Annotated in this window: 107 protein-coding genes, 3 tRNA genes and 4 pseudogenes (2 of these 114 cut by a window edge); 41 read left to right on the top strand and 73 right to left on the bottom strand. The window is 71.3% G+C overall.

The genetic code is table 11. From position 1 onward, the window contains the following. On the top strand, positions 1–960 hold the end of the coding sequence (locus ACQEVZ_RS27490; RefSeq protein WP_433371520.1) for a carbohydrate-binding protein. It extends 1,920 nt beyond the left edge of the window; the window shows 960 of its 2,880 coding nt (coding positions 1,921–2,880); the start codon falls outside the window, past its left edge; its stop codon occupies positions 958–960. A 61-nt stretch (positions 961–1,021) separates the two neighbouring features. Here the strand turns inward: ACQEVZ_RS27490 and ACQEVZ_RS27485 are convergent, their stop codons facing one another. From ACQEVZ_RS27485 to ACQEVZ_RS27475, 3 genes are read right to left on the bottom strand one after another with little or no spacing between them, the layout of a single operon-like run. Further along, positions 1,022–2,479 carry a sensor histidine kinase gene (locus ACQEVZ_RS27485; protein WP_433371517.1) on the bottom strand — a complete coding sequence of 486 codons (1,458 nt, stop codon included), beginning with the start codon at positions 2,477–2,479 and terminating at the stop codon, positions 1,022–1,024. Further along, positions 2,476–3,171 carry a response regulator transcription factor gene (locus ACQEVZ_RS27480; RefSeq protein ID WP_344501042.1) on the bottom strand — a complete coding sequence of 232 codons (696 nt, stop codon included), beginning with the start codon at positions 3,169–3,171 and terminating at the stop codon, positions 2,476–2,478. Before ACQEVZ_RS27480 ends, ACQEVZ_RS27485 begins: the two co-directional genes overlap by 4 nt. Positions 3,172–3,189: 18 nt before the next feature. Next, complete coding sequence (locus ACQEVZ_RS27475; protein WP_433371513.1) at positions 3,190–4,215, bottom strand: hypothetical protein; 1,026 nt, start codon at positions 4,213–4,215, stop codon at positions 3,190–3,192. Positions 4,216–4,218: 3 nt separating this feature from the next. Here ACQEVZ_RS27475 and ACQEVZ_RS27470 point away from each other — a divergent pair, with 3 nt between their 5' ends. Further along, complete coding sequence (locus tag ACQEVZ_RS27470) at positions 4,219–4,530, top strand: hypothetical protein (protein ID WP_344501038.1); 312 nt, start codon at positions 4,219–4,221, stop codon at positions 4,528–4,530. Positions 4,531–4,547: 17 nt separating this feature from the next. Here the strand turns inward: ACQEVZ_RS27470 and ACQEVZ_RS27465 are convergent, their stop codons facing one another. The 5 genes from ACQEVZ_RS27465 to ACQEVZ_RS27445 form a co-directional block, all read right to left on the bottom strand. Then, a complete protein-coding gene (locus ACQEVZ_RS27465) occupies positions 4,548–4,691 on the bottom strand; it encodes a hypothetical protein (protein ID WP_344501036.1) in 144 nt (47 codons plus the stop codon). Between the two features lie 43 nt (positions 4,692–4,734). Beyond that, on the bottom strand, positions 4,735–5,019 hold the full coding sequence (locus ACQEVZ_RS27460) for a hypothetical protein (protein ID WP_433371509.1): 285 nt from the start codon (positions 5,017–5,019) through the stop codon (positions 4,735–4,737). A 12-nt stretch (positions 5,020–5,031) separates the two neighbouring features. Beyond that, complete coding sequence (locus ACQEVZ_RS27455; protein ID WP_433377012.1) at positions 5,032–6,666, bottom strand: sodium:solute symporter family protein; 1,635 nt, start codon at positions 6,664–6,666, stop codon at positions 5,032–5,034. A 106-nt stretch (positions 6,667–6,772) separates the two neighbouring features. Beyond that, positions 6,773–7,147, bottom strand: a complete 375-nt coding sequence (locus ACQEVZ_RS27450; protein ID WP_360559251.1) for a response regulator — start codon at positions 7,145–7,147, stop codon at positions 6,773–6,775. Between the two features lies 1 nt (position 7,148). After that, positions 7,149–9,794 carry an ATP-binding response regulator gene (locus tag ACQEVZ_RS27445; protein WP_433371506.1) on the bottom strand — a complete coding sequence of 882 codons (2,646 nt, stop codon included), beginning with the start codon at positions 9,792–9,794 and terminating at the stop codon, positions 7,149–7,151. A 94-nt stretch (positions 9,795–9,888) separates the two neighbouring features. On the opposite strand from ACQEVZ_RS27445, the gene ACQEVZ_RS27440 reads away from it, so the two are divergent. Beyond that, entirely contained in the window at positions 9,889–10,119 is a 231-nt protein-coding gene (locus tag ACQEVZ_RS27440; RefSeq protein ID WP_344501026.1) for a hypothetical protein, read from the top strand. 116 nt (positions 10,120–10,235) lie between these two features. Here the strand turns inward: ACQEVZ_RS27440 and ACQEVZ_RS27435 are convergent, their stop codons facing one another. Next, entirely contained in the window at positions 10,236–10,658 is a 423-nt protein-coding gene (locus ACQEVZ_RS27435) for a TraR/DksA family transcriptional regulator (RefSeq protein WP_425552145.1), read from the bottom strand. Between the two features lie 78 nt (positions 10,659–10,736). Between ACQEVZ_RS27435 and ACQEVZ_RS27430 the strand changes: the two genes are divergently transcribed. Further along, positions 10,737–11,147 (top strand): ATP-binding protein, encoded by a 411-nt coding sequence (locus ACQEVZ_RS27430; RefSeq protein ID WP_433371501.1) that lies wholly within the window; start codon positions 10,737–10,739, stop codon positions 11,145–11,147. A gap of 100 nt (positions 11,148–11,247) precedes the next feature. On the opposite strand, the gene ACQEVZ_RS27425 is transcribed toward ACQEVZ_RS27430, so the two are convergent. Next, positions 11,248–11,589: an STAS domain-containing protein gene (locus ACQEVZ_RS27425; RefSeq protein ID WP_344501020.1), complete on the bottom strand. Its 342-nt coding sequence runs from the start codon at positions 11,587–11,589 to the stop codon at positions 11,248–11,250. A 137-nt stretch (positions 11,590–11,726) separates the two neighbouring features. Here ACQEVZ_RS27425 and ACQEVZ_RS27420 point away from each other — a divergent pair, with 137 nt between their 5' ends. Together ACQEVZ_RS27420 and ACQEVZ_RS27415 are read left to right on the top strand one after the other, a co-directional pair. Continuing rightward, positions 11,727–13,052 carry a PP2C family protein-serine/threonine phosphatase gene (locus ACQEVZ_RS27420; RefSeq protein ID WP_433371497.1) on the top strand — a complete coding sequence of 442 codons (1,326 nt, stop codon included), beginning with the start codon at positions 11,727–11,729 and terminating at the stop codon, positions 13,050–13,052. Then, positions 13,049–14,071, top strand: coding sequence for a cobalamin B12-binding domain-containing protein (locus tag ACQEVZ_RS27415; RefSeq protein WP_433371494.1), 1,023 nt, complete (start codon positions 13,049–13,051; stop codon positions 14,069–14,071). Before ACQEVZ_RS27420 ends, ACQEVZ_RS27415 begins: the two co-directional genes overlap by 4 nt. Positions 14,072–14,500: 429 nt before the next feature. Here ACQEVZ_RS27415 and ACQEVZ_RS27410 read toward each other — a convergent pair whose 3' ends face one another. Continuing rightward, positions 14,501–15,307, bottom strand: a complete 807-nt coding sequence (locus tag ACQEVZ_RS27410; protein ID WP_354890039.1) for a TrmH family RNA methyltransferase — start codon at positions 15,305–15,307, stop codon at positions 14,501–14,503. Further along, positions 15,307–17,862, bottom strand: coding sequence for a valine--tRNA ligase (gene valS, locus ACQEVZ_RS27405; RefSeq protein ID WP_433371490.1), 2,556 nt, complete (start codon positions 17,860–17,862; stop codon positions 15,307–15,309). Before valS ends, ACQEVZ_RS27410 begins: the two co-directional genes overlap by 1 nt. A gap of 18 nt (positions 17,863–17,880) precedes the next feature. Here valS and ACQEVZ_RS27400 point away from each other — a divergent pair, with 18 nt between their 5' ends. Then, positions 17,881–19,314 (top strand): fused MFS/spermidine synthase, encoded by a 1,434-nt coding sequence (locus tag ACQEVZ_RS27400; RefSeq protein ID WP_425552144.1) that lies wholly within the window; start codon positions 17,881–17,883, stop codon positions 19,312–19,314. Here the strand turns inward: ACQEVZ_RS27400 and ACQEVZ_RS27395 are convergent. From ACQEVZ_RS27395 to ACQEVZ_RS27375, 5 genes are all read right to left on the bottom strand, one after another. Then, on the bottom strand, positions 19,301–20,047 hold the full coding sequence (locus ACQEVZ_RS27395; RefSeq protein WP_433371485.1) for an NmrA family NAD(P)-binding protein: 747 nt from the start codon (positions 20,045–20,047) through the stop codon (positions 19,301–19,303). The two genes, ACQEVZ_RS27400 and ACQEVZ_RS27395, sit on opposite strands and share 14 nt — an antisense overlap. An 83-nt stretch (positions 20,048–20,130) precedes the next feature. Then, positions 20,131–21,822, bottom strand: coding sequence for a VWA domain-containing protein (locus tag ACQEVZ_RS27390; protein ID WP_344501008.1), 1,692 nt, complete (start codon positions 21,820–21,822; stop codon positions 20,131–20,133). A 239-nt stretch (positions 21,823–22,061) separates the two neighbouring features. Further along, the gene (locus ACQEVZ_RS27385; RefSeq protein ID WP_433371482.1) at positions 22,062–22,859 is read right to left on the bottom strand and encodes an endonuclease/exonuclease/phosphatase family protein; all 798 of its coding nucleotides are present in this window, start codon (positions 22,857–22,859) and stop codon (positions 22,062–22,064) included. Positions 22,860–22,862: 3 nt separating this feature from the next. Next, complete coding sequence (locus tag ACQEVZ_RS27380; protein ID WP_433371479.1) at positions 22,863–23,483, bottom strand: hypothetical protein; 621 nt, start codon at positions 23,481–23,483, stop codon at positions 22,863–22,865. Then, positions 23,483–24,478 (bottom strand): hypothetical protein, encoded by a 996-nt coding sequence (locus ACQEVZ_RS27375; protein ID WP_433371476.1) that lies wholly within the window; start codon positions 24,476–24,478, stop codon positions 23,483–23,485. The genes ACQEVZ_RS27380 and ACQEVZ_RS27375 overlap by 1 nt, the downstream gene beginning before the upstream one ends. A gap of 191 nt (positions 24,479–24,669) precedes the next feature. On the opposite strand from ACQEVZ_RS27375, the gene fabG reads away from it, so the two are divergent. Genes fabG through ACQEVZ_RS27360 form a run of 3 tightly spaced genes read left to right on the top strand, consistent with a single transcriptional unit; the run spans position 24,670 to position 27,715 of the window. Beyond that, positions 24,670–25,431, top strand: coding sequence for a 3-oxoacyl-ACP reductase FabG (fabG, locus tag ACQEVZ_RS27370; protein WP_344501000.1), 762 nt, complete (start codon positions 24,670–24,672; stop codon positions 25,429–25,431). After that, entirely contained in the window at positions 25,428–26,651 is a 1,224-nt protein-coding gene (locus ACQEVZ_RS27365; protein ID WP_433371473.1) for an acyl-CoA dehydrogenase family protein, read from the top strand. The genes fabG and ACQEVZ_RS27365 overlap by 4 nt, the downstream gene beginning before the upstream one ends. After that, positions 26,648–27,715, top strand: coding sequence for an acyl-CoA dehydrogenase family protein (locus ACQEVZ_RS27360; RefSeq protein WP_433371470.1), 1,068 nt, complete (start codon positions 26,648–26,650; stop codon positions 27,713–27,715). Before ACQEVZ_RS27365 ends, ACQEVZ_RS27360 begins: the two co-directional genes overlap by 4 nt. A 35-nt stretch (positions 27,716–27,750) precedes the next feature. Here ACQEVZ_RS27360 and ACQEVZ_RS27355 read toward each other — a convergent pair whose 3' ends face one another. The 4 genes from ACQEVZ_RS27355 to ACQEVZ_RS27340 all read right to left on the bottom strand — a co-directional run bounded on the left by ACQEVZ_RS27355 (position 27,751) and on the right by ACQEVZ_RS27340 (position 33,193). Continuing rightward, a complete protein-coding gene (locus tag ACQEVZ_RS27355; protein ID WP_344500994.1) occupies positions 27,751–28,206 on the bottom strand; it encodes a MaoC family dehydratase in 456 nt (151 codons plus the stop codon). 108 nt (positions 28,207–28,314) lie between these two features. Continuing rightward, the gene (locus ACQEVZ_RS27350) at positions 28,315–31,488 is read right to left on the bottom strand and encodes a S8 family serine peptidase (RefSeq protein WP_433371467.1); all 3,174 of its coding nucleotides are present in this window, start codon (positions 31,486–31,488) and stop codon (positions 28,315–28,317) included. A gap of 517 nt (positions 31,489–32,005) precedes the next feature. After that, the gene (locus ACQEVZ_RS27345) at positions 32,006–32,989 is read right to left on the bottom strand and encodes a mechanosensitive ion channel family protein (RefSeq protein ID WP_433371464.1); all 984 of its coding nucleotides are present in this window, start codon (positions 32,987–32,989) and stop codon (positions 32,006–32,008) included. A 30-nt stretch (positions 32,990–33,019) separates the two neighbouring features. Continuing rightward, entirely contained in the window at positions 33,020–33,193 is a 174-nt protein-coding gene (locus ACQEVZ_RS27340; protein ID WP_344500988.1) for a hypothetical protein, read from the bottom strand. A 40-nt stretch (positions 33,194–33,233) separates the two neighbouring features. On the opposite strand from ACQEVZ_RS27340, the gene ACQEVZ_RS27335 reads away from it, so the two are divergent. Beyond that, complete coding sequence (locus ACQEVZ_RS27335) at positions 33,234–33,923, top strand: HAD family hydrolase (protein ID WP_433371461.1); 690 nt, start codon at positions 33,234–33,236, stop codon at positions 33,921–33,923. 7 nt (positions 33,924–33,930) lie between these two features. Here ACQEVZ_RS27335 and ACQEVZ_RS27330 read toward each other — a convergent pair whose 3' ends face one another. Together ACQEVZ_RS27330 and ACQEVZ_RS27325 are read right to left on the bottom strand one after the other, a co-directional pair. Continuing rightward, the gene (locus tag ACQEVZ_RS27330) at positions 33,931–35,202 is read right to left on the bottom strand and encodes a cryptochrome/photolyase family protein (protein WP_433371458.1); all 1,272 of its coding nucleotides are present in this window, start codon (positions 35,200–35,202) and stop codon (positions 33,931–33,933) included. Between the two features lie 151 nt (positions 35,203–35,353). Continuing rightward, a pseudogene (locus tag ACQEVZ_RS27325) lies at positions 35,354–36,253 on the bottom strand (phytoene/squalene synthase family protein); the annotation flags it as partial. A gap of 90 nt (positions 36,254–36,343) precedes the next feature. Between ACQEVZ_RS27325 and crtI the strand changes: the two are divergent. The 12 genes and pseudogenes from crtI (at position 36,344) to ACQEVZ_RS27265 (ending at position 43,477) form a co-directional block, all read left to right on the top strand. Next, positions 36,344–37,840, top strand: a complete 1,497-nt coding sequence (crtI, locus tag ACQEVZ_RS27320; RefSeq protein ID WP_433371455.1) for a phytoene desaturase family protein — start codon at positions 36,344–36,346, stop codon at positions 37,838–37,840. Further along, entirely contained in the window at positions 37,837–38,400 is a 564-nt protein-coding gene (gene idi, locus ACQEVZ_RS27315) for an isopentenyl-diphosphate Delta-isomerase (RefSeq protein ID WP_344500980.1), read from the top strand. The genes crtI and idi overlap by 4 nt, the downstream gene beginning before the upstream one ends. Beyond that, positions 38,397–39,272, top strand: coding sequence for a MerR family transcriptional regulator (locus ACQEVZ_RS27310; protein WP_433371452.1), 876 nt, complete (start codon positions 38,397–38,399; stop codon positions 39,270–39,272). The genes idi and ACQEVZ_RS27310 overlap by 4 nt, the downstream gene beginning before the upstream one ends. Positions 39,273–39,419: 147 nt before the next feature. Continuing rightward, positions 39,420–40,301 carry a polysaccharide deacetylase family protein gene (locus ACQEVZ_RS27305; protein ID WP_433371449.1) on the top strand — a complete coding sequence of 294 codons (882 nt, stop codon included), beginning with the start codon at positions 39,420–39,422 and terminating at the stop codon, positions 40,299–40,301. Between the two features lie 133 nt (positions 40,302–40,434). Continuing rightward, a tRNA-Glu gene (locus ACQEVZ_RS27300) sits at positions 40,435–40,507 on the top strand. 35 nt (positions 40,508–40,542) lie between these two features. Then, positions 40,543–40,616 (top strand) — tRNA-Asp (locus tag ACQEVZ_RS27295). A gap of 13 nt (positions 40,617–40,629) precedes the next feature. After that, positions 40,630–40,703 (top strand) — tRNA-Phe (locus tag ACQEVZ_RS27290). A 58-nt stretch (positions 40,704–40,761) separates the two neighbouring features. Next, complete coding sequence (locus ACQEVZ_RS27285) at positions 40,762–41,211, top strand: DUF6193 family natural product biosynthesis protein (RefSeq protein WP_433371446.1); 450 nt, start codon at positions 40,762–40,764, stop codon at positions 41,209–41,211. Between the two features lie 110 nt (positions 41,212–41,321). Beyond that, positions 41,322–41,557 (top strand): annotated as a pseudogene (locus ACQEVZ_RS27280) (type II toxin-antitoxin system RelE/ParE family toxin); the annotation flags it as partial. Between the two features lie 10 nt (positions 41,558–41,567). Beyond that, positions 41,568–41,885: a helix-turn-helix domain-containing protein gene (locus tag ACQEVZ_RS27275; RefSeq protein ID WP_344500972.1), complete on the top strand. Its 318-nt coding sequence runs from the start codon at positions 41,568–41,570 to the stop codon at positions 41,883–41,885. A 369-nt stretch (positions 41,886–42,254) separates the two neighbouring features. Then, positions 42,255–42,809, top strand: a complete 555-nt coding sequence (locus tag ACQEVZ_RS27270) for a Uma2 family endonuclease (protein ID WP_433371442.1) — start codon at positions 42,255–42,257, stop codon at positions 42,807–42,809. Positions 42,810–42,892: 83 nt separating this feature from the next. Next, on the top strand, positions 42,893–43,477 hold the full coding sequence (locus ACQEVZ_RS27265) for a hypothetical protein (RefSeq protein WP_354890066.1): 585 nt from the start codon (positions 42,893–42,895) through the stop codon (positions 43,475–43,477). Positions 43,478–45,075: 1,598 nt separating this feature from the next. Here ACQEVZ_RS27265 and ACQEVZ_RS27260 read toward each other — a convergent pair. After that, complete coding sequence (locus ACQEVZ_RS27260; protein WP_344500964.1) at positions 45,076–45,468, bottom strand: hypothetical protein; 393 nt, start codon at positions 45,466–45,468, stop codon at positions 45,076–45,078. A gap of 48 nt (positions 45,469–45,516) precedes the next feature. Continuing rightward, entirely contained in the window at positions 45,517–45,942 is a 426-nt protein-coding gene (locus tag ACQEVZ_RS27255; RefSeq protein ID WP_344500962.1) for a hotdog fold thioesterase, read from the bottom strand. Between the two features lie 109 nt (positions 45,943–46,051). Here ACQEVZ_RS27255 and ACQEVZ_RS27250 point away from each other — a divergent pair, with 109 nt between their 5' ends. Both ACQEVZ_RS27250 and ACQEVZ_RS27245 read left to right on the top strand, forming a co-directional pair. After that, a complete protein-coding gene (locus ACQEVZ_RS27250) occupies positions 46,052–47,416 on the top strand; it encodes an ABC transporter substrate-binding protein (RefSeq protein ID WP_433371437.1) in 1,365 nt (454 codons plus the stop codon). Between the two features lie 54 nt (positions 47,417–47,470). Then, positions 47,471–47,719 (top strand): hypothetical protein, encoded by a 249-nt coding sequence (locus ACQEVZ_RS27245; RefSeq protein WP_344500958.1) that lies wholly within the window; start codon positions 47,471–47,473, stop codon positions 47,717–47,719. A gap of 51 nt (positions 47,720–47,770) precedes the next feature. On the opposite strand, the gene ACQEVZ_RS27240 is transcribed toward ACQEVZ_RS27245, so the two are convergent. The 3 genes from ACQEVZ_RS27240 to ACQEVZ_RS27230 form a co-directional block, all read right to left on the bottom strand. After that, complete coding sequence (locus tag ACQEVZ_RS27240; protein WP_433371434.1) at positions 47,771–49,573, bottom strand: peptidase MA family metallohydrolase; 1,803 nt, start codon at positions 49,571–49,573, stop codon at positions 47,771–47,773. Between the two features lie 206 nt (positions 49,574–49,779). Beyond that, a complete protein-coding gene (locus ACQEVZ_RS27235) occupies positions 49,780–51,054 on the bottom strand; it encodes an ABC transporter substrate-binding protein (RefSeq protein WP_433371431.1) in 1,275 nt (424 codons plus the stop codon). Between the two features lie 12 nt (positions 51,055–51,066). Beyond that, positions 51,067–51,885, bottom strand: a complete 819-nt coding sequence (locus tag ACQEVZ_RS27230) for an alpha/beta hydrolase family protein (protein WP_433371428.1) — start codon at positions 51,883–51,885, stop codon at positions 51,067–51,069. Positions 51,886–51,968: 83 nt separating this feature from the next. Between ACQEVZ_RS27230 and ACQEVZ_RS27225 the strand changes: the two genes are divergently transcribed. After that, the gene (locus ACQEVZ_RS27225) at positions 51,969–52,505 is read left to right on the top strand and encodes a bacterial proteasome activator family protein (RefSeq protein WP_344500950.1); all 537 of its coding nucleotides are present in this window, start codon (positions 51,969–51,971) and stop codon (positions 52,503–52,505) included. Positions 52,506–52,580: 75 nt separating this feature from the next. Here ACQEVZ_RS27225 and ACQEVZ_RS27220 read toward each other — a convergent pair whose 3' ends face one another. From ACQEVZ_RS27220 to ACQEVZ_RS27200, 5 genes are all read right to left on the bottom strand, one after another. Beyond that, positions 52,581–53,393 (bottom strand): HAD family hydrolase, encoded by an 813-nt coding sequence (locus ACQEVZ_RS27220; protein WP_433371424.1) that lies wholly within the window; start codon positions 53,391–53,393, stop codon positions 52,581–52,583. Further along, the gene (locus tag ACQEVZ_RS27215; protein ID WP_433371421.1) at positions 53,390–54,205 is read right to left on the bottom strand and encodes an HAD family hydrolase; all 816 of its coding nucleotides are present in this window, start codon (positions 54,203–54,205) and stop codon (positions 53,390–53,392) included. The genes ACQEVZ_RS27220 and ACQEVZ_RS27215 overlap by 4 nt, the downstream gene beginning before the upstream one ends. A gap of 108 nt (positions 54,206–54,313) precedes the next feature. Further along, positions 54,314–54,922 (bottom strand): hypothetical protein, encoded by a 609-nt coding sequence (locus ACQEVZ_RS27210; RefSeq protein ID WP_433371418.1) that lies wholly within the window; start codon positions 54,920–54,922, stop codon positions 54,314–54,316. Positions 54,923–54,937: 15 nt separating this feature from the next. Then, the gene (locus ACQEVZ_RS27205; protein ID WP_433377009.1) at positions 54,938–55,555 is read right to left on the bottom strand and encodes an NADPH-dependent F420 reductase; all 618 of its coding nucleotides are present in this window, start codon (positions 55,553–55,555) and stop codon (positions 54,938–54,940) included. Beyond that, positions 55,548–56,036 (bottom strand): hypothetical protein, encoded by a 489-nt coding sequence (locus ACQEVZ_RS27200; RefSeq protein WP_344500942.1) that lies wholly within the window; start codon positions 56,034–56,036, stop codon positions 55,548–55,550. Before ACQEVZ_RS27200 ends, ACQEVZ_RS27205 begins: the two co-directional genes overlap by 8 nt. A gap of 69 nt (positions 56,037–56,105) precedes the next feature. Here ACQEVZ_RS27200 and ACQEVZ_RS27195 point away from each other — a divergent pair, with 69 nt between their 5' ends. The 4 genes from ACQEVZ_RS27195 to ACQEVZ_RS27180 all read left to right on the top strand — a co-directional run bounded on the left by ACQEVZ_RS27195 (position 56,106) and on the right by ACQEVZ_RS27180 (position 58,467). Next, the gene (locus ACQEVZ_RS27195; RefSeq protein ID WP_344500940.1) at positions 56,106–56,531 is read left to right on the top strand and encodes an OsmC family protein; all 426 of its coding nucleotides are present in this window, start codon (positions 56,106–56,108) and stop codon (positions 56,529–56,531) included. A gap of 68 nt (positions 56,532–56,599) precedes the next feature. Beyond that, positions 56,600–56,947: a metallopeptidase family protein gene (locus tag ACQEVZ_RS27190; RefSeq protein WP_344501451.1), complete on the top strand. Its 348-nt coding sequence runs from the start codon at positions 56,600–56,602 to the stop codon at positions 56,945–56,947. A gap of 11 nt (positions 56,948–56,958) precedes the next feature. Beyond that, complete coding sequence (locus ACQEVZ_RS27185; RefSeq protein ID WP_433371413.1) at positions 56,959–57,690, top strand: AIM24 family protein; 732 nt, start codon at positions 56,959–56,961, stop codon at positions 57,688–57,690. A 69-nt stretch (positions 57,691–57,759) separates the two neighbouring features. Next, positions 57,760–58,467, top strand: coding sequence for an AIM24 family protein (locus ACQEVZ_RS27180; protein WP_344500936.1), 708 nt, complete (start codon positions 57,760–57,762; stop codon positions 58,465–58,467). 157 nt (positions 58,468–58,624) lie between these two features. On the opposite strand, the gene pheA is transcribed toward ACQEVZ_RS27180, so the two are convergent. The 5 genes from pheA to ACQEVZ_RS27155 form a co-directional block, all read right to left on the bottom strand. Further along, a complete protein-coding gene (pheA, locus tag ACQEVZ_RS27175) occupies positions 58,625–59,563 on the bottom strand; it encodes a prephenate dehydratase (protein ID WP_344500934.1) in 939 nt (312 codons plus the stop codon). A gap of 17 nt (positions 59,564–59,580) precedes the next feature. Continuing rightward, positions 59,581–60,099, bottom strand: a complete 519-nt coding sequence (locus tag ACQEVZ_RS27170) for a hypothetical protein (RefSeq protein ID WP_344500932.1) — start codon at positions 60,097–60,099, stop codon at positions 59,581–59,583. Positions 60,100–60,192: 93 nt separating this feature from the next. Then, on the bottom strand, positions 60,193–60,597 hold the full coding sequence (locus ACQEVZ_RS27165) for an ACT domain-containing protein (protein WP_344500930.1): 405 nt from the start codon (positions 60,595–60,597) through the stop codon (positions 60,193–60,195). Positions 60,598–60,718: 121 nt separating this feature from the next. Further along, positions 60,719–61,213 carry a hypothetical protein gene (locus ACQEVZ_RS27160; RefSeq protein ID WP_433371408.1) on the bottom strand — a complete coding sequence of 165 codons (495 nt, stop codon included), beginning with the start codon at positions 61,211–61,213 and terminating at the stop codon, positions 60,719–60,721. 133 nt (positions 61,214–61,346) lie between these two features. Continuing rightward, positions 61,347–61,952, bottom strand: coding sequence for a hypothetical protein (locus ACQEVZ_RS27155; protein WP_344500926.1), 606 nt, complete (start codon positions 61,950–61,952; stop codon positions 61,347–61,349). Positions 61,953–62,242: 290 nt separating this feature from the next. Between ACQEVZ_RS27155 and ACQEVZ_RS27150 the strand changes: the two genes are divergently transcribed. After that, a complete protein-coding gene (locus ACQEVZ_RS27150; protein ID WP_433371405.1) occupies positions 62,243–63,445 on the top strand; it encodes an arginine deiminase in 1,203 nt (400 codons plus the stop codon). 87 nt (positions 63,446–63,532) lie between these two features. Here the strand turns inward: ACQEVZ_RS27150 and ACQEVZ_RS27145 are convergent, their stop codons facing one another. The 24 genes and pseudogenes from ACQEVZ_RS27145 to ACQEVZ_RS27030 form a co-directional block, all read right to left on the bottom strand. Next, complete coding sequence (locus ACQEVZ_RS27145) at positions 63,533–64,420, bottom strand: DUF5926 family protein (RefSeq protein ID WP_363393138.1); 888 nt, start codon at positions 64,418–64,420, stop codon at positions 63,533–63,535. A gap of 855 nt (positions 64,421–65,275) precedes the next feature. After that, on the bottom strand, positions 65,276–65,674 hold the full coding sequence (locus ACQEVZ_RS27140; protein WP_344500920.1) for an ATP-binding protein: 399 nt from the start codon (positions 65,672–65,674) through the stop codon (positions 65,276–65,278). Positions 65,675–65,678: 4 nt separating this feature from the next. After that, positions 65,679–67,190: a sensor histidine kinase gene (locus ACQEVZ_RS27135; RefSeq protein ID WP_433371400.1), complete on the bottom strand. Its 1,512-nt coding sequence runs from the start codon at positions 67,188–67,190 to the stop codon at positions 65,679–65,681. Between the two features lie 106 nt (positions 67,191–67,296). Next, a complete protein-coding gene (locus ACQEVZ_RS27130; protein ID WP_433371397.1) occupies positions 67,297–68,106 on the bottom strand; it encodes a glycerophosphodiester phosphodiesterase in 810 nt (269 codons plus the stop codon). 10 nt (positions 68,107–68,116) lie between these two features. Then, positions 68,117–68,455 carry a rhodanese-like domain-containing protein gene (locus tag ACQEVZ_RS27125; protein WP_425552141.1) on the bottom strand — a complete coding sequence of 113 codons (339 nt, stop codon included), beginning with the start codon at positions 68,453–68,455 and terminating at the stop codon, positions 68,117–68,119. A 20-nt stretch (positions 68,456–68,475) separates the two neighbouring features. Beyond that, positions 68,476–69,900, bottom strand: a complete 1,425-nt coding sequence (locus tag ACQEVZ_RS27120) for an LCP family protein (RefSeq protein WP_433371394.1) — start codon at positions 69,898–69,900, stop codon at positions 68,476–68,478. A 381-nt stretch (positions 69,901–70,281) separates the two neighbouring features. Next, on the bottom strand, positions 70,282–71,562 hold the full coding sequence (locus ACQEVZ_RS27115; RefSeq protein ID WP_433371391.1) for an LCP family protein: 1,281 nt from the start codon (positions 71,560–71,562) through the stop codon (positions 70,282–70,284). Positions 71,563–71,633: 71 nt separating this feature from the next. Continuing rightward, positions 71,634–72,605, bottom strand: a complete 972-nt coding sequence (locus tag ACQEVZ_RS27110) for a UDP-glucuronic acid decarboxylase family protein (RefSeq protein ID WP_360559200.1) — start codon at positions 72,603–72,605, stop codon at positions 71,634–71,636. Between the two features lie 111 nt (positions 72,606–72,716). Next, complete coding sequence (locus ACQEVZ_RS27105) at positions 72,717–74,480, bottom strand: solute symporter family protein (protein ID WP_433371387.1); 1,764 nt, start codon at positions 74,478–74,480, stop codon at positions 72,717–72,719. Continuing rightward, the gene (locus tag ACQEVZ_RS27100; protein WP_344500904.1) at positions 74,477–74,821 is read right to left on the bottom strand and encodes a DUF485 domain-containing protein; all 345 of its coding nucleotides are present in this window, start codon (positions 74,819–74,821) and stop codon (positions 74,477–74,479) included. Before ACQEVZ_RS27100 ends, ACQEVZ_RS27105 begins: the two co-directional genes overlap by 4 nt. Positions 74,822–75,053: 232 nt before the next feature. After that, positions 75,054–75,635, bottom strand: coding sequence for a flavin reductase family protein (locus tag ACQEVZ_RS27095; protein WP_354890097.1), 582 nt, complete (start codon positions 75,633–75,635; stop codon positions 75,054–75,056). A 75-nt stretch (positions 75,636–75,710) separates the two neighbouring features. Continuing rightward, entirely contained in the window at positions 75,711–77,453 is a 1,743-nt protein-coding gene (locus ACQEVZ_RS27090) for an ABC transporter permease (protein ID WP_433371383.1), read from the bottom strand. Next, the gene (locus ACQEVZ_RS27085; RefSeq protein WP_360559196.1) at positions 77,444–78,208 is read right to left on the bottom strand and encodes an ABC transporter ATP-binding protein; all 765 of its coding nucleotides are present in this window, start codon (positions 78,206–78,208) and stop codon (positions 77,444–77,446) included. Before ACQEVZ_RS27085 ends, ACQEVZ_RS27090 begins: the two co-directional genes overlap by 10 nt. A 41-nt stretch (positions 78,209–78,249) precedes the next feature. Then, positions 78,250–79,134, bottom strand: a pseudogene (locus ACQEVZ_RS27080) (sodium:solute symporter family transporter); the annotation flags it as partial. A gap of 122 nt (positions 79,135–79,256) precedes the next feature. Further along, positions 79,257–79,956 (bottom strand): annotated as a pseudogene (locus ACQEVZ_RS27075) (sodium:solute symporter family transporter); the annotation flags it as partial. 169 nt (positions 79,957–80,125) lie between these two features. Continuing rightward, a complete protein-coding gene (locus ACQEVZ_RS27070; RefSeq protein WP_344500894.1) occupies positions 80,126–80,512 on the bottom strand; it encodes a hypothetical protein in 387 nt (128 codons plus the stop codon). An 81-nt stretch (positions 80,513–80,593) separates the two neighbouring features. Then, complete coding sequence (locus tag ACQEVZ_RS27065) at positions 80,594–82,516, bottom strand: DUF4153 domain-containing protein (protein WP_433371379.1); 1,923 nt, start codon at positions 82,514–82,516, stop codon at positions 80,594–80,596. Positions 82,517–82,585: 69 nt separating this feature from the next. Then, positions 82,586–83,605 carry an ATP-binding protein gene (locus tag ACQEVZ_RS27060; protein WP_433371376.1) on the bottom strand — a complete coding sequence of 340 codons (1,020 nt, stop codon included), beginning with the start codon at positions 83,603–83,605 and terminating at the stop codon, positions 82,586–82,588. Beyond that, positions 83,602–84,306, bottom strand: coding sequence for a response regulator transcription factor (locus tag ACQEVZ_RS27055; RefSeq protein WP_344500888.1), 705 nt, complete (start codon positions 84,304–84,306; stop codon positions 83,602–83,604). Before ACQEVZ_RS27055 ends, ACQEVZ_RS27060 begins: the two co-directional genes overlap by 4 nt. Before the next feature lie 74 nt (positions 84,307–84,380). Beyond that, positions 84,381–85,193: a LytR/AlgR family response regulator transcription factor gene (locus ACQEVZ_RS27050; protein WP_344500886.1), complete on the bottom strand. Its 813-nt coding sequence runs from the start codon at positions 85,191–85,193 to the stop codon at positions 84,381–84,383. 20 nt (positions 85,194–85,213) lie between these two features. Then, positions 85,214–86,401, bottom strand: a complete 1,188-nt coding sequence (locus ACQEVZ_RS27045) for a sensor histidine kinase (RefSeq protein ID WP_344500884.1) — start codon at positions 86,399–86,401, stop codon at positions 85,214–85,216. Positions 86,402–86,602: 201 nt separating this feature from the next. Then, on the bottom strand, positions 86,603–88,114 hold the full coding sequence (locus tag ACQEVZ_RS27040; protein WP_344500882.1) for a sugar transferase: 1,512 nt from the start codon (positions 88,112–88,114) through the stop codon (positions 86,603–86,605). Positions 88,115–88,312: 198 nt separating this feature from the next. Continuing rightward, entirely contained in the window at positions 88,313–89,731 is a 1,419-nt protein-coding gene (locus tag ACQEVZ_RS27035; RefSeq protein ID WP_433371370.1) for a DUF2142 domain-containing protein, read from the bottom strand. Between the two features lie 4 nt (positions 89,732–89,735). Further along, on the bottom strand, positions 89,736–90,596 hold the full coding sequence (locus ACQEVZ_RS27030; protein WP_354890108.1) for an Fpg/Nei family DNA glycosylase: 861 nt from the start codon (positions 90,594–90,596) through the stop codon (positions 89,736–89,738). A 34-nt stretch (positions 90,597–90,630) separates the two neighbouring features. On the opposite strand from ACQEVZ_RS27030, the gene ACQEVZ_RS27025 reads away from it, so the two are divergent. Both ACQEVZ_RS27025 and ACQEVZ_RS27020 read left to right on the top strand, forming a co-directional pair. Beyond that, entirely contained in the window at positions 90,631–91,782 is a 1,152-nt protein-coding gene (locus ACQEVZ_RS27025) for a glycosyltransferase family 4 protein (RefSeq protein ID WP_344500876.1), read from the top strand. Beyond that, positions 91,779–93,131 (top strand): hypothetical protein, encoded by a 1,353-nt coding sequence (locus tag ACQEVZ_RS27020; protein WP_433371366.1) that lies wholly within the window; start codon positions 91,779–91,781, stop codon positions 93,129–93,131. The genes ACQEVZ_RS27025 and ACQEVZ_RS27020 overlap by 4 nt, the downstream gene beginning before the upstream one ends. Here the strand turns inward: ACQEVZ_RS27020 and ACQEVZ_RS27015 are convergent. The 4 genes from ACQEVZ_RS27015 to ACQEVZ_RS27000 form a co-directional block, all read right to left on the bottom strand. Then, a complete protein-coding gene (locus ACQEVZ_RS27015; protein WP_433371363.1) occupies positions 93,097–93,906 on the bottom strand; it encodes a hypothetical protein in 810 nt (269 codons plus the stop codon). The two genes, ACQEVZ_RS27020 and ACQEVZ_RS27015, sit on opposite strands and share 35 nt — an antisense overlap. Before the next feature lie 5 nt (positions 93,907–93,911). Then, positions 93,912–94,409 carry a SigE family RNA polymerase sigma factor gene (locus ACQEVZ_RS27010; protein WP_344500870.1) on the bottom strand — a complete coding sequence of 166 codons (498 nt, stop codon included), beginning with the start codon at positions 94,407–94,409 and terminating at the stop codon, positions 93,912–93,914. A gap of 64 nt (positions 94,410–94,473) precedes the next feature. After that, positions 94,474–95,784: a hypothetical protein gene (locus ACQEVZ_RS27005; RefSeq protein ID WP_433371359.1), complete on the bottom strand. Its 1,311-nt coding sequence runs from the start codon at positions 95,782–95,784 to the stop codon at positions 94,474–94,476. Positions 95,785–95,924: 140 nt separating this feature from the next. Continuing rightward, the gene (locus ACQEVZ_RS27000; RefSeq protein ID WP_433371356.1) at positions 95,925–97,361 is read right to left on the bottom strand and encodes a GuaB1 family IMP dehydrogenase-related protein; all 1,437 of its coding nucleotides are present in this window, start codon (positions 97,359–97,361) and stop codon (positions 95,925–95,927) included. 166 nt (positions 97,362–97,527) lie between these two features. Between ACQEVZ_RS27000 and ACQEVZ_RS26995 the strand changes: the two genes are divergently transcribed. Beyond that, positions 97,528–97,920 carry a CBS domain-containing protein gene (locus ACQEVZ_RS26995; RefSeq protein WP_344500864.1) on the top strand — a complete coding sequence of 131 codons (393 nt, stop codon included), beginning with the start codon at positions 97,528–97,530 and terminating at the stop codon, positions 97,918–97,920. A gap of 963 nt (positions 97,921–98,883) precedes the next feature. Here the strand turns inward: ACQEVZ_RS26995 and ACQEVZ_RS26990 are convergent. Next, entirely contained in the window at positions 98,884–99,387 is a 504-nt protein-coding gene (locus ACQEVZ_RS26990; protein WP_433371352.1) for a Uma2 family endonuclease, read from the bottom strand. A gap of 99 nt (positions 99,388–99,486) precedes the next feature. Between ACQEVZ_RS26990 and ACQEVZ_RS26985 the strand changes: the two genes are divergently transcribed. Beyond that, a complete protein-coding gene (locus tag ACQEVZ_RS26985; protein WP_433371349.1) occupies positions 99,487–100,578 on the top strand; it encodes a PLP-dependent aminotransferase family protein in 1,092 nt (363 codons plus the stop codon). 226 nt (positions 100,579–100,804) lie between these two features. Then, positions 100,805–101,944 (top strand): magnesium and cobalt transport protein CorA, encoded by a 1,140-nt coding sequence (locus ACQEVZ_RS26980; protein WP_433371346.1) that lies wholly within the window; start codon positions 100,805–100,807, stop codon positions 101,942–101,944. Positions 101,945–102,016: 72 nt separating this feature from the next. On the opposite strand, the gene ACQEVZ_RS26975 is transcribed toward ACQEVZ_RS26980, so the two are convergent. Next, a complete protein-coding gene (locus tag ACQEVZ_RS26975) occupies positions 102,017–102,601 on the bottom strand; it encodes a hypothetical protein (protein WP_433371343.1) in 585 nt (194 codons plus the stop codon). A 215-nt stretch (positions 102,602–102,816) separates the two neighbouring features. Between ACQEVZ_RS26975 and ACQEVZ_RS26970 the strand changes: the two genes are divergently transcribed. Both ACQEVZ_RS26970 and ACQEVZ_RS26965 read left to right on the top strand, forming a co-directional pair. Continuing rightward, positions 102,817–103,356 carry a peptidylprolyl isomerase gene (locus ACQEVZ_RS26970; protein ID WP_344500856.1) on the top strand — a complete coding sequence of 180 codons (540 nt, stop codon included), beginning with the start codon at positions 102,817–102,819 and terminating at the stop codon, positions 103,354–103,356. Positions 103,357–103,379: 23 nt separating this feature from the next. Next, complete coding sequence (locus tag ACQEVZ_RS26965) at positions 103,380–104,345, top strand: rhomboid family intramembrane serine protease (protein WP_344500854.1); 966 nt, start codon at positions 103,380–103,382, stop codon at positions 104,343–104,345. Here ACQEVZ_RS26965 and ACQEVZ_RS26960 read toward each other — a convergent pair. Next, positions 104,342–104,956, bottom strand: a complete 615-nt coding sequence (locus ACQEVZ_RS26960; RefSeq protein ID WP_344500852.1) for a TetR/AcrR family transcriptional regulator — start codon at positions 104,954–104,956, stop codon at positions 104,342–104,344. The two genes, ACQEVZ_RS26965 and ACQEVZ_RS26960, sit on opposite strands and share 4 nt — an antisense overlap. A 73-nt stretch (positions 104,957–105,029) precedes the next feature. Between ACQEVZ_RS26960 and ACQEVZ_RS26955 the strand changes: the two genes are divergently transcribed. From ACQEVZ_RS26955 to ACQEVZ_RS26945, 3 genes are read left to right on the top strand one after another with little or no spacing between them, the layout of a single operon-like run. Then, positions 105,030–105,485 carry an SCP2 sterol-binding domain-containing protein gene (locus ACQEVZ_RS26955; protein WP_433371338.1) on the top strand — a complete coding sequence of 152 codons (456 nt, stop codon included), beginning with the start codon at positions 105,030–105,032 and terminating at the stop codon, positions 105,483–105,485. A gap of 11 nt (positions 105,486–105,496) precedes the next feature. Further along, the gene (locus ACQEVZ_RS26950; RefSeq protein WP_344500848.1) at positions 105,497–106,711 is read left to right on the top strand and encodes an acyl-CoA dehydrogenase family protein; all 1,215 of its coding nucleotides are present in this window, start codon (positions 105,497–105,499) and stop codon (positions 106,709–106,711) included. Between the two features lie 28 nt (positions 106,712–106,739). Continuing rightward, positions 106,740–108,287: an AMP-binding protein gene (locus ACQEVZ_RS26945; RefSeq protein ID WP_433371334.1), complete on the top strand. Its 1,548-nt coding sequence runs from the start codon at positions 106,740–106,742 to the stop codon at positions 108,285–108,287. A gap of 50 nt (positions 108,288–108,337) precedes the next feature. Here ACQEVZ_RS26945 and ACQEVZ_RS26940 read toward each other — a convergent pair whose 3' ends face one another. The 4 genes from ACQEVZ_RS26940 to purD form a co-directional block, all read right to left on the bottom strand. Further along, on the bottom strand, positions 108,338–109,447 hold the full coding sequence (locus tag ACQEVZ_RS26940; protein ID WP_433371331.1) for a hypothetical protein: 1,110 nt from the start codon (positions 109,445–109,447) through the stop codon (positions 108,338–108,340). Positions 109,448–109,718: 271 nt separating this feature from the next. Further along, positions 109,719–110,522, bottom strand: a complete 804-nt coding sequence (locus ACQEVZ_RS26935; protein WP_433371328.1) for a hypothetical protein — start codon at positions 110,520–110,522, stop codon at positions 109,719–109,721. Beyond that, positions 110,513–111,004, bottom strand: a complete 492-nt coding sequence (locus tag ACQEVZ_RS26930) for a SigE family RNA polymerase sigma factor (RefSeq protein ID WP_433371325.1) — start codon at positions 111,002–111,004, stop codon at positions 110,513–110,515. Before ACQEVZ_RS26930 ends, ACQEVZ_RS26935 begins: the two co-directional genes overlap by 10 nt. A 60-nt stretch (positions 111,005–111,064) precedes the next feature. Continuing rightward, positions 111,065–111,888 carry the 3' portion of a phosphoribosylamine--glycine ligase gene (purD, locus tag ACQEVZ_RS26925; RefSeq protein ID WP_433371322.1) on the bottom strand. Its footprint extends 424 nt past the window's final position, so 824 of the gene's 1,248 nt are visible here — the last part of the coding sequence; the start codon falls outside the window, past its right edge — the gene reads right to left on this strand; its stop codon occupies positions 111,065–111,067.

Below are 111,888 nucleotides of genomic sequence, written 5' to 3'. Positions count from 1 at the left end.
GAGCACGCCCACGACGAGGGCTCCGGCACCGGCTGCTCCGCCACCTTCAACACCGGGCCGGTGCACGCCGGGCCCGACTCGGTGCTGTTCTTCGTCGTCCGCGCCACCTACACCGACAACGGCGCGGCCGGCTCGGTGCCGCTGACCGGCTCCTCGGAGTTCACGCTCTGGCCCAAGTACTGGCAGGCCGAGCACTACGTGTCGCTGTCCGGCCCGCAGGTCATCACGGCGGCCGCGGCCGACGGCGGCAAGCGGCTCGGCGACATCCAGTCCGGGGAGAGCGTCCGGCACCACGCGGTGTCGCTGAAGAACATCACGGGCGTCAAGGCGCGCGTCTCCTCCGGCGGTGGCGGCGGCACGGTCTCCTTCCGCTACGACTCCCCCACCGGCACCGAGGTCGCCCGCCTCACCGTGCCCAACACCGGCGGCTGGGAGACCTACGCCGAGGTCAGCGGGCCGGTGACGAAGCCGGACGACGGGACGCACGACCTGTACATCGTGTTCACCGGCGGTTCGGGGGCGATCCTCGACCTGGACAGCTACACCTTCACCGGCCCGGGCATCGGCACCCCGGGCGCGCGGACCGGCACGCTGACGGCGCTGGGCAAGTGCGCCGACATCAACGCGAGCCAGACCGCCGACGGCACCAAGGTCCAGATCTACGACTGCAACGGCACCGGCGCGCAGCAGTGGACCGTCAACGCCAACGGCACCATCACCGGCCTGGCCGGCAAGTGCCTCGACGTGAAGGCCAGCGGCACCACGAACGGCACGCTGGTGCAGCTCTACACGTGCAACGGCACCGCGGCCCAGCAGTGGGTGATCGGCGCGAACAACTCGATCCGCAACCCCCAGGCGAACAAGTGCCTGGACATCCCCGGCTCGACCACCACCAACGGCACCCAGCTGCAGATCTACGACTGCAACGGCACGGGCGCCCAGACCTGGACCCACCCGTAACGTCCCGCTCTCAATGATCCGGAAGACCTTGTGCACCCCTGGGTACACAAGGTCTTCCGGATCACGGCTTTCCGGGGGTGTGCCGGGGGAGGGTGACGCGGAAGGCGGCGCCCTCGCCAGGGGCGGTGCGGAGGGTGACCTTGCCGCCGTGTGCGGTCACCAGGGCGCTGACGATCGACAGGCCCAGGCCGGAGCCGCCGAGCGCGCGGGTGCGGCTCGGGTCGGTGCGGTAGAAGCGTTCGAAGACGCGGTCGGCGTCCTCCTGCGTCATGCCGGGACCGTTGTCGGCTACTTCGAGGACCGCGTCGCGGCCTTCCGTCCCGACGAACACGGTCACCTCGGTGCCGGCGGGGGTGTGCGTCAACGCGTTGGTGATGAGGTTCTGGAGCACCTGGCGCAGCCTGGTCTCGTCGCCGAGGACGACCGGCTCCTCCAGGTCCACGTCGTCGTCGCCACCGCCGAGGGTGCGCAGGCGCAGCTTGTGGTGGTGGGCGGTGACCCGGGCGTCGATCATCGCGTCGGTGGCCAGGGCCAGCAGGTCGACCGGTTTCTTCTCCAGCGGGCGCTGCTGGTCCATCCGGGCGAGCAGCAGCAGGTCGTCGACGAGCAGGCCCATGCGGGTGGCGTGGTGCTCGATCCGGCCGACGGTCTCGTCGGCTCCGCCCGACTGGCGGTGCAGCTCGGCGAAGCCGCGGATCGACGTCAGCGGGGTGCGCAGCTCGTGGCTGGCGTCGGCGACGAAGCGGCGCATGCGCTCCTCCGACGCGAGGGCCGCCTCCTCGCTGGCCCGCCGCTCCTCGAACGCGGTCTCGATCTGCCCGAGCATCGTGTTCAACGCCGTCGACAGGCCGCCGACCTCGGTTCTCGGATGCGCCTCTGGTACGCGTCGCGTCAGGTCACCCGCCGCGATCGCCTCCGCGGTCTGCTCGACCTCGACGAGAGGCCGCAGGCTGGACCGCACCAGCAGATACGCGACCACGGCGAGTGCCACGAGAACCCCCGCACCGACGCCGATCGTGACCCACAGCTGCCGGTTGACCGTCTCGTCGACCTCGTCCAGGCTCAGGCCGATCACCACCGGGCCACGGATCGGGTCGCGTGTGACCAGAATTCGCCAGTCGTGACCCACGCCGCCCTTGGGGGGGATGGTGAGCAGGTAGTCGCCCTGTGGGGTCGGGTCGGTATCCGCGAGGAGCGCAACGATGCTGGTGGGCAGGTCTGGCGCGCCCTGCGCGTCGTTGCTCGCGCTCTTGATGAAGTACACCTGCGTGATCGCACCGGCGCTGTTCAGGCAGCCGACCCAGTAGGCGCTGCGTTGCGCCGGACCGTCGAACAGATCCTGCCGGACCCTGCAGGGATCGCCCGGCTTGTTGGCGCTGCCGCGGAGCTGGTCCTCGACCCGCTGGTAGGCGAACGAGCGGGTGCTGTAGAGGCTGACGCCACCGGTGACGGCGAGGGCCACGGTGAGGAGCAGGAGCATCAGGGCGACGAGCTTGACCCGGAGCGGCCAGGCGTTCATGTCCGGGGCAGCCGGAGGGAGTAGCCGACGCCGCGCAGGGTCTGGAGCAGGCGGGGCTCCGAGGTGTCGATCTTCTTGCGCAGGTACGACACGTAGGACTCGACGACGCCGGCGTCGCCGCCGAAGTCGTACTGCCAGACGTGGTCGAGGATCTGGGCCTTGGACAGGACGCGGCCGGGGTTGGTCATGAAGTAGCGCAGCAGCTTGAACTCGGTCGGCGACAGCTGGACCTCCTGGCCCGCCTTGAACACCTCGTGGGTGTCCTCGTCGAGCTCGATGTCGGCGAAGGTCAGCCGGGACGACGCGGCCGCGGCGCCGCCGGCCGGGTCGGCGACGCGCCGCAGGACGGCCTGGATGCGGGCGAGGATCTCCGACAGGCTGAAGGGCTTGGTGACGTAGTCGTCGCCGCCCAGGGTCAGGCCTTTGATCTTGTCCTCGGTGGCGTCGCGGGCGGTGAGGAAGAGGACCGGCACGCGGGTGCCCTCGCCGCGCAGCTTGCGCAGCACCTCGAAGCCGTCGAGCTCGGGCATCATGACGTCGAGCAGGATCATGTCGGGGCGGAAGCGGCGGGCCTCCTCCATCGCCTGCCGGCCGCTGGTGGCGCTGGCCACATCGTAGCCGTGATACTTCAGGCTCGCGGACAGCAGCTCGACGATGTCCGGCTCGTCGTCGACCACAAGCAGCCGCGTCATGATTCGCTCCCAGGTGCGTCAGTGTTCCCTTGTCACCGTCGACATTGCCGCCGCTTCCTGGCTGCCGGGTCCGGTTTCCCTGAAAACCAGCTGTGAACGCGCTGCATCGGCACCGAGGAGCAACGCGAGCAACACCGGGAACTCCAGGTACGCGTGGTACGAGGCGAATGCCGCGTACATCGCCCGGCCGGAGGCGTAGTCGACGGCGAAGAGCATGGCGAGGACGCCGCCGAGGCCCGCGCCGAGGGCCCAGGCGCGCGGGCCGCGCAGCCACGGCACCCGCCGCTCGAAGGCCCTGGCCGCGTCCGGCGCGTGCCGTGGCAGGAACCAGACCCAGACGAAGTAGTGCATGGTCTGCAGGAACGCGAACACGACGAGGAACCGCGCGCCGATGACCGTGTCGGCGCCGGGTGGGGCGCTGAGCGCGACGATCTTCGCGGGGTCGCCGGCGAACGAGGCCACCGCCGAGGCGGAGACGTCCCGCAGTGCGGCGTCGGCGACGCCGTACAGCAGCAGCGACGGCAGCACGAGCACCCAGCCCACCTGGATGCCCCGGAACCAGCGGCGGGTCGCGGGTGGCAGGGTCGCGGCCCACTCCCACAGGAAGAACAGCGGCACGACGTTGTGCAGGTGTGCGAGGACCACGAAGTGGTAGGCCGGCCAGGTCAGCGACACCGCGCCGGCGACCGCGAGGACCGCGCCGGACAGGCCGAGCAGCCAGCCGCGCAGCGCGTGCGCGCACCCGGCGGCGAGGACGGCGTAGCCGATGAGGATCTCCGCGGTGCGGGCCGGCTGGCCGACGACGATCGCGGCGAGCCGGCAGAGCACGATCGCGGTGATCAGCCCGAGCAGCACGGCCAGGAACCGGCCGTTGAGCACCGGCGCGAACCGCCCGGTGACGTAGCGCAGCTCCAGGACGTTGTGCAGCACGCCGAACGCGATGAGGCCGAGCACGGTCGTGGCGAGCGGCGCGCCGAGGGCGACGGTGAGGGCGGCACCGGCGGCGACCAGGAACTGCAGCGTTACCTTCAGCGTTACCTTCAAGGGGTGATCCCGGCGCTGCTGCTGACCCTCGCCGTGGAGGTTCCGCTGTACGTGCTGGCGCTGACGGCGCTCCGCCTGGTGGCCTGGCGGAAGGCGGCGCTGCTCGGGGTCGCCGTGAACCTGCTGACGCACCCGGTGCTGTGGTGGTCGCTGGCGCCGCGCCCGTCCGCGGGTGCGCTGTGGGGCGCGGAGGCGGCGGTCGTGGTGGTCGAGGCGGCGGCGCTGTGGCTGGCGTGCCGCCGCGACCCGGCGCTGCTGCTGGTGACGAGTCTCGGGGCGAACGCCGCGTCGGTGCTCATCGGGCTGGTGTCCTAGGGCTGTTCTGGGCTGCTCTAGGACCGGGACCGGCGTAGGAGCCACACGACGAGCACGATGACGGCGGTCACCACCACGATCCCGCCGATCACGACCACGACCGCCACTCCGGTCGCGGACGGCTCCGGGTCCGGCGCGATGTCAGCGAGCACGATTTCCATGCCGCGCAGTGTCCCCCGTCGCGCCGGAGCCCGGAACTGGCTGTTACTCCCGAACCTGGTCCGCCGGTGGGATGTCGCTCGCCGGCGGCGGCTCGGCGGGCCGCCACCACTGCCACAGCAGGAACAGCAGGCCGAGCGCGAGCATGCCGAGCCCGATCCACAGGTTGATCCGCACGCCGGCGGCCTTGTCGATCTCGGCCTGCGAGTCGAACAGGCCGACGATGGTGACGATCACGCCGTACACGGTGAACAGGCCGCCGATGACGCGGCGGACGTCGAACAACCGGGCCGCCCTGGCGGTCTCCGCTTTCGTCGGCTGGTCGGACATGTGCAGCACCCCCTACAGGAACGGCAGGTAGAACGCGAAGGCCAGGATCAGCGCGCCGGCGCCGAGCAGGACCGGGGAGCGGTACCAGGCCCGGTCACCGGCGAGCTCGCCGGCGCTCAGGTCGTGGCTTCCGATGCCGTACACGAGGCCGCTGAGCTCCTCGTCGGTCTTCCGGGTGGTGAAGAGGGTGACGACGACGGAGACGATCGCGACGGTCACGAACGCGATGCCGGCGCCCCAGAACGACTCGTCGAGGTCGGAGCCGAACGTGAACCAGCCCCACCACTTGTAGCCGGCGTAGACGATGAACGCCGCGACCGTGCCGGTGAGCAGCCCCCAGAAGCCCGCCCACGCGGTCATCCGCTTCCAGAACATGCCGATGATGAACGCACCGAACAGCGGGGCGTTGAACAGCGAGAACAGGGCCTGGATGTAGTCCATGATGTTGCTGTAGCCGGAGGCGATGAACGCGGTGCCGATGCCGATGATGACGCCGACGACCGTGATCCAGCGGCCGATGCGCAGGTAGTAGCCGTCGGGCTTGTCCCGCTTCACGTACTCCTGCCAGATGTCGTACGTGAAGACGGTGTTGAACCCGGAGACGTTGGCCGCCATGCCCGCCATGAACGACGCGAGCAGGCCGGTGACCGCGATGCCGAGCACACCGTTCGGGAGGAACTCGCGCATCAGCAGGGGGATGGCGTTGTTGTACTGCAGGTCGCCCTGGTCGGCGCCGAGCCCTTTGACCGTGACGAGCGCGACCAGGCCCGGGATGACGGTGACGAACGGGATGAGGACCTTCGGGTAGGCCGCGATGATCGGCGTCCGGCGGGCGGCGCTCATGTTCCGCGCCGACAGGCCACGCTGGACCTCGGCGAAGTTCGTCGTCCAGTAGCCGAACGACAGCACGAACCCGAGCCCGAAGACGATGCCCCACCAGGGCGCGCCGAGCGGGTTGTCGCTGCTGCCGGTGCCGGCCCAGGTGTGCAGGCCGGCCTCGCCGAGCTTCGTGTCGCGGACCGCGTCGAACAGCCCGTTGATCCCGCCGACCTTCACCAGGCCGATGATCGCGATCGGCAGCAGCCCGGCGATGATCACGAAGAACTGCAGGACCTCGTTGTAGATCGCGCTGGAGAGACCGCCGAGGGTGATGTACGCCAGGACGATCGCGGCCCCGACCACGATCGCGGTCCATAGCGGCCAGCCGAGCAGCGCCTGCATGATCAGCGCGAGCGCGTACAGGTTGACGCCGGCGATGAGGACCTGGGCGAGCGCGAACGACAGCGCGTTGAGCAGGTGGGCGGGGCGGTTGAAGCGGCGCCGCATGTACTCGGGGACGCTGCGCACCTTGGAGCCGTAGTAGAAGGGCATCATGACGATGCCGAGGAACACCATCGCCGGAACGGCGCCGACCCAGTAGTAGTGGACGGTCATCATCCCGTACTTGGCGCCGTTGGCGGCCATGCCCAGGATCTCCAGGGCACCCAGGTTGGCGGAGACGAACGCGAGACCGGTCACCCAGGCGGGCAGCGAACGCCCGGACAGGAAGAAGTCGGCGCTGTTCTTGATGGAGCGGCGGGCGGCGAGGCCCACGCCCAGGACGGTGATGAAGTAGAGCGACAGCAGGACGTAGTCCAGCGCGTCCATCTGTAGGCGGAGACCATCGGCGAGTGTTCGCACCCGTTCCTCCCCAGCAACGATGAGTGAGCGTCAATTCACCTACCCACGGGTAGGTGACGCTCAAACCCGGTCATCAGGGGAGATGCTCACCGATGATCTTCAATAGGTCCTGCGCGCCGTAGGGCTTGTCGAGGAACGCGTCGCAGCCGGCGCTCATCGCCGCGGCCCGCTCGTGCGGCAGCACGCTCGCGGTCAGGGCGATCACCTGCGGGCGGTCCGGCTGGGCGCTGAGGTCGGCGGCGAGGCTGAGCCCGTTGCCGTCGGGCAGGTTGACGTCCAGGAGGATCAGGTCGACGGCGTGCTCCGCGAGCGCGTCGCGGGCCACCTGCAGGCTGCCCGCCTCCACCAGCTCGACCCGGCGGATCGTGTCGTCGGTGGCACGGGCGAGGATCGCCCGGACCAGGACCCGGTTCAGCTCCTCGTCCTCGACCAGCAGAACCTTGCTCATGTCAGATCGCTCCGTTTCCGCGTGCGTCGGACAGTGTGCTGGCCACGGCGGCCAGGTCGACCCACTCGCGGACGCCGTCGGAGGCGGCGGCGCTGCGGGGCATGGTGCCGATGACCTTGCCGGTCAGGCGGACCCGGTCGGCGTCGGACAGGTCCGGCTCGGTCAGCGCCAGGACCGGGATCCCCCTGGTCGCCGGGTCGCCCTCGAGCCCGGCGAGGAGCGCGAAGCCGTCGACGTCGGCCATCTGCAGGTCGCAGATGATCAGGTCGAAGCGCCGGTCGCGGGACAGGCGCAGCCCTTCCGGGCCGTCGTCGCAGGTGACGACGTCGATGCCGCCGTCGCGGAGGTGCTGCTCGACGACGTGCCGGGTCTGGTCGTCGCGGTCGACCACCAGCACCGAGGCGCCCTCGGCGCCGGCCCCCTTCGCCGGGACGATGTGCCGGGCGAGCTGGGCGAGCAGCAGGTCGTGGTCGACGGGCTTGACGAAGAAGTCGGTGGCGCCGAGCGACAGCCCGGCCCTGCGGTCGTCGACGATCGTGGCGAAGAAGACGGGGATGTCGCGCAGCGCGTCCTCCTGCTTGAGCTCCCGGATCACGTCCCAGCCGTCGATGTCCGGCATGATCACGTCGAGCAGGATCGCGTCGGGCGTCCAGCTCCGCGCCGCGGCCAGGCCCTCGCTGCCGCCGAGCGCGACCCGCACCCGGTATCCGGCGGCGCTGAGGTAGGTGCGCAGCAGCTCGGCCGCCCGGGCGTCGTCGTCGATGATCAGCACCCGGCCGCGCACAGAGCTCGCGCTGACGCTCCGGTCCGCGAGCGGTTCGTCGGTCGCGGCGTCGGGGATCTCGGCGGTGGCGTCCGGGAGCCGTACGGTGAAACGGCTGCCCTCACCGAGCGCGGACTGCAGCGCGATCGAGCCGCCGTGCGCCTCGACCAGCCGCCGGGTCAGCGCGAGGCCGAGCCCGGTGCCGGCCTTCCGCTGGGCGGCGTCGCCGACCTGCTGGAACTCCTCGAAGACGCGGCCGTGGTCCGCCGCGGCGATGCCGACCCCGCTGTCGGCGACGGTCAGCGCGACCTCGCCGGCGCCCTGCGCGGCGGTCAGCGAGATCCGGCCGCCCTCGGGCGTGAACTTGATCGCGTTGGACAGCAGGTTGTCCAGGATCTGCCGGAACCGGAGCGGGTCGACAAGGACCCCGACCCGCGGCACGTCGATCGTCACCTCGAGGCGCTTGCGGTCGGTGAGCGGCCGCAGGCCGGTGATCACGTCGTTGACCGCGGCGTCGAGGGCGAGCGGCTCCGGGTGCAGCTCCATCCGCCCGGCCTCGACCTTCGCCAGGTCGAGGATGTCGTTGATGAGGCAGAGCAGGTGCCGGCCGCTGTTGTGGATGTGGTCGACCCACTCGGCGGGCACGGCGCGCCGGTCGCCGTCGGGGTGCTCGGCGCGCATCAGGTCGCTGAAGCCGATGATCGCGTTCAGCGGGGTGCGCAGCTCGTGGCTCATGCCGGCGAGGAAGTCGCTCTTGGCCTGGCTGGCGTACGTGAGCGCGTCCACGGACTCGGCCAGCTGCTCGGCGAGGCGGCGCTGCTCGGCGACGATGGTGCCGCGCTCCGCCAGGACCTGGGCCTGGCCGCCGAGCACCGCCGCGAGGCGCAGGTCGTCGACGGTGAACAGGGCGCGGTAGTGGTCGAGCAGCAGCACGGCGCCGCGCTCGCCCTGCGCCAGCGGCAGCTCGAGCGCGGTGACGTACTGGGCGCCGGTGGTCTGCGCGTACCAGGCGGCCAGCTCGCTCTTGTCTCCCCTGGCCGGCTGCCTGGCGGTCAGAAGCGCCTGCAGGTCGGCGGCGGTCAGCTCGGGCATCGGCTCGTGCGGCAGGCTGGCGCCGGAGCGGCAGACGGCGGCGACCTGCTCCAGGCGGTCGTCGGGGGCGGTGCGGACCAGCACGACGGCGTCGGCGCCGGTCGTCTCGTGCACCACCTGGACGTAGCGGCGCCACACCTGGCCGGTGCTGACGGCGGCCGGCAGCCGCTGGAGGTCCTCGGTCGCCTCGTACCAGACGGTGGCCGACATCATCCGGCGCAGCCACGCGGGCGGTATGAACGCGACCAGGTAGCCGATCGCGGACACCAGCGCCACGACCCGGCCGGCGGGCGCCAGCCAGCTGGTCGTGCCCGGGTACAGCACGGCGCCGGTGAACAGCATCAGCATCATCAGCACGAACAGGTAGGTGGCGGCCCCGGCGAGCCGCAGCCTGGCCCGGGCCGCGCCGGAGCGCCGCTGGGCGCCCAGCAGCAGGTACGTGCCGGCGATCACCTCGGTGACGGTGAACGCGCCGGAGGCCAGCAGCAGGTAGCCGAGGTTGAGCGGCCGGGGCGCGACCGCGACGGCGGCGATGCTGGCGAGCAGCGCGACCAGCAGGGCGCGGCTGAGCCAGGCCGGCACGTGCCGCAGCTTGGCGGTGAGCCGCAGCGTCAGGTACGGCTGCAGCATCAGCAGCGCGGTCGAGGCGGCGCTCGCGGCAAGCGGCAGCGGGCTCACCAGGACCTGGCGGGCCATCGCGGTGGCGCACACCACCACCGGGGGCAGGAAGATCAGCGTGATGTCCCGCTGGATCGGATCCCGGGTGGCGGCGTACCCCACAAGTGCACGCAAGAACACCGCTACCACGAGCAGTGTTGTGACTAGAGTTACCATTCGACTACGCCCCGTAACAGTAGAACGGGACTCACTCTAGCCAGGGGGACGGATGGGCGCGACGGAACCGGCCGACGAGCTCGCCCTGTTGCGGGCCGAGATCGCCGACGGGGCCCACGACCTTTCCAACGCGCTGGGCGCCATCCTCAACTATGTGGCGTTCCTGTCCGAGGACCTCGCCGCCGACTCCGCCGCCGCGGACTACCTGCCGCACCTGCAGAGCGCGGCGCACCGGGCCCTCGGGGTCGTCGAGCGGCTGAGCGCCAGCGGCGCCCGCCACTAGCTCCGCCTTCTCCGTTACCGGCGCTCGGTCAGGCTCTCGCGGTGGTCGTTACCGGCGCCCGGTCAGGCTCTCGCGGTGGTCGTTACCGGCGCCCGGTCAGGCTCTCGCGGTGGTCGTTACCGGCGCTCGGTCAGGCTCTTGCAGTGGACGCAGAGGGTCGCCGACGGGAAGGCCGTCAGGCGGGCGACCGGGATGTCCTCGGCGCAGCGCTCGCACCGGCCGTACGTGCCATCCGCGAGCCGCTCCAGCGCCCGCTCCACCTGGTCCATCCGGCCGCGGATCGACAGCGCGAGGGCGAGCTCCTGGTCCCGGCTGAACGCCTTGGTGCCCAGGTCGGCGACGTCGTCACCGGCGTCGACCACACCCGCGAGGGTCATCTCGGCGACCGCCTCGGCATACTCGTCGGCGAGCTCCTGATGACGCGCCGACAGCGCGGCACGCAGGTCCGAAGAGCGCTGCGCGCCACCGGCGACCGTCATTTCTGGCTGGACGAGCATTACGGGCCCCCCTGGAGTTCGATTGGGTTTCGGTTTGCCCATCGCAGACCTGCCGCAAACCTGTCACCTGCCCGACTCGCGGCGCCGTGTCACTGTTCAACGGGGGCGTGAGCGGGCACCATGAGGTACGTGTTCACGGTCGACCCCGACGACCTCGTCGCGCCCGGCGCGGACGCGGTCAGCGTCGAGGTGCCCGCCGGCGAGGCGCGTCAGGCCCGCCGGGTGATCACGCGCGCGCTGCACGTGTGGGACCTGCCCCACCTCACCCGCGCCGCGGTGATGGTCGGGCACGAGCTGGTCGCCAACGCGCTGCGGCACGGCATCCCGCCGGCCGCGCTGCGCCTGCTGCGCCGCGACTGCGCGGTGCTCATCGAGGTGGGCGACGCGAGCCCCGCCCTGCCACGGATCACCGAGATCGACAACGAGACCAGCACCTCGGGGCGGGGCATGTTCATCGTGTCGCGGCTGGCCCACTCGTGGGGCGTCCGCCCGCAGCCGATCGGCAAGATCGTCTGGGCCGAGCTGATCTAGGCCGGCGTCCTTCCCGTTCATCAGCGCTGGTGCTCGTTGTTCTCGTTTGTCAGCGCTGATGCCCGTTGTTCAGGCGGCCTGCTTCTCGCCCGCTCGTCGTTCAGGCGGCCTGCTTCTCGTCCCTGATCGGCAGGATCTGGTCCAGACCGGTGATCTCCAGGGTCATGGACACGTCGTCGTTGGGGTTGGCGACGATCAAGGTCGCGCCCGCCTGCTGTGCCCGCCGCCAGCAGCCGACCAGCGTCCCCAGCCCGCTCGAGTCGATGAAGGCGAGCTCGGTCAGGTCGATGACCAGCTCCGTCACGCCTGCGTCCAGCTGCTTGACCACCTCGGTGAGCAGCTTCGGTGCGGTGTCCAGATCCAGGTCACCCACCGTGTCGAGTCGTGCCCGCTGCCCCTCGCGGCGCACCGACAGCTCCCAGACCGTCTCGTCGTTGACCACGTTGCGCTGTGTCCTTTCGCGAACCGAGCTACGGATCGGCTACTGATCGCTGGTCAACAGTGTGTGGTACCCATCGGGCGGACTTCAAACGCTCACACCGTTTGACCCGGTCCGGGGTACGACGCAGACTCGAACCCATGACCAGCGACCTGGGCTTCGTGGGGCGTGCCCCCGACTCGCTGGACGACACTGCCATGCTGGCCGTCGCCCAGCGGCGGGCCCAGTTCCTCGCCGACGCCAGCCGCACCGTCTCCGGGTCGCTCAACCTGCCGCACACCGTCCGGCGCTCGCTGACCGCATGCGTGCCGCACCTCGCCGACTGGGCGCAGATCATGCTCATCGGTCGGGACGGGGCGTCGTACACCAGCCTCGTCGTCAACAAGACGGGCACCTCCTCCGCGGCCCGGCGCCATCCCGACGCCGACGGGGTCAACGGGCAGTCGAGGCTACTGGTCACCGGGCGGCCGGAGCTGCTGCACGTCTCGCTGGAGCAGGACCCGCTGGAGCCCGACGGCCTGCTCGCCCTCGTGCCCGACGAGCGGATGCGCGAGCAGGTCGCGGCGCTGCGCCCGGCCGACGTGCTGGGCCTGCCGCTGACCGCCCGCGGCACGACGTTCGGCACGCTGACGCTCGCCCGCCGCACCGGCTTCGGGTTCGTCGCCGAGGACATCTCCATCGCCGAGGAGCTGGCGGTCCGCATCGCGCTCGCGCTGGACGCCGCCCGCCGGTATGCCGAGCGCGCCGGCGTGGCCACCGTCCTGCAGGCCAGCCTCCGGCCGCCGGAGCTGCCGAAGCTGGAGGGCAGCGCGCTCGCCGCCCGCTACCGTGCCGCCTCCACCGACGCCGAGATCGGCGGCGACTTCTACGACGCGTGGGGCAGCCCCGACGACTGGTCGTTCGTCCTCGGCGACGTCTCCGGCAAGGGCGTCGAGGCGGCCGTGGTCACCGGCCAGGCCCGGCACACCGTCCGCGGCGCCTCCGCCGTCGACCGCGACCCCGCCGCGGTGCTCCGCGCCCTCAACACGATGCTCGACGGCACCGCCTCCGGCCGGTACGTGACCGCCGTCTACGGCCGGGTCCGCCGCCAGCCCTGCGGTGCCCTGCACGTGAAGGTCGCCTCCGCCGGCCACCCGCCGCCGCTGGCCGTCCGCGCCTCCGGCTCGGTGGAGCCCGTCGCGGTGCGCGGCCTCGCCGCCGGCCTGGTCCCCGAGGTCGAGTACACGCCGGCGGAGGTCACCCTGTCACCCGGCGACACCCTCGTCCTCTACACCGACGGCGTCACCGAGGCCCGCCACCACAGCGTCCGCGACGGCACGCGGCGCCTCGCCGAGCTGCTGTCGCAGTACGCGCAGGTGGGCGTCGACGCGCTGGTGGAGGCGATCGAGATCGCCGTGCTCGAAGGCTCCGACGGCACGCAACGCGACGACCTGGCGGTGCTGGCCCTGCGGGCGGCCGCCTCGTGACCGCTCTGCCCTTCGGGCCGTACTTCTCGTTCCTGGAGCGCCGGGACGCGGCGGGCGCCGTGGCGCACGCGCTCGCGCTGGTCGACGGCGGCGCCGACCCGGTCGACGTCCTGCTCGACGTCGTGGGCCGCGCGCAGGAGCAGGTCGGCCTGCGCTGGGCGGCCGGCTCGTGGACCGTCGCCCACGAGCACGCCGCGACCGCGATCAGCGAGTCCGTCGCCCTCGCCGTCGGCGCCCGCATCACCGCTCCCGCCGACCCGTTCGGCCACGTGATCCTCACCTGCGCGGAGCGCGAGTGGCACGGCCTGCCGGCCCGCCTGGTCGGGTACTGCCTGCAGGCGGCCGGCTGGCGCACCACCTTCCTCGGCGCGTCGATGCCGGCCCGTCAGTTCGCCCGCTTCCTCGACGACGTGGACGCCGACGCGGTCGCGATCAGCTGCTCCGTCGCCGCCTCCCTGCCCGCCGCCCGCCGCCTCATCGACGCCGCCCGCGAGGCCGGCCTGCCGGTCCTCGTCGGCGGCGGCGCCTTCGGACCGGACGACACGCGGGCCCGGGCGCTGGGCGCCTCCGGCTGGGCGAAGGACGCCCGCGCCGCCGCGGCGGTGCTCGACGGCCTCGTCGCCCGCGGGGACCTTCACAGCGCCGCCACGGACCGCGCCCGCCACACCGGCGCCGACGAGCACGCCGAGATGGTCGTCCGCTTCGCCGAGTTCCGCGCCACGGCCCGCCGGAGCTGGCTCGAGTCCCCCCACTCCGGACCTCAGGACCCGGCCTCGCAGGACCCGGCCTCGCAGGACGGCGGCCTGTTCGACGACGCGATCGACCACGCCCTGCACGCCCTGTCGGCGGCGCTGCTCACCGACGACCCGAGGCTGCTCCGCGAGGCCAGCGACTGGCTGACGGCGCTCTTCGCCGCCCGGGGCGAACCCGCCGGCGCGATCCCGGGCTTATGGCTCGCCCTGCACCGCACCGTCGGCGAACCCCTCCCCGAGGCCGCCCGCCACCTCAAGTCCCTGTAACTCTGAGCAGCAGGAACTACTGAAAGTACTGTCATGAATACGGGTTTGAAGGTCAATTTGCAGGCGTGGTGTAGGTTGCCAAGTAGGCGGTGCGGCACCAGCCCGAAGCGTGCCGGACCCGCGAACGTTCAGCGCAGGCTGCCCACCAGCACGGTGCGGCCAGCCATCGACCAGCAGACCCCCACTGACCCCGGCCAGCTCGCAGGCGCGCGTTACCGGCACCCGTCCGCGGACGCGTCCACTCGCCCGCGGACGCGCATTACCAGCGGTCGCGCGTAGCGCGTGTTCTCGGCGGACGTACGTAGCGCACGTTACCGACGGACGTTCGTAGCGCACGATCATCGCGTCTTCGTCGCCGGTGCTGGCGTGGTTACCGGCGGGCGTGCATAGCCAGGGGCGCGTGCGTCACGCAGCGGTTCGCGGCGCGGGTTACCAGGACGATTTGCGGGCGCGGGCCTCGTAGAGGAGGACCGAGGCGGAGACGGAGACGTTGAGGGAGTCGCCCGAGCCGAGCATGGGGACCGCGACGCGCTGGTAGCCGTGGCCGTACCACTCTTTGCCGATGCCGTAGCGTTCGCTGCCGACGACGAGGGCGGTGCGGCCCGAGTAGTTCGCCTGGCGGTAGTTGACCGCCTCGTCGGTGTCGGCGAGGAGGACCGTGAACCGGTGGCGCTGGAGCCAGGCGACGGCGTCGGCGGTCTGCTCGAACTCGATCGTCGGCACGGTGAGGATCGTGCCCTGGCTGGCGCGGATGACCTTCGGGTGGGTCAGGCGGGTCTTGCGGTTGGTGAGCACCAGGCAGTCGGCCCCACAGGCGTCCAGGGACCGGATCAGGGTGCCGAGGTTGCCGGGGATCTCGAGGCCGTCGGCGACCAGTACCAGCGACGTCTTGCCGAACCGGAGATCGTCGGCGTCCCAGCGGGGCAGGGCGGCTAGGGACAGCAGGCCGTCGGGCTTGTCGCGCTCGGAGATCTTCTCCAGGGTCCGCAGCGAGATCCGGAACGACCGGTCTGCCCGCGCGGCGATCTCCTCGGCGCGGCGGTGGGCCTCGTCGGCGTAGATCGCCTCGGGGCACCAGAAGAACGTGTCGATCGGCGCGCCGGCCTCCAGGAGCATGTTGTGCGCCCAGAGGCCCTCGGCGACGAAGAGTTTGTAGCGGTTGGGTGCGGTGTTGTTCTGGATGTGCTGCACCTGCCGCACGGCGGGGTGTTGGACCCCGATGGCCTGGAGTTCCATCACAACGTGACGGTAACGGACAGTTCCTCAGCGTCGGTGATGGCCCACGACCGGACGTTGCCGGCCGCGGTCAGGTCGGCCTTGACCTGCTCCAGGACGGCCGCGGGGCCGGCCACCGCCAGCAGCGCCACCTCGGCACGCATGGACTGCTGGGCCGCCGACTTCGCCTTCCGCACCGCCGCCAGCACCGCCGTCGCAACCGACAAAGGGGAAATGTCGGAAATGTCGGCAAAGGGGGAGAAGGGGCCGCCGTCGGCCGCGGGGGAAGGTCCGCCGTCAGCAGAGGAAGGTGCACCGCTAGCGGAGGAGATGCCGGTCGGCCAAGAGGCGCGGTGGATGGAGCCGGGCTGCCACCAGGACCAGATCTCCTCCGTCACGAAGGGCAGGAACGGGGCGAACAGCCGCAGCAGGGTCGACAGCGCCGTGGTCAGAGCGGTCCGGGCGGAGTCGGCGGCGGGAAGCTCGCCATAGGCGCGGGACTTGACCAGCTCCAGGTAGTCGTCGCAGAAGGACCAGAAGAACTGTTCGGTGCGTTCGAGGGCGCGCGCGTAGTCGTACACCTCGAAGGCCGCCGTCGCCTCGGTCACCACCGTGGACAGGGCGGCCAGCAGGGCCTGGTCCACGGGCTCGGTGACGGCACCGCTGGTGGGCACGGGGAAGCCGAGCACGAAGCGGCTCGCGTTGAGGAGCTTCGTGGCCAGGCGGCGGCCGATCTTCATCTGGTTCACGTCGAGCGCCGTGTCGACGCCCGGGCGGGCGCTGGCCGCCCAGTAGCGCAGGGCGTCGGCGCCGTGCCGTTCGAGCATGGCTTCCGGGGAGTCGCCGGCGTTGTCCTTGGACTTGCCGATCTTCTTGCGGTCGGGGTCGACGATCCAGCCGGCGATCGACGCCCGCTTCCACGGCAGCACGTCGTGCTCCACGTGGGCGCGCAGCACGGTCGAGAAGAGCCAGGTCCGGATGATCTCGTGGGCCTGGGGGCGCAGGTCCATGGGGAAGACCCGGGTGAAGAGGTCGGGGTCGTCGAGCCAGCCGCCGATGATCTGCGGGGTCAGCGAGGACGTCGCCCAGGTGTCCATGACGTCGGGGTCGCCGATGAACCCGCCGGGCCGGCCGCGCTGCGACTCGTCGTAGCCGGGTGGCGTGTCGCTGCTCGGGTCCATCGGCAGCGCCGAAGGCACGATGGGGTCGTCGTGGACGGGGTGGGCGTCGTCGTCGAGGCGGTACCAGAGCGGGATCGGCACGCCGAAGAAGCGTTGCCGGCTGATCACCCAGTCGCCGGTGAGGCCTTCGACCCAGTGTTCGTAGCGGGAGCGCATGTGGGCCGGGGTCCACTGCAGCTCGCGGCCCCGGGCGAGCAGCGCGGCGCGGAGTTCTGGCGAGCGGCCGCCGTTGCGGATGTACCACTGGCGGGTGCCGACGATCTCGAGGGGTTTCTCGCCCTTCTCGTAGAACTTCACCGCGTGGGTGATCGGCCGTGGCTCGCCTTCGAGCATGCCGTCGGCGCGCAGTGCCGCGACGATCTTCTCCCGGGCCTGGTTGACGGTGAGGCCGGCGACGAGTGCGTACTGGTCCTCGTCGACGCCGGGCGGCGGTTGCAGGCCGAGCCGGCCGTTGCGCTGGATGACGGTGCGGGTCGGCAGGTCGAGCTCCCGCCACCAGGTCACGTCGGTGAGGTCGCCGAAGGTGCACACCATCACGAGGCCGGTGCCCTTCGCGGGGTCGGCCAGGGGGTGGGCGAGCAGCGGCACGTCGACGTGGAACAGGGGCGTGCGCACGGTCGTGCCGAAGTGCGGCTGGAACCGCTCGTCGGAGGGGTGCGCGACCAGGGCCACGCAGGCGGGCAGCAGCTCGGGCCGGGTCGTGTCGACGGTGAAGTCGCCGAAGCGGATCCGGTGGTAGGCGCCGGGGCGTTCGCGGTCTTCGAGCTCGGCCTGCGCGACCGCCGTGCCGAACGTGACGTCCCAGAGGGTCGGGCCGTCGACGGCGTACGCGTCGCCGCGGGCGAGGCTGTTGAGGAATCCCTGCTGGGCGGCGGTCCGGGCCCGGTCGCCGATCGTCGTGTAGAGCAGGGTCCAGTCGACGGACAGGCCGAGGTTGCGCCACAGCTGCTCGTAGGCCTGCTCGTCGACCTCCGTCTGGCGTTTGCAGAGGTCGATGAAGTTCCGGCGGCTGATCTTCTGGGGCGGGCCGCCGGGGGTCTTCGTGATGACGAGGTGTTCGTCGTACGGCAGGGCGGGGTCGCACTGCACCCCGTACGTGAGCTGCACCCGCCGCTCGGTGGGCAGGCCGTTGTCGTCCCACCCCATCGGGTAGAACACGTCCCGGCCGCGCATGCGCTGGTAGCGGGCGATCGCGTCGGTCTGCGTGTAGGAGAAGACGTGGCCGATGTGCAGTGCCCCGCTCACCGTCGGCGGCGGCGTGTCGATCGAGAACACGCTGTCGCGGGTGGCGGTCCGGTCGAATCGGTAGGTCCCTTCGACGTCCCATACCTTTACCCAGCGCGCCTCGAGGCCATCGAGGGTCGGCTTGGCGGGTATGCGCGTCGAATCGGACATGTGCCCCATGCTAGAGCGGTGGATGCCGCGACACCCCTCAATAACCGCATCGCCGCCGGTCTGGTGTTCCTGACCAGCGGTGCCGTGCTCGTCCTGGAGATCGTCGGGCTGCGGCTCGTCGGGCCGTACGTCGGTGTGACGCTGTCGAGCAGCACCGCGATCATCGGTGTGGCCTTGGCCGCGATCGCGTATGGCGCGTGGACCGGTGGCTGGCTCGCGGACCGGCGGGGCGACCCGCGCCGGCTGTTGTCGCCGTTGTTGCTGCTGGGCGCCGCCGCGACGGCCGCGACGCTGCCGATCGTCCGGGTGGCCGGTGCGTGGCTGCGCGACGCCGGGCCGTCGAGTGTGCTGCTGCTCGCGGCGATGGCCTTGTTCGTGCCGGCGGCGTTGCTGTCGGCGGTGACCCCGCTGGTGGTGAAGCTGCAGCTGGCCGATCTCGCGCACACCGGGAGGGTGGTGGGCCGGCTGTCCAGCGTCGGCACGCTCGGCGCGATCACGGCGACGTTCGCGACGGGGTTCGTGTTGGTGGCCACCGTGCCGACGAGCGTGATCCTGCTGGTCCTGGCGGGTGTGCTGGCGCTTGCCGGCTTCGGCTTCGGCGGGTACTGGCGGCGCACCGGCAACCTGTCGGCGGCCGCGGCGTTCGTCGTGATCGGCGTGCCGCTCGGCATCGTCACCCCTTCCCCGTGCGACGTGGAGACCGCGTACACGTGTGCCGCCGTCGGCGAGGACGGGGGTGAGGGGCGCGTCCTGTTCCTCAACGGTGCCCAGCACTCCTATGTGGATCTCGGCGACCCGAAGCATCTGGAGTATGCGTACACCCAGTGGATCGGGTCCTATGTGGACGGTCTGCCGGCGGGTCCGCTGGATGTGCTGCATGTGGGTGGTGGTGGGTTCACGCTGCCGCGGTACGTGGCCGCGACCCGTCCGGGCAGCGACAACCTCGTCCTGGAGCTGGATCCGGCGCTCGTCGAGCTCGACCGGCGGCGGCTCGGCCTGCGGACGGGTCCGCTGCTGCGGGTCGAGACCGGTGACGCCCGCGCGGGTCTGCGCCGCCAGCCGTCCGCGTCGCGTGACCTGGTCATCGGTGACGCGTTCGGCCATCTCGCGGTCCCGTGGCATCTCACGACCCGCGAGCTGGTCACCGACGTCCGGCGGGTGCTGCGTCCGGGTGGTGTCTACGCGCTCAACGTCATCGACGGTCCGGCCCGCCGCTTCGTCCGTGCCGAGGTCGCGACCATCGCCGCCGTGTTCCCGTTCGTGACCCTGGTGGCGCCGCGGCCCGCGTTGCGGGGCGAGACCGGCAGCAACTTCGTCGTGTTCGCTTCCACGTCGCCGGTACGGGCGATGCCGGACTCCCTGACCGGCGAGGAGCTTCGCGCGTTCGTCGGCGGAGCGCGGGTCCTGACCGACGACTACGCGCCGGTCGACCAGCTGCTCACCTGGGACTGAGCGGTTTCGGGTCCCGTCCGGTCAGGTGCCGTACGTCGTCGCTGACGGTCGCGAGTTCGCCGGCGGCGATCGCCTCGTAGGAGCTGACCCATCCGGCGACCTCGAACGCCGGCGCCCCGTAGTGCGCCCGCGACGCGTAGGCCTCTTCGACGGTCTCGGGGACGTAGGTGAGGCCGAGCCTGGCCGCGACCTCGTGCATGGTCAGCGCCTCGGGCCCGGTGAGCTCGTAGGTCCGTCCGTCGTGCCCGTCCTGGGTGAGTGCCGCGACGGCGCTCGCGGCGATGTCGTCGTAGGCGACGGCGGCGAGCCGGCCGTCGGCCGCGGGGCCGCGGATGACGCCGTCGGGGCCGGCGAGCATCGGCAGCATCTCCTGGTAGAGGTTGTCGCGCAGGAAGGTCCAGCGCAGGCCGGTCTGCCGGATGTGCTGCTCGGTGTGCCAGTGGTCCCGGCCGAACGTGAAGGTGCAGTCGGGTGCGGCGCCGGCGAACGACAGGTACACGATCCGCTGGACGCCGGCCGCGACGGCCGCGTCGACGGCGCTGCGGTGCTCGGCGACCCGGTCGCCTGACTCGCGCGCCGAGACCAGGAACAGCGTCCGGACCCCGTCGAGCGCCTGCCGCATCCGGCCGGTGTCGCCGTATTCGGCGTCCTTGCGGGTCAGCCCCCGCGCCTCAGGAACCCCCGCCGCGACTCGTCTGCCGACCTGCCCGGACGCCCCGGTCACCGCGATCACACACCCAGTATGCGCCGCCGCCCCGCCGTGATCCCGTGCGGTGCGGGATCGTGGCGGGGCGGTGAGCCGGACGCGGGTAACAGCTACTTGGGCTGGGCGGCCTGGCCGCGTAGCGAGATGGCCTGGAGGAAGATGTCGCCGATCTTGGCCGGGTCGGGGGCGACGAAGGTGCCGCCGCCGACGGCGTCGGTGATCTGGCGCATGGCGCCCTCGCCGACCTTGTCGCCGATGCCGATAAGGATGACCTGGATGGGCTTGGCCGGGTCGGCGGTCGCCTTGAGCTCGGCGATCAGCTGCTCGAGGGAGAGGCCGCCGGCGGGGTCGTCGTTCTCGCCGTCGGTCATGACGATGAGGGAGTTGATCCGGCCCTGGTCCCAGCCGCTCTGCACGGCCTTGTAGCCGGCGAGGATGGTGTCGTAGAGGGCGGTGTCGCCGTTCTGCTTGGGGCGGATGCCCTGCAGCGCCTGGAGGCACTGGTTGCGCTGGCTGACCAGCGGGCCGATGGGGACGAGCTGCTTGTAGTCCTTGGCGCCGTCGAGCTGGGTGGAGAAGGTCCACACGCCGAGGGCCCAGGAGTCGTCGAAGAGCTGCATGCCGCGGCGGGCCGCCTCGAGGGTCACCGTCATGCGGTCGGCGCCGCCGGCGGTGGGGACCTTCGTGAGCATGGAGCCGGACACGTCGATGACGGCGAGCATGCGGGCCGGGAGGGTGATCGCCTGCCACTTGGTGAGCAGGCCTTCGATGGCGGCGGCGTCGGGGACCTGGCCGGCGGTCAGGGAGGTGGGTGCGCCGGTCGGGGTCTGGAAGCCCTTGCCGGCGACGCCGTCGGAGCCGCGGAGGCCGATCGCGCCGAGCCGGTCCCGGAACTGGTCGCCGCCGAGCACCTTGAGCAGCTGTTCGGCGGCGGCGGTGCGTTCCTTGCTGAGGATGACGAACGGGTAGTCGAGGGCGAGCGGCGCGGGCTCGGCGTAGATCGCGGCGAGGCGGACCGGCGGCTGCTGGGCGTTGTACTGGATGACGGCCTGCTCCGACAGCGGCGCGACGGTCAGGCCGGCGCTGAGTGCCTGCGGGTCGGAGCCGCGCGGGAACTTCTGCATGAGGTCGTCGCGCAGGGAGGACCGGCCGGCGGCGAGCGCGCGGAGGGCGGCGGTCGCGGTCTGCGTGGCCTGGGTCTGGTTGCCGCCGGCGGAGGCGGTCGCGGCGGCGGCGAGGGTCATCAGGCCGGCGAGGCCGGTCGAGTCGCGGCTGGGCTCGACGATGCCGAGCTTGACCTTCTGGTCGCCGGCGACCTTCCCGATCAGGTCGGTGTACTTGATTTTCGTCTGGGGCCAGCCGAAGGAGGTGGTCGCGATCGGCTCGGGGACGGCGACGACGATGGGGCTGCGGGCGATCGACTTGGCGTCGGCGGGGAGGCCGGCGGGGTTGACGGCGCGGAGGCGCTGGAGCCACAGGGACGAGTCGGGCACCCACACGTCGGGGATGCGGGTCTTGCCGTTGGCCTGGCCGACGCCGGTCAGGGACTTCTTCGAGGTGGCGGCGATCGCGGCGGCGACGTCGGCGGACGCGGCCTCGATGACCTCGACGTCGACGCAGCCGTCGCCGGTCTTGGCCTGCGCGGACCAGTCGGCGACCTGCTGCTTCAGCGCGGGCGCGATGTCAGAGGGTGCGCTGACCGTGAGCTTGGTGGACGCACCGCACGACGGCTGGGAGTACTTCCGGAACGCATACCAGCTGCCGGCGAGGACTACGAGCACGGCGACGGCGGCGGCGCCCATCTTGAGCGCTGCGCCTGACGACCCCGCTGAGCGGTGGCGACCTTTCACGGCTCTTATCCTCCGGACCGGCGGCCTCTGCGGCCTTGTACCTTCGGTTGGAAATCACTGACGGTACGCATCCCAACAAACGAACGCCCAATCTACAAGGCACCGAAGAATCGTAGTTATCCGAACACGGTTCGCAATCGTGCCGGGACAAACCGCCGCAAGCAGGCATTCCGCTCGCACTTAAATCTGCCCTAATCGATCTTCAGCGTGCCCGGGCGGTCACGGAGTGTCACAACCAGCGGCCGGTGGTCGGAGAACGGCACCGCCGGGGCCGCCACCCGCAGGACCCGCGGGAGGCGCTCGATGCCGCGCCCGTCGGCCAGCACGTGGTCGAACTGCACGCGTGGCGCCGGTGCCGGGAAGGTCGGCAGGCGCGCGAGCCGGTGCCAGCCGGAGAAGAGCCGGGGCAGCCCGCCGGGGAGGTTGAGGTCGCCGAGGAGCACGCGCGGTGTGGGCAGCGGCCGCAGCGCCCGGCGGACCAGCTGGAGCTGCCGGACGTTCCAGCCGGGGACGAAGGACAGGTGGGTGGTGGCGACCGTCACACGCCCGGCGGGGGTTTCGAGCACCGCGGCGATCAGGACCCGCGGCTCGTCGTCGAGGAACAGCAGCTGGGGTCCGGCCAGCAGCGGTGAGCGCAGCGGGGCGGCCGGCAGGCGGGTCACCCGCCAGTCGACCACCGGATACCGGCTCACCAGCGCGACGCCGTAGTGCGGGTCGGTCCCGTCCTGGTCGCCGTCGGTCGCCGTCCGGAAGCCCTCGCCGGGGGTGCCGACCACCGCCGGCACGAACAGGACGTGCCCCGCACCCAGGGCGTCGGCCGCGATCGCGGCGAGGTCGGCGTGGCCGCTGCGGTGCTGGCCCCGGTCGACCTCCTGGAGCCCGAGGACGTCGGTGTCCAGCGCGGCGATCGTCGCGTGGACGCGGCCGGCGTCGACCTGCCCGTCGGCGAGAGACCGCCCGTGCATGAGGTTGAACGTGCCCAGCCGCATGCCTCATTGTGGCCGCCGCAGCTTCCGCACCGCCGCCTTGGCGATCGTCTCGGTCTCGGCCCGGTCCACCTCCGGCTGGCCGAAGTGCACGAGGGTGCAGGTCGCGCCGCCGACGCGGACGACGAGCAGGTAGCCGCCGAGGGTGTAGGCGTCGTCGCCGGCGCCGCCGGACGCGGCCATCCTGACCGCCGCGGACTCGTCGCCGAGGCTCGGCAGCCCGGCGTCGGTCACCGTGACGCTGGTCGTCCCGCCGCCGGGATCGGTGTCCGTGAAGGCCGCACACCGGGTGCCGAGCTCCCGCAGTACATCCACCGCATCCGGATCCGCGGAGACCTCCTCGGCGAGGAAGGGCCCCGCGGAGCCGCCCTCGAACCGGACGCCGGTGCCGCCCCCGCGGAACCGGTCGATCAGGGCGCCGCAGCCGGCGACGCTGACCGTGCTGTCCCCGCTGACCTCGGGCTCCACCTGCGGCGGGCTGGTCACGTAGCCGTCGGGCAGATCCTCGACGGCGAGCAGCGCGCCGCCGGTGGCCGAACGCGAAGGCTCCGGCCCGACAGGTGTCGGACCGGAGCCACACGACGCCAGCGTGAGCGCCAGCGCGATGCCGAGCAGGTGTCTGGTCATCAGGCCTGAACGGTCGGCTGCGAGCCCTGGTGCAGCGGGGTCCGCGCGCCGGTGGCCAGGTCGACCGCGGTCACCCAGGAGTGGCCCTGGTGCGACGCGGTGAGCACGCCGGTGCGGGCGCCCGCGTAGACCATCTCGCGGTCGTCGGCGGCGCCGATCTGGTGCCGGTTGCCGCCGTCGGCGTCGGCCTCGGTGACCCGCACCGCGGTGCCGTCCTCGGTGTAGGTGGTCCAGGTGACCTTCCGGCCGTCGGGCGACCAGGCGGGGACGACGCCGAAGCCGCTGGTGCCGCTGCCGCCACCGCCGTAGTAGTCGATGGCGCGCTCGGTGCCGGTCTCGACGGTGCCGACGCTCAGGCAGTTGTCGGCGATCGACTCGCACTCGCCGCCCCGGAACGCGATCTTCGTGCCGTCGGGCGACCAGGCGACCGCGTCGTCGGTCCGCAGGCGGTCCACGAGCTTCACCGGGCCGGCCTGCTCGGTTGCCTGCTCGGTGATGTACGCGACCTCGGGGACGGCCTGGTCGCGGCAGGAGGCGGGGAAGAGCGGCTGCGACGCGGCACCCTCGGGGCCGTCGGCCGCGACGCGGAAGACGCCGGGGCCGCCGGTGCACGACAGCGCGGCGTAGGCGATCCACTTGCCGTCCGGGGACCACGAGGCGCCGCCGGAGACCCGGTCGCTGACCTGGCGCTTGCCACTGCCGTCGGCGTTCATCACCCAGACCGTGTTGTTGTGCAGGTACGCGAGCTTCGTGCCGTCGGGGTTGAACCGCGGCCGGGCGTTGACCTCGTCCTCGGTGAGGCGGACCTCGCTGTAGCCGTCGCTGCTGTAGATGACGCCGGCCCGCACGTAGGCGACGGCCTTGCCACCGAAGGCCGCAGAGGAGGCGCCGGCGGGAGCGGCGGAGGCGGTGGTCGAACCGATCATCGTCCCGAGGCCCCCCAGTGCGGCGAAACCGGCCAGCGTGACTGCCTTCTTGATCGTGTTGCCGTTCATCCGTGCCCCCCGTGGTGCCGTCTCTTCCGTGTGACGCTGAGACCATCGGCGCAACCGTGCCGCACCTGAACGGTTCCCCGCCGGGAACTTGCGGGAAATTCCGCCAATCGGACATTTGGCGCGGGCGGTGTGAACAATCTGCACTTGCAGTGCCTTTTCAGGACCGTGTCTCACGGGTGAGGATCGGAGGTATGACTGACACACAGGCCCGCGTGGCGATCGTGACCGGCGCGGCCCGCGGCATCGGCGCCGCGACCGCCCTCCGACTGGCCGCCGACGGGCACGCCGTGGCGGTGCTCGACCTGGACGAGGGCGCCTGCAAGGACACTGTCGAACAGATCCAGGCCGCCGGCGGGCGCGCCCTGGCCGTCGGGGCGGACGTCGCCGACGCACAGGCCGTGGCCGCCGCCGTCGACCGGGTCGCCGGCGAGCTCGGCCCGCCGCTGGTCCTGGTCAACAACGCCGGGGTGCTGCGGGACAACCTGCTGTTCAAGATGAGCGACAGCGACTGGGACACGGTGATGGGGGTGCACCTGAAGGGTGCGTTCCTGATGAGCCGGGCCGCGCAGACGCACATGACGGCGGCGAAGTTCGGCCGGATCGTCAACCTGTCGTCGTCGTCCGCGCTCGGCAACCGGGGCCAGGCCAACTACTCCGCCGCGAAGGCCGGGCTGCAGGGCTTCACGAAGACCCTGGCGATCGAGCTGGGCCCGTTCGGCGTCACCGTCAACGCCGTCGCGCCCGGATTCATCGCGACCGACATGACCGCCGCGACCGCCGCCCGGGTCAAGGTCGACTTCGAGGCGTTCCAGCAGGCGGCGGCCGAGCGGATCCCGGTCCGCCGGGTGGGCGTGCCGGCGGACGTCGCGCACACCATCTCGTTCCTTGCGAGCGAGGGTGCGGGCTTCGTGTCCGGGCAGGTCATCTACGTGGCCGGAGGCCCGCTCAATTGAACCCGACATCGCAGCCGACATCGCAGCCGGCGGACCTGGCGAGGGAGTTCCTCGCCGCGCACGACCCCAACGCGCTCGACCCGCGGGACTTCCTGCGGGCCCGGTTCGACGCCGGGCTCGCGTGGGTGCAGTTCCCGGAAGGGCTCGGCGGGCTCGGCCTGCCGCGGGAGGAGCAGGCGGCCGTCGAGGACGTGTTCGCCGCGGCGGGCGCCCCCGACAACAACCCGCGGCGCATCGGCATCGGCCTCGGCATGGCGGCCCCGACGATCCTGCGGCACGGCACCGACGAGCAGCGGCGGCGCTGGCTGCGCCCGCTGTGGACGGGCGAGGAGGTGTGGTGCCAGCTGTTCAGTGAGCCCGGCGCCGGATCCGACCTCGCCGGCCTCGGCACCCGCGCGGTCCGTGACGGCGACGGGTGGGTCGTCGACGGCCAGAAGGTGTGGACGTCGATGGCGCACGAGGCGCGGTGGGCGATCCTCATCGCCCGCACCGACCCGGCCGTGCCGAAGCACCAGGGCATCACGTACTTCGTGCTCGACATGACCGCGCCCGGGGTGGAGGTGCGGCCGCTGCGCCAGGCCACCGGCGAGGCCGAGTTCAACGAGGTGTTCCTGACCGGCGTCCGGATCCCCGACACCGACCGGCTCGGCGCGGTCGGCGAGGGCTGGGCGGTCGCGCAGACCACGCTGATGAACGAGCGGGTCGCGATCGGCGGCGGCGCGGCGCCCCGCGAGGGCGGCGGCATCGGCATCGTCGCCGACCTGTGGCGGGAGCGGCCCGAGCTGCGGACCCCGGCGCTGCACGACGCGCTGCTGCGGCTGTGGGTCGAGGCGGAGGCGGCCAGGCTCACCGGGATGCGGCTGCGCCAGCAGCTGTCACGCCCTCCCGGCAGCTCCCGGCTGCTGGCGGCCGGCCAGCCCGGCCCGGAGGGGTCGGCGGCGAAGCTGCTCTTCGCCCGGCTCAACCAGGAGATCTCCGGCCTGGAGCTGGACCTGCTCGGCGAGGAGGGGCTGCGGCACGACGAGTGGACGATGCGGCGCCCGACCATCGTCGACTTCTCCGGCCGGACCGCCGGGTACCGGTACCTCCGCGCGAAAGGCAACTCGATCGAGGGCGGCACGTCGGAGATCCTGCGCAACATCGTCGCGGAGCGGGTCCTGGGGCTGCCGCCGGAGCACCGGCTCGACAAGGACGTCGCGTGGAAGGACCTGCCGAAATGACCGATCTGCTGTACAGCGACGTCGAGGAGGAGCTGCGCTCCAGCGTGCGCGCGCTGCTGGGCGACCGGGCCGGGTTCGAGGCGGTGCTGGCGAGGATCGAGTCGGCCGAACCCGTCGACCTGAAGCTGTGGCGGTCCCTGGCCGTCGACCTCGGGGTGGCCGGGCTGCCGGTGCCCGAGGCGGCCGGCGGCGCGGGCGCGTCGTGGCGGGAGACCGCGGTGGTGATGGAGGAGCTCGGTCGCAGCGTCGCGCCGGTGCCGTTCCTCGGCAGCTCCGTCCTGGCGGTGGCCGCGCTCACCGGCACCGGCGACCCGCTGCTCGACGCGGTCGCCGCCGGCAGCCGGACGGCGACCCTGGCGGTGCCGCTGTCCTGGCGGACCTCGCAGCCGTGGACCGTCACCGCCGGGGGTGACCGGCTGGACGGCACCGTCACCAGCGTCGTCGACGCCGCGGCGGCCGATGTACTGCTGGTGCCTTCCGCCGCGGGGCTCTACGCGGTGGACGCCGCGGCGGCGCGCCGGGTGCCGGTGGTCAGCTTCGACCTGACCCGGCCGCTCACCGACGTCACGTTCGCGGGCGCGCCGGGGCGGCTGGTCACCGCCGACGCGGCCGGTGCCGTGGACCGGGCGCTGCTGGCCGGGGCGGCGCTGCTCGCCTCCGAGCAGCTCGGCGTCGCGGACTGGTGCCTGACGACGACCGTCGAATACGTGAAGACCCGGCGGCAGTTCGCCCGGCCGGTCGGCTCGTACCAGGCGGTCAAGCACCGGCTCGCGGACCTGTGGGTGAGCGTCACGCAGGCCCGCGCGGTGGCCCGCTACGCGGCGGGCTGCCTCGCGACCGGCGACCCGGACCTGCCGGTCGCGGCGGCCGTCGCCCAGGCGTTCTGCTCCCCGGTGGCGGTCAAGGCCGCCGAGGAGTGCGTGCAGCTGCACGGCGGGATCGGCTTCACCTGGGAGCACCCGGCGCACCTGTACCTGAAGCGGGCCCGCGCCAGTGCGGCGACGTTCGGGTCGGCCTCCGCCCATCGCACGGCGTTGGCCGACCTGGTGTCGCTGCCGGGCTGAGTCCGGGCCGAGTCCGGGCTGAGTGAGGTGTCGCGTTACAGGAGGAGCCGGGTCAGCGACTCGGCGACGCAGACCGGCTTCTCCTGGCCCTCGCGCTCGACGGTCACCTTGTTCTTCAGCTGCAGCCAGCCCTCGCCGATGTCCTCGGCGGACAGCAGCTGCACCGTGGCGCGCACCTTGGACCCCACCGGCAGCGGCGACGGGAACCGCACCTTGTCCAGGCCGTAGTTGATGCCCATCCGGGAGCCTTCCACCCGGTACACGCCGGAGACCAGGACCGGCAGCAGCGACAGGCTCATGAAGCCGTGCGCGATGGTGGTGCCGAACGGTCCGGCCGCGGCCCGCTCCGCGTCCACGTGAATCCACTGGAAGTCGCCGGTGGCCTCGGCGAACAGGTTGATGTGCTCCTGGGTGATCTCCCGCCAGTCGCTGTGGCCGAGGACCTCGCCGACTGAAGCCAGCAACTCGCCGCCGTTCGCAAACGTTCGCATACCCCTGATCCTGCACAGCAAGTGCAACATCCGTCAACGACGGGCGGCCGGCCCCGTGGCTCGGGACCGGCCGCCTTTGTCACCAGGACGTGCCTTGCAAGGGCGCTGTTACGTGCCGATGCGGTTGAGCTTCAACGTCACGCCGATGTCGGTGTTGACGACGGTCGTGCCCGGGACGGCCGGGGTGACCACCGAGGTGGAGACCCTGCCGGTGCCGGGGAGCAGACCCTTCACCGTGACCGTGTAGGACGTCGACGCGCCCGGCACCGGGTCGGTGCTGGTCACGTAGAGGTCCGTGCTCGGCAGGGTGTTCACGGGCAGGCCCTGACCACCGTTGCCGTACGCGTTCTCGGCCCCGACGACGAGGTTCTGCCCGGCGGGCAGCGCACCCATCGTCCCGAAGTCGTAGGACATCGCGATGTCCTGCGGACCGCCCGAGCCCAGCCAGACCTGGAAGCGGCGCTGGTTGAGCGTGCCGAAGTCGTTCACCCGCCACTCGACGACCGTCCAGGTGCCGACGCCGTCGGTGAGCACGTTGATCAGCAGACCAGTCGCGCCCGTGCCGTCGAGGTCGGTCCAGAACGGCGCGAGGACGTTGTTCGGCTTCGCGGGGTTCGGGATCGGGGTGATGTCGCAGCAGTTGTTGTTCTCGCGGCTGTCGTCACTGCCCGGGTACAGGTAGCCGTTCGAGTCGACGGTGAGCGAGGAGTACTCGACACCGTTGTACTTGAACGACGGCACGTTGAACGTCGTCAGGTCCTCGTCGCCGACCGGGGTCACGAGCGTGCCCCCGAACAGGTCGAGCGGGATGTACCCGGCGATGGTGCCCGGGGCGATCGACGGCGTGCCCGGGATCGCGCCGGCGAGCGACGCGCCCTTCTTCTCGGCCTTGAACGGGTTGACCACCGTGGCACCGTTCGCGCCGACGACCGGAAGGTTGATCGTGGACGTGGTGGTGAAGTCCGCCGTGGTGTCGTTGAAGGTGTTGTTCGTGGCCTTCACGGTGCAGGTGCTGTTCTGCAGCAGCGTCAGCGACGGCGGCGTGCAGGACTGCGTCACCGTGATGTCACCCTGCTGCGGGACGAACGCCACCGGCAGGTGCAGCGCCGGCACGCTCGAGCTGACCGGCTTCAACCGGACCTCACCGAAGTACTGCGCCTTGGGGGCGTTGGACTTGATGGTGATGTTGATGGTCGCGGTCTCCCCCGCCTTCACGGTGAAGATCGCCGGGGACACAGTGATCGAGGAGCCGGCCGGCGAGGTCGCCTCGGTCCTGTAGGTCTGCGTCTTGCCGGAGACGTTCTTCGCCGTGCGGACCGCGGTGAGCTTGCCCGGCATGACCGGGGCGTTCACCGACGGAAGGTTGATCTGCACCGCGTTGACCGGGTCGTTGCCCAGCGCGTACATCCGGTCGGCCGTCTCGTCGAACGTGAGACCGGGGTTGGCCGCGAGGTTGACCTGGACCCGACCGGCGCCGAGATCGAACGGGTCGGCCGGAGTCGTCCCGTTCTCCTTCTTCACGTTGGTCGTCGCCGTGGTCATCAGCGAGGACTTGATCTGACCCGGGGTGAAGTCCGGGTGGGCCGCCTTCTCCAGGATGGCGGAGCCGGCGATGTGCGGCGACGACATCGAGGTGCCCGCGATCGCCATGAAGTACTGGCCGGGCGGGCCACCGGCCGCGTCGTCCAGGACCGGCGTCTGGCCGGCCAGGATCTGCACGCCGGGGGCGGAGATGTCGGGCTTGATGAACTGGCCGCCGGGGCCACGCGACGAGAAGCTCGCCATCGTGTCACCGGTGCCGATGACCTTCGTGCCCGCCGTGAACGACGCCTTGTTGCCGGCGTGGGCGGCCATGAAGGCCAGGAAGCTGGTGCCGTCGGCGAGGTGCACCGTCGGGAGCCAGTGGTTGTCGCTCAGCGCGTCAGCGGGCGTGGCGTTGTACAGGATCATGCCGGCGGCACCACCCTGCCGCACGTTGAAGCCCTTGATGATGCGGCCGGGGCTGCGCTCACACGCGACGACCTTGCCGACGAAGATGCCGGGCGGGGCCGGCACGGTGCAGGTCGGGTTGTTGTACGGCGGAGCCGACGCCATCACGATCTGCGTGGGGGTGCTGACACCCTGGGTGATCGAGACGCCCTTGAACGTCGCCGAGGTGCCGTCGGTGGATGCGACGGTCAGGACCGACTCGAAGGAACGCTTCTGGGTCGACGCCGCGACGGTGGTGACCCAGCCCGACAGGTGGTCGGTCGTGGACGCGCCCGGGCCGGAGTTGCCGGCGGAGGCCGCCACGAAGACGCCGGCCTTGTAGGCGTCGAAGAACGCCAGCTCCACGATGTCGGTGTACGGGCTCGCGCCACCCGAGATCGAGAAGTTGATGACCTTGACGCCGTCCTTGATCGCCTGGGCGACCGCGGCGGCCGAGTCGGTGCCGTAGCAGCCGGTGGCGCCACAGACCTTGTACACCGAGACCCAGGCGCCGGGCGCGACGCCGTTGATCGGCCCCCGCTCGACACCGAGGACGTTCGCCGACGCGACCGGGTTACCGGCGGCGGTCGACGCGGTGTGGGTGCCGTGACCGTCGGAGTCGCGGGCGGTGTACCCGAACATCTCCATCGGCTGCAGCGCGTTGTAGGTGTCAAGGAAGCCCTTGCCACCGATGAGCTTGTTCTGGCAGACGAACGGGTCGGCCGCCGGGGTGAGCGGGTTGTCGCCGAAGTCGCAGGCACGCGGCGTGCCGTCCGCCTTCGCGGGCGGGGCGCCGAGGTTGCCGTTGTCCGCGAACGACGGGTGCTCCGGCCACACGCCGCTGTCGAGCGAGCCGAAGATGACGCCCTTACCGGCGTTCGGCTTGCCGCCGAGCGACGGGTAGACCTGGTCGGCACCGATGAAGCTGGTGCTGGAGTCGGTCTGCGGGGCGCGTGCGGCGTCGGACTGGACCGCCACCACGTTGTCGAGCGTGAGGATCGCGCCGATCTTGTTCGCCGGCACCGACATTGCGATACCGCCGTAGACGGTCCGCAGCTTCTGGCCGACCTTGGCGTCCGGAACCTGCTTCTGCAGCTGCCCGAGGAACTTGTCCTCAATTGCCTTGATGCGGCTTTCGTAACGCTGTTCCGCGGTACTTCCGGAAAGCGCCTTACCGGTGACTGACGGGCTCGTCGCCTCATATCCGGCAATACCGCCGGCATAGGTCGCGGTCGAGTCGTAGTCGAGCTTCACCGCAATCGGCAGCCGGGTGCTGTCGGTGCGGTTGAGCAGGGACTGGTCGGTCTTTGCCATGCGACTCGTGGGTGACTTCGCGGCCGAGCTCTGCTTGGCCAGCGACGCACCCGGCACCGATGTCAAGCTGCCGCTCTGCACCGGTGCTGCCTGACTCGGGCTTGCCGAGACGATCACGAGCAGTGGCGGAACGAGTGCTGACGCCATTGCGGCGCGCACCCATGTCCGTCGGCTCATCATGCCCCCTCTCAGGACGGGCTGTGTCCGAAGGGTTGTTACTGACTCCCCCGTGGTGCTGCTCCGGCGTGGCCCACCCTCGGCCTACGCGCACGCCGGCGCCGCATATCCCGAATGCTCGATATACGCCGTCACAACATGCCAGTTTTCTGCAGCGCGGAACAGAGGCCGTCACTCCCGAGAATCGCGCCGAACAGGGGTTGTAGGGCAACGTCGAGGGTTGCTGAGGGCATGGCATTAACACATAGCAAGGTATTGCTATGTCGATCGCACCTATTGGCGGAGAAAAGGTCCGGAAATGACGAAACCCGCCCTTTCGGGCGGGTTTCGCTAGAAACGTTCAGGCGTCATCGCGGGGTGGCGGATTGATGACCACCGTCTGTTCGGCGTTGTCCACCGGCCGCTGCGACGGCACCTGGAGCTGCCCGCCGGCCGGTGGGTTCGCCGGCGGCACGGTCGGGACCACCATCGTCGGGGCGTCCACCCCCGCGGACTGCTCGGTCGCCGCCGCCTGCCGGAGGCGGGCCTGCCGGGCCTCCTCGGCCTGGCGCACCGCCTCGGCCTGCCTGGCCGCCTCGGCCTCGCGCTCGGCCTCCGCCCGCCGCGCGGCCTCCTCGGCGGCCCGGCGGGCCTCCGCCTCCTCGCGGCGGGACTGCGCGTGGGCCTTCACCCGCTCGGACACGGCCGGCGCCTCCTGCTCGACGCGGCTCAGCCAGCCCTCCCAGCGCTGCTGCATCGGCCGGACCAGGCCGCCGCCGACCCCGACGACGAGGATGCCGGCGACCGTGGCGAGCACCGCGATCAGCACCGGCATGGTCACCGACGTGGCGATGCCGATCTGGTTGAGCGCCGCGATGATGCCCAGCCCGAGCACGAAGCAGTACCCCAGGTTCGCCAGGAGCCGCCCGTACGACAGGCCGCCCAGCGCGCCGGTGACGACGTCGCGCAGGCCGCCGGCGAGCGCCGCGGCGACGACCACGATCACGACGGCGACGGCCGCCTTCGGCAGCCACGACACCACGTCGTCGATGAGGTCGGACACCGGATTGGCGCCCCACACGCCGAACGCGATCTGCAGCGTGAAGAGCAGGACCGCGTAGTAGACGAGCTTGGCGATCAGGTCACCGGCGTCGAAGCGCGCACGCGACAACGCCCGGCCGACGCCGCCGCGGTCGGCGAGCCGGTCGAACCCGACCTTCGCCAGCAGCTTGCGCACCAGCTCCCGCAGCGCGACCGCGACGGCCCAGCCGAGCAGAAGGATGACGATGAACAGCAGCAGCGACGGCACGAACCGCACGACGTCTGCGAGGGCATCACGAACCATGCAGTGACGCTTGCCCAAACGTCGGCGGCACTAATCGTCCATGCCGGCCAGCCCCTTCGGGCTCTCCGTCTCTCGGGCGTGCTCCGGACCGCCCGCCAGCTGATCGGCGAGGGTCACGCTGCAGTGCTCGACGGCGAAGTCACCGAGTTCGTCGACGTCGAAGCCGGGGAACGGCTCCAGGATCCGCACCTGTTGCTCGGTCATACCTCCAGTGAAACCCCCCGGCGGTGGGTACAACGGTTTCATGACCAAACCAGTGACCGGTGTGCTTTTTGATGTCGACGGGACCCTCATCGACAGCGTCTACCTGCATACGACGGCCTGGTGGCAGGCGTTTCGGCAGTTCGGCCACGACGTCCCGTCGGCCCGCGTCCACCGGGCGATCGGGATGGGGTCGGACAAGATCCTGGACCACCTGCTGGGTCCCGGCCACGACCCCGGCGACGACGACGCGTTGCGGGCCGCGCACGCCAGCCTGTACGCGGCGCACTGGACGGCGCTGCGCCGGCTGCCGGGCGCGCGGCGGCTGCTGGAGACGTGCGCCGGCCGCGGGCTGCGCAACGTGCTCGCCACGTCGGCGTCGAAGCCGGAGCTGGGCGCGCTGCTGCGGTGCCTGGACGCCGACGCGGTCATCGACACGGTGACCAGCGCCGACGATGCCGGGGAGAGCAAGCCGGCGCCGGACATCGTGGAGGTGGCGCTGCGGCGGGCGGGGCTCGACCCCGGGGAGGTCGTGTTCGTCGGCGACTCGGTCTGGGACGTGCAGGCGGCCGGGCAGGTGTCGATCCCGTGCATCGGCCTGACCAGCGGCGGGCTGTGCGCGGCGGAGCTGCTCGACCACGGCGCCGCCGCCGTCTACGCCGACCCGCAGGACCTGCTGGACAACCTGGACGAGGCGCTGACCACCGCGTTCCGCGTCGCGCTCACCGCCTAGAGCCCGCCTAGAGCTTCAGCGGCGCCGGGTAGCCGCGCGGGGGCTCGGGCAGGTTCCACGGCTCGTGGACCGCCTTGCCCTCGACGTCGGCCAGCTCGGGCACGTAGCGGCGCACGTAGTCGCCGTCCGGGTCGAAGCGGTGCGCCTGCCTGATGGGGTTGAAGCGCCGGTACGGCTTGGTGTCGTTGCCCGTGCCGGCGACCCACTGCCAGTTGCCGTAGTTGTTGGCGACGTCGCCGTCCAGCAGCAGGTCGAAGAAGTGGTCGCCGCCGGCCCGCCAGTCCACGCCCAGGTGCTTGGTCAGGTAGGAGGCGGTGATGAGGCGGGCCCGGTTGTGCATCCAGCCCTCGGCGAGCAGCTGCCGCATGCCGGCGTCGACGACCGGGACGCCGGTGTGCCCCTCCCGCCAGGCCTGCAGCGCGTCGGACTCGTCGCGCCAGCGGTCCTCCGCCGACGCCCGGTATGCCTTGTGCCGCAGGTCGGGGAACGCGAACAGCACCTGCTGGTAGAAGTCGCGCCAGCACAGCTGCCGCAGGAACGGCTCGGCGCCCGCGCGGCCGTGGACCCGGGCCGCCACCTCCCGCGGCGACAGGCAGCCGAAGTGCAGGAACGGGCTGAGGCGGGACGTCCGGTCGGCCGCCATGGCGTCGTGGTCGTCCTCGTAGCCCTCCAGGTGCGGCAGCCACGCGGTGAGCCTGCGCCGCCCGGCGGACTCGCCGCCGCCGGCCTTCGCGGGGCGGTCCCGGAACCAGGACGCCGGGAGGTCGTCGGGGAGCCGGAGCTTGCGGGGCGCGGCCTCGACGTCGCGCCAGCCGGCGGCCTGCCACGCCCGCCAGAACGGCGTGAAGACCTTGTAATGGCCCGCGCCGCCGGTGGGGCGCAGCGCGCCGGGCGGGACGACCGTGACGCCGTCGAAGGTCTTCAGCGCGATCCGCTCGGCGGCGCAGGCGTCCGCCAGGCGGCGCTCCCGCTCGCGGGCGTACCCGCTCACGTCCGCGGCGACGCCGATGCCTTCCGCGCCGGTGCGCTTCGCGACCCGTACCGACTCCGCGGCCGGATCTCCGCGCAGCTCGACGAGGTCGGCGCCGCGCTGCCGCAGCGACGCCTTCAGGTCGGTGAGGCTCTCGTCGAGGAACCGGCGGCGGTTGTCGCCGGCCCGCAGCGTGGGGTCGTGCACGAAGAGCGGCACGACCCGCTCCGCGGCGCGGGCGGCGGCGGCGAGCGCCGGGTTGTCATGCACCCGCAGGTCGCGGGTGAAGAGGACGACCGCGGTCTTCATGCGCTCGTCCCCCGCGTTTCGGCGGCGGTCATGCCGCGGTGCCGCGCAGGTCGAGGACCGCCGGCAGGTGCAGCTCGGTGGCGGGCTCGCGGGGCAGCGGCACGACGACCGGCGGCATCTCCGGCTGCGGGTCGAGCGCACCGGCCGGGGTGCCGGGGATCGGCACCGGGGCGCCCGGACGGGTCAGCAGGCAGCGCAGCGCCACCGCGATGCGGCGCGCCTTCGGCACGGTGGCGCGGCGGACGAAGACGTCGTGGTCCTGCGCCTCGACCGCGTCGAGGATGCCGCCGTACAGCCGGAACGCCGCCCGCATGCACGCCTGGGAGCTGGGCGCCAGCATCTGGATCCCCGGCGCGGCCGCGATGTAGTGCTGCCGGGCGCGCTGCACCTCGTACCGGACCAGGCTCTTGATCTTCTGGCTGCTGCGCCGCTCGCGGGCCGCCGCCAGCAGGTCCTCGCGGCCGACCCCGAACCGGTGCAGGTCCTCCTCCGGCAGGTAGATCCGCCCGCGGTCGAGGTCCTCGGCGACGTCGCGGATGAAGTTGGTGAGCTGGAACGCCAGGCCGAGCTGGCGGGCGGGCTCGCGGGCGGCGGCCCGGTCGCTCGACTCGAGGATCGGCAGCATCATCGTGCCGATCACCGCCGCCGAGCCCTCCATGTAGTCGAGCAGGTCGTCGTACGTGGCATAGCCGGTGACGGTGAGGTCCATGGCCATGCTCGCCAGGAACTTGCGGAAGTCCTCCAGGTCGATGTCGAACACCTGGATCGTGTGCAGCACCGCGGGCAGGAGCGGGTCGTCGGTCGGCGCGCCGTGCAGCCCCCGCACGAACGCGTCGCTCCAGGCGTCGAGCTCGCGGGCGCGGTCCTGCGGGGTCAGCCGCTCGGTGCGGTCGACGATCTCGTCCGCGTAGCGCGTGAACCCGTAGAGCGCGTGCACGTGCCGGCGCTTCCAGGCCGGCAGCAGCCGCGTCGCCAGGTAGTACGTCCGGCCGTGGTGGCGGTGCAGCGCGCGGCATCGCTCGTAGGCGGCGGTCAGGGGCGCTGACTCCATGGTGGCCTCCGGTTGAAACGACGCACTAATCGACGCAAGTTCGAGCCTACGCTACGCTTCGGTGATGCGGGTAGTGAAAGGGCTTCGGTCATGCGGTCGGTGACGGGTCCGACCGATCGGGTGGTCGTCGTCGGAGCGGGGCTCGGCGGGCTCGCCGCGGCGATCCGGCTGGCCGCCGCGGGCCGTGAGGTCACCGTCCTGGAGCGGGACGACTACCCGGGTGGCCGGGCGGGAAAACTCAGCATCGGTGGCTACGAGTTCGACACCGGTCCCACCGTGCTGACGATGCCGTCGCTGCTGGAGGACCTGCTCGGCACCGTCGGGGAGGACCTGGCCGGCTGGCTGCCGATGACCCGGCTCGACCCGGCGTACCGCGCGCACTTCCCCGACGGCTCCACGCTCGACGTCATCGCCGACACCGCACGGATGGCCGGCGAGGTCGCCCGGGTCTGCGGCTCCCGCGAGGCCGACGGCTACCTGCGCTTCGTCGACGACGCGCGGGAGCTGTGGCGGCTGGAGCGCGACGACTTCATCGACCGCAACCTCGACCGCCCGCGGGACCTCATCACCGTCAACCTGTGGCGGCTGGTGGCCCGCGGCGGCTTCGGCCGGCTCCAGTCCAAGGTCGACAGTTACTTCAAGGACCCGCGGACCAGGCGGATCTTCTCCTTCCAGGCGATGTACGCCGGGGTCGCGCCGCACCAGGCGCTCGCGCTCTACGCGGTGATCGCCTACCTCGACTCCGTCGCCGGCGTCTACTTCCCGAAGGGCGGCATCCACGCGGTCTCGCGGGCGCTCGCCGACGTCGCCACCAAGCACGGCGTGACCATCCACTACGGCAGTCCCGTCGCGTCGGTCTCCGTCGCCGGCGGGCGCGCGACCGGCGTGGTGTGCGCCGACGGGCGCCGGTTCGCCGCCGACACCGTCGTGCTGAACCCGGACCTGCCGGTGGCCTACCGGGACCTGCTGCCACCCACCCGGTGGCGCAATCCGATGCTGGGCAGGCTGCGGTACTCGCCGTCGTGCGTGGTGCTGCACGTGGGGTCGCGGCAGGCGTACGGTGCGATCGCCCACCACAACATCCACTTCGGCCGGGCGTGGCGGGAGACCTTCGACGAGGTCATCAACCAGGGCCGGCTGATGAGCGACCCGTCCCTCCTGGTCACCAACCCCACGCGCACCGACCCGTCGCTCGCCCCGGACGGCCGGCAGACCTACTACGTGCTCGCGCCGACGCCCAACCTCACCGCGCCGCTGCTGGACTGGCGGGGGACCCTGCGCGGCACGTACCGCAGCGAGCTCATCGACACGTTGGAGCGGCGCGGCTACGTCGGGTTCGGCGACGGCATCGAGGTGTCGCGCTTCATCACCCCGACGGACTGGGCCGATCAGGGCATGGCGGCGGGGACGCCGTTCGCGGCGGCGCACACCCTGCGGCAGACCGGGCCCTTCCGGCCGGGCAACCTCCACCCCACACTGTCCAATGTGGTCTTCGTGGGGTCCGGGACGCAGCCGGGTGTCGGCGTGCCGATGGTCCTGATCTCCGGCCGCCTGGCGGCGGAGCGTATTACGGGGGTGGTGTCTTGACTTCGTCGTCTTCTTCTCGTGAGTCTCACCTTGTCGAGCTGGTCGACGACGGCGGTGGGGCGGTCGGTTCGATGACGGTGGACGAGGCGCACCGGGCGCCCGGGCTGCTGCACCGCGCGTTCTCGGTCCTGCTCGTCGACGGCGACGGGCGGCTCCTGCTGCAGCAGCGGGCGGCGGTGAAGACCCGGTTCGCGCTGCGGTGGGCCAACGCGTGCTGCGGCCACCCCGCGCCCGGCGAGACCGTCACGTCCGCCGCTGCCCGGCGGCTCGTCGAGGAGCTGGGCGTCAGCGCCGTCCCGTTGCGGGAGGTCGGGGTGTACGTGTACCAGGCCTCCGACCCGTCGTCCGGGCGCGTGGAGCACGAGTACGACCACGTGCTCGTCGGCAACGTGTCGGACATTTCGGATTCGTTCTCTTCGGGTGCAGTTGATCCCGAAGAAGTCGCCGCCCTCGAATGGGTCGCCGTCGAGGATCTCGAGGCGCGGCTGTCGCACTCCCCGGACCTGTACGCACCGTGGCTGGCCGGGGTCGTGTCCGTCTGGCGGGGCTCGACGGCATGACGGCCGCGGCGGCGTATTCGGCGGGCGCGGTGGCCCGGCGGCTCGGCGTCGCCGTGACCACCCTGCGGACCTGGCACCAGCGGTACGGGATGGGCCCGTCGCTGCATGAGCCCGGCCACCACCGCCGGTACACCGAACAGGACATCGAACGCCTCGAGACGATGCAGCGCCTGATCGTCCAGGGCGTCGCCCCGCACGAGGCGGCCCGCTGGGCGCTGCGGTCGGCCGCCGCCCCTGCCGCCGTGTCCAGCTCCTTCGTCACCGATGCGGCCGCCTCCTCACGCGGCCTGTACCGGGCCGCGCTGCGGCTCGACGCGCCGGCCGTGCGGCAGCGGGTCGCGGCGGCCGTGCACGAGCTCGGCGTCGTCGCCGCCTGGGACCAGGTGCTCCGGCCGGTGCTCGCCGCCATCGGCGACCGGCACGCCGCCACCGGCGCCCTGGTCGAGGTCGAGCACCTGGTATCGGGCTGCGTCTCGGCCGTCTTCGGCGCCGTGCCGCGCCCCGACCCGACCGTCCCGTCCCGCCTCCTGCTCGCCTGCGCCGACGAGGAGCAGCACAGCCTGCCCATCGAGGCGCTCGGCGCCGCGCTCGCCACGGCTGGCGTCGGGACCCGCATGCTCGGCGCCCGCGTCCCGCCGACGGCCCTCGCCACCGCCGTGCGGCGTACCGGCCCGGCGGCCGTGCTGGTCTGGTCGCAACTGCGCACGACCGGCGACCCGGCGCAGCTCTCGCCGGTCCTCGATGCCGCCTGGCGACCGCTGATCGTCGCCGCCGCCGGCCCCGGATGGGACGTGGCGGCGCTTCCCATCGGCGTCTCGGCACCGTCCACATTGACCGAGGCATTGGCGCTGCTCACCTCGGTGGTCAACTGACTTCACCTTTCTTCGTCTGTGTAAATGTCCCTTGACGAGGTACTCCCGGGTTCGTGCCACGGACTGAACGCAGGAGGCCTTCGGGTGCGTCTTGTCATTAGCGTGTGCGTTCGCCACCATGCTGACCACCGACCCCCGGAGCTGACGATGACCCGCACCCGCCTCGCCCTAGGAGCGCTGATCAGCGCCGCCGCTCTGGCCCTCACCGGCTGCGCCGCGTCCGACGCCTCCTCGGTGTCGTGGCACGGGCCGTCCTCCGGTGTCGTCGACGGCGGCCAGGACGGCGGCACGCAGGCGCACCCGATCAGCGACTCGACCGCGCAGGCCGCCACGGGCGCCGGCAAACCGTCCGCGTCCGCGTCCGCCACCCCCTCGGCGTCGACGTCGGCCGCACCGTCCGCCTCCGCGTCCGCCACCGCCCCTTCCGACGGCATCATGCGCAAGACCGGCAACGACGGGGTCGCCCTGACCTTCGACGACGGCCCGTCCGCCGACACCCCGAAGCTGCTCGCCATGCTGCGCCAGCACAACATCAAGGCTACGTTCTGCGTCGTCGGCGTCGCCGTCCAGGAGTTCCCGCAGTACCTGCAGGAGATCGTCAAGGACGGTCACACCCTCTGCAACCACACCTGGAAGCACGACGAGAAGCTCGGCAAGAAGTCCGCCGACACCATCCGCGCCGATCTCCAGCGCACCAACGACGAGATCCGCAAGGCCGTCCCCGGCGCGCAGATCAAGTACTTCCGCCACCCCGGCGGCAACTTCACCCCCGCCGCGGTGCAGATCGCCACGGAGCTGGGCATGGTCTCCCTCGGCTGGACCGTCGACCCCTCCGACTGGAACACCAAGAAGTGGTCCGGCAACCAGATGACCCAGCACATCATCAGCAACGTGAGGAACAACACGAAGCCCGGCGCGGTCATCCTTTCCCACGACGGCGGCGGCGACCGCAGCGCCACCCTCGCCGCCTACAAGACCCTCCTGCCCGAGCTCAAGCAGCAGTTCACGCTGGTCGCGCTACCCGTCTAGGCGCCTCCACGACACCACGATGGATACCCATTTGGTTTTCGCGGAAGTGGTCACGTATGCTCTGAAAGCCTCCGGCGGGGCCGGATGGGAGCAACACCGCAGAAGTCGCAGAGTATGCGATGATGGCGGGGCCGCCCTCATCGTCTAGCGGCCCAGGACGCCGCCCTTTCAAGGCGGTAGCACGGGTTCGAATCCCGTTGGGGGCACGACCCGGGTTCGCCCGGGTAGCAACAAAGAGCAAGGTCCTGTGGAGCAGTTGGAGTGCTCGCCGCCCTGTCAAGGCGGAGGTCGCGGGTTCAAGTCCCGTCAGGACCGCAAGGCCCATCTTGGGCAGGTAGCTCAGTTGGCACGAGCGTCCGCCTGAAAAGCGGAAGGTCGGCGGTTCGACCCCGCCCCTGCCCACAAAGCTCTTCGCCGGGCTTTTCAAGACCCCGACCAGCGGTAACGCAGGTCGGGGTCTTTGTATGTCGAGGTCGACCACGAAGATCAAAATGTAGCAACGGCGGCTATCGTGACGGCGGACGGTCGGCAGGCGCTTGTAGCCACCGTCCGCACGCAGCAGGATCGGCTGGTGGCTGAGGCGCCTGACATCGAGACCGCGTGGCGGTATCTGCTCGAACGGACGCCAGGCACCAGGCAAGGCGATGAGTTGATCGTTCGGGCAGCATCTGCCCAGCCGCGGCTGCGTGCGCTCTACCCGTTTCCGACACATGGCACGCTGAAGTTCCTCTCCGACGGCCCTCCTTGGGGTCCGGACAGCGACCAATTGCCGTTCCTCGTCTGTGGACCCGAGACCTATCAGGTCTATGCGTCGGGCTATGCCGTGCTGCTCGGGGAGACGACAAGCCCCGAGCAGGCGGCCGCCTTGCTGGTTGCCCATCTCCCACCACCTGACGATCCAAGCAGCTGAGGCGGCAACCGCCACGCCGCAAGGATGCTGGCCTGTATAGCTATCGCTATACTGTCTTTGTGGCCACACCGGAGTGGGGTATCTACGTAGTCAACGAGGTCCGCACCTGAATCTTCTCTCTGGAACCAGCAGCCAAAGCGCGGGTTGTCCAGGCAATCGACGCCCTCGCCGAAAGCGGACCGGGCCTCGGTCGGCCTCTCGTCGACACCATCACCCACTCGTCGCTGGCCAACCTCAAAGAGCTACGACCGGGCACCATGCGGATCCTCTTCGTCTTCGACCCCTCTCGATACCGCTGGCGGAGCAGCGTTACGAGATCTACTTGAAAGAACGGGCACAGGAAGAGGGGACCAGCGATGAGCAGCTACGTGCGCTGGAGCGACATCCGAGCCGAACTCGTGGAGCAGGCGGGCGGCGAGGAAGCTGTCGCGGCCGGCAAGCAGGAGTTGCTGGCCGAGGTCACCGGCCACCGCCTCGCCGAAGCGCGCCGCGGTCGCGGCCTGACTCAGCAGCAGGTCGCCGACCGCATGGGAGTCACCAAAGGCCGCGTCTCCCAGATCGAGCAAGGCAAGGTCTCGGGTCAAGAGGTCCTTGCGCGCTACGCCGTTGCTCTGGGTGGCCGCCTCCACCAGGCCATCTACTTCGACGACGGCAACATCACCGCCATCGCCTGATCGCACCGTCGTGCGGCAACGCGTGTAGCAACGGCGGCGAACATGCCCGGGTTGCTGGAGATCGCGCGACATGTGTTGGCTCGGCGTTCGAGTCTTCCACACGGAGCCGCCGACACCTGAAGCGGAAGGTCGGCGGTTCGACCCCGCCCCTGCCCACAAAGCTCTTCGCCGGGCTTTCAAGACCCCGACCAGCGGAAACGCAGGTCGGGGTCTTTGCATTTCTCTTGGATTCGCCGAGTGGGCTCGGTTGCATATATGGCCATTCGGCCCTACGGTGTTTCTCAAGCCCGCGGCACCGCCCGCTGCATGCAAGACTGGACGTCATCCCCCCGTCGCTGGACGGGGAACTCCAGGAGGTGGTCCGGGAGCATGAGCGTGGCAACGAGCGGACATGCCGGCCCCTGGAACGAGGACGACTACCTTGCGTTGGGCGAGACTCCGGATCGGATCGAGCTCATCGATGGGAGCTTGCTCGTGAGCCCGGCACCCAACTCACGCCACCAGCGACTCTCTCGCCGCCTGGCGAACGCGCTCGATCCCGCCGCATCGACCGCAGGTCTGGCCGTGTACGAAGCAGTGAACGTCAGGCTGCACACCGATCGCCTCGTGGTCCCCGACCTCGCCGTGGTCGACTTCGACAGTGATTTCGTCGTCATCGACGCCGGACGCGTGCCGCTCATCGGCGAGATCGTCTCGCCGGGCAACGCGGCGGCGGACCGAGTCATGAAGATGCACCTGTATGCGGCCGCAGGGATCGCGTGGTATCTGCTCGTCGAGCAGGAGCCACCCGGGTCGGTGGTGCTGCGTCTCAACCGCCTCGACGGCTCGCACTACGTCGAGGACCAGGTCGCCGGGCCTAGCGAGAGGCTCACCACCACCCGGCCGTTCGCCTTCGAACTCGACGCGCTGTCGCTGGCCTCATAGGCGATGCTTTGGCGACGTCACTGGTCGTGACGGCTCGGCTACGATGTCCTGAAAGTGTCGGACCCTGGTCGTAGCGTGCGGGCATGACGCACTTCGACTGGGATTTCGACGGCCTTCCGACCCGCGGCACCGACGTCCGGCGCCGGTTGATGATCGACCATCGCAGCTATGACGTGACGGCGTTCGACGACGGTTCTGGCTTCGTCGGGCTGCGGCTGGTGGGCTGGGATTCCGGCTATGTGGTGACGGAGCTGGTCGGCGAGCTGCCGGCCCGTGACGCGAGCGACGTCGGGCAGTTGCTGGCGTCCGCGCTCGCCGGGTTCCGTGGCGGTGGCTCGCCGCCTGAACCTCCGCCCGAGGACGGGTGGCTGCTGCCGCAGGATCCGGGGCCGCTGGATCTCCGGTCCGCGGCGCCGAAGTCCGGTCAGCCGTGGGAGCCGGCGGATCTCGACCTGCTGGTGCGACGGTTCCACGAGGGCGCCAGCATCAAGACCCTGACCGTTGAGCTGGGACGGACCGATGGCGCGATCCGGCAGCGGCTGCAGATGCTCGGTGCGACGCGACCTGCTCCCCCGCCGTCCACGAAAGATCCAGCAACGGAGGGTCCCACGCCTCCTGCGCCTGCCTCAGCGGCTCCGCCGTCGCGGGAGGCACAGGAGGCGGGCTGACCGGGGCAGGCGGACTGGCGGGCGCAGCAGGCGGACTGGCGGGCGAGTGTGGCCGGCTGAGTGGCGCTCTGGTCTGTGTTCCGCGCCCTCGGGTGGTGAGCCAGCCGAACGCCTCGTCGAGCGGCTGGCGACCGGGGTCCGCACCGGCCGGCGGGCGGTGCGGCAAACTCGGGCGGTGTGGCGCCCCCGAGCCGGGCGGCAATTCAGGTCTGTGCGGCGGTGCGGGCTGGGGGCCGAGCATGGCACCGGCGGAGCGGAGGGTGACACCTGGGAGGCGCTGAGGCAGGCGGCGGTAGGCACGGAGCGTGCCTTCGGCAGCGAGGCGGCGGGCGCACGGCATCGGCTGGTCGCAGGTGCCACACCGGGTGCTGGTGGCTGACTCGACGTGCACGGCGATGGCGCGGTTCGCGTTGGTGATCCGGTCGGCGGCGGCCTGGGAGTAGTGCACCGTGCCCATGCCTTCAGCGCCGCCACGGTCGGCTCCTGCGGCGATGCTCGTGCGATCAGGTCCAGCGTGATCAAGCATGGTCCGATCGCCCGGCGCGCTGCCGGATGCGATGACGTCATGCGCGACGCGGTCAGGAGTGTTTCGGTCAGGGGTGATGCAGTCAGGGTGCATGCGTTGAAGGCCTGCGCGACGGGCAGCGGCGCGGTCAGAAGCGGCGCGGTCAGAAGCGGCGCGGTCAGAAGCGGCGCGGTCAGAAGCGGCGCGGTCAGAAGCGGCGCGGTCAGAAGCGGCGCGGTCAGAAGCGGCGCGGTCAGAAGCGGCGCGGTCAGAAGCGGCGCGGTCGGGGGTGGTCATGTGAGGAGGTCTCCCCAGACCGCTTGGCCGGCGGTGAGGGCTCTGGCGTACCGCACTTCTGGGCACGGCCAGGAGGCTCGGCAGGCGAGGCAGAAGGCTCGGGTCACCTCGCGGGGCATGCGAAGGAGGAGCAGCCGTTCGGCGTTGGCCAGGTCGTCGCCGGAGGCGAGGGCGACCAGCGGCACGCCGAGCTCGGCCCGCGGTCGTGATCCAGGCCGAGACGTTGGCTGGGCTTCCGGGCCGGGCTCGGCGGAGTGGCCGTGGGCGGGAGGTGGCTCCGTGCCCAGGGCGAGGCTCACGCCCGGGCTCGTGTCGAGAGCTGGGTGTGGAGCGACGCTGCCGAGAGCGGTCCGTTCGGAGGTGTGGGCAGGAACGGAGATATGGGCAGGAACTGAGGTGCGGGCTGGATGGCCGGAATTCTCTGGACGGTCGGCCTCGGTGGGCGCGCCAGAAGTTCCAAGACGGATGGCGTCTGTGGGAAGGCGCAAGGTCCCGAGACGGCCGGCATCGGCATGCGGGGCGGTCGCGGGCACGTTGGAGGTCCCGGCACGGGTGGTGTCTAGGGGTGGGACGGAGTCGTGTGGCATGGGCGCGGCCCCCTCGAGAGGAATCGAGAAAAGGGGGCGGGCGCCCGGGGTCGCCAAGGCCAGTTGGCTAGGCGAGCGCCCGCCCGTTCACCCGACCGCGCGGACCCCTCAGTCGACGCACAGTCAGGGGTTCGGGCGCTGCGACGCTCGGTAACGACGTATGCACAACTATCATGCATCCACTGCAAATATGCAAGTGCGAAATTGCCCTACGCGGCGCCGCGGCGGCGGAGGGTAGCGACGGCGGAGCCGGCGAGGGTCATGAGGCAGTCGGGGAGCTTGCCGTCGACCAGGGCGACGGTGAAGAGGGCGGTGCCGCTGGGGATGTCCTCGTTGACGTAGGCGCTGACGAAGCGGGCGACCCAGCGCTTGTCGTAGTTGGCGTCGTCGATGTCGGGGAACTCCAGGCGCCAGGGGCCGCGGGCGAAGTTCTCGCCGACCATCTCGCCGGCGAGGCGCCATGCGACGTCGTACGCGGCGCTCATCCCGCGCCGGTCGACGACCGTGTCGAAGGTGTGGACCACACCTGCGCCATCGCCCGCCAAGGCGGACTCCAGGACCATGGCAGCGTCCTGGTAGGTCTCGTCTCCGGCCTCATCCACGCCGACACCGTATGCGGCTCAGTCAAGCCGCGGGCGCCGAACGGCAGACTATGACCGGCGGAGTGCGCAGGTCAGCCGGGCGGTGCAGACGCGGTCGCCTTTTTCGTCGGTGATGGCGATCTCGTACGAGGCGATCATCCCGCCGAGGCGGAGGGGGGTCGCGACGCCGGTGACGATGCCGTCGCGGGCGGCCTTGTGGTGGGTGGCGTTGACGTCGATGCCGACGGCGATGCCGTTGAAGAGGCGGGCCGCGTGCAGGGCGGCGCCGATCGAGCCGAGCGTCTCGGCGAGGACCACCGAGGCGCCGCCGTGCAACAGACCGTAAGGCTGCGTGTTGCCGGCGACGGGCATGGTGGCGACGACCCGCTCCGGGGTGGCCTCCAGCAGGGTGATGCCCATCCGCTCGGCGAGGGTGCCCCGCATGGACATGCCGTCGGTCAGCGCATCACTCTGGGTGACGCCAGTGTCCTCCATGCCGCTAGAGGTTACCGGGTGGTACACGGCCGGCCGGCACCTCCCCACTTAAGTCCTCGGCCAGACCACGCTATGGTGCGCACGGCACCTTTGGGGAGGAGAAACACTCATGCGCGCACGGTCGGCCAAAGCCATCGTGGGAGCAATCACCGCGATTGGTCTGTTGCTCACCGCGTCCGGCTGCGGTTCCACAGCGCAGAGTGACGGCGGTGCCCAGCCGAAAAGCGATATCCGCTTCTACGGATCCGACGGCAACATGGCGAACTCGTTCGGCGAGGCGCTGAAGGATTCGCCGGCCGTGCTCGCCGGGATGAAGGGCACGACCCCGCTGACCCCGCTGAGCGAGGACTTCAAACGGCGGGTGAAATCCATTGACTCCAGTCTCGCTGACTTCAACTACGCGGGCGAGTCTTATGACGCCGTCGTGGTGGCGGCGCTGGCCGCGGAGGCCGGCAAGTCGGTCGAGTCGTCGTCGATCGCCAAGCAGCTGATCGGGGTCACGACCGGCGACAACGTGTGCGACACGATCGCCGCGTGCCTGACGGCCGCCAGGTCCGGCAAGGATTTCAAGTACCGCGGAATCTCGCTGCGCCGCAGTGGTTTCACCGACGCGGGCGAGCCGTCGTCGGCCATGTATGGCGTGCTGAACTTCGGCCGTAACAACACCATCGACGAGGCGAAGACCGAATTCGTCGGCGCCGGTGACGAGAAGAACGAGAACAAGGCGGCGCCGCCGCCCGCGAGCGGTGGCAACAAGGGCGGCGGGAAAGGCCCGGCGCTGAAGTTCGGCCTGCTGCTGCCGAAGACCGGCGCGCTGGCGTTCCAGGGGCCGCCGATGTTCGCCGCGGCCAAGCTGGCGATCAAGGAGATCAACGAGGCCGGTGGCGTGCTCGGCCAGCCCGTCGTGGTCGAGGAGGGCGACGACGGCACCAACCCGGACGTCGCCAAGACGGCGGTCGAGAAGTTCATCAACAGCGGCGTCCACGTGATCATCGGCGCGGGCGCGTCGGGAGTGAGCAAGGCCGTCATCCCGCGGGTCGTGCAGGCCGGCAAGGTGATGATCTCGCCGTCGGCGACGTCGGACGAGCTGACGAAGTTCGACGACAAGGGCCTGTTCTTCCGCACGTCGCCGCCCGACATGCTGCAGGCCAAGGCGATCGCCAACATCATCATGCGGGACGGGCACACCAAGGTCGCGATCGTCGCGCGTGACGACACGTACGGCAGCGGGCTCGCCGAAGGCGTCCGCAACGACCTGACGGCCGCCGGCATCAAGGCGAACAACCTGCTGATCCTCAAGTACGAGGCGAAGGACAACTACGACCCGAAGGCCGACGCGACGAAGCTGTTCGCGCCGATCGCGGGGCAGATCAAGAGTTTCGAGGCGACCGCGATCCTGCTGGTGGGCTTCGACGAGTCGGCGCTGGTGATTAAAGCTCTGGTCGCCGCGGGCATAAAGGAACCAACGGCCTAGCGAACCACAGGGGCGTCGAGCCCTACCCCCTCGATTGACGTGAGAGGACCCAGCATGAGCGAGAACGAGACCGTCGAAACGCGCGGCGACCAGCGCATCGAGCTCCTCGTCGGCGACACGAACAACGACGGCAAGCCCGACCTCTGGGCCATCGACACGGACGGGGACGGCAAGGCCGACGTGTTCCAGTTCGACACCAACGGCGACGGCAAGGTCGACATCACGATGAGCGACATCGACGAGGACGGCACGCCCGAGCAGGTCGTCGACGGCGACGGCGGTCTCCCGCCCGCCACGGTCTGACCGGACCGCATCACGACGTGAACACGGCAGCGCGGCAGGGAGGAAGGCCTCTCAGCCGCGCTGTTGTGCTACGTAATCCCGCCACTGCTGCTCGAGCGTGCTGACGCCGATGCCCAGGACCTCGCGGGCCGCCGACTCGACCTCCGAGACGTTCTGGAACGCCTCGTAGAACGCGATCAGCTTCGCCTGGCCGTACTTCTCCGCGATCATGCGGTTCGCGAGCCAGCTGGCGATGTAGTTGCGCGGCTCGGCGTAGAACTGGTCGTCGGTCGGCAGGGTCGAGATGACGAGGTTGCCGAGCGCCTGCCTGATGCCCGCCGCGGGCACCTTGTCCTTCCTGTAGGCGACGTACTCCGCGAACCCCTCAACGACCCACCGCGGCGTCCGCGCGGTCGTCACGGGCCCCATGGCGGCGTGCGCGAACTCGTGCGTGAGGTCGTGCGCGAGCTCCTCGGTCTGGGCGGTCAGCTGCGTCGGGTTGAACACGACCCGGGTGGAGCTGTACGCCGGCGAGCCCGCCCAGTCGCCGACCTGGTTGTAGAACGGCACGGCGATCGCCGCCACCTGCGCGACCCGCTCCTGCGACTCGGCGAAGTACGTGTCGAAGATCCGCTTGTCCTGCACGGCGGTGAACAGGACCTTGCCGTCCCAGCCGGACGGGCGGACCTCGATGACCTCCTTGAGGCTGGTCTCGGCCATCTGCAGCAGGTTGCGGCCGCGCTGGGCGTCGTCGGCGGAGACCACGGCGATGATGCGGTCGTTGCGCAGCACGGCGACCGGCCCGGTCGAGTCCCACGGCTGGCCGTTGGCGCCGAGCGGCATGTCCTTGCCGGCGGCGTCGCCGACGACGAGCCACTTGCCGTTGGTCCAGGCCACGACCGGCATCCACGGCGTGGCGACGGTCTTGCTGTCCACGCCCTCGACCCGGTGCCGGATGGTGACGGCCTCGACGTGGACGGCGGCGTGGTACCGGTCGAACAGCTGCGTCGGCAGGAACCTCGCCAGTTGCCGCGCGGGCAGCCGGGTGCGGTCGAAGCTGATGTCGGCGAACGGCATCTTGGCCAGGTTGTCGAACAGCTGCTTCTGCCGCTTCACGAACGCCGCGTCGCTCTGGTCGACGTCCGCCATCCAGGCGTTGAGATCCTTCTTCTTGACCGCCTCGGTGTGCCGGGCGAGCAGCTCCTCGATCGCCTTGCCGCCGACCCCGGACCGCATGTCGACCCAGGTGGAGGAGACCAGGTCGGTCTCGCCGCCGCCACCGCCGCGCAGCGCCAACGCGGCGGCGGCCGCTCCGCCGAGGGCGAGGACCATGCTCACCACCAGCAGGGTGGTGAGGACGGGCCAGAGCAGGCTCCGGCGTGGCGGCGGCGGCAGGTGCGGCGGCGGCCAGCCGTAGCCGGGAGCGGGATGTGTCTGCGTCAGCGGCTGATGTACGAACTGTGCCGGCTGACCCGGTGCTCCGACCTGCGGGGGTCCGGGCGGCGGTCCGTACTGACCGGGCGGCGCGAACTGCTGCGGCGGCCCGTATGGCTGCGGTGGTGGCCCGTACGGCTGCTGCGGCGTGTACGGCTGCTGCGGCGGCATGTACTGCTGAGGCGGCGCGAACTGCTGGGCCGGCGCGTACTGCTGCGGTGGCGCGAACTGCTGGGGTGGCGCGTACTGCTGCGGCACACCGGACGGCGGCCCCTGTTGCTGCGCCGGCTGAACGGCGCCGGGCCAGGTCGCGGGCGGTGCGGGAGGCGGCGCGGCCACCGGTACACCAGCTGCCGCGGCGACCGGAGCGGCGGACGGCAGCGACTCGGCCGGCGGGGGCCCGGGCTGGGCCGGGATGACGGTCGCCGGACCGGCCGTCACGGGGGCGTCCGGCGCTGGACCTTCCCCGGCGTGCGCAGCATCGGTCGAAGGGGCTGCGGAAGGTGTCGCAGCGGCCGGTTCGGGGTTGGTCACATCGCCTGCCGACGTCGAGGAGCGGAACCACATCCTCCGCCAGGCCGGCGGTCCTTGTCGACCCCGGCCCGGCCACGGCGCCGGCTCAGCACTGGTCTGAGCTGGTCCAAGCGCTAGCCCAGCGTGGTCAGCTCGGCCGTGAGCACGTTGGACAGCAGCGCACCGTCCATGCGGACCTGCCGCAGGTACCAGCGCTGCAGCGGCGTCCGGTTCTGGCTGAACTGCCAGCCGCCCCGCGGGCTGTCGATCTGCCCGAGCTTGCCGATCGCGGCGTTGAGGGAGAACGAGTCCAGCGACCGGCTCGCGTCGCCGATCGCCTTGTCGAGCACGGCGGCGGCGTCGTAGGAGGCCATCGCGTAGGTCGACGGGATCGTGCCGTAGGCCTTCTGGTAGTCGGCGATGAACCGGCGGTTGGCCGCGTTGTCCAGGTCGGGCGAGTAGTTCATCGCGGTGTAGATGTCCTTCGCGTCGGCGCCCTGCTGCTTGAGGACATAGCCTTCGGTGAGGCTGCCGGGCGCGATCAGCTTGAAGCTGTTGGGGAACTTCGCGGCCTTGAACTGCTTGACGAAGTCGATCGCGGAGGCGCCGGCGTAGAAGGCGAACATCGACGCGGCGCCGGAATTCTTGACCTGCTGGAAGACCTGGCTGAAGTCCTTCTGCTGGAACGGCGTCCACTTGATCGCGTTGCCGGCGATGGTGCCGCTGGCCGACACGAAGGCGTCGCGGAACCCGGCGACCTCGTCGTCGTCGCCGGGATAGTCGGAGGCGACGATCGCGAGCGGGCCGCCCGCGTTGTCGGCGGCCCACTTGCCGATGGCCTGGCCGGGCTCGTTGGCGACGAACGAGGTGCGCCAGATGTAGTTGGCGCCCTGCAGCGCGGTCGGCGACGCGTTGGACCCGACGAGCGGCACGGCGGCGCCCTCGACGGTGTCCCGGATCGCCATCATCGTCGCGGCGGACGCGACGCCGGTCAGGGCGAGGACGCGGTCCTCTTTGGTCAGCTTCTCGGCGGCGGCCTTGCCGATGTCGGGCGTCTCGCCCTCGTCGACCTTGAGCAGCTGGACCTCGCGGTTGCCGAGCTTGTTGTCGTGCAGCTTGAGGTACAGCTGGAAGCCGTTGTCCATCTCGTTGCCGAGGTCCTTGCGCGACCCCGTCAGCGGCACGATCATGCCGAGCTTGACCGGGGGGCCGGGCGGCGGCGCGGTGTTGGACGTGCTGCTGGAGTTGTCGCTGCATGCGGAGAGTAACGGTGTGGCCGCTCCTGCCACGCCCGCGGCCGCGAAGAGTCGGAGCGCCTGGCGGCGGTTCAGGTGGGACACGTACTTTTCCTCCCCAGCACCCTGCGGCGGCGAGAAGACCTCGACACCCACGCTGCGTTCTACCGCCATCGCGCCGGACAGTCAATCGGCGAGGTCGGCCTCACCTCGGGTTACCGTCCCGAACGCGGCGAGGACGGCGGGCCAGGCGGCCGACAGCGGATCGATCACAGCGAAGTGTTCCACACCTGCCAGCTCGACCAGCGTGGTGTCGTCGCCGGCCCGGCGGGCGGCGCGGCAGTAGTCCCTGGACAGCTCCACCGGCACGATCGTGTCGTCGCTGCCGTGCACGACCACCGTCCGGACCTTCGACGGAAGGTTGCGCATCGGGTCGGCCGCCGTGTACGCCTCCGGGACCCGGTCGGGCGACCCTCCCAGCAGCGCCGCCACCGCGCCGCCGTCCAGGTCGAGCTCGTGCGCGCGGGCCAGGTCGGCCACGGGTGCGAGCGCGACGACCCCGCCGACGGCGTCGGGGGCGACCGCGGCGTACCAGAGGGCGAGGTGCCCGCCGGCGGAGTGCCCGGCGAGGATCGGCCGGTCGACCGCGACAGGCCGCAGGCCGCGGTGCGCGATCTCCTTGCCGAGCAGGTCGGGCACGGCGACCGCGGCGGAAGCCACGTCGGAGAACGTGCCGGGCCAGCCGCCGCCGGGCTGTCCCGTGCGGCGGAACTCGACGGTCGCGACGGCGTAGCCCCGGTTGGCGAGGTCCGCGGCGAGCGGCCCGGCGTGCGCGCGGTCCCACTCGCTGCGCCAGAACCCGCCGTGGATGAAGAGCACCAGCGGCGCGCCGGCCACAGCCGGGAGCCGGACGTCGGCCAGCTGGTCGGGGTGCTCTCCGTATCGCAGCGTGAAGTCCGCGGGTCGGGCGGGCCGGCTGAGCACCTCGCGGGGGTCACTCGTCACGGGGCGACATTAACGCGTCACGAAGCGTGGCAACAGGGCCCCTTTGTGGTAGCCCGAGCGGTGGGTAGGCAAGACTAGGAACCATGGCAGATGAGGCGCAGGACGAGTCGCGCACCGTGCTGGTGGTCGGGCCCGACGGACGTCCGCTCGGCACCATGTCCAGCGACGAGGAAGGTGCGGAGGACCCGAGCAAGCTCATCGAGCAGCCGGCCAAGGTCATGCGCATCGGCAGCATGATCAAACAGCTGCTCGAGGAGGTCCGTGCCGCCCCACTCGACGAGGCGGGACGCAGCCGGCTCAAGGAGATCCACCGCCGGTCGATCACCGAGCTGGAGGACGGTCTCGCCCCCGAGCTGCGCGACGAGCTGGAGCGGCTGTCCCTGCCGTTCGACGACGACTCCACGCCGAGCGAGGCCGAGCTGCGCATCGCCCAGGCGCAGCTGGTCGGCTGGCTGGAGGGCTTGTTCCACGGCATCCAGGCGGCGCTGGTCGCCCAGCAGATGGCGGCCCGGGTCCAGCTCGAGCAGATGCGCGGCCGGCCCGCCCTCACCGGCGGCCCGGGCGGCGTGCAGACCCCGCCGGGTCAGCCGATGCCCTCCGGCACCGGCCAGTACCTGTAACACCTTGCAGACCGCCACGATCGGCAGGACCGCGAAGGCGCCTGTCGATCGTGGCGTTCCCATGATCCGGCGGCGTCAGTAGCGGTAGAGGGACTCCAGGTAGACGGCGACGCCGTCGTCCTCGTTGGTCGCGGTGGTGACGTCGTGGGCGGCGGCCAGGACGGCGGGGTGGCCGTTGGCCATGGCGACGCCCCGGCCGGCCCAGGCGAGCATGGCCAGGTCGTTGGGCATGTCGCCGAAGGCGACCACCTCGGCGGACGGCACGGCGTGCTCGCGGGCGACCCGGGCGAGCGCCGTCGCCTTCGTGACGCCGACGGCGGAGACCTCGACCATGCCGCTGGAGGAGGAGTTCGTGGCCTCGCCCAGGCCGTCAAGGCACGCGCCGACCAGGGCGGTGAACTCGTCGGGCTGCTGGACGCCGGCGCGGACGAGAAGCTTCGCGGCGGGGCGGGTCAGGAGCTCCTCGTGCGTGACGGGGCCCACCGACTCGTGGTTGACCTCCCACGGGCCGACCGGGAACTCCTCCTCGTGGCGCATCTCACGGCCACCGTCGCGTTCGACGGCGAAGACGACGCCGGGCACGGTGGCGCGCAGGCGGGAGCAGATCTCGGCGAGGGTGGCCGGCTCGATCGGGGTGCTGTGCACGATGCTGTCGGTGCTGGGGTCGTAGGTCGCCGCCCCGTTGGCGCAGATGGCGATCGGCCGGACGGTCAGCTGGTCGTACACCGGATGCAGCCACCGGATCGGACGGCCGGTGACCAGCACGATCACGATCCCCGCGGCGTCGAGGCGGTGGAGCACCTCGACGGTGCGGGAGCTGACCGTGCGGTCCCGGCCGACGAGGGTGCCGTCGAGATCGGTGGCCACCAGTCGCGGGGTCTGCGTCACAGCTTCAACATAGCTTCGAGGTAGGTCGCGACCCCGTCCTCGTCGTTGGTGAGCGTCGTCTCGTCGGCGAGGGCCTTCAGGGCCGGGTGGGCGTTGGCGACGGCGACGCGGCCGAAGCCGGCCCAGCGGAACATGGGCACGTCGTTGGGCATGTCGCCGAAGACGAGGATGTCGCCGGGGTCGATACCGAGGGCGGTGGCGACGAACTGCAGGCCGGTGGCCTTGTCGACGCCGGGCGGGCAGATCTCGATGTACCCGAGGCCGGCCTGGGTGATCGTGGCCATGCTCGCGGGGACGACGCGCTCCGCGACGGCGAGCACCTCGTCGACGTCGCAGGTGGGGTGCCGGGCGAAGCCCTTGAGGACGGGGCCGGTGAGGCACTCCGCGCGGACCCGGGCCTCGACGACGTCGGGGTAGCGCCAGTGCGGGTCGGTGTCGCCCCACAGCGGCGCCTCGTGGTGGTCGCCGGCCTCGATGAGCACGGACAGGACGCCGAGCTCCTGCTCGAGCAGGGTGAGGACCTCGGCGAGGGCGTCGCCGGCGAGCCGCTCGTCGCGCAGGACGACCGGGTGGGCGGGATCGCGGATGTCGAGGACCCGGCTGCCGCCACCCATGACGAGGAAGTCGGCGGACGGGATGTCGGACCGGACGAGCTGGGTCAGGCGGGGGCCGCGGCCGGTGGCGCCCACGATGTGGATACCGGCGGCCTTGACCTTCTCCAGGACGTCCCGGGTGTAGGCGCTCACCGTGTCGTCACTCCGCACGAGCGTGCCGTCGAGGTCGGTCGCGATGAGCTTGGGCAAACTGCGCATTCGGTGCTCCTTCCGCGTCAGCGGGGCAGCAACCGTACCTCCGCAGTCAGCCAAGGTCACACCATGCGAGTAAATCTCAACCGAACGTACGACGTCCTGATGAGGACATCACTGCAGCGGGGTGACGGTCAGCTCGAGCGGTTCGGTGCCGTCGTGCGGCTCGTCCACGCGGCGCCGGCGGCCGGTGTCCGGCAGCATCCGGGCGGCGGTCAGCACCCCCGCGGCCAGCAGGACGGTCGCGGCGATCGCCAGCGGATACCCGGCGCCGATGTGGATGGTCTCCTCCGGCAGCCGGTACGACACCAGCGCGCTGCCCCCGACGTGCTCGATGGCCTTCTTGAGCCCGACGAGCACGAGCGCGTTGCCGGCGAGCAGGCCCAGCGCGGCGGCCGCCGCGGCCCGGCGGACCGGGCCGCGGGTCGCCGCCAGCACGCCGACGCCGACGAGGGCGAGCGCGACGGTGACGAGGTATGCGATGACGTGGCCGTTGTTGAAGCTGGCCAGGTCGAGCTCGATGCTGGCCGGCACGGGCCCGGAGACCTCGTCCTCCCCGCCGGCCGCCGACCGCAGGTCGACCGACGCCCACGGCAGGTACTGGGCGGCCGCGGCCAGCACGAACCCCGAGACGAGCAGGGCCATGCCGACCGGGCCGGGGCCACGCTCGCCACCGTCGCGCCCGCGATCGTCGACGGAATCCAAAGCAGCCGGCTCAGACATACCGCGCAGGGTAGCTCAGGAAACGAACCTCAGGTTGAACCGAAGATCCTGCTTGACGCCCCAGACGGCCAGCCACATCGGCAGGTACTGCTCCATCGCGAACGCCTTGTCGATCCCGCCGAGGTCCAGCACGTCGCCCTCGGGCCAGCCGAACTTCGCCAGCACCCCCTTGACCAGGGTCTTCGCCCCGGCGTCGTCGCCGGCGACGAAGATGTTGTGCGGCTCGGACAGCAGGTCGGGGCGCACCATGATGTCGGCGTTGACGGTGTTGAGCGTCTTGACGACCTTCAGCTCGGGGAACGCCTCCTGCAGGCCGGCGGCGACGGGCTTCACCGCCGCGGCCGTGAGGTCGTTGGAGATGTCGGCGAGGACCTTGCCGGTCAGGTCGCCGGCGGCGCGCAGCACGTCGAGCGACAGGTTGCCCGGGGTGGCGTTGAAGATCAGCTGGCCGTGCGCGGCCGCGTCGGCGAACGTGCCGGCCCGGCCGCCGGTCCGCTCGGCCCAGGCGACGGCCTTCGGGTTGGTGGCCTCGCGGGAACCCATGACGACGTCATACCCCACCTCGACCAGCCTGGTCGCGATCGCGTCGCCGACCATGCCGGTGCCGAGGACCCCCACATTGAGATCAGTCATGCTCACCGGCAACACCCGCCGGCGCGGAAACATGCCGGCGCGCGCGGCCGATCGCGATCAGCCCGCAGGCGAACCCGAGCAGCGGCATCGCCGCGAGCGCCAGCCAGCTGCCCGCTGACGTGCCCACATCCGCGATCCGGCCCGGCCCGGCGAGCTGACCGTCGAACGTGGTGATGAGGCTCACTACGACCGATGCGGTCACCAGCGACAGGACCGGCCCGGCGAGGCCGGCGAACTTGCGGCCCTGGTTCGCGCCGAGAACCGCCGCGCCGAGTACCGCGATCAGGGTGAGCAGCAGAATCACGTACCAGAGCCCCATGCGGATGTTGAGCACGGTGAGGCTGTCGAGGCGTTGCTGGGCCCGGCGCCCGGACCCCGTCACCACCAGCTGCTGCACCCACGGCACGAAGATCGAGGCAATGCCGGTGAGCAGGCCGACCACGGCCAGCAGGCCGCCGATCTGCACCAGTTTGCGCTGCATCAACTTGATCCCTCCCAAGACTGCCGAGCTCGTCCCAAGGAACACACGGAATGGGCTAGCGTCTGGTTCATGCCTACTCGCACTTCATCCGCCCGCTGGGAGGGCGACCTCAAGTCCGGCGCCGGCACCGTCTCGACCGGCTCGGGCACCTTCCAGGGTTCCTACTCCTTCCCTTCGCGCTTCGAGAGCGGCCAGGGCACCAACCCCGAGGAGCTGATCGCGGCCGCGCACGCCGCCTGCTACTCGATGGCGCTGTCCAACGGCCTGGCCAAGGCCGGCTTCACGCCCACCTCCGTGGAGACGTCCGCGGCGGTGCAGTTCGGCCCGGTCGAGGGCGGCTTCGCCATCACCCGGATCGACCTGACCACCCGCGGTGACGTTCCCGGCATCGACGCGGCCGAGTTCGAGAAGCAGGCCACGGACGCCAAGGCCGGCTGCCCGATCTCCAAGGCGCTCGCCGCCGTCGAGATCACCCTGGACGCGCAGCTCGTCTGAGCACCGCGCTCGTCAGGGATCTCCCTTGAGAGGGTCCCCCGCCATGGGGGACCCTCTTTGACATGCCAGTGCAGATGAGCAAGGAGCGCTTCGAGGAGCTCGTGGGCGAGGCCCTGGACGAGGTCCCCGAGGAGCTGCTCGACCTCATGGACAACGTCGTGATCCTGGTCGTCGACGACCCGCCGCCCGGCGAGCCGGACCTGCTCGGCCTGTACGAGGGGTTCTCGCTGACGGAGCGCGGCTGGGACTACTCCGGCGTGCTGCCCGACCGGATCTCCATTTACCGCAACCCGATCCTCGCCATCTGTGACGATGAGGACGACGTCGTCGACGAGGTCGCGATCACCGTGGTCCACGAGATCGCCCACCACTTCGGCATCGACGACCGGCGCCTCCACGCGCTCGGCTGGGGCTAGGGGGTTTCCTGATGCGTAGTGCGCTGTTCGCCACGGAGAACCTGGAGAAGGAGTCGCAGCAGCCCGGCCTCCGGCTGCAGAACTCCAAGATGCTCAAGGCCGAGCTCAACGGCGAGATCATGGCCCGGACCGGCACGATGATCGCCTACCAGGGTCAGGTGACGTTCCAGGCGCTCGGCTCCGGCGGGGTCGGCAAGTGGCTGAAGTCGAAGCTGACCGGCGAGGGCATCCCGCTCATGAAGGTCACCGGCCGCGGCGACGTGTTCTTCGCCGACCGCTCCGCCGACGTCCACCTCATCGACCTGGAGCAGGGCGACGCCATCTCCATCAACGGCGCCAACGTCCTCGCGTTCGATTCGTCGCTGCAGTACGACGTGAGAATGGTCCAAGGAGTCGGCATGCTGTCGTCGGCGGGCCTGTTCAACTGCGTGTTCACCGGTCAGGGCCGGCTCGCGATCACGACGAAGGGCACCCCGGTGGTGCTGACCGTCGACGCGCCCACGTACGTCGACCCGCAGGCCGCGATCTGCTGGTCCGCGGGCCTGCAGACCGGCTACCACCGCGCCGACCAGCTCGGCATCGGCACGCTGCTGGGCCGCAGCACCGGTGAGGCTTTCACGATGAGCTTCGCGGGCCAGGGCTTCGTCGTCGTCCAGCCGTCGGAGGAGCCGCCCCAGGGTCTCGCCGGTGGCCAGGGACAACAGGGGCAGGGCGGGGTCCTGGGCAACCTGCTCGGCAGTTGAGTGCAGTTGGGTCGCGCTTTTGTAACGGCAGCTCCGCGAGCCCTTGGGGGACCGGTTACGCTGCGCAGCGTGCGCGGTGACATCTTCAAGGCCGAGAACATGGCCCAGCCCCCAACCCAGGCAGGCATGAGCCTGCAGCACTCCAAGTGCGTCAAGTACGCCGTGAACGGCGAGGTCCTGGCCCGTCAGGGTGCCATGGTCGCCTTCCGCGGCAACCTCCAGTTCGAGGTGAAAAGCCAGGGCGTCGGAAACTTCCTCAAGCGCGCGGTCACCGGTGAGGGCCTGTCCCTCATGGCCGTGCGTGGACAGGGCGAGGTGTGGTTCGCCGACGCCGCCTCCGACTGCCACATCCTCGACATCGAGCCCAATGACGCGTTGTCCATCAACGGCAAGAACGTCCTCTGCTTCGACCCCTCGTTGCGGTACGACATCCAGATGGTGAAGGGCGCCGGCATGTTCGGCGGCGGCCTCTTCAACAGCGTCTTCACCGGCCAGGGCAGGCTCGCGATCCTCACCCAGGGCGCCCCGATCATCATCCCGGTGAGCCCGCAGGCCCCCGTCCTGGTCGACACCGACGCGGTTGTCGGCTGGTCGAGCAGCCTGCAGACCAGCATCCAGAAGAACCAGAGCCTCAAGTCGATGCTGCGCGGCGGCTCGGGTGAGCTCTTCCAGCTGATGCTGCAGGGCCAGGGCTTCGTCATCGTCCAGCCCAGCGAGGGCAAGCCGTCCGCCCAGCAGGCGAGCAGCGGCGGCCTCCTCGGCAGCCTCGGCGGCTGACCGCCAACCAGCCCAACCAGCCACGGTCGAAGGGTGGGCCACCCCGCCCATCCTTCGACCCCGCTTCTGCCCACCCCTCCGGCGTTCTCCGCCGGCGCACGACCATGCCGCTGTCACCCTCCGCGGTCGCGGCGGTCACAATCAGTGCGGCGGCGGGTCAGGCGCCGTTGCGGATCTCGGAGAGCCAGCGGGCGGCGGCGGTGAAGTCGTCGCCGGACAGGCCTGGGGCGCGGCGGGGTGGCGGGTCGCCGTGGGAGGCGCGCGGGTACGAGCCGAGGAACCGCACGTCGGCGCAGACGCGGCGCAGCCCCTGCAGCGCCTCGCCCATCGGGGCCTCGGCGACGTGGCCGCCGCAGTCGAGGAAGAACACGTAGCGGCCGAGGCGCTCGCCCGTCGGGCGTGACTCGATCCTGGTCATGTTGATCCCGCGGACCGACAGCTCGGTCAACACGGCGAGCAGCGCGCCGACCCGGTCGTGGGCGATGTAGACGGCGAGCGTCGTCAGGTCGTCGCCGGTCGGCGGGGGTGGCGGACCGGGGCGCGACACGAGCGCGAAGCGGGTCATCGCGCCGGCGTTGTCGGCGATGTCCTTCGCCAGGACGTGCAGCTTGTACCGGCTCGCGCCGATGGCGGCGCAGATCGCGGCGTCGAACTCGCCGCTGCCGGCGCCGATCGCGGCGGTGGCGTTGGACAGTACATCGACAACCGCCGCCTGCGGGACGTGGTCGCGCAGCCACTTGCGGCACTGGGCGCTCGCCTGCGGGTGGGCCGCGACCGACCTGACGGTGTCCAGCGGCCGGTCCTCTGCGGCGGCGAGGACGAACTGCACCGGGAGCACGACCTCGCGCGTGATGATCAGCGGCTCGCCGTTGGCCAGCTCGTCGAGCGTGACGCCGACCTGGCCGCCGATCGAGTTCTCCAGCGGGACGAGCGCGGCGTCGGCCTCACCGGCGCGCAGCGCGTCGAGGGCTTCCGGGACGCTGCGGGCCGGGGTGAGCACCCCGCGGTCGGCGGCCGGGACGGTCTTGAGCGCCTGCTCCGAGAACGTGCCTTCAGGCCCCAGGTACACGAACCGCGTCGGCGGCACACCAGGCATGTGTCAAGCCTAGTCGCTCAGCAACTCGCGGCGCTCAGCAGCGCCGGTGGCGCGGTCGCTTTCACCTCGACGCTGCACGGGTCGGTGCCGGCGGTGACGATGGTGAGCGCGGCCGGTGCGCCCTTGGACATGATCTGCAGCGGCTCGGCGTTTGCGACGGTGAGGATGGTGTACTGCCAGACCCCCGCACACAGTGGACCGCTCTTCACGGTCAGCCCGCTCCCGGCGGGGAGCCCGGGCCGCGCCCGGCGGACCGCAGCGATGACCTGCTCACCGCTCGGACGGCCGTTGCACTGCGACACGTACGCCTCGGAGAACGGCGTCACGCTCGAGCTGGGCCGGGCGGACGGGGTGCCGGCCGTGGCGGTGCGCCCAGGCGGCACGTTGGGCGTGCTGACCGGCGTGGGGCTGGCGGTGCGTGCCGGCTGGTGCGACACGGGCGGCAGCAGCGGCCCGGCGTCATCGTCCGACCGCGTGCAGCCGGACAGCAGGCATCCAAGGCTGACGATCGTAAGCACAGCGGCCGCAGTGCGCATGCAGGACATCGTAGGGTGCCGGTTTCCCGCCGTTCATGCGGCGCCGGAGCCGTCGAAACGTCCGGCCGGCCCGCCCGCCCTCCTCGAAGCGCGTCAGACGGTGCCGGCGGTGGACACCCGGTGGCCGGCGGCATCGAGGGCGGCGAGTGCCTCGCCGAGCCGGACCGACGGCACCAGCACGTAGTCGGTGTCGAAGGTGGAGAACGCGAAGATGTTGACCCGGGCGTCGGCGAGCGGCGTGACGATCGAGGCGAGGATGCCCGTGAGGGCGAGCTGGACCGGCCCGGCGACGCGCAGGCAGCGCCACGGAGTCTCCACCGAGGCACCCTCCGGGACCTGGTCGGCGGGGCACAGGATGGAGACCTCGTCGGGTGTCCATGTCACGGAGATGACGTCCTGGCCCGCCGCGGCGGCCTCGGTGAAGCCAGCCGGCAGGGGCGACCCGGCCGGCAACCGCGCGATCGCGTAGTCGCCTGGCAGCACCTCGAGGTCCAACATGACAAGGAGCGTACGGTGCGAACGCGTTGCGTGGCGGTAGCCGTGAGCCAGGCCACGTGCTTCCCCCCGGACGAGGTCGTATTCGTGAACGACGCTCGACCGGAGCCGCCTGGACGGCGCTCTAGACGGCGCTGAAGAACGTCAGCGAGCCGACGACCTGGCCGTCCTGCAGCAGCGGGGTCGCGATCGCGTCGAACGTGCGCGGCCCGGTCGCGCAGCGCACCCGGAGCAGCCCGCGGGCGAGCCGGCCGGAGGACAGGGCGAGCAGCGGCGGCGTCTTGTTGATCTCGGACGCGTCGAGCGCGCCGCCGTCGCCGAAGTCGAGCAGCTGCAGGACGCCGTCGACCAGCGGGCGGTCGATGGCGGACTCGGTGAGCCCCAGCAGGTCCTCGAACGACGCGGACACGGCGACGATGACCGCCTTGTCGTCGATCACGAGGCTCGGCTCGGCCGCTTCGGCGACGGTCGCCGCCCAGCGGTCGAGGGACGACTCGATGGACGACTGGGCCAGACCCGCATCGACATCGTCGGACTCGACCTCACCGAAGTCGGACGCGCGCCCGTCGGGCGAGCGGGTCAGGTGTGGGTCGGAGATGGACAGCTCGACATGCGCCACAGCGCCTCCTCAGGCACCGGTGCGGCGGACGCGTCCGCGCAGCGAAGACATCATCGCATCATTCAGCGGCTGATCGGTCCCCAGCGATTGCTCAATCCGGCGCTTCATGTCGAGCGGCTCCACGCCGCAGAGGCTACTCCGCGTCACCCCGCTTGTCAGTGCCCACGCGTTCACCGTCCTTGTACCAGCGGTAACTGTCGGCGAAGGCGGCGTAGGACTGCGAGGACCACGTCGCCGGGTGCAGCGCGAGCGAGAACACCTTGTCGACGGTGTCGCCGGCGAGCCGCATTCCCCGGGCGTTCAGGACGCGCGGCAGCTCGTGGTACGCGGTGACGAGACAACCCTTCGGCACCCCGTAGAAGCTGATCTTGCCGGTGCCGGCGAACGCCAGGATCGGCATGACCGGGATCGACACCCCGGCGCTGCGGGAGAGCGCCTCCGCGGCGGCCTTGGCCTCCGCGCGGGTCTCCTCGACGTACTTGGGGCGCTTGCCGTCGATCTGCACGATGTCGCCCGCGAACGAGACGCGGCTGCGGCCGTGGTCCTTGACCGTCACCGCGAACACGCCGCCGGGCCCCATGGCGAGGAACGAGCGGCGCTCGGCGCCGGTCAGCTCGCGCAGGTCCAGGACGTGCCAGTCCTCGCCGAGGCGGCCGATGAGGCTGCCCATTCTGCGGTACAGACGGTTGTGCCCTGCCTCTTCCCGGCGGGCGCCGCGCTCGGCGCGTCGCTCGCGCATCCAGTCGATGGGGGAAGTCCGGCCGGCATCAACAATGATGCGATCGTCAAACCCTTCGGGCTGCGAATCCTTGCCACTACGGTGCAGCAGCTCGGTCATCTCGCACACCTCCAAGTCGCCGCTCGGTTGCGTGTGTGTTCAAACACCGTACGTGTTTGTGGGCCGAACCAGCATACTTGGATGGGTGAAAGACTCGGAATGACTGGGATGAATGCCACATTCACGACGTCTCATGAATTTGCAGATAGCGCCCAACCGGCGGATATCGGGTCAGCCGTTAGTCTGAATCGGTGAGCCTTCATCACGTCGACAGCGAGGTCGGCCGGCTCGGCACGGTGCTGCTGCACCGTCCGGGCGCCGAGCTCGCCCGGCTGACCCCGCGAAACAACGACTCGCTGCTCTTCGACGGAATCCCGTGGGTCGGAAGGGCCCAGGAAGAGCATGACACGTTCGCACAAGCGCTGCGCACTCATGGCGTCGAGGTGCTGTACGTCTCGGAGCTGCTCGCCGAGACCCTGACCCTGCCGGCCGCCCGCCAGGAGGTCACGCGGGCCGTCCTCGACGACGTCCGGCTCGGCGACACCCTGCGCGGCCACGTCGCCGCGCACCTGGCCGCGCTCGACCCGGCCGGCCTCGCGACCACGCTCATCGCCGGGCTGTCGCGGGCGGAGCTGCGGGCGGGCGGTGGTCTCGTACACGCGCTGATGGACCGGACCGATTTCGTCATCGACCCGCTGCCGAATCTGCTGTTCACGCGCGATTCATCGGTCTGGATCGGGGGTCAGGTCGCGGTGACGAGCCTGGCGATGCACGCCCGCCGCCGGGAGACCACCCTCACCCACGCGATCTATCGGCACCATCCTCGCTTCTCCGGGACGCCGCTGGTGTACGAGCCTGGGCTGGAGCACCTGGAGGGCGGCGACGTGCTGCTGCTGGCGCCGGGCGTGCTCGCGGTCGGCGTCGGCGAGCGCACCCGGCCGGCCGGTGCCGAGCGGCTCGCCAGGCGCTGCTTCGAGCGCGGCCTCGCCCATACGGTCCTGGTCGTGCCGATCGCGCAGGAGCGGGCCACCATGCACCTCGACACGGTGTGCACCATGGTCGACGTCGACGCGGTCGTCATGTACCCGAACGTCGCCAGCACCCTGCGGGCGTGGACCGTCACCAGCACCGACCTGCAGCTCGACGAGCTCGTCGTCAGCGGGCCGGAGCCGTTCATCGTCGCCGCCGCGAAGGCCATGCGGATCGACACCCTGCGGATCATCGACACCGGCCTCGACCCGGTCACCGCCGAGCGTGAGCAGTGGGACGACGGCAACAACACCTTGGCGATCGGTCCGCGGCTCTGCGTCGCGTACGAGCGAAACACCGAGACGAACGCCCAGCTGGAGCGGCACGGGATCGAGGTGATCCGGATCCCCGGCTCCGAGTTGGGCTCGGGCCGGGGAGGTCCGCGTTGCATGTCCGCACCGATCGTGCGGGCTTCGTCCGCTTGATGCTCGACGCTTGACGCTTGATCAACGCCGGTGGTGCGAGCTTCGCCCGCATGCGGGCGTCGTCCGCTTCGTCCGCTTGACGCTTGATCAGCGCAGCGGCTGGAGGCGGCCGAGCAGCCCCTGCTTGCTGCGCCGCTCGGCGGCGGTCAGCGGCTCGCTGACGGCGAGGGCTTCGGCGTACCGCTTCGTGAACTCGGCGACCGGCGCCTCCCACTCCTCGGCGTCCACCTCGAGCGGCAGGTCCCACACGGGCGCGAGGAGCCCGTGCGCGCGGAACATGCCGGCGAACTTGGTGTTGTCGCCGAGCAGCAGCCCGCCACCCGCCGACAGCCGCGACAGCGCGTCGAGCGCCCGGTCCTCGTCGTCGCCGAGGACGAGCCGGACGTGGGCCCGGTCGGTGACGCGGCACCAGTACGTCGCTGGCGCCGCCGACAGACGGACCGTCGGGAAGATGCTCGCGTTGGCCCGCTCCAGCGACGCCCGCACGTTCGGGTCGTCGGTGGCGTTGTCCTCGAGCCAGAACTCGAAGCCCGTGTGCACGGTGATGTCCAGCGGCGCGTTGACGATCACGTCCTGCAGCCGCGGCCCGACCCCCGGCAGCGCCGGGATGTTGACCGTCTGCCCGGTCGGCGTGTCCAGCGCGCACTGCAGCGCCACGGCCAGGTCACGGGACACGTCCCCGGACTGCACGTGCCGCTGCAGCCCGATGAACACCCGCCCGTCGGGCTTCGTCATCGCCGGCCACGCCATCGGCAGCACGGTGGCGAGAATGACGGGCCGGTCGCCGTACTTCTCGGCCAGCTCAGGCGCCAGCTTCAGCGGCGCCGAGGCGGCCGGCACCAGCTCACGCAGCGCGATCCACTCCGGCTCGTCGGCCAGCCCCTCGAACGGCCGTCCGACGTACACGTCACGGATCTTCTGGCGCTTCTCGCCCTCGGCGGACCGGCCACGGGGGGTTTTCGCTCGCTTGCTCACGGCGACCCAGCCTAGGCGGTCCGAAACCCCCACGGGCAAAGACCCACCACCCCGGGCGCGTCACTCACCCACCAGCGCCATCACCTGACCGACAAGTCGGAAATGTCGCCCAGCCGCAGCTGCCACTCGACGACGGTAATCTCGGTTGGACTCTGTACAGCGCCACACCCCCCACGCAGACGCACCGACCCGTCGCAGACGGTCACATGCGAAAGGTCAATTAGTTCGGCGGGTGTAAGGTTGCTGTAGATCAGCCAGGCAGCGACCAACCGGCCCGCATCTGCTTCACTCGGCCGCCATTCGGCCGCCACCCCTGCCAGCGGCGCCCAGTTCGACGAAGTCCTCGCGCCCGCGCGAACTTCGACGACCTTCCGCGCGCATGGTGGCTTCCGCGCTTGTGCGGGAACGCGCGAAGGTGGAAACGCGACGCGTGCGGGAATCTCGACCCAGCACCGACAACCCACTGGTCGGCCGGGCCGGGGCACGTGCAGCGGGTCGCCGTCCAGGCGTGCCCGCGCTGGCGGTCCGGCGGCTGGACGGTCCCGCGGCGGTCCGGCGGCTGGACGGTCCCATGGCCGGATCGCGAACGTCGGGGCCCAGGGGCCGGCCAGCCCGGGAAACATCGCGGGCGTCGAAACCCTTGGAGTCGACCAGTCCGGGAGGCATCGCAGGTTTCGAGCCCACGGAGTCGCCCAGTCCGGGGACCGGGGTCAGGCTGGCGCCGTCATGCCGCGCGCACGCGCGTGAGGCTGCCGCGCGACAGCGCTGGCAGTGCGAGCGCAGCGAGCATGGGGGTGCGGGTGGGAACCCCCGCCGGGGCCCCGCCGCGAAGCGGTGGGGGAGTTACAGCGGGAATTACAGCGTGGCCCAGACGCATTGGCCTAGGCCGTCGCGTTCGACGCCCCAGTGGGTGGCCAGGGCGGCGACGATGGTCAGGCCGCGGCCGTCGACGGCGTCGGGGGCGGCTACGCGGAGCTCGGGGCCTGCGGGGGAGCCGCCGTCGGTCACGCGGATCTCCAGCGTGTCGTCGGGGAGCAGGCGCCAGGCTACGCGGATGACGTCGCCGGGGAGGGGGGCGGCGTGGCGGACGGCGTTGCCGACGAGTTCGGCGGCGATGGCGACGGCGTCGTCGAGGCGGTCCGCGGTGACGAGGGTGTCGAGCTCGTGGGCCAGGCGGTGGCGGGCAAGGTGGGCGCCCCGGGCGTGGTGGGGCACCACGACGCACCAGGCGCGCTCCGCGATGGTTGTGGACACGATCTCAAGCCTCCCCGAGGGCATCTGCGTCGGCGCGGGGCAGTCGCACCTCGGCGACGGTCCCGCCGCCTTGGCGTGGACGCAACGATACCCATCCATGTTGACGCTCAACGATCCTACGCACCAGATACAGCCCCAGTCCGACGCCGCCGCGGGTGCGTTGGTCGCCGGTCTCCAGTTGCCAGAAACGCTCGAACGCCCGCTCGACGTGCTCCGGGCGGATGCCGATGCCTCGGTCGGCGATCCTGAACCAGACTGACTGCTCGTCTGCACCCGCGGTCAGATCCGCTTCTACCCAATTCAGTGAGTATTTACCCGCATTCGTGACGAATTCCGCAAGGATCGTAGCGAGGGTGGCGCGCTCACCCAGGGCCTTCGGCAAGGACTGCGGCAGTGAAACGGCCAGCGTGCGGCGCTGCTCCGGGCTCAGATCGTCGACCGCGGTGGTGAGGGTGTCGATCAGGTCGAACGGCAGCAGCGCCGAGGCGTCGCCCGGGGTGGCCTCGTCGCCGACGGCGTTCAGGAGGCGGTCGACGAGCCTGCTGAGCTCGCGGGCGCGCTGGCCGACGACGTACACCGCCTCGCGGCGGGAGCCCTCGTCGAGGGACTCCCAGTGCTCGACGAGCGTGTCGGCGTACCCGCGGATGACGGTGATCGGGGTCCGCAGCTCGTGCCCGGTGAGGGCGATGAACAGGTCCCTGCCGTCGGAGGGCTGGTCGGCCCGGGCGCGGAACGACACCGCGATGTCGGCGGAGCCGGGCACGGTGGCGGCGCGGATCTGAATCCACGTGCCGCAGGCCATCTGATGCTCGACGATCTCGGCGCCGGCGACCGAACCGCCGCTGGTCAAAGGCAACGGGAAGGGCCACGGCTCGCCGATCGCGGCCTCGGGTGAGCGCGCGGTGAGCAGGGCGGCGGCGGGGTTCCAGGTGCGCACGAGATGGTCGGCGTCGAGCAGGGCGAACGGCTCCCCCACGGGGTCGAGCACCGGCCCGCCCTCGTGGATCGGCAGGCCCCGCCCCAGGGAGTACTGGAGTCCGACGAGCCCCGCGAGAAAGGCGAGGGCGGCGCGCTCGCCGGCGCCGGCGGTGCCTTCGGTGTCGCGGTAGCCGCCGACGAGCACCCCGACGGCGGTCTTGCCGGCGGTGACCTCGGCGGCGACGAAGCGGTGCAGGCCGCGCCCGCGGAGGTGTTCGCCGCCGACGGTGCCGAGCAGGTCGACGGGGAGCTCGCGGACCCTGGACCCGTACTGCAGCAGGCCGCGCAGCGTCGGGTGGATGAGGTCGACCGGGCGGCCGAGGGACCAGTCGAGCGCTCCCGCGGCGGCGACGACGCGGCCGCTGTCGTGGCCGTATTCGACGAAGGCTGCCCCTGCCGCGCCGGTCGCGTCGACGGTGACGTCGACGGTGCGCTGGAGTGCGGGGAGCCCGCCGTCACCGGTCGAGAGCTGCTCGGCGATCTCGGCCAGGCCGCCGAACACGGCGGTGGCGTCGACCGGACCGCGAGCATCGACCATGATGCGAGTCTGCCTCCCCACGCTTCGCTTTGAAAGCCCAACGCCCAAACTTCTCGACGTGCGATTCCGGCGACCTCGATGGGCGTGACGACGGATTCCGCAGTGGTCAGTCGCGCAGGCCCATTTCCTTGAGCCGTTCGATCACGAATGCGGGCCGGTCGGAGATGATGCCGTTGACCTTGAGTTTTACCACCAGGTCGACGTCGTCGGGTTCGTTGACGGTCCACACGTACACGGGGAACCCCCGCCGGTGGAGGCGTTCGACGAGCTCGGGGGAGGCGCGCAGGAGCGAGACCCCGGGGCCGCCGATGCTGCTGCCGGGCGGGAGCCAGCCGATGCGGCTCGGCACGGACCAGACGTCGATGAGCATGACGGTGGGTAGGGCGGGTGCGAGCTGCCGGACCCGGCGCACGGCGTTGGCGGAGAACGACATCATCGTGACGTGGACGGGCTGTTCCTCCCTGGGGCGGTCCAGTCCGTACCGGCGGAGGAGCTTCAGCAGCGCGGTTTCGACGGCGGCGCCGTAGCGGGTGGGGTGTTTCGTCTCGATGAGCAGCCGCATGGGCCGGCCGGCGTCGACGGCGAGGCCGAGGAGCCGGTCGAGGGTGAGGACCCGGCCGCGCCACTGGTCGTCGGCGAGTTTGCGTTCGGTGATGAGCTCGTCGGGTGACTCGGGCAGGTCGGTGCGCCACGAGCCGAAGTCGAAGCGGTCGAGGTCGGCGAGGGTCTGCACGCTGACGCGTCCGCGGCCGTCGCTGGTGCGGTCGATGCGGGAGTCGTGGAGGCAGACGAGGTGGCCGTCGCGGGTCAGCCGGACGTCGCATTCGAGGCCGTCGGCGCCTTCCTCGATGGCGAGGAGGTAGGCGTCGAGGGTGTGTTCGGCGTGCCGGAATGACGAGCCCCGGTGCGCGAACACCCACGGCCGCTCAGGCGACCCGGGGAGCACCGCCGTCCTCGCTCACCATGGGCCGGCCGGCGGCCGCCCAGTCGGACATGCCGCCGTCGAGGTTGGTGGCGCGGGTGAGCCCCTGCTGCTGCAGGTAGGCGACGACCTGCGCGGAGCGGCCGCCGACGCGGCAGACGACGATGACGTCGCGGTCGGCGGGGATCTCCTCGATCCGCGTCGGGATCTGCATCATCGGCAGGTGGTGGGCGTCGGGTGCGTGGCCGGCGGTCCACTCGTCGTCCTCGCGGACGTCGAGGAGGTAGGCGTCGGCAGCGACTTCGTCGACCGTGATGGTCGGCACAGCGGATCCCCTGAACACGGTCCCAGCCTATAAGAGGCTCAGATCGGGTTGACCCAGGTGGGGTTCTCCACCGCCCACGAGTCGAGCGAGTCGTTCGTCATCGCGCTGTACAGCGTCTGCGCCTCTTCCAGGGCGACGACGTAGGAGATGCCGCCGATGTCCTGCGGCTCGGACGGCACGGTGAGGCCGACCAGGCTGCTGGGGCGGACGTTGCGCAGCCCGAACATGAGCTCCTCGAGGGCGACGCCGTTGGTGTCGACGGTGAGGGCGCTGCCGATGGCCCGGATGAACTTGTCGAGGGCGATCGGGTTGGTGGTCAGGTTCTGCTGCTGGGCCTTGGCGAGGATGGCGCGGATGAACTTCTGCTGGTTCTTCTGCCGGTCGTAGTCGCCGTTGGCGAGGCTCTTGCGCTGCCGGACCAGGTCGAGGGCCTGCCACGACTCGAGGTGGTGGCAGCCGACGTTGTACACCGCCGGGCGGCCGCCGTGCTCGGGTGACAGGTAGTTGCCCTTGTCGTCGTAGCCGAGGTGGATCGAGGTGACCTTCTGGTCGATGCACATGTCGACGCCGCCGAGGATGTCGACGGCGGCCTTGAAGCCGTCGAAGTTGACGATGGCGGCCCCGTCGAAGTGGATGCCGAGCAGTTCGGTGAGGGTTTCGGCGAGGAGCTGGACGCCGCCCGTGCCGCCGCCGCCGTACTGGAACGCGCCGTTGATCTTCTCGTGGCTGGCGCCGCGGAACCCGGTGGGCTCGAACGCGGGGATCTTCACGCGCAGGTCGCGGGGGATCGACAGCAGGTACGCCCGGTCGAGGCTGGCCGGGATGTGCACGATGATGATCGAGTCGGAGCGCTGCCCGTCCTCGGGGTCCTTGGCCCGCAGGTCGGAGCCGAGGAGCAGGAAGTTGAGCGGGCCGGTGATGGCGCTGCGGCGCTCTTCCTTCTTGTCGTCGTTGCCGGCGCGGGAGTTGGCGCCGAGGAGCTTCTCCTGGTGGACGCTGTTGCTGTACCGGCTGGCGAGGACCTGCGAGCCGGTGACGGCGGTGGCGGAGACGAGGACGAGGATCGCGCCGACGACGACGAGGAGCTTGGCCCAGATGGGGTCGCGTCCGGGCAGGGCGGCCTTGCGGGCCTTGCGCTTCTGCCTGCGGGTGAGGGGCTTCGCGGCGGCGGCGACGTCCGATGCCGCACTGTCGGCGTTTTCGGCAGGTGTACCGGCATCGCCGGCGTCACCGTCCGCATCCCCTGAAGCGGTCGCCTCGGAGGAGCCGGAGGCGGCGGTCTCGGAAGCAGCGGCCTCGGAAGCAGCGGCCTCGGAAGCAGCGGCCTCGGAAGCAGCGGTCTCGGAAGCACCGGAGGCGGCGGTCTCCTCAGCGGCGCCTTCCTCGGCATCACCAGAGGCGGCGGCTTTCTCTGAAGCGGGCGCGGATGCGGAGGCGGCGGCCTCGCCTGAATCGCCGGACACGGAGGCAGGTTCGCCGGAAGAATCCGACATATCCGGACCCGCGGAGGTGACGGCGGGGGGAACTTCGTCGGCCGCGCGCGAGGACGTGTCACTCGAAGTCGCGTCAACCGACGCCGCCGGCCCTTCCTCAGGCTTCACCGGCGGATCCTGGTCCTGCTGCATGTCGCCCCCGACTGCGTGCCCGCACGGCGGCGGGGATTTATCCGAGTCTACGTTCGCGGCGGGGATCGTGCCGACCAGCGTCACTGCACAAGATCCGAAGAGATCCCACCAATCAGGCGTTTTCTACTCGGTCAAGGGTGACTCCTGCAATGAGATCTTTACGACAGCCCGGGCATGCAACCCCACAGGTGGGGAGACATGCCCGGGATGCCGGAATAATCACTTCTTGGTGGTCGCCTTCGTTGACGGGGGCGCCGAGCCGCTCGCGGCGGGCTTCGGGGCATTGGTGGCGGCCCAGTCCGCCATCTTGTCGGTGCGGATCGCGGTGTAGAGCGCCTCGGCCTTCGCCTTGTTGGGCACGACCACGTCCTCACCGTTGATCTTCTTGCTGCCGTCGTGCGGGCTGACCAGGAACGTCAGGTCGTCGCTGCGCAGGTTGCGGAACTGCAGGGCCATGTCGGCGAGCGAGAAGTCCTTGTCGACGGTCATCGCCTTGGTGATCGCCTTGAGGAAGGAGTTGAGCTTCGACGGGTTGCTGACGGTGCCGGAGCTGACCGCCTTGTCGAGGATCGCCTTCATCATCTGCTGCTGGTGGCGCATGCGGGCGAAGTCGCCGTCGGGGAACTGGTAACGCTGCCGGGCGTAGTCGAGGGCCTCGTCGCCGTTGAAGTGGTTCATGCCCTTCTTGAACTTGCGCTTCGGCGGGTGGACGGAGGTGATGTCGGACTCGATGTTCATGTCGATGCCGCCGAGGGCGTCGATGACCTGCTTGAAGCCGCCGAAGTCGATGAGCAGCACGTGGTCCAGGCGGACGTTGGTGTACTTCTCGATCGTCTCGACGGTCAGCGGCGTGCCACCCCAGGAGAACGACGCGTTGAGCTTGGCGTTGGTGTCGCCGTACGGCGTCGACTTGCTCTTGGGGATGTACACGTACAGGTCGCGGGGCATGGAGACCAGGTACGCCTTGTCGTGGCTCGCCGGGATGTGCATCACGATCATGGTGTCGGTCCGCCACTCGCCGGCCTTGCCCTTGTTGTCGGGGTCGCGGGAGTCGCTGCCGAGCAGCAGGATGTTGAGCGCGCCGTCGGCGACCTTGGCGGGTCGGCCGTTGGTGATCTCCGAGAACGGGTCGTCGCGCTGCAGGCCCGCGTCGACGTAGCGGTAGTAGGCGTAGGCGCCGACGCCGGCGAGCAGCGCCAGGACCATGATCGCGGCGCCGGAGACGAGCGCGATGCGCCCCCAGCGGGGACGGATCTTCTTGCGGCCGGGGTACTCGTTGCCGCCGGGCCGCCGGGGCGGGACGACCCCGCCACCGCCGCCACCGCCGCCGGAGCGGGAGGTGGACCCTGAGGCGGGCCGGCCGTAGACGCCTGACGACGACGCCGGGCTGGTCGGTGTGGAGGCGCCGGTGACACGCGCACGCGCTCCCGCGCTGGGCGGGAGCGAGTTGGGCACTGAGGCGCGACCCGACGAGCCGTTCGAGGCAGGCGTGGTGGACATGAAAACCACGATACGAACCTCCGGCCGCTCCGCCACGCAACTCGGGCGGGCGCGGCACGAAGCGGGGAGAGTCAGCGGCTGCGGAAGTACTCCACAGTGCGCCGCAGGCCCTCCTCGGGGCCGACGGACGGCTCGTATCCGAGCAGCTCACGCGCCTTGGTGAGGTCGGGGCGGCGGCGCTCGGGGTCGTCGGCGGTGCGGGGCAGCAGGGACACGGTCGACGTGCTGTCGGATAGCCGCACGATCGTGTCGGCGAGCTCCAGCATGGTCATCTCGTGCTCGGTGCCGCAGTTGACGGGGCCGGTCTCGCCGGAGTCGAGCAGGAGGAGGATGCCGCGGACGAGGTCCGACACGTGGCAGATGGACCGGGTCTGGGTGCCGGAGCCGTGGACGGTGATCGGCTCGCCGCGCAGCGCCTGCGAGATGAACGTGGGGATGGCGCGGCCGTCGTCGGGGCGCATGCGTTCCCCGTACGTGTTGAAGATCCGCACGATGCCGACGTCGGCGCCCCGGCCGCGCTGGTAGCCCATGGTGGCGGCCTCGGAGAAGCGCTTGGCCTCGTCGTACACGCTGCGGATGCCGATCGGGTTGACGTTGCCCCAGTAGGTCTCCGGCTGCGGGTGGACGAGCGGGTCGCCATACGCCTCGGACGTGGACGCCATCACGAAGCGGGCGCCGTCGGCGACGGCACGCTCGAGCAGCTGGAGGGTGGCGATCGAGCCGACCCGGAGGATCTCGACGGGCAGCAGCTGGAAGTCGGTGGGGCTGGCCGGCGACGCGAAGTGCATGATCGCGTCGAACCTGGCGCTGAGGGCGTCGACGGCCGGCAGCGGCTCGCTGACGTCGGCCTCGACGAGCGTGAATCGAGGGTGGTCGACCAGGTGGGCGACGTTGTCCTTACTGCCCGTGACGAAGTTGTCGAGCACGACGACGTGCGCCCCGCGGGCGATCAAGGCGTCAGCGAGGTGCGAGCCGACGAACCCGGCACCACCGGTGAGGAGGATGCGGTGTCCCTCGCCGTAACGCTGCGCAACAACGACCATGAGACCAGCCTAGCTGTAGTGCGCCGGGGCGAGGGAATCGGCGGTACCCCGACCCCGGCGCACTAGATCCGGCGGGTGCGCCGGCCCCGGAGGAGCCGGCGCACCCGGTCTTCAGTGGGCGCCGGCTCCGGTGAGGGCGCGGGCCTCCAGCTCGGCGAACTTGTCCGCGTCGCGTTCCTTGCTGGTGAGGGCGCCGATCGCGGCGAAGATGAACCCGATCGGGATCGAGATCAGGCCCGGGTTCTCCAGCGGGATGGGCGCCGGGGTGGTGCAGCTGAACAGGGCCGTCGCGTTGGAGACCTCTTTCGACTTCACGTCGACGCCGCAGGTCTTGGCCTGCGCGGCGTTGAGGGTCGCCGGGGTGCGGGCGTCGCTGACGCCGCCCCACGCGATGGGGCTCATGAGCACGATGCCGACGGCGGAGATGAGGCCGGCGTAGATGCCCCAGGTCGCGCCGCGGGTGTTGAACTTCTTCCAGAAGAGGGAGAAGAGGATCGCCGGCAGGTTCGCCGACGCCGCGATGGCGAATGCGAGCGCCACGAGGAACGCGACGTTGAGGTTGCGGGCGAAGATGCCGAGGACGATCGCGACGGCGCCGATGACGAACGCGGAGTACCGGGCGACGACGACCTCCTGCCGTTCGTCGGTCTGCCCGCGCTTGATGACGTTGGCGTAGAGGTCGTGCGCCAGCGACGACGACGACGCGAGGGTGAGCCCGGCGACGACGGCGAGGATGGTGGCGAAGGCGACCGCGGCGATGATGGCGAGCAGCAGCGAGCCGCCGAAGTCGCCGCCGAGGTACCGTTTGCCGAGGGCTTCGGCGAGCTGCGGCGCGGCGGTGTTGCCGCCGGGGTCCTGGGCGAGGATCGCCTGGCGGCCGACGAGCGCGGCGGCACCGAAGCCGAGCGCGAGGGTCATCAGGTAGAAGACGCCGATGATGCCGATGGCCCAGACGACGCTCTTGCGGGCTGCCTTGGCGTTGGGCACCGTGTAGAAGCGGATCAGGATGTGCGGCAGGCCGGCGGTGCCGAGCACGAGCGCGAGACCCAGCGAGATCAGGTCGAGCTTGCTGGCGAGGGTCGCGGCGGCGTTGCCGGCGATGTCGCGGCCGTAGCGCAGGCCGGGCTGCAGGAACGACTCCGGCGGGGTGCGGCCGGACTTGGCGGCGGCGTCGCCGAGCAGCGTCGACAGGTTGAACTTGTACGCGGCGAACACCATCAGCGTCAGCAGCAGGGCGCCGAGCATGAGCATGAACGCCTTGACGATCTGGACGTAGGTGGTGCCCTTCATGCCGCCGACGGTCACGTAGACGATCATCAGCACGCCGATGAGGGCGATGGTGACGATCTTCGCGGTCTCCGCGGTCATGCCCATGAACGTGTCGCCGGCCTTGATGCCGAGCAGGAGGGCGACGAGGGCGCCGGCGCCGACCATCTGCGCCAGCAGGTAGAAGATCGACACGATGATCGTGGAGATCGAGCCGGCGGTGCGGACGGGTGCCTGCCGCATCCGGAACGCGAGGACGTCGGCCATCGTGTAGCGGCCCGAGTTGCGCATGAGCTCGGCGACCAGCAGCAGCGCGACGAGCCAGGCGACGAGGAAGCCGATCGAGTACAGGAAGCCGTCGTAGCCGTTGAGGGCGATGATGCCGGCGATGCCGAGGAAGCTCGCCGCCGACATGTAGTCGCCGCCGATCGCCATGCCGTTCTGGAAGCCGGTGAAGGACCGGCCGCCGGCGTAGAAGTCGGCGGCGCTCTTGGTCTGCCGGCTGGCCCAGATGGTGATGGCGAGGGTGGCCGCGACCAGGACGACGAAGAGCGTGAGCGTCAGCGTCCGGGTCGTGGATGCCCCTACCGCGAGGGTGACGTCGTTCATTCGGGGCTCCCTTCGATCTTGGCGCGCAGCTCGTCGGCGAGGGGGTCGACGCGACGGTCGGCGTAGCGGGTGTACAGCCAGGCGATGAGGAACGTCGACACGAACTGCAGCAGCCCGAAGATCAACGCGATATTGATGTGCCCGACGACCTTCGTGCTCATGAAGTCGCGGGCGTACGCGGAGAGCAGCACGTAGAGCGCGTACCAGACGAGGAACGCGGCGGAGACGGGGAAGACGAAGCGACGCAGGGCGCGGCGCAACGCGTCGAACTCCGGGGTGTTGGCGACGGCGACGTACCGGTTGTCGTCCGTGCCGGCCGGCACCGGCGTTTCGGTGCTCATGGGGGGATCACCACCTGCCGTTGGGGTGTGGGTACGCGCACGGTAGGAACCCGCCGCGCGGCGGTGAAGATCCCTGGGCGGGCCCGGCGGCCCGCTGCGCCCAACGGCGGGTTCGGTGCGCCGAGTGACAGCGGTCACACCGTTTAACGGCGTGAATGCGTCGCGCGGCGGCGCATGGGATCCGTGGGGTGGGGACCCCCGCCGCTTGCGTTGGGGCGGCCGGCAAGAGCGTCTATATCGAGGTGTACCGACCCCGGTGGTGGAGCAGGGGCTTCGCCGCGGTGTCGCTCAGGTCGACGTGGCGGATGGTCGCCTCGACGAGCAGCGACCAGCCGAACGCCCGGGCACCGTCGAGCCCGCAGCCGGCCCACGGGTAGCCGCGCGGGACCGGCCCGAACTCCGTGGACTCCCAGTCGCCGGTCGAGAAGAGCCCGCCGGGCGCGGGCATGAGCCCCGCGAACCGCTCGGCGAGCTGGTTGTCGCCCTCGGCGAGCGGCACGACCGCGAACCGGCCGGACGCCTCGATCGCCGTCCACAGGTCGCTCTCGTCGTCGACCAGCCCGGCGACCCGGCCCGGGTCGCCGTCGGAGACCAGCATCGACGACACGGTCAGCCCGGCGGGCGCGCCGGCGCCGGCCGAGGTCCACAGCGTCACCGCGGCCGGGAGGCGCCCGCGGAGCCGCCGCAGCGGCGAGCGCTGGTCGTCCGGTGTGGCGAACGGATCCGAGGCGTGGATGCTCACCGGCTCATTGTCCGCTGCCCCCGGACACGGACCCGGAGGAACCCTCCGTACGGCCGGCGCCCGCCCCGGCATGGCCGGCGCCGCGCGGTGTGACCGCCCCGCAGGCGCCCGCTCAGGGGTGACCGGCGACGGGCCTCACGTGGGGGGCTACGCCCGCTTCGGGGTGACGGCGACGAGGACCTCCGGGGCGCGCCGCTCCAGCAGGCTCCCGGCGAGGCGGGTGCCGGTCCAGGCGAGCCCGGACCCCCACAGCAGCCCGACCGGCAGCAGCACCCACGCGAACGCGTCGGGGAGCAGGAAGAACGCGACGATCAGCGGCGCCGTCAGCGCCCAGGTGGCGAGCATGCAGACGAAGGACAGCATGCTCTTCGCGCTGCCCTGGCCGGTGTTCATCGCGAACGGGTTGGTGGTGTCGGGCATCGGGTAGGGCGCGAGCACCGACGTGATGCCGGCGGCGCCGACGGAGATGCCGAACGCGCACAGGCCGACGCCGAGCGCCGCGGGCAGCTGGTCGGTGTGGCCGGCGATCACCGACACGACGACGGTGCCGGCGGCCAGCAGCGGGAACGCGAGGATGCCGACGCCGGCGGCGCGGGCCGCGAGCTCGACCTGGCCGGGGACGTTCGTGAGCATGTGCAGCGCGTAGGCGGTGCCGTCGTTGCCGAACTGGTTCACCAGTACCAGACCGACGAACGCGCCGGCGAACAGCAGGGAGAACACGAGGGCGCCGCCGCTCATGCCGGCGCTCTGCCGGGCCGCTTCCTGCTCGTCGGAGCCGCCGCCGAAGCCGAACGTGAACGCGAACGGCACGACGATGGACGCGGCGAGCAGCGAGATCAGGCTGGCGCGGCGGCGCGGGTCGCGGAACCAGTAGCGGATCTCCCGGGCGACGAGGCCGGTGAACCGGCCGGCTGGCCAGGACCGCAGGACGCCCGGCAGGAACGCCCGGACGGGCAGCTTGTCGATGGCCTTGACCTTCTTCGCCGCGCCGGTCGAGGCGGTGCCGAGCATCGCGGACTCGATCGTCTGCAGCCACCACCACAGCAGCGCGGCGACCCCGGCGACCCCGATCGCGAGGCGGGCCGCGACGAGCGCCCAGTCGCCCTCGATCGCGTCGACGTAGGCGACGAACGGCGCCGCGAGGGGCGTCCACGACAGGACGCCGCCGATCGTGGTGGCCTGCTTGGACTCGCCGTTCTCGACCAGGGCGAAGATCAGCTGGAAGACCGGGTTGCAGGAGATGCCGGCGAGGGCGATCAGCAGCGCCGCCAGGTCCCGGACCTTCCGCGAGCGGAGCATGCCCGCGAACGCGCTGGTGACGGCGCGGCTCGCGGCGACGCACACGGCGAGGCCGACGGCGGCGCCGAGGACGGCGACGGCACCCGCGGCGACGCCGCCGTCGAAGACCGCGCCGACGGTGGAGCCGAGCGCGGCGAGCAGGGTGACGACGGGTGGGATGCCGACGAACGCGGCGCCGAGCATGCCGAGCGCCAGGGTGCGGCGGGGCACGGGCAGCAGCGCGAACCTGGCCGGGTCGAGGGTCTCGTCGACGCCGAAGAACAGCAGCGGCACCAGGATCCAGGCGAGGACGAGTCCGGTGCCGGCGAACGCGGCGAGGGTCGGGCGCAGGTTGTCGTCGGTGAGGCTGCTGGCGGCGAACACGCTCACCCCGACGAACGCGGCCCACAGCCCGAAGATGATGCCCAGGACGAACAGCCAGACGCGGGACTTCTTGCCCCGCATCGTGTTGCGCAGGATGCGCAGCTTCAGCCGGACGAAGTCGGTGACCTTCGGGGCGCCGCCGCGGATCGGCTCGGGCCGCGCCGCGAGCACCCCGTCGTCAGGTGCCGCACGTGGCTGGGGGACGTGCGGCTCGGGGGTCACAGCCACGACAGCTCCGCGCCCGTCGCGACCCGGCCGCCGACGACGTCGACGAACACGTCCTCGAGCTCCCGGCCGCCCTTCACCTGCTCGGTGGTGCCGACGACCTTGATCTGGCCGTCGGCGAGGATGGCGATGTGGGTGCAGAGCCGCTCCACGACCTCCATCACGTGACTGGAGAAGATCACGGTGCCGCCGTTTCGCACGTACCGGATGAGGATGTCGCGGATGAGGGCGGCGGAGACCGGGTCGACGGCCTCGAAGGGCTCGTCGAGGACCAGCAGCCGCGGCGCGTGCAGCAGCGCGCAGGCCAGGCCGATCTTCTTCTTCATGCCGGCGGAGTAGTCGACGACGAGGGTGCGGCCGGCGTCGGCGAGGCCGAGGACGTCGAGCAGCTCGGCGGCGCGGCCGTCGATGACGTCCTGCGGAAGGCCGCGCAGCAGGCCCGTGTAGGCGAGCAGCTCGCTGCCGGTGAGCCGGTCGAACATGCGGGCCGAGTCGGTCAGCGCGCCGAGGCGGCGTTTCGCCTCGACGGGGTCGGACCAGACGTCGTGGCCGAGGACATACGCGTGGCCGGCGTCGGGGCGCAGCAGCCCGACCGCCATCGACAGCGACGTCGTCTTGCCGGCGCCGTTGGGCCCCAGCAGGCCGAAGAACGACCCGGTCGGCACGTCGAGGTCGACGCCGGCGACCGCGACCTTCTGGTCGAATCGTTTGGACAGCCCCCGCAGCGCGAGAGCCGAGGCAGGCTCGCGATCTGTCACAGCATGACCGTATGTCACGCCAGCACCGCCCGCCAGGGTGGTCACATCCGCAGCGCGTCCGGCGCGTGCAGGCGGAGCATGATCGCGCCGAGGTCCTTGGGCAGGCGCTGCCGGGTGAGCAGCGAGACGGTGATCATGACCAGGAAGGCGAGCGGCACGCTCCATGCGGCCGGCTGGGTGGTCAGCACGCCCGCCCAGCCCGGCAGCGGCCCGCCGAGCACCGTGAGCAGCACAGCGCCGGCCGCGGCGCCCCCACCGGCGACGATCCCGGCGGCCGCGCCGATCCCGGTCAGGCCGCGCCACCAGATGCCGAGGACGAGCAGCGGGCAGAAGCTGGACGCGGCGACGGCGAACGCGAGGCCGACGACCTGCGACACGTCGAGGCTCGCGACGAACAGGGCGAGCAGCAGCGGCACGACCCCGGCGACGAGCGCGGAGCGGCGGAAGTCGCGGACCGAGCCGTGGCCGAGCACGTCGGTGGACAGGACCCCGGCGACGCTCGTGAGCAGCCCCGACGACGCCGACAGGAACGCCGCGAACGCGCCCGCGGCGACGAGCGCGCTGAGCAGCTGGCCGGTGAGGCCGCCGCCGAGCGCCGCCGACGGCAGGAGCAGCACGACCGCGTCGGTGTTGCCGGTCATCAGCAGCTGCGGCGTGTACACGCGGCCGAGCACCCCGTACAGGGTCGGGGTCAGGTAGAAGACGCCGACGAGCCCGAGGACGACGAGCGTGGTGCGGCGGGCGGCGGCGCCGTCGGCGTTGGTGTAGAAGCGGACCAGCACGTGCGGCAGGCCCATCGTGCCGAGGAACGTGGCGAGGATCAGCGAGTACGTCGCGAACAGCCCCTGCGAGTGGTCGCCGGGCAGCAGCCAGTCCGTCGGCGACTCGGCGGAGACGGCGGCGACCTTCGGTACCGACGCGGCCGCCGGGAACTCGATGGCGGTGTCCGGGTCCGCGTCGTGCTCGCCGACCGTGAGCAGGACGGCGCCGTCGACCGTGGCCCCGTCGATCCGGCCGTGCGCGGTGACCGGCGTCTGGACGGTGACGATCAACCGGGTCGGGTGGTCGACGGTGACGGTCGTCACGGCCGGGAACGTCGGGCCGTCCGGCGCGGTGAGGGCGGGCCGGCCGTCGGACTGCCACTGCATGAGCAGGAACACGAACGGCACGGCGAGGGCGGTGAGCTTCAGCCAGTACTGGAACGCCTGCACGAACGTGATGGACCGCATCCCGCCGAGCGCGACGTTCAGGGTGACGACGACGCCGACGAGCAGCGCCCCCAGCGCGTACGGGGCGCCGGTCACCGTCTGCAGGGTCAGGCCGGCGCCCTGCAGCTGCGGCACGAGGTAGAGCCAGCCGATGAACATGACGAACGCGGTCGCGAGCTTGCGCAGCCGCTTCGAGCGGAGCCTGACCTCGCAGAAGTCGGGGAGGGTGAACGCGCCTGAGCGGCGCAGCGGGGCGGCGACGAAGAGCAGCAGCGCCAGGTAGCCGGCGGCGAACCCGACCGGGTACCAGAGGACGTCGACGCCGTGCTTGAGGATGAGGCCGGCGACGCCGAGGAAGCTGGCGGCCGACAGGTATTCGCCGCTGATCGCGGCCGCGTTCCAGGTCGGGCTGACCATGCGGGACGCCACGAGGAAGTCGGAGGTCGTGCGGGCGAACCGCAGCCCGTAGAGACCGATGGCGACGGTGACGAGGGTGACCGCGATGACCGCGATGACCGAAGGCAGGCCAAAAGCACTCATGCCGCCGCTTCCGCTGCGCTCCAGCGTCGGCCTGAGCCGACCTGATCCCATGATGAGCGGGCCGAGCCGCTCCGCTGCCCGCTCATGCCGCCGCCTCCGCTGCGCTCCAGCGTCGGCCCGAGCCAAACCTGATCCCATGATGAGCGGGCCGAGCCGCTCCGCTGCCCGCTCATGGCTGCTGGTGGGACCTGTCCTCGACCAGCGCGACGAACTCGGCCTCGTTGCGTTCGGCGAGGCGGACGTAGGCGTACCCGATGGCGAACAGGAACGGGTAGGCGGCGACCCCGAGCAGCAGCCACGGCACCGAGATCCCGAACAGGTGCGCCCTGCCGAGCGCGGGCGCGGCCGCGAACAGCAGCGGCAGCCCGCCGAGCCCGACCGCGACGACCGCCGCGAGCCGCACCGCGACGGCCAGCTGGGCGCGCACGAGCCCGCGGGCGAGGGCGGCCCCGACCGGGCTCTGCTCCTCCAGCTCCGCGCGGGTGCGGGCGGGGTCGATGGGGGCGCGGGCGACGTCACCGAGCACCACGCGGACCCGCGGGGTGGGTGGCTCCATGTCCCGCAGTCTCGCAACGAGCGTGAATCAAGTGCAAGGGGGCCGACACCCCCCGTTTGAGCGTCGGCCCCCCGTCCTTCGCTAGTACCGCCGGGAGCAGGGATAGTCGTCGGCGGACACCACCTCGGGCACGATCCGGCGGGCCTCGGCTCGGCCCAGGTTCCAGCCGCGCCAGTCGTCGCCGTCGTGCACGTCGGCGGAGATGCCGCTGAGCGTGCACTCGCGGGCGCCGGGCGGCAGCTTGTCCAGCGCCGGCGCGGCGTCGGCGGACAGCGTCGACAGGTACCAGAGGTCGGCGTTCTTGTAGGCGTACCGGGCGACGTTCTGCTCGGCGATGAACCGGTCCGGGTTCAGCACCGCGAGCCCCAGCAGCGTGACGACCCACAGGGCGACCGCGGCCCGCGGCAGCCAGCGCGTCGCCGGCACGACCCCCGCCACCATGATCAGGACGAGAAGGCCGCCGAGCCACAGCTCGAACGCGCTGACCAGGACGCGGAGGCGGCTGAAGCCGTACGCCTGCTCGTAGACGTCCATCCGCCACAGCGCGGACACCACGACGACGAGCGCGCCCAGGGACAGCAGCCCCAGGACCACCCGCAGCAGCGCCCGCTCGCGGGCCGTCTCCCGGGACGCCTTGCGGACCGTCACCGCGATCACGACGAGCGTGAGCAGCGTGACGACGAGCAGCTGCCAGAAGCCCTTCCGCGCGTAGTCGGCGAACGTGAGACCGGCGGTGCGCATCACGTAGTCGCGGTCGCCGAACAGGACCGCGACCTGCACGCCGACGAAGATCCCGAAGACGGCGAGGACGGCGCCGACGGGGACGACCCACTCGTACCAGCGGACCACCCGCCCCCGTCGTGGCCTGCCGTCGCCGAGCGTGGACGGGTTGTGCAGCAGGAACGCCCCGCCGAACGTGAGCCAGGCGGCGACGGCGCCGACGAACAGCCACCGGAACGGCGTGCTGAGCGACAGGTCGGGCAGGATCGTCTGCACGATCTGGTCGAACGCGGCGTCGGCGCTGGCGAACAGCGCCCCGAAGACGACGAGCAGCAGCACGCCGAGCCCGATCGAGCCGAGCAGCCGCGTCGCGCCGGACGCGCCTTCCTTCGCCCGGGCCCGGCTCATGCCGTACCGGACCCACGGCAGCGACCGGAACCCGGCCATCGGCAGGTTGACCAGCGCCGCGAAGACCGCCGGAACCCTCCGGCCGGCGCCGACGGCGAGCGCGACGCTGCCGAACGCGGCCAGGGCACACAGGAAGAACAGCCAGCCCGCGGCCCGGAACACCCCGACGGACAGCAGCGCGACGGTGGCGGCGCTCCAGCACGTGGCCTCGACCGCGCTGGTGCCGCGCTGCTTCGGATCCAGCCGCAGCAGCACGACCAGCAGGGCGACGACGAGCGCGAGGCCGGCGACGGGCCAGCCGATGCCGGGCCGGTCCAGTGGCAGGGCGGCGGCCGCGACGACCGCGGTGACCAGGCCGCCGATGAGCACGGTGGGCCCCGCGGCGACACTGCGGACCGGCCAGTGCCGCTGGACCAGGGTCGGGTGCGGCGGGCCGAGCCGGACCGGGCTGATCAACGCCGGGTTCGGTGGGTTCGGCGGCGGGTTCGGTGCCGGGTGTGGCGGACGGGTCGGCGGGGCGAGCGTGGCGACCGCTCCATGCGGCCCGCCGTGCCCCTGTTGCCGCTGCTCCTGGTGTACGGGGTGCGGCCCGGGGCGTGGTGGCTGCGGCGGGGCCTTTCGCAGGCCGGGTGCCACCCCGCCGGGCGGCGACGGCGGCCGGGGTGGTCGCGCGGCGGCGGAATCGTGCCGTTCCAGCGGGCGCGGTACCGGATACTGCGGCTTTTCCGCCGGGGTCGGCTCGACCGGTGTTGACTGCTTGTCCGTCGCGGGCTGCTCGGCCGTCGTGGGCTGCTCGGCCGTCGCGGGCTGCTCGGCCGGCTGGGCGGGGACGGTGGGGCGGTGCGGACCGTCGGATGGTTCCGTCGGGGACGACATGTCGGACTCCGGAGGGTATGAGGATCCGCGCGTCCGGCTGTCGCCGGACACGTACTGAAGACGCTTGGATCAGACGGGCAGGGTGACCCGGATGCGGCAACCCGCCATGCCATCCGGTTGCTCGATGACCGCGATCGTGCCGTTGTGCAGCTCGATGAGCCACTGGGCGATCGCCAGCCCCAGACCCGTGCCGCCACCGGAGGCGCGGGCGCCGCGGGTGAAGCGTTCGAAGACCCGCTCCCGCTCCGCGTACGGGATGCCGGGCCCTTCGTCGGCGACCTCGATCATCACCCGGTCGCCGTCGCGCCGGCCGATGATCGTGACGGTCCCGCCGTCGGGGCTGTGCCGGGTCGCGTTGTCGACCAGGTTGGTCAGGACGTGGTGCAGCCGCGCCCGGTCGGCACTGACCAGGGCGTTCTCCGGGAAGGCGCAGGACAGGTACTCGACCTTGTAGCCGGCGGCGGTGGCCTTCACCTCGGCCTCGGCCACCACCTCGATGAGCAGGTCCTCGATCCGGAAGTCCTCCCGGTCCAGCGGGACCACGCCGGCGTCGAGGCGGGACAGGTCGAGCAGCTCGGTGACGAGCCGCCCGAGACGTTCGGTCTGGGCGAGCGCGGTGCGCAGCGTCGCCTGGTCGGGCTGGACGACACCGTCGACGACGTTCTCCAGTACAGCCTGAACCGCCGAGATCGGGGTCCGCAGCTCGTGCGAGACGTTGGCGATCAGCTCGCGGCGCTGCTGGTCGGCGGCGGCGAGCTCGGCGGCCATCTGGTTGAACGCGACGGCGAGCTGGCCGACCTCGTCCTTCGACGTCGCCCTGACCCGGGCGGAGTAGTCGCCGCGGGCCATCGCCTGCGCCGCGGCGGTCATGTCGCGCAGCGGCGACGTCACCCCGCGGGCCAGGACCTGCGAGGTGAGCAGCCCGACCGTCAGCGCGATCTCCGTCGTCGTCGGCGGGATCCAGCCGATGCCGATCCAGAACACGCCGAGGCCCGCGCCGGCGGACGCGACGAGCAGCACCGCGAGCTTCAGCTTGATCGAGCGCAGCGGGTCGAGCGGCCGGGGCAGCAGGTCCAGGAAGTCCTTCATGTGGTCTCCAGCGCGTACCCGACTCCGTGGACGGTCCGGATCAGGTCGGACCCGAGCTTGCGGCGCAGCGCCTTGATGTGGCTGTCGACGGTCCGGGTGCCTGACGCGTCCGCCCAGCCCCACACCTCCGCGAGCAGCCGCTCCCGGGGCAGGACCGTGCGGGGGCGGGTCGCGAGGTTCACCAGCAGGTCGAACTCGGTCGGCGTCAGGTGCGCCTCGACGCCGCCGCGGCTGACCCGCCGCTGCGCCCGGTTGATCTCCAGGTCGCCGAGGACGATCGGGGTGGCGTCCGGGTCCGGCTGGGACTGTGCCAGCCGCTCCAGGCGCCGCAGCAGCACGTGGACGCGGGCGGCGAGCTCCCGCATCGAGAACGGTTTGGTGAGGTAGTCGTCGGCGCCGACCGCGAGCCCGACGAGCAGGTCCGTCTCGTCGTCACGGGCGGTGAGCATGAGCACGGCGACGGGCCGCTCCGCCTGGATGCGCCGGCACACCTCGAGGCCGTCGAACCCGGGCAGCATCACGTCGAGCACGACCAGGTCGGGGCGCAGCAGGCGGGCCGCGGCGACGGCGGACGGCCCGTCGTGCGCCTGGTCGACGGCGAACCCTTCGGCGCGGAGCCGGACGGCGATCGATTCCGCGATCATCCGCTCGTCGTCGACGACGAGCACCCTGCGCCGTTCCCCGGCCCCACCTGCGGTCATGCCAGCAGCGTATTGGGTAGATGCGAGGGGCAACGGTGCGTGATGTGTGGAAGTCGTGAAGACCTGTCCTTTGTTTATGACCACGACTTCGCGGCGCGGACCAGTCTGTCCTTCAGCTCTCTGGTGTGCCGGCGGCTCACCGGCAGCTCGTGGTCGTCGATGACCACCACGTAGCCGGTGTTGGTCATCCGCAGCTCGGTGATGAGCTTCAGCTGCACCAGGAAGGAGCGGTGCACCCGTACGAAACCCGCGTCCGCCCAACGCTCCGCGAGGGTCGCCAGAGACACTCTGACCAGGTGGGACGCGTCGGCGGTGTGGAGCCTGGCGTAGTCGCCCTGGGCCTCGACCCAGCGGACCGACGAGCGGGGCAGCATCCTCGTCGTGCCGGCGAGTTCGACGGGGATCGTCGGGTCGTCCTGGCGGTCGCGCCGGCCGGCCACGGACGGGTGCGTGGGCACGAGCCTGGCGGCCAGCACGCGGCGCAGCGACTCCGCGATCCGGTCGGCGCGGACCGGTTTGCGCACGTAGTCGGCGACGCCCAGGTCGAACGCCTCGGCGGCGCGGTCGTCGTATGCGGTCACGAACACCACGGCGGGCGGCTTGGCGAACCGGCCGAGGACCCGGGCGAGCTCCATGCCGTCGAGCCCGGGCATGCGGATGTCGAGGAAGACGGCGTCGACGTCGATGTCCCGCAGGACCCGCAGCGCCTCGGTCGCGTCGCCGGCCGTGTGGAGCCGGCCGACGCGGGGGTCGGCGCGCAGCAGGTACGCGAGCTCGTCGAGCGCGGGCACCTCGTCGTCGACGGCGAGGACCCGCAGGAAGCCGGGCTGCTGCTGGTGCTCGTGCACGACCTGGCCGGTAAGGCTCCTGCCCGCGCTCGAGCTCATCGGCTGCTCCGCACTCCGGTTCATTGGCTGCTCCGCACTCCGGGGTGGAACTTCGGGACCCGCATGCTGACCTTCGTGCCCGCGTCGGGGGCTGTCTCGACCACGACGCCGAACCCGTCACCAAAGACCGACCGTAGCCGCTCATCGACGTTGCGCAACCCGACGTGCTGCCCGGCGTCGGTGGTGTCGTCGGCGCTGAGCAGCGCGGCAGGCTCCATCCCCACCCCGTCGTCCTCGACGGTGATGTGACATTCCGCGCCCGCGTCCCGCGCCACGATGCTGATCGTGCCCATCCCGGGCTTCCGCGACAACCCGTGCCGCACCGCGTTCTCGACCAGCGGCTGCAGGCACAGGAACGGCAGCGTCACGGGCAGGACCTCCGGCGCGATCTGAAGCCGCACCTGCAGCCGCTCACCGAACCGCGCCCGCTCGATCGTCAGGTACCGGTCGATGGACCGCAGCTCCTCGGCGAGTGTGGTGAACTCCCCGTGCGCCCGGAACGAGTACCGCGTGAACTCCGCGAACTCGAGAATCAACTCCCGCGCCAGCTCGGGATCGGTCCGGACAAAACTCGCAATTGCCGTCAACGCGTTGTAGATGAAGTGCGGGCTGATCTGCGCCCGCAGCGCCCGGACCTCCGCCCTGGCCAGCCGCGCCCGCGACGTGTCGAGCTCGGCGAGCGCCAGCTGCGTCCCCACCCAGCGCGCGGTCTCCGCCGTGGCCTGCACGAGCCCCGGCGCCGGCGGCCCGTCCGACAGCGCGACGAGCGCCCCCTCCCGCTGCGCGAGGGGGACGACGACGGCCCCGCGGACCGGGCAGTCGACGAGGTCGCACGGCAGTTCGTCGCTGCCGAGCACGGTGGACCGCCCGGCGGTGACCGCCTTCGCCCCGGCCGCCGCCACCTGCTCCCGGTGGTGCTCCCCCGCCCCGTCGAACGCCAGCACCCGCGCCGCGTCGGTGACCGCGATCCCGGCGGCCCCGGTGAGCGTCCGCAGATGCCGGACCGCCTTGCCCGCCGCGACGTCGGTCAGCCCGTTGCGCAACGGCTCGGCCGCGAGCGCCGCGATGTGCAGCACGTCGTACGTCGCCCGCTGCGCCGCCGTCGCGATCGCCCGCCGCGACCGCAGCCGGACCACGGCCCACACCGCGACGCCGAGCGCCACCGCCAGCCCGACGACCGCGATCCCAGCGGCCAGGTTCCCACCCACGCGCCCATCCTGGACCACCCGAGCAGCCCACGACAGACCGAAATCCCCGGCGAGACACCGCAGCCCAGCGGGAGGGTGACGAGATGGCGGGTGAGGAGCGGATGAATGGCAGGGCGGGCGCGGAGGGCCGGCTCAGGCGCGTGCGCACCAACGCGATGCCGGCCGGATCCCGAAGCCTCTACCCAATCGGTGCCCGCTCTGTCAGTAGGCGCCCTTGCGGAAGACGACGACGCCGATGGTGCGCCAGAGGGTGTGCAGGTCCAGGACGAGGGACCAGTTGTCGACGTAGTAGAGGTCGAGGCGGACCGCGTCGTCCCAGGAGAGGTCGCTGCGGCCGCTGACCTGCCACAGGCCCGTGATGCCGGGGCGGACGAGGAGGCGGCGGCGCACGTCGCCGAGGAAGTCGCCGTCGTCGGCGGGGAGGGGGCGGGGGCCGACCAGCGACATCTCGCCGGCGAGGACGTTGAGGATCTGCGGGAGCTCGTCGATCGAGGTGGCGCGCAGCCACTTGCCGACCTTGAAGACCCGCGGGTCGTTCTTCATCTTGAAGAGCAGGCCGTCGCTCTCGTTGTGCTCGTCGAGGGTGGCCTGGCGTTCTTCGGCGTCGACGTACATGGTCCGCAGCTTCCAGACCTTGAACATCTTGCCTTCGCGGCCGATGCGGGGCTGGCGGAAGAAGATCGGACCCGGGTCGGAGAGCCTGATGGCGAGGGCGACGATCGGGAAGAACGGCAGGACGATGAGCAGGGCGACGAGCGCCAGGACCCGGTCGATGACGTTCTTGAAGAGCCAGCCGATGCCGGAGAGCTTGGGCTCCTCGACGTAGAGCAGCGGGATGCCCTCGATCGGCCGGATGTGGACGCGCGGGCCGGCGATGTCGGTGAGCTGCGGGGCGACGGCGAGGTCGATGCCGGTGCCTTCCAGCTGCCAGGCGAGGCGCCGCAGCTCGACGGGCTCGGCGCTGGCGGAGCCGCAGACGGCGATCGTGTCGGCGTTGAGCTCGCGGACCAGGGAGAGGATGTCGCGGCCGGCGTGGACGGGCACCGGGGTGACGGTGCTCGGCCGTGGCGCGTAGCCCTCGATCAGGTGGATGCCGACGGGGACGAGGCCGGCGGCGGGGTCGCGGGCGATCGCCTGATGGACCTCGAGCGCCTCCTGGAGCGTGCCGATGAGCAGCAGCCGGTGGGTCGCGAGGTTGAACTTGGTCCGCACGTACTGCAGGGCGCGTCTGGCGAAGTAGCGCAGGACGAGCACGTAGAGCAGGCCGCCGACGAGCGCGGCGCCGACCGAGGTCCGGGAGACCGCGGTCTTGGTCGCGAACGCGGCGAAGGCGACGATCGCGACGACGGTCCACGAGGCGCGCACGACGCGCTTGAACTCGTCGGTGCCGGTGCCGAGGTAGCGGCGGTCGTAGGCGCCGTGGCCCCAGAGGACGAGCAGCCAGACGGCGGGCAGGATCCCGAACGTGATCGAGGTCCACAGGCCGGGGGCCTGCTCGAAGATCTCGTTGGTCTTGGTGTCGAGGAAGGTCCTCGCGGTGACGCTGGCCATGACACAGGCGAGGGTGTCGAGCAGCAGGAGGATCGCCGCGTAGGGGCGGTGCCACCGGGAGACCCGCCGGGCGCGCTGCCAGCCGGAGCGGGGCACGCCGTTGGGGCCGAGCGGAGTGAGCGCGTGTTCGGGAAGGATCTCGAAGCTGTCAAGCTCACCCAAGATAGATCTCCGGCTCGGCGGGGTGGCCGGACGTTGGAGACTAGCGGTCACCTGAGTGTGTCCTCTCGCACCACGATCCGGGGATCAGGGCGCTCAACTGCTCGACCGGGTGGGATGTGGTCGCCGACGCAAGAACACCCGATCGCACGCGAGAAGTGTCCCATGTTGGTTCGGGCTACTGACGACGACCGGCCGAGACTAGTTGCTGAACGTGTTGGCTGTCGAGTGCACTGGCGTGGGCCGGACAGAACTCCGCGTGACAATCACCGCGAGTAGCGCACCACCTACCAAACACGCCAGAAGGGGCACAACACTGCCGAGCGGCGGCTGCCAGGTTCCACCGAACGGGTTCAGCCGTTCGTTGATTCCGTGCTGGAAGCGGGTCATGACGCGGGCCAGCGCGTACAGGTGGAGCGGGATCGTCACGGCGACGATCGCCGGCACGAGCCAGCGAGAGGGGGGCCACGTTGCGTAACGGTCGGTGGACCCGGCGAGGAGGACCGCGCCGACGGCGAGCGGCATGACGTAGCGGCCGTGGGCGAAGTGGCCGACCTTCGGGGCGAAGTAGAGCTCCAGGGCGACCAACAACACCAGAGACGCCAGGCTGACAGCGAGGATCCCGATGCGCAGCCGCCACGGTCCGAACCAGAGGGCGGGAACGACCACGGCGAGGATCAGCAGGTACCAGAGTCCGATCATGCCGAGTGAGACGGTGGTCTCGCCGTAGCCGAACTGGCCGACGATCTGGCGGATCCAGAACTCGGCGCGGTTGTCGGCGATGTCGCGCAGGATCGCCCCGCTGGTGGTGGCCGCGATCGGCCGGCCGGGGTCGACGGCATCGCCTCGGGACGCGACCAGTGTCCAGAAGACGGCGAACGCGAGGCCGCCGGCGGCCGGCAGCCAGAATGCCCGCGACCGGACCCACGTCTTCGTCACGAACAGCGACACCGCCAGTACCGACGCCGCGAAGAACGGACCGAGGTCCCTGGTGGTCAGCAGCAGCGCCGCGGCGACCCCTGCCGCGGGCCAGTGTTTGCGCAGCGCGGCGACGTAGAGCAGGACGGCGGCGCTGATCTCCAGGCCGTTGGGGTTGAGCGCGCCGGCGAGGTTCAGCAGCATCGGGGTCGCGGCGAGCACGACCGAGGCCCGGAGCAGCGCCGTGCCGGCGAGGGCGAACGCCACGGCGAGCAGCAGGGCCGACAGCAGGGCGGACAGCAGCCGCGCCCAGATCAGGCCGGCGTTCGTCGGGGAGATCCGCAACGGCAGGCCGACCAGGGCGTAGTAGATCGGGCTGTACCGGGCGGCGGCGCTGGGCTGCAGCACCACCGACCGGTCGTCGGTGAACGTGAGGCAGGACGCCGGCCGGTAGGACGGCTTGTCGATCCACGTGCAGTCGGCGTCGGAGGGCAGCAGGCTGCGGGGGCCGGTGAACGCGTTGGTCTCGATGCCGCTGGCGTCCACGGCCCGGTCGTGCGGCAGCCATTGGCCGGTCCACACGGCCCAGGCCCTGACGAGGTGCTGTTTCTCGTCGTAGGTGCCGTTGGACGGCAGCGCGAGCGCCCATGCCGCGCCGAGGAGGAAGAAGCCGGTGAACGCGATCAGGAAGGCACGGCGCACCGGGTCAGCGTACGAGCTTCGACAGCCGACGGTCGGCCAAGGGTTTGCCGTTGGTCTGGCAGGTCGGGCAGTACTGCAGTGACGTGTCGGCGAACGAGACCTCGCGGACGGTGTCTCCGCAGACGGGGCAGGGCAGGCCGGTGCGGGCGTGCACGGCGAGGCCGGAGCGCTTCTCCGACTTCAGGGTCGCCGCCTTCTGCCCGACCGAGCGGGTGACGGCGTCGGTCAGCACGGCGCGGGTGGCGGTGTGCAGGGTGGCCATCGTGTCGTCGGTGATGCGGTTGGTCAGCGCGAACGGCGACATCTTGGCGGCGTGCAGGATCTCGTCCGAGTAGGCGTTGCCGACGCCGGCGATCACGGTCTGGTCGGTGAGGACGCCCTTGATCTGGCCTTTGCGGCTGCGGATCGCGGTCGCGAACTCGTCGGTGGTGACCGCGAGGACGTCGGGGCCGAGCCGGGCGATGCCGGGCACCAGCCGGGGGTCGGTGACGAAGTAGGCGGCGAGGCTCTTCTTCGTGCCGGCCTCGGTGAGGTCGAAGCCGGAGTCGTCGTCGAGTCGCACCCGGACGGCGATCGGGCCGGAGCCCGGTTTGAGCGGGGTCTTGGCGTTGAACGTCTCGCGGTAGTGCAGCCAGCCGGCGCGGGCCAGGTGGGTGACAAGGTGCAGGTCGTCGCCGACGTGGATGTCGAGGAACTTGCCGTGCCGGGACGCGCCGGTCAGGGCCTGGCCGGCGGCGGCGGTCACCGGCGGGTCGAAGGTCTTCAACGCGCTCAGCGACGGGACCTCGATGCGGTCGATGGTGTGGCCGACGGCGCGCTCGCGGAGGAACGCGGCGAGCGCTTCGACCTCGGGAAGCTCGGGCACTCGTACAGTCTGCCTCAGTTAGTCTTTTCCCGTCATGAAGGTCGTTGTCGCGCACAATCGCTACGCGTCCGGCGCACCGTCCGGTGAGAATGTCATCGTCGATGCCGAGATCGCGCAACTGTCCAAGGCCGGAGTGTCGGTGCTGCCGTTTCTGCGCAGTTCCGACGAGATCGGCACGTTCTCCACGGCGCGTAAGGTGCTGCTGCCGCTGTCACCGATCCGCAACGGCGACTCGCAGCGCGCCCTGGAAAAGCTGATAAAAGCGGAAAAGCCGGACGTGTTGCATTTGCACAACGCCTATCCGCTCCTGTCGCCCTGGGTGGTCCGGACGGCGCATTCGGCAGGTGTACCGGTGGTGCACACCGTCCACAACTACCGCCAGGTCTGCGCGCCGGGACTCTATTTCCGCGACGGGCACATCTGCACCGAGTGCCGGGGCAAGTCGTTCGCGCTGCCGGCGATCCGGCACTCGTGCTACCGGGACTCGAAGGCGCAGTCCGCGGTGATGGCGACGACGCTCGCCGTGCACCGCGGCACCTGGCGCGGGGTGGACCGGTTCGTCGCGCTCACCGACCGGATCGCGGAGCACCTGCGCGACTTCGGCATCCCGGACGAGCGGATCACGGTCAAGCCGAACGGCATCCCGGACACGGGAGCGGCCCCCGGTCGCGGCGAGGGGTTCCTGTACGCGGCGCGGCTGACCCCCGAGAAGGGCCTGTCGCTGGTGCTGGACGCGTGGCGGCGGCATCCGGACGGGGCGCTGGGGCCGCTGCGGATCATCGGCGACGGCCCGCTGCGCCCGCTGGCCGAGGCGGCCGCCGCGGAACGCTCGGACATCACGTATCTGGGGGTGCTGCCGAACGCCGAGGTGCGGGCGCAGATCGGCGCCGCGTCGTGTGTGATCGCGGCGTCCACGTGGCACGACGTGCTGCCCACGATCGTGCTGGAGGCGCTGTGCGCGGGGCGGCCGGTCCTGGTCACGGACCGGGGCGGGCTGCCGTTCCTCGCCGGCGACGCCGGGTGGGTCGTCGAGCCCGAGCCCGCCGCGCTCGCCGGCGGGCTGATCGTGGCGCACGCGGGCGCCGCGGCCCTGGCGCCGGTGGCGCGGGCGCGCTTCGAGGGGCACTTCTCCCCTGATGTGCTCACCCAGCGGCTGATCGACGTCTACCGCAGCGTCGTGCGGTGACCCCCCGGCGGGCCGGTTGGACCGTCGCCGGGATCGTGGCCGTCGGCCTCATCGCCGGCGCGGTCGAGCTGGTCGTCGACGACAGCTACCGCGACGCCGCGCTCGCGCTGGTCGCCGGCCTGATCGCGGGGGCGGTCGGGGCGCTCACCGTGTCGCTGGTGCCGGGCTCGGACCTGCGCGGGCTGGTCCTCGGTGCGGTGTTCGCCGTGCAGGGGGTGCTGAGCTGGACGTACACCAACACCGGCGCCGTCGTGTGGGGCCTGCTGCTGCTGTCGGGCCTGCTGCTGCTCTTCTGGTTCCGGCCGGTCTCGTTCCTTGCCGTGCGGTCCGGCGCGGCGTGGCTCGGCGTGTCGTACCTGATCATCGGCGCGCTCGGTGCGGCGCTGGTGTTCAAGCCGGAGATCGCGGTGCAGCGCACGCTGTACGCCGGATATTTCGGACTTGTCGTGCTGACGGTGTTCGCGTTCCGGGGGTCGTTCGCGCGGCTCACGCTCGGGATCGCGGTCGCGTTCCTCGGCACGGTCGCGGTGCTGCTGGCGGCCGGGTCGGGCAACCTGTTCACGTCGCCGCACGTCGTGCCGGACACGCCGTGGGGGCGCGGCTTCGAGTACCGGTTCTGGGGCGCGTCCTGGCTGCTGGACCACCCCAACGCGATGGCGTGCATCGCCGTGCTCGCCGCGATCCGCATCGGCGCCGACACCGGCGTCGCCGCCTGGCAGCGCATCGGATCGGTCGCGACCGCCGCCCTGGTCCTGTGCGCCAGCGACTCCCGCACCGGCTTCCTGCTCATGGCGATCGCGACGCTGGCGTTCATCTGGTACGGCCGCCGCCTCACCCTCGTCCCCGCCGCCGCACTCGGGCTCGTGCTGCTCGTCAACGGCCCGTCGTTCCTGGTCAAGGAGCGGTACGGCGACGACGCCGGGGTCAGCAGCGGCCGGGTCGAGACGTGGCGGCAGGTCGGAACCGACTGGCGGCACGACAGCCGCACCGAGCAGCTGCTCGGCAACACCCGCGACGCCCGGGCCACCGTGTACCGGGCGAGCAGCGGCGCCGACATCAAGCTGACCGTCGACAACGCGCCGATCGCGGCGCTGCGCAAGGCCGGCGTGGCCGGCGTCGCCGCCTTCCTCGCCGGTCTCGGCCTGCTGCTGTGGAACGTGTGGCGGCGCCGCCGGGACGCCGACCCCTGGCTGGTGGTGCTGCTCCCGGGCGCGCTGTTCACGATGATCACGAACGAGTGGCTGATCGGTGGCACGGGCGGCACGCTGTGGCTGCTGCTGCTCGCCGGGGAGGCCGCCCTGCTGCTCGGCCCGGTCAGTCCACCCAGCGCTCCGGCTTCTCGACCTTGACCGTCCTGCCGTAGTCGGCGAACTCGACGGTGACCGTGGCGACCAGCTTCTGGTCCACCAGCCCGTAGAACGGCGTGTTGTAGGTGACCTTCTTGACCTTGCCGTCCGCGACGGTCGCCTCGCCCTCGGTCGGACCCGCCGGAATCGTGAACCGGTAGACGCCGGCGGACGCCTCGGTGACCGTGCCGACCTTCGCGAGGTTCTGCAGCAGCTGAGCGGGGTCCCCCGACACCGGGAACGGGTCGTCGCCGAGGCCGCTGAACGTGAGCGAGTCGTGCCGCCCGTCGTTCTGGAACTTCCAGTGGCCCTTGCCGTCGCCGATGAACCGTTGCCCGTCGACGAGGCGCTGCTCGCTGCCGTCGCCGTAGTGCAGCACGCCGGTGGTGGCGGCCGGGTCGAACTCACCCCTGGCGGTGCGGGTCTCGGGGCCCGCCACCATCGTGATCGTGAACGCGTAGCTGGTCGACCCGCTGGCGGCGACCGCGGCGGCCAGCCTGATCTGCGGCGTCCCCTGCTGCGTGCTCTCCTGCGCGCTTCCCTGCGCGCTCCTCTGCGCGGTCGCGGCGGGGCCGTTCGCTGGCGGCTGCTGGAGCGCGACGGCGCCGGCGGTGACCCCGAGGACGGCGGCGGCGGTGACCCCGGCCAGGGCCGCGGTGCGGCGCCGGCGGGCGCGGCGGCGGCCGCGCTCCAGCAGCAGCCGGGTCGGCGCGGGCGAGCCGGGCTCGCGGTCCACCAGGTCGTGCAACTGGTCCGAAAGGTGCTGGTCGATGGGCATGAGCGTCACCTGTTCTGTTCGAAGATCGGTGTGCGCAGGGCGGCCCGCAGCTTGGCGAGCGCCCGCGCGTTCTGGCTCTTGACCGTGCCGACGGAGCAGCCGAGGATGGCCGCGATCTCCGTCTCGGGCAGGTCCTCGTAGTGGCGCAGGACGACGACCGCGCGCTGCCGGGGCGCCAGCGCCCGCAGGGCCTCGCGGAGCAGCTCGGTGTCTGGGTGCCGGTCGGCGGAGCGGTCGGCGGCGTCGGGCGGGTCGGCGACGAGCCGCTCGCGGCGCAGCCGCCGCCACAGCGACACGTTGTTGTTGACGAGCATGCGCCGCAGGTAGGCGTGCGGGTCGTCGGCGCGGGCCAGCCGCCGCCACCGCTCGTAGATCCTGACCAGGCAGTCCTGGAGCAGGTCCTCGCCGCGGTGCCGGTCGCCGGTCAGCAGGATGGCCAGCCGCAGGTGCCGCTGCCAGGCGGCCTCCACGAAGGCCACGTAGGTGGCGTCGGTGTCTTCCACGGCCCTTGCACGTCCGGGGGGCCCGAAAGGTTGCTCGGCTTTCTGCGTCTCAGGCTTTCTGCGTTCAGGCCTTCTGGGTCGCGTCCAGTCGCGGCGCCGGCGTGGGTGCCGGCGGGCCGACGGACTTCAGCGCGTACCCGTACAGGACGACCATGCAGATGAGTCCGGTGGTGGAGCCGGTGAGCAGGCCCCACGCGGCGCCCTGCAGGCCCTGGCTGGCGCCGACGGACAGGCCGGTCAGCGACACGGTCGCGAACACGACGTACTGCACGAACAGCATCCTGGCGCGGTGCATGCCGCGCATCGCGGCGGTGAACGGCACCTGGAGCAGGTACACGGCGCCCTGCAGCGCGATCGGCAGGGCGAGCGGCGCGGCCTCGGCGAACTTGTCCGTCGTCGTCAGTACCCACGACACCAACGGCCACACGATGACGACCATCAGCGTGCCGAGCACCGCGAACGCGAGCGCGAGCTGTCTGGTCTGGCGGCGCAGGGTCGCGGCGGCATCGGCCCCCTCGGCGCCGGGCTTCGCGGCGTCGGCGGCGGCCCGGGACGCCCGCGGCACCAGCAGCCCCTGGATCGCCGCCACCAGGTTCTGTACCGGCTGCAGCTGCACGGTCTGCACGAAGCGCAGGTTGCCGAGCTCGATCTTCGACAGTTTGCCGGCGACGAGGAAACTGATCGCGAGGACCTGCACCTGGGCGACGATCGCGGTGGCGGTGAACCAGCCGGACAGGTGCCGGGTCTCGGCGAGCCACGCCTTCGGGTTGCCGCGCCACGGCACGCGCTGCTCGCGCAGCAGGTAGACGGTGGCGCCGGCGGTCGCGCCGATCCCCCACGCGGCGAGGAACCCGCCCGGGCTCTCGTTGCCCGTCAGGATCATCAGGATGATCACGACGCCCTGGGTGCCGGCCCACACGAGGTCGATGCCGAGCGCCTTGTCGGGCCGGCGGTCGGCGAGGTAGTCGCACCGGGCCGTGTCGTGCAGCATCAGCGGCACCATGAACGGCACCAGCCAGATGAGCTCGTCGAGATCGATGTTGCCGTCGTGCGGCCAGACGAGCCACAGCACGGTGAAGACGACCATCGTGGTCACGCCGGAGCAGAGCGCGGTCGTCAGCCCGTTGCGGATGAGCCGGCCCCGGTGCTCACCCTCGAACCGCGACGCGAGGGCGAGCAGCACGTCGCCGACGAACGCCCGGTTGAGGTACATCGAGAAGTAGCCGACGCTCAGCGCGAGCGCCAGCGCGCCGAACTGGTCCTTGGGCAGCAGGATGCCGCCGAGCAGCGTGTTGGCCGCGTTCGCGGTCGCGATGACGACCTGGTCGAGCAGGCCGGCACCGACGAAACGGGACGCGACGCGTATCGCCTGCATACGGCGGCTGCGGGAGGGCTGCTGGCCGGTAACCTCTGGCGGCTGCTGGTCGGTCACCCTCGACGGCCATGGTCGCGAACGAGCTTCACGACACGCACCATACGTGACCTGCGGGTGACGAGACTATCCCGTCGGCCCCTTCACCAACTGACATCCAGCGGTTTTCCCTCCGCGTACCCGGCGGCGCTCTGCACGCCCACTGTGGAACGCTCCGCGAACTCCTCCAGGTTGCCCGCTCCGGCGTACGTGCAGGCGCTGCGGACCCCGGCGACGATCTCGTCGAGGATGTCCTCCACGCCTGGACGGCGCGGGTCCAGATACATCCGCGACGATGAGATGCCCTCTTCGAACAGGGCCTTGCGGGCGCGCTCGTACACGCTGTCGTCGGCGGTCCGGCGGCTCACCGCGCGCGCCGACGCCATGCCGAAGTTCTCCTTGTAGAGCCGGCCGCTCTGGTCGCGCCGCGGGTCGCCCGGCGACTCGTGGGTGCCGGCCAGCCATGAGCCGATCATCACGTTGGACGCCCCCGCGGCGAGCGCCAGCGCCACGTCGCGCGGGTGACGCACGCCACCGTCGGCCCATACGTGCCTGTCGCGCCGCTTCGCCTCCGCCGCGCACTCGAGCACCGCGGAGAACTGCGGCCGGCCCACCCCGGTCATCATCCGCGTGGTGCACATCGCGCCCGGCCCGACGCCGACCTTGATGATGTCGGCGCCCGCCTCGATGAGGTCCGCGACACCGTCCCTGGTCACGACGTTGCCGGCGACCACCGGCACGCCCGGGTCCAGCGCCCTGACGGCCCGCAGCGTGGAGATCATCCGCTCCTGGTGCCCGTGCGCGGTGTCGACGACGAGCACGTCCACGCCGGCGGCGAGCAGCTTGTCCGCCCGTCCCGCCGCGTCGCCCGTGATGCCGATCGCGGCGCCGATGCGCAGCTGCTGGTGCTTGTCCACCGCCGGCTGGTACAGCGTGGCGCGCAGCGCGGCGTTCCGCGTCAGAATTCCGACAAGCCGGCCTTCGGCGTCGATGACCGGGGCGAGCTTGTGATGCCCGGCGGTCAGCTGCACGAACGCGTCCTCAGGGCTGATGTCCTCCGGCAGCGTCTGCAGGTTGCGCGACATCACGCTCTGCAGCTGGCTGAACCGGTCGACGTCGTGGCAGTCGCTCTCGGTCACCACACCCACCGGCCGGCCGTCCTGCACGACGATCACCGCGCCGTGCGCCCGCTTCGGCAGCAGGTCCAGCGCCAGCGACACCGTCTCCGTCGGCCCCAGCGTGATCGGCGTGTCGTGCACCAGGTGCCGCTGCTTCACCCACGACACCGCCTCCGCGACCACGTCGATCGGGATGTCCTGCGGGATGACCGCCAGGCTCCCCCGCCGCGCCACCGTCTCCGCCATCCGCCGCCCCGCGACCGCGGTCATGTTCGCCACCACGATCGGGATCGTCGTGCCGCTGCCGTCCCGCGAGTTCAGGTCGACCGCCATGCGTGACTCGACGGCGCTGCGGCTCGGCACCATGAACACGTCGTCATACGTCAGGTCATAGCCCGGCTGCTGATCGTTGAGGAAGCGCACGTCTCGGAACTCTAACGCGCGTTCCGGCGCGGTATCGGGCCTTCTCGCGCTCCTTCTCGCGTCATGCCCCTGTTCCTGCCACCTCCGCGAGGGTGGTCAACCCTTGAGCGCGCCCTCCTGAGCAGGGAGAATTGCGTGAAGTGCCGGTTGCGAGGAGTGATGCCTGATGCAGGTCCACGAGGCCATGTCCACCGCTGTCGTCCAGCTCGGCCCCGACCACACGCTCCGCCAGGCCGCCCAGCTGATGTCCCGCCACCGCGTCGGCTCCGCCATCGTCCTCGACCCCGACGGCGCGGGCGTCGGCATCATCACCGAACGCGACATCCTCAAAGCCATCGGCGCCGACCTCGACCCCGACGTCGAACGCACCGCCGAGCACATCACCTGGGAAGTCGTCTACGCCAGCCCCACCTGGACCATCGAAGAGGCCGCCTCCGCCATGGTCCGCGGCGGCTTCCGCCACCTCGTCGTCCTCGACAACGACGATGTCCTGGGCGTCATCTCAGTCCGCGACATCCTCCGCGTCTGGGTCCACCAGAACTCCCCCGTAGCCGCCTGACGCTGTTTCCCTCTTCCACCGCTGCCGCCCCCACGTGATCCAAGAACGGTTCCGGCCCCAACAACCGGAACCGTCCTTCGATCATCCGTCGAGGGGCTGCGGGGGTGTGTCCATCAGGGGCAGGTGCATCGCTGGCGGTCCAGCGGCGTGGAGGTTGTCGGGTGAAGCCTGTCAGGACGACGGTCGTACCGCCTTTCGGGGTTCGCCGGTGCTGAGGGCGATGGACCGTGGTCAGGTCGCACTGGCAGGGAGGCGCCGCGGGGAGCCCGACAGGCCGCGGCGCTCGATCGGGCTTGCCGGGCACACGACAACTCAGGTCGTGTCGGGCTCGACCCGGCCGCGTCGGGGCGACCGGCCACCCTGCGGCGCTTGACCTCCACGCGGACCCCGGCGGGCACGCGAGGACCAATCAGCCCCACGCGGCACCCCGCCGGGCACGCAGCCGGGCACGCAGCCGGGCACGCAGCCGGGCACGCAGCCGGGCACGCAGCCGGGCACGCAGCCGGGCACGCAGCCGGGCACGCAGCCGGGCACGCAGCCGGGCACGCAGCCGGGCACGCAGCCGGGCACGCAGCCGGGCACGCAGCCGGGCAGATGCGGCACCCGAGACCGGTCGTCGCAGCCGACCGGCACGACGGAGCCGAACAGGCGCAGGACTCGGCCGACACGAGGGGACCCGAACAGCCGCTGGACCCGGCTGGGCGTGCGGAACCGGCCGGGCAGGTCAGGACGGACGTCGGGAGCCAAGGACGGCGGGCAGGCCGAGGCCGCGGCGGCCGACGGTCGGCGACGAGCAGCACCGGAGGCGACTGGAAGGAGCGGAACGGCCGGGTCCACGCGGGGACTCGTGCGCCGGCGGCGCCGCCTCGTGCCCCGCGTGAAGAAGCGCGCCCGCCGAGCGTCAGGGAGCCGGACCGGCCCGGCTCGAGGACGCCGTGCTCAGTGTGGGCCGGTGGCGGGTCGTCAGCGGATCAGGGATGTGTCGATGGTCATGGGGAAGGGGACGGTGGTGGTGAACGGGGTGGTGGGTGTCGCGGTGATGGTGGTCTCGTAGCCGTCGGGGTGGGGGCTGGGCATGGGGTTGGTGTGGACGGTCAGGGTCTGGTTGCGGGCGTCGAGGATCCAGTACTGCGGGATGCCCGCGGCGCCGTAGTCGTGGCGGCGCAGGACCAGGCCAGGCAGCGGGTTGCTGAGGGACATCACCTCGACGGCGATCAGGACGTCGGTCGCGGGGACCACGTCGCCGTCGTCGTCGGTGGCCTCGGGGCGGGTGACCAGCAGGTCGGGGACATAGGTGCGACCCTCGCCACAGTCGACGCCGAGGCCGACGGCCAGGACGGCGAAGTCGGGCGGGCAGGCCTTGCGCAGCAGCGTCTCGAGGCGGTGGCTCGCGCGGCGGTGGGAGACCGCCGGCGGCAGCGTGAGCAGGGACTGAGCCGAGTCAGCCAGAACACCAACCATCGTCATGCCCCCATGCTGCCACTGGGGTACGACATATTTTTTCCACCAGGTGGAGCGCGCGGAACTCGGCTGAGGGGCACCGGCACGCTCTCGTAGGCTGGCGGCATGCAGCTCATCTCTTTTGCCCGTGGCGCACCCAGTCTCGACATCATCGACATCGACGGGCTGAAGGCCGCTGCGGTGCGGGCCTTTGAGGCCGACCCGGCCGGCATCACCGCGTATGGCACGTCGGTCGGCTACCTTCCGCTGCGGTCGTGGATCGCGGCCAAGCACGGCGTCGACGCGGAGCAGGTCATCGTGACCAACGGCTCGCTGCAGGCCGACGCGCTGCTCTTCGAGCACCTGGTGAAGCCGGGCGACGCGGTGATCGTGGAGAAGCCCACGTATGACCGGACGCTGCTCAACCTGCGCAACCTGGGCGCCACGGTGCACCAGGTGACGGTCGACGCCCACGGCATCGACACCGACGAGCTGCGCGCGTTGCTCGAAACAGGGGTGCGCCCGACGCTGGCGCACATCATCCCGAACTTCCAGAACCCCGCCGGGGTCACCCTGAGCGCGGAGAGAAGGGCGACGCTCGTCGCGCTCGCGCAGGAGTTCGGGTTCACGATCTTCGAGGACGACCCGTACGCGGACATCCGCTGGCGCGGCGAGAAGCTGCCCACGATGCTGTCGCAGGACACGACCGGCGTGGTCGTGCACGCGAGCTCGTTCACCAAGACGATCGCGCCCGGTCTGCGGGTGGGTTACCTGGTCGGGCCGAAGGCGACGATCGCGGCGATCGCGAAGCGGGCCACCAACCTGTACATCTCCCCGAGCATGGTCGCCGAGGCGATCACGCACCAGTTCTGCGTCAGCGGGGACATCGAGCGGTCGATCGCGAAGGTGTCGGCGACGCTGGGCGAGCGGGCCCGCCTGCTGGCCGAGGGGCTGCGCAAGCACGTGCCGGACGCGACGTTCGTGGAGCCCGACGGCGGCTACTTCCTGTGGGTGGAGCTGCCCGAGGACGTCGACACGACGGAGCTGGAGACCGTGGCGGCCCGGGACTTCGGGGTGGCCGTGGTCAAGGGCAGCGACTTCCTCCTGGAGGGCGGGAAGCACTCGGTGCGGCTGGCGTTCTCTGCGGTACTGACGGACCAGGTCGACGAGGGTGTCAGCCGCCTGGCGGCGGCGATCGAGGCCGTCCGCAAGGGCTGAAACGCAGCTGAACCAAAGCGACACCAAACCGTGATGGCGGGGTGGGTTCCGCAGGCGGCTCCGGATGGCCCAAAATCCAGCCCGGCGCGCTTTGCTGAATCGCGCTGCAGACATCACCCCCCGCCCCCCAACGGCACCGGGTGGGTCGACCGCGCCCCCACCCCCCACCTGCGGTCGACTCACCCGGTGCCTACTTTGGTGCGAGAACAACAGGGCGGAGGTCGCGATGACCGACGAGCAGCTGGCCGGCTCCCTGTCCAGGGCACTGGCCAGGCCGGTGCGGGCGATGTCACGCATCCTGAGCCCCGCGACACCGGTCCCGGCCACGACTGAGCCACCGACGACGGCGAGCTCGATCGTCGACTGTGCGCTGTATGTGGATGGTGTACGGCAACCCGGCAGCTGGCACTACGCGGAGGCACTCACGGCCGCCCGGCGGCAACGGCACGGGTTCGTCTGGGTCGGGCTGAAGGAGCCGGGCGCGCAGGAGATGGCCGCCATCGCGGAGACGTTCCAGCTGCACGAGCTGGCCGTCGAGGACGCCGTGACCTCCTCGCAGCGGCCGAAGGTCGAGCGGTACGGCGACATGACGTTCATGACGATGCGCACCGCCCGGTACGTCGAGCACGACGAGCTGACCGAGAGCAGCGAGGTCGTGGAGACCGGCGACGTGCTGATGTTCATCGGTGAGCACTTCATCATCACCGTCCGGCACGGCGACGCGTGCCGGCTGACGCCGGTGCGCGCGGACCTGGAGCGGCGCCGGGAGGTGCTGGCGCGCGGGCCGTGGGCGGTCGCGTACGCCGTCGCGGACACCATCGTCGACGTGATGGTCGAGGTCGTCGCGGCCATCGAGGAGGACGTCGCGATCATCGAGGACCAGGTGTTCAGCCCGGCGAAGCGGAGCAAGGGCAAGACCGGCACCGATCGGATTCAGCGGGTGTACCAGCTGAAGCGCGAGCTGATGGAGTTCAAGCGGGCGGTCCTGCCGCTGCAGCGCCCGCTGGCCGGGGTGGTCAGCGGCCAGCTCGCCGAGGTGCCCGAGGAGATCCGCCGCTACTTCCGTGACGTCAACGACCACCTGGTGCGCACGGTCGAGCAGGTGCTCTACCTCGACGACGTGATCAACTCGGTGCTGCAGGCGCGGCTGGCGCAGGTGAGCGTCGACCAGAACAACGACATGCGCAAGATCGCCGCCTGGGCCGGTATCGCCGCCGTGTGGACGTCGGTCGCCGGCGTGTACGGCATGAACTTCGACTTCATGCCGGAGACGAAGTGGGTCTTCGGCTATCCGGGCGTCATGACGCTGATGGTCGTCGCCTCGGCCCTGCTCTACCGCGCGTTCCGCAAGTCGGGCTGGTTGTAGAAACGTAGCGGAGCAGCGAAACGCGGACGGGCCGTCCCCCGTGGCTGGGGAGGGCCCGTCCGCGCGCTCACGTCAGGACCGGCTGTTCTTCGACGCCGCCTGCGGCATCGGGTGCTTCTCGTACTCGCCACTGCCCGCGGGGCCCGTGTTGGTGCTCTTGCTGCCGATCAGGTCCGAGGCGCGGTCCTTGGCCGCCTCGCCCATCGTCTTGGCCTTGTCGATCCCCGCATCCATCGTGGACTTCGCCGAGTCGAGCATCGAGCCGGTGTCGCTGGCGGTCCGGGTCGAGCCGTATTCGTCCCAGGCCTGGTTGGCCCGGCGACGCCGCATCAGGGCGGTGGCGGCGCCGACCGCCGCGCCCGCCATCAGCAGGCCACCGATGGTCATCGGCCAGCGGCGGCCGGTGCGGCTCTCCTTCTTCATCATCTTCCTTTTCCCCTTGCGCCCCATCTTCTCGGCCTGCTTGCTCGCCTGGAGCGAACGTTCGCGGGCGATGACGAGGACGGTCCCCGCCGCGCCGCTGGCCTTCGCGAGGCCCGGCTTGACCGCCTTGCGGGCGTATTCGACGCGCGGCGCCAAGGCACCCGAAGCGCCATCGGCTGCGTGCGCTGCGGCCATCCGCAGGTGGCCCAGGCTCTCGCCGAGCTCATCCTGCATGAGACGACGGTGCGTCTTGACCTCACGACGTCCAAACACTTGCTCCACCTCCATGGCCGCGAAACCTCGTCCTCCCCGGGTTACCCAGGCAGAACATTCCGAACCGGTCCGCTGTTGGCCATCCTGCCGCGTGCGAGCGGCCCGCACACCCGGATCCGCCAGAATCCGCATCCGATACCGTGATGACGGAATGTCACCAAAGAAAGGGAGAACTGGTGGCCGAGCAACTGTTCGCGACGCTGCACACCAACGTCGGCGCCATCCGGCTGGAGCTGTTCCCCAACCACGCCCCGAAGACGGTTCGCAACTTCGTGGAGCTCGCCGAGGGCAGCAAGGAATACACCGACCCGCGCACGGGCGAGCCCGGCAAGGGCCCGTACTACAACGGCGTCATCTTCCACCGCGTGATCGACGGCTTCATGATCCAGGGTGGTGACCCGACGGGCACCGGCACCGGCGGTCCGGGCTACAACTTCAACGACGAGATCCACCCCGAGCTGCACTTCAACCGGCCGTTCCTGCTGGCCATGGCCAACGCGGGCATCCGCTTCGGCCAGGGCACCAACGGCTCGCAGTTCTTCATCACCCTCGGCCCGACGCCGCACCTCAACGGCAAGCACACGATCTTCGGCGAGGTCGTCGACGACGACTCGAAGAAGGTCGTGCAGCAGATCGGCAGCACGCAGACCGGCCAGATGGACCGGCCCCGCCAGGACATCGTGATCGAGCGGGTGGACATCGAACGGGTCTCATAGGAGGCCTGGCTAATCTTGTCTGCATGACTCAGCCGCCGGCGAACGTGGTCCCTCACTGCTACCGGCACCCTGACCGCGAGACGTACGTCCGGTGCACCCGCTGCGACCGGCCGATCTGCCCGAATTGCATGAATGAGGCGTCGGTTGGTTTCCAGTGCCCGGAGTGCGTCCGCGAGGGTGCCAGGACGCAGCGTCCCGCCCGGACCGCGTTCGGCGGCGGCACGGAAGGTGCCGTCGGCGCGGTCACGATCACGCTGATCGTGATCAACGTGCTGGTGTTCCTCGCCGGTGTGATCAGCTCCGGCAGCGCCCAGTCGATCGCGGGCGGCGGCATGGGCGGGCTGCTCGGTGGCGGCACGCCGCTGCACGAGTGGGGTTCGCTGGTCACCTACAACTCGCGGCAGATCAGCGCCACCGAGGCGCAGATCATCCCCGGCGGCATGATCGACGGCGACTACTACCGCCTCTTCACCTCGATGTTCCTGCACTACGGCGTCTTCCACCTGCTGATGAACATGTGGGCGCTGTGGGTGCTCGGCCGGCCCCTGGAGGCGATGCTCGGCCGGGCCCGGTTCGCCGCGCTCTACCTGGTGGCGGGGTTCGGCGGCAGCGTCGCGGTCTACCTGTTCTCCGACCCGCTGGCGCAGACCGCGGGTGCGTCGGGCGCGATCTTCGGACTGTTCGCCGCGCTGATCATCGTGCTGCGCAAGATGCGGCGCAGCGTCGCCGGGATCGTGCCGGTGCTGGTGCTCAACCTGGTCCTGACGTTCAGCATCGACGGCATCTCGATCGCCGGGCACCTCGGTGGCATGGTGGCCGGCGCGGCCGCGGCCGCCGGGCTGGCGTATGCGCCGCGGCAGCACCGCACCCTGATCCAGTCGGGGGCGCTGGTCGCCGTCGTGGCCGTGCTGGCGGTCCTGACCGTGGTGCACACCGCCGGGCTGATGCCCACGGGCGACTACGTCACCCAGCTGAACGGCGGCAACTAGGCGCGCCAGACGCGGCCCTGCAGGAGCGAGTCGGCCCCGACCCAGACGAAGTTCATCATGCGCGTCGCGGTGTGGTCGGGGTCCTCCTCCTCGTGGTCGGCGAGCCAGTCGGCGAGGGACTCGGCGGCGCCGACGTAGGCGTAGGCCATCGCGGTGAAGTCGCCCGGGCGGCCCGGCACCTCCGCGGCCGTGGCGGCGCTCTCCAGCAGCCCGGCGACGACCTCGACGATCCTCGCCCGCATCCCGGCGAGCTCGCCGGCGAAGTGCGGCTCGCTGCGGGCCTGCCGGTAGAGCACCCGCCAGCCGTCCCGGTGCGCCCCGACGAAGGTGAAGAACGCCCGCAACCCGTGCCACAGCTGCTCGTCGGGGCGGGCCGCGGGCAGTACACCTGCCGCCACCGCCTCCATGAGCCTGGTCGCCTCCCGGTGCAGGCACGCGACGAACAGCTCGTCCTTCGTGCCGAGGTATGCGTAGACCATCGGCTTGGAGATGCCGGCGACCTCCGCGATCTCGTCCATCGACGCGGCGTGGAAGCCATGCTTGGAGAAGACCTGCACCGCGGCGTCGAGCATCTGCTGCTCACGCACCACGCGCGGAAGTCGTTTCAGCATCTTGTCACCTTACCTACTCGTGCGTAAGGTTACGCATCAGTAGCTTATTTCAAAGGACGAAGGGCACACCGACATGGCCGACCTCGACGCCCTGGGCGACTTCAACTCCGTCGACCCCAAGCAGTTCGCGCAGCTGGTGAAGGGCGCCTCCGACGCCCAGCTCGGCGAGCTCATGGCGGGCCCGCAGCGCAAGGCGATCCTCGACACCATCTTCTCCCGCTTCCCCGAGCTCTTCCGCGCCGACCGGGCCGGCGCGACCAACGCGATCATCCACTGGACGATCACCGGCGCGCCCGACGGCGACGCCGAGACCTACGAGTTGGTCATCGCCGACGGCACCTGCGTGCTCTCGCCGAGCGCCGACCAGGAGCCGAAGCTCGCGATCACCGTCGGCCCGGTCGACTTTCTCAAGGTCGTCTCCGGTGCCGGCAACCCCATGATGATGTTCATGACCGGCAAGCTCAAGGCCAAGGGCGACCTGGGCCTGGCCGCCAACATCGCGAACCTGTTCGACATCCCGAAGGCCTGAGGCAGCGCCCCATGCCCGAGTTCTCGCTCGACCTGAACGAGGAGCAGCGGGATCTCCGCGACTGGGTGCACGGCTTCGCAGCCGACGTCGTGCGCCCGGCCGCCGCGGAGTGGGATGCCCGCGAGGAGACCCCCTGGCCGGTGATCCAGGAGGCGGCGAAGATCGGCCTGTATGGCTTCGAGTTCCTCGCCAACACCTGGGGCGACCCGACCGGCCTGTCGTTGTGCCTGGCGTCCGAGGAGCTCTTCTGGGGCGACGCCGGCATCGGCATGGCGATCTTCGGCACCAGCCTGGCGGTCGCCGCGATCTACGCCTCCGGCACGCCCGACCAGATGCTCGAGTGGGTGCCGCAGTGCTTCGGCGATGCCGCCGACCCGAAGGTCGCGGCGTTCTGCACCACCGAGCCGGAGGCCGGATCCGACGTCGGCTCGATGAAGAGCCGCGCGCGGTACGACGAAGCGACGGACGAGTGGGTCATCAGCGGGCAGAAGGCCTACGCGACCAACGGCGGCATCGCCAATGTCCACGTCGTGACGGCCAGCGTGGAGCCCGAGCTGGGGTCCCGCGGGCAGGCGGCGTTCGTCGTGCCCCCCGGTACAGTGGGATTGAACGGCAGCAAGAAGCTCAAGAAGCTCGGCCTGCGCGCCTCACACACCGCCGACGTGTTCCTCGACGACGTGCGGGTGCCCGGCCGGTGCCTGCTCGGCGGCAAGGACGCTCTTGACGCCCGGCTCGCCCGCGCCCGCGAGGGCCGCAAGGCGCAGGGGCAGGCCGCGATGCGCACGTTCGAGCTGTCCCGGCCGGCGGTCGGGGCGCAGGCGCTCGGTGTGGCCCGCGCCGCGTACGAGTACGCGCTGGAGTATGCCAAGGGGCGGGTGCAGTTCGGCCGGCCGATCATCGAGAACCAGGCGATCGCGTTCACCCTCGCCGACATGCGCATGGAGATCGACGCCGCCCGCCTGCTGGTGTGGCGGGCCGCCTGGATGGGGCGCAACAACCGCCCGTTCGAGGCCGGCGAGGGCTCGATGAGCAAGCTCAAGGCCGGCGAGGTCGCCGTCGCGACGACCGAGAAGGCCGTGCAGATCCTCGGCGGGGCCGGCTTCCTGCGGGAGCACCCGGTCGAGCGCTGGTTCCGCGACGCGAAGATCTACACGATCTTCGAGGGGACCAGCGAGATCCAGCGCCTGGTCGTCGCCCGCGCGATCTCGGGCACCTACATCCGGTAACTCCCCCCCTCGACAGGCCGGAGGAGCCATGGACACCCCCTTCATCCTCCGCACGATGGCCGGCCGGAAACTGCTCAACCCCGGCCGGCCCACGCGGATCGTCCGGCAGCTCAACGCCCTGCGCCGCTGGGGCTTCGGGCTGTACGGCGAGATGCGTTCGACCGCGGCCCGCGACCCCGACCGGGTCGCGGTCGTCGACGAGGACCGGCAGCTCACGTACACCGAGCTCGACCTGCGGGTCCGCCGCCTCGCCAACGCCCTGCGCGCCGAGCACGGGGTGCGCGCCGGCGACCGGATCGGCCTGCTGTGCAACAACTCCGTCGGCATGGTCGAGGCGATGCTCGCCCTGATCGCGCTCGGCGCGCAGGCCGTCCTGGTCAACACCGGCCTCGGCGACGCCCAGCTGGAGGCCGTCGCGCACGACCAGTCGCTGGCCCTGCTGATCCACGACGACGACCTGCTGGGGATGCTCGCCGCGGTGCCGCCGAACCTGCCGCGACTGGCGATGTCCAAGACTGCCGGGCTCATCCACCGGGCACCCTCCGCCGAACTGGAGCCGCCCGCGGCCGCCGGCTCCGTGGTGGTGCTGACGTCCGGCACGACCGGCGCGCCGAAGGGCGCGCGGCGCCGCAACCCGTCGGGCCTCGGGCCGCTCGCGTCGGTCGTGTCACGGATCCCGCTCTACGCCGGCGAGCGCATCTTCGTCGCCGCGCCGCTGTTCCACACCTGGGGGCTGGCCGCGCTGCAGCTGTGCCTGGCGCTGCGCGGCACGATCGTGATCGCGCACCGCTTCACCCCGCAGTCGACGGTGGCCGCGGTCGGCGCCACCGGGTGCACCTCGCTCTTCGCCGTGCCGGTGATGCTGCAACGCCTGCTGGAGGCGCCCGCACCCATGCCGACGCTGCGGGTCGTGGCCACCTCGGGCTCGGCGCTGACCGGCCCCCTCGCGTCGCGTTTCATGGAGGTGTACGGGCCGGTGCTGTACAACCTGTACGGCTCCACCGAGGCCTCCTGGGCGTCGATCGCCACCCCGGACGAGCTGCGGGACGCCCCCGGCACCGCGGGCCGCCCACCGCGCGGCACCCGGGTCGCGATCCTCTCCGACAGCGGCACCGAGCTGCCGACCGGCGTCATCGGGCGGATCTTCGTCGGCAACGACATGCTCTTCGAGGGCTACACCAACGGCACCGGCCGCGAGTCCCACGGCGACCTGCTGGCCACCGGCGACCTCGGCCACCTCAACGCCGACGGCCTGCTCTTCGTCGACGGCCGCGAGGACGACATGGTCATCTCCGGCGGCGAGAACGTCTACCCGGGCTCCGTCGAGGACGTCATCGCCGAGCTGCCGCAGGTCCGCGAGGTCGCCGTCGCCGGCGTACCGGACGAGGAGTTCGGCCAGCGGCTCGCCGCGTGGATCGCCCTGCACGACGGCGAGTACGTCGACCCGGAGGCGGTGCGCGAGTACGTCCGGCACCGCCTCGCCCGCTTCTCGGTCCCGCGCGACGTGTACTTCGTCGCCGCCCTGCCCCGCAACGCCACCGGCAAGGTCGTCCGCCGGCGCCTCTTCGGCGACTGAACCGCGCCCGGGTGCGGTCCCCCGTTTGTCGACCGCACCCGGGCGCGGGTTCACGGCAGGAGCGGCTGGGCCGGCTGGGCCTTCAGCGCCGACAGGTTCTTGACCAGGTACGCGGTCGCGACCCCGGCCGTGGACACCGTCCAGATGACCGGGTTGCCGTCCGCGTCCTGGGTCAGCTGCACCGACGCGGCCCCCGGGTGCCAGTCCGTGGCCAGCCGGTGGTCCGTGTAGTGCAGGGTCGTGCCGTCGTAGGTGACCGACGTCCACAGGTGCACCGCGCCCGTGGACCCGTTCCACAGCAGCAGCGCGGTGCCGCTGGGCAGCAGCTTCGACGCGATCCGCCACGACTCCCAGTCGGTGCCGCCCGTCGGCGTGGCCAGCGGCGTCGGGCTGGGCATGTAGTACGCGCCGGTGCCGTTGAAGTTGGGGTAGTAGTCGAGGGTGTAGCCCGAGCCGGAGGCGCCGACGATGCCGAACAGGTCGGGGTAGGCGAGGCCCGCGCCGGCGCTGTCGTAGGCGTTGGCGACCGCGATCGGGTTGTTGCCGTCGAGGTCCGACATGGTGCCGGCGGGCAGCACCGTGGCCCCGGTGACGTCGAGCGGGCCGCCGTCGTCGAGGCTCGGCACGATCATGGCCAGCCCCGCGTTGAGACCGGTCGGGTAGAACACGAGCACGTCGTTGAAGCTCGTGCCGGTGAACCGGCCGGCGATGACCTGCGCGCCGTCGAAGTCCGGCGCGGGCCAGGAGGACAGGCCCGCGATGCCCGCCGCCGGGGTGCGCAGGCCACCGCGCTGCGCCCGGCCGGCGGCGAGCCACACGCCCTGCGGCAGCCCGGTCGCCGGCCCGGCGGTCAGCAGGTCCGGCTGCCCGTCGCCGGTCAGGTCCTGGTCGGCGAACGGCGGCGGGTACACGGCGTTGAAGGTGATCGTGGTCGTGTCGGTGAACGTGCCGTCCGGCTCGACGGCCGTGACCGCGAGCGTGTTGGTGAAGCGGGTCGGCACGACCTGGACGGTGACCGTGCGCCTGCCGGCGGCGACCCGCGTGGGCGCACCGGAGTTGAGCTGATACACGAACGCCGCCGGGACCGGGCTGCCGGCCGGCTCGGCGAAGCGGAACTTCCCCTTCACGCCGACGGTGAACGAGCTGCTGACCGCCGTCACGGTGGGCGCGGCCGGCGGGACCGTCGCGGCCCCGGCGGCGGGGTGAGCAGGGCCTGTGCCAGCACCAGTCCGGCGCCGAGCACGGCCGCCCGCAGCAGCGGGTGTTTCGTCATGGGTTCCTCCCCGTCAGGCACGCCCGCATCGGCGCGCACCACTGACACGCCGGCCGCGGCGGGAGGTTGCACCTCCGGGAGAGAATCTTTCCGGCCCAACGATCTCCGCTGCTGCGGACTCTCGGCCATTGCCAGCCGGAGCCGGCCCTTTCGGGGAGTTAGGGGTACAGCGTCAGCGCCGGCGTCATGACGATGTCGATGAGCTGCTGCTCGGTGAGCGGGGTCGGCTCGCCGGTCTTCGTGGGGCGGGCACGGGCCAGCAACCTCGTCCCGTCCGGGCGGACCGCCCAGACGTCGATGCCGAAGCCGTCGGGCACGTCGCTGCGGATCATCAGCTCGGTGCTGCCGATCGTCAGGGTCCGGCACCTGGCCTTCGGCGAAGCGCACTCCTCCTGCATGTGCGCGTGGTACTGCGCGGGGGTCAGTTCGGACGCGTCGAGCCGCACCCACACGATGCCGCCCGGCACCAGGACGGTGCTGGAGTAGCCGCCGAACTCGTCGTCCGCCACCCTGAGGAACCTGGCGGGCAGCGGGGTCGGCTGATCTTCGGCGTTGACGATCGTGGCGCCGGGCAGGAGGCGGCGCAGCAGCGCGGTGAACTCAACGCTGAGGCGGGCCTGCGCGTCGCCGCAGGACTCGGTGAGCGGCACCAGCGGCTTCGGCTGGTTCTGCTGCTTGGTGACCTCCGCCGTCGGTACGTCCACCGTGGAAGACGGCAGGGCGCACGGCGCCGGCGCGCCCGTCACCGTCGAGGGCGGGGCGCCGGGGCTCTGGCCGGTCGGCTGGGCCAGATACTGGGGCAGCACGACCACGCCGGCGGCGAGGACGGCGGCGATCCCGAGACCGGTGACGGCCCGCATGCGGCGGACCCGGCGGTGCTCGCCGGTGATGAGCTGGTCGACGTCGATGGCGGTCGGTGGCGGGTCCTGGGTGGCGGCGTGCATGGCATCGGTCAGATCCACTGCGGGTCTCCCTCCGTGAGGCGCGCCCGGAGCGACTCCAGCGCGCGGGCGGCCTGGCTCTTGACGGTGCCCTCGCTGCAGCCGAGTGCCTGCGCGGTCTCCTCGACGGACAGGTCGCAGAAGTACCGCAGGACGAGCACGGCCCGGCGGCGCGGGGGCAGCCCGGCGAGGAGGGAGAGCACGTCCAGCCGCTGGTCGGCGTCCGGACCGGAGGCCGGGCGGTCCGGCAGGCGGTCGGTGGGCGACTCGCGCCGCCAGGGTCGGCGGCGCTCGTCGAGCCAGGCGGACATGAGCATGCGCCGCACGTACGCGTCGGGATGCTCCATCCTCGACGCGCGTTTCCAGTGCCGCAGCAGCTTGACCAGCACGGTCGACGTCAGGTCGTCGGCCAGGTGCCAGTCGCCGCACAGCAGGTATGCGGTGCGGCGCAGGCGGTCCAGGTTGCCCGCGACGTAGTCGCGGTAGGCCTGCTCGGTCGGCATCCGTGCTCCCTCTCCGTTCGGGTTCACCGGGAGAACGGAGGCCGGCGCGTGCGGGGTTGCCTAGGGGATCGAGATCCTGTCCTCGAGGGCGGCGAGGGCGATGTCGGTGCGGTGCTGGGCGCCGTCGAAGCTGATCGCGTCGACGAGCCGGTAGGCGGCCGCGCGGGCGTCGGCCAGGGTGTCGCCGGTCGCGGTGCAGGTGAGGACCCGCCCGCCGGCGGTGACCAGCGCGCCGTCCTCCGAACGGGCGGTGCCGGCGTGGATGACGCCGGGGACGCCGTCGGCGCCGGCGATGACGTCGCCCTTGCGGGCCGACTCCGGGTAGCCGGCGCTGGCCATGACCACGCAGACGGCCGAGCCGGGGCGCCACGCCAGCGGCGGGTCCTCGGCGAGCCGGCCGACGGCGGCGGCGTGCAGGACGCCGGCGAGCGGGGTTTCGAGGCGGGCCAGGACCACCTGGGTCTCCGGGTCGCCGAAGCGGCAGTTGTACTCGATGACCTTCGGGCCCTGGGCGGTCAGCGCCAGCCCCACGTAGAGCACCCCCGTGAAGGGCGTGCCGCGCTTGCGCATCTCGGCCAGCGTGGGCTGCACCACCGCCGCCATGACCTCGTCGACCAGGCCCGCGGGGGCCCAGGGCAGCGGCGAATACGCGCCCATCCCGCCGGTGTTGGGCCCGGTGTCGCCGTCGCCGATGCGCTTGAAGTCCTGGGCGGGCTGCAACGGCACGGCGGCGGTGCCGTCGGTGACGACGAAGAGGGAGACCTCGGGGCCGGCCAGGTACTCCTCGACGACGACCCGCCCGCAGGCGGCGCCGTGCGCGAGGGCCTCGTCGCGGCTCTCGGTGACGACGACGCCCTTGCCGGCGGCGAGACCGTCGTCCTTCA

The organism is Dactylosporangium sp. CA-152071 (assembly GCF_050936335.1).
Taxonomy (GTDB): Bacteria; Actinomycetota; Actinomycetes; order Mycobacteriales; family Micromonosporaceae; genus Dactylosporangium; species Dactylosporangium maewongense.
This window is presented reverse-complemented; position numbering and strand designations above follow the sequence as displayed.

What these genes read in the sequence shown, in the direction of transcription:
- ACQEVZ_RS27485 (WP_433371517.1), bottom strand. Translation starts at nt 2,479, where the DNA reads ATGAACGCCTGGCCGCTCCGGGTCAAGCTCGTCGCCCTGATGCTCCTG.
- ACQEVZ_RS27480 (WP_344501042.1), bottom strand. Translation starts at nt 3,171, where the DNA reads ATGACGCGGCTGCTTGTGGTCGACGACGAGCCGGACATCGTCGAGCTG.
- ACQEVZ_RS27465 (WP_344501036.1), bottom strand. Translation starts at nt 4,691, where the DNA reads ATGGAAATCGTGCTCGCTGACATCGCGCCGGACCCGGAGCCGTCCGCG.
- ACQEVZ_RS27460 (WP_433371509.1), bottom strand. Translation starts at nt 5,019, where the DNA reads ATGTCCGACCAGCCGACGAAAGCGGAGACCGCCAGGGCGGCCCGGTTG.
- ACQEVZ_RS27455 (WP_433377012.1), bottom strand. Translation starts at nt 6,666, where the DNA reads ATGGACGCGCTGGACTACGTCCTGCTGTCGCTCTACTTCATCACCGTC.
- ACQEVZ_RS27450 (WP_360559251.1), bottom strand. Translation starts at nt 7,147, where the DNA reads ATGAGCAAGGTTCTGCTGGTCGAGGACGAGGAGCTGAACCGGGTCCTG.
- ACQEVZ_RS27440 (WP_344501026.1), top strand. Translation starts at nt 9,889, where the DNA reads ATGGGCGCGACGGAACCGGCCGACGAGCTCGCCCTGTTGCGGGCCGAG.
- ACQEVZ_RS27435 (WP_425552145.1), bottom strand. Translation starts at nt 10,658, where the DNA reads ATGGGCAAACCGAAACCCAATCGAACTCCAGGGGGGCCCGTAATGCTC.
- ACQEVZ_RS27430 (WP_433371501.1), top strand. Translation starts at nt 10,737, where the DNA reads ATGAGGTACGTGTTCACGGTCGACCCCGACGACCTCGTCGCGCCCGGC.
- ACQEVZ_RS27420 (WP_433371497.1), top strand. Translation starts at nt 11,727, where the DNA reads ATGACCAGCGACCTGGGCTTCGTGGGGCGTGCCCCCGACTCGCTGGAC.
- ACQEVZ_RS27410 (WP_354890039.1), bottom strand. Translation starts at nt 15,307, where the DNA reads ATGGAACTCCAGGCCATCGGGGTCCAACACCCCGCCGTGCGGCAGGTG.
- valS (WP_433371490.1), bottom strand. Translation starts at nt 17,862, where the DNA reads ATGTCCGATTCGACGCGCATACCCGCCAAGCCGACCCTCGATGGCCTC.
- ACQEVZ_RS27390 (WP_344501008.1), bottom strand. Translation starts at nt 21,822, where the DNA reads ATGGGCGCCGCCGCCGTCGCCGTGCTCGTAGTCCTCGCCGGCAGCTGG.
- ACQEVZ_RS27385 (WP_433371482.1), bottom strand. Translation starts at nt 22,859, where the DNA reads ATGCGGCTGGGCACGTTCAACCTCATGCACGGGCGGTCTCTCGCCGAC.
- ACQEVZ_RS27380 (WP_433371479.1), bottom strand. Translation starts at nt 23,483, where the DNA reads ATGACCAGACACCTGCTCGGCATCGCGCTGGCGCTCACGCTGGCGTCG.
- ACQEVZ_RS27375 (WP_433371476.1), bottom strand. Translation starts at nt 24,478, where the DNA reads ATGAACGGCAACACGATCAAGAAGGCAGTCACGCTGGCCGGTTTCGCC.
- fabG (WP_344501000.1), top strand. Translation starts at nt 24,670, where the DNA reads ATGACTGACACACAGGCCCGCGTGGCGATCGTGACCGGCGCGGCCCGC.
- ACQEVZ_RS27360 (WP_433371470.1), top strand. Translation starts at nt 26,648, where the DNA reads ATGACCGATCTGCTGTACAGCGACGTCGAGGAGGAGCTGCGCTCCAGC.
- ACQEVZ_RS27355 (WP_344500994.1), bottom strand. Translation starts at nt 28,206, where the DNA reads ATGCGAACGTTTGCGAACGGCGGCGAGTTGCTGGCTTCAGTCGGCGAG.
- ACQEVZ_RS27350 (WP_433371467.1), bottom strand. Translation starts at nt 31,488, where the DNA reads ATGGCAAAGACCGACCAGTCCCTGCTCAACCGCACCGACAGCACCCGG.
- ACQEVZ_RS27345 (WP_433371464.1), bottom strand. Translation starts at nt 32,989, where the DNA reads ATGGTTCGTGATGCCCTCGCAGACGTCGTGCGGTTCGTGCCGTCGCTG.
- ACQEVZ_RS27340 (WP_344500988.1), bottom strand. Translation starts at nt 33,193, where the DNA reads ATGACCGAGCAACAGGTGCGGATCCTGGAGCCGTTCCCCGGCTTCGAC.
- ACQEVZ_RS27335 (WP_433371461.1), top strand. Translation starts at nt 33,234, where the DNA reads ATGACCAAACCAGTGACCGGTGTGCTTTTTGATGTCGACGGGACCCTC.
- ACQEVZ_RS27330 (WP_433371458.1), bottom strand. Translation starts at nt 35,202, where the DNA reads ATGAAGACCGCGGTCGTCCTCTTCACCCGCGACCTGCGGGTGCATGAC.
- crtI (WP_433371455.1), top strand. Translation starts at nt 36,344, where the DNA reads ATGCGGTCGGTGACGGGTCCGACCGATCGGGTGGTCGTCGTCGGAGCG.
- ACQEVZ_RS27310 (WP_433371452.1), top strand. Translation starts at nt 38,397, where the DNA reads ATGACGGCCGCGGCGGCGTATTCGGCGGGCGCGGTGGCCCGGCGGCTC.
- ACQEVZ_RS27305 (WP_433371449.1), top strand. Translation starts at nt 39,420, where the DNA reads ATGACCCGCACCCGCCTCGCCCTAGGAGCGCTGATCAGCGCCGCCGCT.
- ACQEVZ_RS27275 (WP_344500972.1), top strand. Translation starts at nt 41,568, where the DNA reads ATGAGCAGCTACGTGCGCTGGAGCGACATCCGAGCCGAACTCGTGGAG.
- ACQEVZ_RS27270 (WP_433371442.1), top strand. Translation starts at nt 42,255, where the DNA reads ATGAGCGTGGCAACGAGCGGACATGCCGGCCCCTGGAACGAGGACGAC.
- ACQEVZ_RS27265 (WP_354890066.1), top strand. Translation starts at nt 42,893, where the DNA reads ATGACGCACTTCGACTGGGATTTCGACGGCCTTCCGACCCGCGGCACC.
- ACQEVZ_RS27255 (WP_344500962.1), bottom strand. Translation starts at nt 45,942, where the DNA reads ATGGAGGACACTGGCGTCACCCAGAGTGATGCGCTGACCGACGGCATG.
- ACQEVZ_RS27250 (WP_433371437.1), top strand. Translation starts at nt 46,052, where the DNA reads ATGCGCGCACGGTCGGCCAAAGCCATCGTGGGAGCAATCACCGCGATT.
- ACQEVZ_RS27245 (WP_344500958.1), top strand. Translation starts at nt 47,471, where the DNA reads ATGAGCGAGAACGAGACCGTCGAAACGCGCGGCGACCAGCGCATCGAG.
- ACQEVZ_RS27235 (WP_433371431.1), bottom strand. Translation starts at nt 51,054, where the DNA reads ATGGCGGTAGAACGCAGCGTGGGTGTCGAGGTCTTCTCGCCGCCGCAG.
- ACQEVZ_RS27225 (WP_344500950.1), top strand. Translation starts at nt 51,969, where the DNA reads ATGGCAGATGAGGCGCAGGACGAGTCGCGCACCGTGCTGGTGGTCGGG.
- ACQEVZ_RS27215 (WP_433371421.1), bottom strand. Translation starts at nt 54,205, where the DNA reads ATGCGCAGTTTGCCCAAGCTCATCGCGACCGACCTCGACGGCACGCTC.
- ACQEVZ_RS27210 (WP_433371418.1), bottom strand. Translation starts at nt 54,922, where the DNA reads ATGTCTGAGCCGGCTGCTTTGGATTCCGTCGACGATCGCGGGCGCGAC.
- ACQEVZ_RS27205 (WP_433377009.1), bottom strand. Translation starts at nt 55,555, where the DNA reads ATGACTGATCTCAATGTGGGGGTCCTCGGCACCGGCATGGTCGGCGAC.
- ACQEVZ_RS27200 (WP_344500942.1), bottom strand. Translation starts at nt 56,036, where the DNA reads ATGCAGCGCAAACTGGTGCAGATCGGCGGCCTGCTGGCCGTGGTCGGC.
- ACQEVZ_RS27195 (WP_344500940.1), top strand. Translation starts at nt 56,106, where the DNA reads ATGCCTACTCGCACTTCATCCGCCCGCTGGGAGGGCGACCTCAAGTCC.
- ACQEVZ_RS27185 (WP_433371413.1), top strand. Translation starts at nt 56,959, where the DNA reads ATGCGTAGTGCGCTGTTCGCCACGGAGAACCTGGAGAAGGAGTCGCAG.
- pheA (WP_344500934.1), bottom strand. Translation starts at nt 59,563, where the DNA reads ATGCCTGGTGTGCCGCCGACGCGGTTCGTGTACCTGGGGCCTGAAGGC.
- ACQEVZ_RS27170 (WP_344500932.1), bottom strand. Translation starts at nt 60,099, where the DNA reads ATGCGCACTGCGGCCGCTGTGCTTACGATCGTCAGCCTTGGATGCCTG.
- ACQEVZ_RS27165 (WP_344500930.1), bottom strand. Translation starts at nt 60,597, where the DNA reads ATGTTGGACCTCGAGGTGCTGCCAGGCGACTACGCGATCGCGCGGTTG.
- ACQEVZ_RS27155 (WP_344500926.1), bottom strand. Translation starts at nt 61,952, where the DNA reads ATGCGCGAGCGACGCGCCGAGCGCGGCGCCCGCCGGGAAGAGGCAGGG.
- ACQEVZ_RS27135 (WP_433371400.1), bottom strand. Translation starts at nt 67,190, where the DNA reads ATGGTCGATGCTCGCGGTCCGGTCGACGCCACCGCCGTGTTCGGCGGC.
- ACQEVZ_RS27115 (WP_433371391.1), bottom strand. Translation starts at nt 71,562, where the DNA reads ATGTCCACCACGCCTGCCTCGAACGGCTCGTCGGGTCGCGCCTCAGTG.
- ACQEVZ_RS27110 (WP_360559200.1), bottom strand. Translation starts at nt 72,605, where the DNA reads ATGGTCGTTGTTGCGCAGCGTTACGGCGAGGGACACCGCATCCTCCTC.
- ACQEVZ_RS27105 (WP_433371387.1), bottom strand. Translation starts at nt 74,480, where the DNA reads ATGAACGACGTCACCCTCGCGGTAGGGGCATCCACGACCCGGACGCTG.
- ACQEVZ_RS27100 (WP_344500904.1), bottom strand. Translation starts at nt 74,821, where the DNA reads ATGAGCACCGAAACGCCGGTGCCGGCCGGCACGGACGACAACCGGTAC.
- ACQEVZ_RS27095 (WP_354890097.1), bottom strand. Translation starts at nt 75,635, where the DNA reads ATGCCGGGGCGGGCGCCGGCCGTACGGAGGGTTCCTCCGGGTCCGTGT.
- ACQEVZ_RS27070 (WP_344500894.1), bottom strand. Translation starts at nt 80,512, where the DNA reads ATGGAGCCACCCACCCCGCGGGTCCGCGTGGTGCTCGGTGACGTCGCC.
- ACQEVZ_RS27065 (WP_433371379.1), bottom strand. Translation starts at nt 82,516, where the DNA reads ATGTCGTCCCCGACGGAACCATCCGACGGTCCGCACCGCCCCACCGTC.
- ACQEVZ_RS27060 (WP_433371376.1), bottom strand. Translation starts at nt 83,605, where the DNA reads ATGAAGGACTTCCTGGACCTGCTGCCCCGGCCGCTCGACCCGCTGCGC.
- ACQEVZ_RS27055 (WP_344500888.1), bottom strand. Translation starts at nt 84,306, where the DNA reads ATGACCGCAGGTGGGGCCGGGGAACGGCGCAGGGTGCTCGTCGTCGAC.
- ACQEVZ_RS27050 (WP_344500886.1), bottom strand. Translation starts at nt 85,193, where the DNA reads ATGAGCTCGAGCGCGGGCAGGAGCCTTACCGGCCAGGTCGTGCACGAG.
- ACQEVZ_RS27025 (WP_344500876.1), top strand. Translation starts at nt 90,631, where the DNA reads ATGAAGGTCGTTGTCGCGCACAATCGCTACGCGTCCGGCGCACCGTCC.
- ACQEVZ_RS27015 (WP_433371363.1), bottom strand. Translation starts at nt 93,906, where the DNA reads ATGCCCATCGACCAGCACCTTTCGGACCAGTTGCACGACCTGGTGGAC.
- ACQEVZ_RS27005 (WP_433371359.1), bottom strand. Translation starts at nt 95,784, where the DNA reads ATGCAGGCGATACGCGTCGCGTCCCGTTTCGTCGGTGCCGGCCTGCTC.
- ACQEVZ_RS26995 (WP_344500864.1), top strand. Translation starts at nt 97,528, where the DNA reads ATGCAGGTCCACGAGGCCATGTCCACCGCTGTCGTCCAGCTCGGCCCC.
- ACQEVZ_RS26990 (WP_433371352.1), bottom strand. Translation starts at nt 99,387, where the DNA reads ATGACGATGGTTGGTGTTCTGGCTGACTCGGCTCAGTCCCTGCTCACG.
- ACQEVZ_RS26985 (WP_433371349.1), top strand. Translation starts at nt 99,487, where the DNA reads ATGCAGCTCATCTCTTTTGCCCGTGGCGCACCCAGTCTCGACATCATC.
- ACQEVZ_RS26980 (WP_433371346.1), top strand. Translation starts at nt 100,805, where the DNA reads ATGACCGACGAGCAGCTGGCCGGCTCCCTGTCCAGGGCACTGGCCAGG.
- ACQEVZ_RS26975 (WP_433371343.1), bottom strand. Translation starts at nt 102,601, where the DNA reads ATGCAGGATGAGCTCGGCGAGAGCCTGGGCCACCTGCGGATGGCCGCA.
- ACQEVZ_RS26965 (WP_344500854.1), top strand. Translation starts at nt 103,380, where the DNA reads ATGACTCAGCCGCCGGCGAACGTGGTCCCTCACTGCTACCGGCACCCT.
- ACQEVZ_RS26960 (WP_344500852.1), bottom strand. Translation starts at nt 104,956, where the DNA reads ATGCTGAAACGACTTCCGCGCGTGGTGCGTGAGCAGCAGATGCTCGAC.
- ACQEVZ_RS26955 (WP_433371338.1), top strand. Translation starts at nt 105,030, where the DNA reads ATGGCCGACCTCGACGCCCTGGGCGACTTCAACTCCGTCGACCCCAAG.
- ACQEVZ_RS26950 (WP_344500848.1), top strand. Translation starts at nt 105,497, where the DNA reads ATGCCCGAGTTCTCGCTCGACCTGAACGAGGAGCAGCGGGATCTCCGC.
- ACQEVZ_RS26945 (WP_433371334.1), top strand. Translation starts at nt 106,740, where the DNA reads ATGGACACCCCCTTCATCCTCCGCACGATGGCCGGCCGGAAACTGCTC.
- ACQEVZ_RS26930 (WP_433371325.1), bottom strand. Translation starts at nt 111,004, where the DNA reads ATGCCGACCGAGCAGGCCTACCGCGACTACGTCGCGGGCAACCTGGAC.